The 115343-nt window shown below is 44.9% G+C and carries 97 protein-coding genes and 2 riboswitches (1 of these 99 running past the window's edge); of the genes, 42 read left to right on the top strand and 55 right to left on the bottom strand.

All coding sequences use genetic code 11. The features are described from left to right. The 4 genes from AC1DCV_RS25925 to pfkA form a co-directional block, all read right to left on the bottom strand. Nucleotides 1-797, bottom strand: the 5' portion of a protein-coding gene (locus AC1DCV_RS25925; protein WP_477025897.1) for an MFS transporter. The gene continues 610 nt to the left of window position 1, outside the view; the window shows 797 of its 1407 coding nt (coding positions 1-797); the start codon lies at nt 795-797; the stop codon falls past the left edge of the window. Nucleotides 798-873: 76 nt separating this feature from the next. Continuing rightward, nucleotides 874-1443 (bottom strand): TetR/AcrR family transcriptional regulator, encoded by a 570-nt coding sequence (locus AC1DCV_RS25920; protein WP_477025896.1) that lies wholly within the window; start codon nt 1441-1443, stop codon nt 874-876. 252 nt (nt 1444-1695) lie between these two features. Further along, entirely contained in the window at nt 1696-3183 is a 1488-nt protein-coding gene (gene pyk, locus AC1DCV_RS25915; protein WP_441574605.1) for a pyruvate kinase, read from the bottom strand. A 12-nt stretch (nt 3184-3195) separates the two neighbouring features. Beyond that, nucleotides 3196-4176, bottom strand: coding sequence for a 6-phosphofructokinase (gene pfkA / locus AC1DCV_RS25910; RefSeq protein ID WP_079468763.1), 981 nt, complete (start codon nt 4174-4176; stop codon nt 3196-3198). 171 nt (nt 4177-4347) lie between these two features. On the opposite strand from pfkA, the gene AC1DCV_RS25905 reads away from it, so the two are divergent. Continuing rightward, nucleotides 4348-6438: a prolyl oligopeptidase family serine peptidase gene (locus AC1DCV_RS25905; protein WP_477025895.1), complete on the top strand. Its 2091-nt coding sequence runs from the start codon at nt 4348-4350 to the stop codon at nt 6436-6438. A gap of 151 nt (nt 6439-6589) precedes the next feature. Beyond that, entirely contained in the window at nt 6590-7492 is a 903-nt protein-coding gene (locus AC1DCV_RS25900; protein WP_477025894.1) for an SDR family oxidoreductase, read from the top strand. Nucleotides 7493-7495: 3 nt separating this feature from the next. Here the strand turns inward: AC1DCV_RS25900 and AC1DCV_RS25895 are convergent, their stop codons facing one another. The 3 genes from AC1DCV_RS25895 to AC1DCV_RS25885 form a co-directional block, all read right to left on the bottom strand. Then, nucleotides 7496-8437, bottom strand: a complete 942-nt coding sequence (locus tag AC1DCV_RS25895) for an HU domain-containing protein (protein ID WP_477025893.1) — start codon at nt 8435-8437, stop codon at nt 7496-7498. A 227-nt stretch (nt 8438-8664) separates the two neighbouring features. Continuing rightward, nucleotides 8665-10314, bottom strand: a complete 1650-nt coding sequence (locus tag AC1DCV_RS25890; protein ID WP_477025892.1) for a hypothetical protein — start codon at nt 10312-10314, stop codon at nt 8665-8667. 46 nt (nt 10315-10360) lie between these two features. Further along, nucleotides 10361-13438 carry a tetratricopeptide repeat protein gene (locus AC1DCV_RS25885; RefSeq protein ID WP_477025891.1) on the bottom strand — a complete coding sequence of 1026 codons (3078 nt, stop codon included), beginning with the start codon at nt 13436-13438 and terminating at the stop codon, nt 10361-10363. A gap of 285 nt (nt 13439-13723) precedes the next feature. Here AC1DCV_RS25885 and AC1DCV_RS25880 point away from each other — a divergent pair, with 285 nt between their 5' ends. From AC1DCV_RS25880 to AC1DCV_RS25865, 4 genes are all read left to right on the top strand, one after another. Further along, a complete protein-coding gene (locus tag AC1DCV_RS25880; RefSeq protein WP_441574599.1) occupies nt 13724-14131 on the top strand; it encodes a DoxX family protein in 408 nt (135 codons plus the stop codon). 42 nt (nt 14132-14173) lie between these two features. Beyond that, a complete protein-coding gene (locus tag AC1DCV_RS25875; RefSeq protein WP_477025890.1) occupies nt 14174-14590 on the top strand; it encodes an acyl-CoA thioesterase in 417 nt (138 codons plus the stop codon). Between the two features lie 107 nt (nt 14591-14697). Next, the gene (locus AC1DCV_RS25870) at nt 14698-15945 is read left to right on the top strand and encodes a CinA family nicotinamide mononucleotide deamidase-related protein (protein WP_477025889.1); all 1248 of its coding nucleotides are present in this window, start codon (nt 14698-14700) and stop codon (nt 15943-15945) included. A gap of 70 nt (nt 15946-16015) precedes the next feature. Beyond that, nucleotides 16016-17332 (top strand): dihydrolipoamide acetyltransferase family protein, encoded by a 1317-nt coding sequence (locus tag AC1DCV_RS25865; protein ID WP_477025888.1) that lies wholly within the window; start codon nt 16016-16018, stop codon nt 17330-17332. A 184-nt stretch (nt 17333-17516) separates the two neighbouring features. On the opposite strand, the gene AC1DCV_RS25860 is transcribed toward AC1DCV_RS25865, so the two are convergent. Beyond that, nucleotides 17517-17837: an RNA recognition motif domain-containing protein gene (locus tag AC1DCV_RS25860; protein WP_079468754.1), complete on the bottom strand. Its 321-nt coding sequence runs from the start codon at nt 17835-17837 to the stop codon at nt 17517-17519. A 253-nt stretch (nt 17838-18090) separates the two neighbouring features. Here AC1DCV_RS25860 and AC1DCV_RS25855 point away from each other — a divergent pair, with 253 nt between their 5' ends. Further along, nucleotides 18091-18810, top strand: coding sequence for a hypothetical protein (locus AC1DCV_RS25855; protein ID WP_441574595.1), 720 nt, complete (start codon nt 18091-18093; stop codon nt 18808-18810). A 16-nt stretch (nt 18811-18826) separates the two neighbouring features. On the opposite strand, the gene AC1DCV_RS25850 is transcribed toward AC1DCV_RS25855, so the two are convergent. From AC1DCV_RS25850 to AC1DCV_RS25805, 10 genes are all read right to left on the bottom strand, one after another. Beyond that, complete coding sequence (locus AC1DCV_RS25850) at nt 18827-19444, bottom strand: DUF4230 domain-containing protein (RefSeq protein WP_477025887.1); 618 nt, start codon at nt 19442-19444, stop codon at nt 18827-18829. Between the two features lie 155 nt (nt 19445-19599). Then, nucleotides 19600-20103 carry a cupin domain-containing protein gene (locus AC1DCV_RS25845; protein WP_477025886.1) on the bottom strand — a complete coding sequence of 168 codons (504 nt, stop codon included), beginning with the start codon at nt 20101-20103 and terminating at the stop codon, nt 19600-19602. Nucleotides 20104-20144: 41 nt separating this feature from the next. Then, on the bottom strand, nt 20145-20600 hold the full coding sequence (locus AC1DCV_RS25840; RefSeq protein WP_477025885.1) for a GNAT family N-acetyltransferase: 456 nt from the start codon (nt 20598-20600) through the stop codon (nt 20145-20147). Nucleotides 20601-20654: 54 nt separating this feature from the next. After that, nucleotides 20655-21497 (bottom strand): DUF6597 domain-containing transcriptional factor, encoded by an 843-nt coding sequence (locus tag AC1DCV_RS25835; protein ID WP_477025884.1) that lies wholly within the window; start codon nt 21495-21497, stop codon nt 20655-20657. Between the two features lie 143 nt (nt 21498-21640). Further along, entirely contained in the window at nt 21641-21820 is a 180-nt protein-coding gene (locus AC1DCV_RS25830) for a hypothetical protein (protein WP_477025883.1), read from the bottom strand. Nucleotides 21821-22050: 230 nt separating this feature from the next. After that, nucleotides 22051-24897 carry an alpha/beta hydrolase family protein gene (locus AC1DCV_RS25825; protein ID WP_477025882.1) on the bottom strand — a complete coding sequence of 949 codons (2847 nt, stop codon included), beginning with the start codon at nt 24895-24897 and terminating at the stop codon, nt 22051-22053. 75 nt (nt 24898-24972) lie between these two features. Next, a complete protein-coding gene (locus tag AC1DCV_RS25820) occupies nt 24973-25851 on the bottom strand; it encodes a DMT family transporter (protein WP_477025881.1) in 879 nt (292 codons plus the stop codon). 80 nt (nt 25852-25931) lie between these two features. Continuing rightward, on the bottom strand, nt 25932-26672 hold the full coding sequence (locus tag AC1DCV_RS25815) for a polyprenol monophosphomannose synthase (protein ID WP_477025880.1): 741 nt from the start codon (nt 26670-26672) through the stop codon (nt 25932-25934). Between the two features lie 72 nt (nt 26673-26744). Next, entirely contained in the window at nt 26745-27518 is a 774-nt protein-coding gene (locus AC1DCV_RS25810; protein WP_441574585.1) for an exonuclease domain-containing protein, read from the bottom strand. Nucleotides 27519-27551: 33 nt separating this feature from the next. Continuing rightward, entirely contained in the window at nt 27552-28913 is a 1362-nt protein-coding gene (locus tag AC1DCV_RS25805; protein ID WP_477025879.1) for a UDP-N-acetylmuramate--L-alanine ligase, read from the bottom strand. A 309-nt stretch (nt 28914-29222) separates the two neighbouring features. Here AC1DCV_RS25805 and ytxJ point away from each other — a divergent pair, with 309 nt between their 5' ends. The 3 genes from ytxJ to aroQ all read left to right on the top strand — a co-directional run bounded on the left by ytxJ (nt 29223) and on the right by aroQ (nt 30710). Then, on the top strand, nt 29223-29555 hold the full coding sequence (ytxJ, locus tag AC1DCV_RS25800; protein WP_477025878.1) for a bacillithiol system redox-active protein YtxJ: 333 nt from the start codon (nt 29223-29225) through the stop codon (nt 29553-29555). Nucleotides 29556-29665: 110 nt separating this feature from the next. Beyond that, nucleotides 29666-30247 (top strand): UbiX family flavin prenyltransferase, encoded by a 582-nt coding sequence (locus AC1DCV_RS25795; RefSeq protein WP_477025877.1) that lies wholly within the window; start codon nt 29666-29668, stop codon nt 30245-30247. 37 nt (nt 30248-30284) lie between these two features. After that, nucleotides 30285-30710, top strand: coding sequence for a type II 3-dehydroquinate dehydratase (aroQ, locus tag AC1DCV_RS25790; RefSeq protein WP_477025876.1), 426 nt, complete (start codon nt 30285-30287; stop codon nt 30708-30710). A 456-nt stretch (nt 30711-31166) separates the two neighbouring features. On the opposite strand, the gene AC1DCV_RS25785 is transcribed toward aroQ, so the two are convergent. Further along, a complete protein-coding gene (locus tag AC1DCV_RS25785) occupies nt 31167-31910 on the bottom strand; it encodes a hypothetical protein (RefSeq protein ID WP_477025875.1) in 744 nt (247 codons plus the stop codon). Between the two features lie 152 nt (nt 31911-32062). Here AC1DCV_RS25785 and AC1DCV_RS25780 point away from each other — a divergent pair, with 152 nt between their 5' ends. Next, on the top strand, nt 32063-32836 hold the full coding sequence (locus AC1DCV_RS25780; protein WP_477025874.1) for a hypothetical protein: 774 nt from the start codon (nt 32063-32065) through the stop codon (nt 32834-32836). 71 nt (nt 32837-32907) lie between these two features. Here AC1DCV_RS25780 and AC1DCV_RS25775 read toward each other — a convergent pair whose 3' ends face one another. The 4 genes from AC1DCV_RS25775 to AC1DCV_RS25760 all read right to left on the bottom strand — a co-directional run bounded on the left by AC1DCV_RS25775 (nt 32908) and on the right by AC1DCV_RS25760 (nt 37087). Then, entirely contained in the window at nt 32908-34008 is a 1101-nt protein-coding gene (locus AC1DCV_RS25775) for a M42 family metallopeptidase (protein WP_477025873.1), read from the bottom strand. A gap of 47 nt (nt 34009-34055) precedes the next feature. Continuing rightward, nucleotides 34056-34898, bottom strand: coding sequence for a UbiA family prenyltransferase (locus tag AC1DCV_RS25770; protein ID WP_477025872.1), 843 nt, complete (start codon nt 34896-34898; stop codon nt 34056-34058). A gap of 128 nt (nt 34899-35026) precedes the next feature. Further along, a complete protein-coding gene (locus AC1DCV_RS25765; RefSeq protein WP_477025871.1) occupies nt 35027-36565 on the bottom strand; it encodes an acyl-CoA carboxylase subunit beta in 1539 nt (512 codons plus the stop codon). 84 nt (nt 36566-36649) lie between these two features. Continuing rightward, nucleotides 36650-37087 carry a hypothetical protein gene (locus AC1DCV_RS25760; RefSeq protein WP_477025870.1) on the bottom strand — a complete coding sequence of 146 codons (438 nt, stop codon included), beginning with the start codon at nt 37085-37087 and terminating at the stop codon, nt 36650-36652. 149 nt (nt 37088-37236) lie between these two features. Here AC1DCV_RS25760 and AC1DCV_RS25755 point away from each other — a divergent pair, with 149 nt between their 5' ends. Then, nucleotides 37237-38220, top strand: a complete 984-nt coding sequence (locus tag AC1DCV_RS25755; RefSeq protein WP_477025869.1) for a LuxE/PaaK family acyltransferase — start codon at nt 37237-37239, stop codon at nt 38218-38220. A gap of 141 nt (nt 38221-38361) precedes the next feature. Beyond that, entirely contained in the window at nt 38362-39225 is an 864-nt protein-coding gene (locus tag AC1DCV_RS25750) for a hypothetical protein (protein ID WP_477025868.1), read from the top strand. 6 nt (nt 39226-39231) lie between these two features. On the opposite strand, the gene AC1DCV_RS25745 is transcribed toward AC1DCV_RS25750, so the two are convergent. Beyond that, on the bottom strand, nt 39232-39951 hold the full coding sequence (locus AC1DCV_RS25745) for a hypothetical protein (RefSeq protein WP_477025867.1): 720 nt from the start codon (nt 39949-39951) through the stop codon (nt 39232-39234). A gap of 197 nt (nt 39952-40148) precedes the next feature. Here AC1DCV_RS25745 and AC1DCV_RS25740 point away from each other — a divergent pair, with 197 nt between their 5' ends. From AC1DCV_RS25740 to AC1DCV_RS25660, 17 genes are all read left to right on the top strand, one after another. Further along, nucleotides 40149-40763 carry a sigma-70 family RNA polymerase sigma factor gene (locus tag AC1DCV_RS25740; protein WP_477025866.1) on the top strand — a complete coding sequence of 205 codons (615 nt, stop codon included), beginning with the start codon at nt 40149-40151 and terminating at the stop codon, nt 40761-40763. 50 nt (nt 40764-40813) lie between these two features. Next, nucleotides 40814-41035 carry a hypothetical protein gene (locus AC1DCV_RS25735; protein ID WP_477025865.1) on the top strand — a complete coding sequence of 74 codons (222 nt, stop codon included), beginning with the start codon at nt 40814-40816 and terminating at the stop codon, nt 41033-41035. Between the two features lie 88 nt (nt 41036-41123). Next, nucleotides 41124-41450, top strand: coding sequence for a hypothetical protein (locus AC1DCV_RS25730; RefSeq protein WP_477025864.1), 327 nt, complete (start codon nt 41124-41126; stop codon nt 41448-41450). Between the two features lie 85 nt (nt 41451-41535). Further along, complete coding sequence (locus tag AC1DCV_RS25725) at nt 41536-42363, top strand: HvfB family MNIO-type RiPP peptide maturase (RefSeq protein WP_441574568.1); 828 nt, start codon at nt 41536-41538, stop codon at nt 42361-42363. Further along, nucleotides 42347-43096 carry an HvfC/BufC N-terminal domain-containing protein gene (locus AC1DCV_RS25720; protein ID WP_477025863.1) on the top strand — a complete coding sequence of 250 codons (750 nt, stop codon included), beginning with the start codon at nt 42347-42349 and terminating at the stop codon, nt 43094-43096. Before AC1DCV_RS25725 ends, AC1DCV_RS25720 begins: the two co-directional genes overlap by 17 nt. Before the next feature lie 3 nt (nt 43097-43099). Then, nucleotides 43100-43531 (top strand): HvfX family Cu-binding RiPP maturation protein, encoded by a 432-nt coding sequence (locus AC1DCV_RS25715; RefSeq protein WP_477025862.1) that lies wholly within the window; start codon nt 43100-43102, stop codon nt 43529-43531. 129 nt (nt 43532-43660) lie between these two features. Beyond that, nucleotides 43661-44623 (top strand): polyprenyl synthetase family protein, encoded by a 963-nt coding sequence (locus AC1DCV_RS25710; protein ID WP_477025861.1) that lies wholly within the window; start codon nt 43661-43663, stop codon nt 44621-44623. 744 nt (nt 44624-45367) lie between these two features. Further along, on the top strand, nt 45368-48367 hold the full coding sequence (locus AC1DCV_RS25705) for a SusC/RagA family TonB-linked outer membrane protein (RefSeq protein ID WP_477025860.1): 3000 nt from the start codon (nt 45368-45370) through the stop codon (nt 48365-48367). Between the two features lie 17 nt (nt 48368-48384). Further along, nucleotides 48385-49869 (top strand): RagB/SusD family nutrient uptake outer membrane protein, encoded by a 1485-nt coding sequence (locus AC1DCV_RS25700; RefSeq protein ID WP_477025859.1) that lies wholly within the window; start codon nt 48385-48387, stop codon nt 49867-49869. Between the two features lie 12 nt (nt 49870-49881). Next, nucleotides 49882-51021 (top strand): carbohydrate-binding protein, encoded by a 1140-nt coding sequence (locus tag AC1DCV_RS25695; RefSeq protein WP_477025858.1) that lies wholly within the window; start codon nt 49882-49884, stop codon nt 51019-51021. 6 nt (nt 51022-51027) lie between these two features. After that, nucleotides 51028-52062 (top strand): DUF5007 domain-containing protein, encoded by a 1035-nt coding sequence (locus AC1DCV_RS25690; RefSeq protein WP_477025857.1) that lies wholly within the window; start codon nt 51028-51030, stop codon nt 52060-52062. A 40-nt stretch (nt 52063-52102) separates the two neighbouring features. After that, the gene (locus AC1DCV_RS25685) at nt 52103-55342 is read left to right on the top strand and encodes a SusC/RagA family TonB-linked outer membrane protein (protein ID WP_477025856.1); all 3240 of its coding nucleotides are present in this window, start codon (nt 52103-52105) and stop codon (nt 55340-55342) included. Between the two features lie 21 nt (nt 55343-55363). Then, nucleotides 55364-56827, top strand: a complete 1464-nt coding sequence (locus AC1DCV_RS25680) for a RagB/SusD family nutrient uptake outer membrane protein (RefSeq protein WP_477025855.1) — start codon at nt 55364-55366, stop codon at nt 56825-56827. A 17-nt stretch (nt 56828-56844) separates the two neighbouring features. Continuing rightward, nucleotides 56845-57540, top strand: a complete 696-nt coding sequence (locus AC1DCV_RS25675) for a fasciclin domain-containing protein (RefSeq protein ID WP_477025854.1) — start codon at nt 56845-56847, stop codon at nt 57538-57540. An 18-nt stretch (nt 57541-57558) separates the two neighbouring features. Then, nucleotides 57559-59157, top strand: a complete 1599-nt coding sequence (locus tag AC1DCV_RS25670) for an IPT/TIG domain-containing protein (RefSeq protein ID WP_477025853.1) — start codon at nt 57559-57561, stop codon at nt 59155-59157. A 41-nt stretch (nt 59158-59198) separates the two neighbouring features. Further along, nucleotides 59199-60116 carry a class I SAM-dependent methyltransferase gene (locus tag AC1DCV_RS25665; RefSeq protein WP_477025852.1) on the top strand — a complete coding sequence of 306 codons (918 nt, stop codon included), beginning with the start codon at nt 59199-59201 and terminating at the stop codon, nt 60114-60116. Nucleotides 60117-60136: 20 nt separating this feature from the next. Beyond that, nucleotides 60137-60691 (top strand): DUF1415 domain-containing protein, encoded by a 555-nt coding sequence (locus AC1DCV_RS25660; protein ID WP_477025851.1) that lies wholly within the window; start codon nt 60137-60139, stop codon nt 60689-60691. Here AC1DCV_RS25660 and AC1DCV_RS25655 read toward each other — a convergent pair. Further along, nucleotides 60688-61707 (bottom strand): LacI family DNA-binding transcriptional regulator, encoded by a 1020-nt coding sequence (locus AC1DCV_RS25655; protein ID WP_477025850.1) that lies wholly within the window; start codon nt 61705-61707, stop codon nt 60688-60690. The two genes, AC1DCV_RS25660 and AC1DCV_RS25655, sit on opposite strands and share 4 nt — an antisense overlap. A gap of 131 nt (nt 61708-61838) precedes the next feature. On the opposite strand from AC1DCV_RS25655, the gene AC1DCV_RS25650 reads away from it, so the two are divergent. Together AC1DCV_RS25650 and AC1DCV_RS25645 are read left to right on the top strand one after the other, a co-directional pair. Continuing rightward, on the top strand, nt 61839-62720 hold the full coding sequence (locus AC1DCV_RS25650; RefSeq protein WP_477025849.1) for an inositol oxygenase family protein: 882 nt from the start codon (nt 61839-61841) through the stop codon (nt 62718-62720). 173 nt (nt 62721-62893) lie between these two features. Continuing rightward, entirely contained in the window at nt 62894-64585 is a 1692-nt protein-coding gene (locus AC1DCV_RS25645) for a sodium:solute symporter family transporter (protein WP_477025848.1), read from the top strand. 146 nt (nt 64586-64731) lie between these two features. Here AC1DCV_RS25645 and AC1DCV_RS25640 read toward each other — a convergent pair whose 3' ends face one another. Beyond that, nucleotides 64732-65682 (bottom strand): NADP-dependent oxidoreductase, encoded by a 951-nt coding sequence (locus AC1DCV_RS25640; protein ID WP_477025847.1) that lies wholly within the window; start codon nt 65680-65682, stop codon nt 64732-64734. A 101-nt stretch (nt 65683-65783) separates the two neighbouring features. Between AC1DCV_RS25640 and AC1DCV_RS25635 the strand changes: the two genes are divergently transcribed. Then, on the top strand, nt 65784-66668 hold the full coding sequence (locus AC1DCV_RS25635) for an AraC family transcriptional regulator (RefSeq protein WP_477025846.1): 885 nt from the start codon (nt 65784-65786) through the stop codon (nt 66666-66668). Between the two features lie 16 nt (nt 66669-66684). Here AC1DCV_RS25635 and trhA read toward each other — a convergent pair whose 3' ends face one another. After that, complete coding sequence (gene trhA, locus AC1DCV_RS25630) at nt 66685-67329, bottom strand: PAQR family membrane homeostasis protein TrhA (protein ID WP_441574548.1); 645 nt, start codon at nt 67327-67329, stop codon at nt 66685-66687. Between the two features lie 310 nt (nt 67330-67639). Between trhA and AC1DCV_RS25625 the strand changes: the two genes are divergently transcribed. Beyond that, nucleotides 67640-68437: a DUF4382 domain-containing protein gene (locus tag AC1DCV_RS25625; RefSeq protein WP_477025845.1), complete on the top strand. Its 798-nt coding sequence runs from the start codon at nt 67640-67642 to the stop codon at nt 68435-68437. Between the two features lie 66 nt (nt 68438-68503). Here AC1DCV_RS25625 and AC1DCV_RS25620 read toward each other — a convergent pair whose 3' ends face one another. From AC1DCV_RS25620 to AC1DCV_RS25590, 7 genes are all read right to left on the bottom strand, one after another. Then, complete coding sequence (locus AC1DCV_RS25620; protein WP_477025844.1) at nt 68504-69499, bottom strand: c-type cytochrome; 996 nt, start codon at nt 69497-69499, stop codon at nt 68504-68506. A 21-nt stretch (nt 69500-69520) separates the two neighbouring features. Continuing rightward, nucleotides 69521-70954: an aryl-sulfate sulfotransferase gene (locus AC1DCV_RS25615; RefSeq protein ID WP_477025843.1), complete on the bottom strand. Its 1434-nt coding sequence runs from the start codon at nt 70952-70954 to the stop codon at nt 69521-69523. A 39-nt stretch (nt 70955-70993) separates the two neighbouring features. Continuing rightward, a complete protein-coding gene (locus AC1DCV_RS25610) occupies nt 70994-72523 on the bottom strand; it encodes a RagB/SusD family nutrient uptake outer membrane protein (protein WP_477025842.1) in 1530 nt (509 codons plus the stop codon). Between the two features lie 20 nt (nt 72524-72543). Next, nucleotides 72544-75897, bottom strand: a complete 3354-nt coding sequence (locus AC1DCV_RS25605) for a TonB-dependent receptor (RefSeq protein ID WP_477025841.1) — start codon at nt 75895-75897, stop codon at nt 72544-72546. A 126-nt stretch (nt 75898-76023) separates the two neighbouring features. Beyond that, nucleotides 76024-77226, bottom strand: a complete 1203-nt coding sequence (locus tag AC1DCV_RS25600) for a FecR family protein (protein WP_477025840.1) — start codon at nt 77224-77226, stop codon at nt 76024-76026. Beyond that, nucleotides 77136-77879, bottom strand: a complete 744-nt coding sequence (locus tag AC1DCV_RS25595; protein ID WP_477025839.1) for an RNA polymerase sigma factor — start codon at nt 77877-77879, stop codon at nt 77136-77138. Before AC1DCV_RS25595 ends, AC1DCV_RS25600 begins: the two co-directional genes overlap by 91 nt. Nucleotides 77880-78099: 220 nt before the next feature. Beyond that, nucleotides 78100-78972 carry an SDR family oxidoreductase gene (locus AC1DCV_RS25590; protein WP_477025838.1) on the bottom strand — a complete coding sequence of 291 codons (873 nt, stop codon included), beginning with the start codon at nt 78970-78972 and terminating at the stop codon, nt 78100-78102. A 144-nt stretch (nt 78973-79116) separates the two neighbouring features. Continuing rightward, a riboswitch (cobalamin riboswitch) is annotated at nt 79117-79320 on the top strand. A 97-nt stretch (nt 79321-79417) separates the two neighbouring features. Here AC1DCV_RS25590 and metE point away from each other — a divergent pair. Continuing rightward, entirely contained in the window at nt 79418-81850 is a 2433-nt protein-coding gene (metE, locus tag AC1DCV_RS25585; protein WP_477025837.1) for a 5-methyltetrahydropteroyltriglutamate--homocysteine S-methyltransferase, read from the top strand. A gap of 22 nt (nt 81851-81872) precedes the next feature. Next, nucleotides 81873-82259, top strand: coding sequence for an acyl-CoA thioesterase (locus tag AC1DCV_RS25580; protein ID WP_441574538.1), 387 nt, complete (start codon nt 81873-81875; stop codon nt 82257-82259). A gap of 58 nt (nt 82260-82317) precedes the next feature. Here the strand turns inward: AC1DCV_RS25580 and AC1DCV_RS25575 are convergent, their stop codons facing one another. The 7 genes from AC1DCV_RS25575 to AC1DCV_RS25545 form a co-directional block, all read right to left on the bottom strand. Next, a complete protein-coding gene (locus AC1DCV_RS25575; RefSeq protein WP_477025836.1) occupies nt 82318-82893 on the bottom strand; it encodes a PIN domain-containing protein in 576 nt (191 codons plus the stop codon). Next, the gene (locus AC1DCV_RS25570; RefSeq protein ID WP_477025835.1) at nt 82893-83348 is read right to left on the bottom strand and encodes an excisionase family DNA-binding protein; all 456 of its coding nucleotides are present in this window, start codon (nt 83346-83348) and stop codon (nt 82893-82895) included. The genes AC1DCV_RS25575 and AC1DCV_RS25570 overlap by 1 nt, the downstream gene beginning before the upstream one ends. Before the next feature lie 307 nt (nt 83349-83655). Further along, nucleotides 83656-84600, bottom strand: coding sequence for a hypothetical protein (locus AC1DCV_RS25565; RefSeq protein ID WP_477025834.1), 945 nt, complete (start codon nt 84598-84600; stop codon nt 83656-83658). Between the two features lie 18 nt (nt 84601-84618). Next, nucleotides 84619-85770, bottom strand: coding sequence for a YncE family protein (locus AC1DCV_RS25560; protein ID WP_477025833.1), 1152 nt, complete (start codon nt 85768-85770; stop codon nt 84619-84621). A gap of 11 nt (nt 85771-85781) precedes the next feature. Continuing rightward, nucleotides 85782-87812, bottom strand: coding sequence for a TonB-dependent receptor (locus AC1DCV_RS25555; RefSeq protein ID WP_477025832.1), 2031 nt, complete (start codon nt 87810-87812; stop codon nt 85782-85784). Nucleotides 87813-87935: 123 nt separating this feature from the next. Further along, nucleotides 87936-88143, bottom strand: a riboswitch (cobalamin riboswitch). A 54-nt stretch (nt 88144-88197) separates the two neighbouring features. Further along, entirely contained in the window at nt 88198-89619 is a 1422-nt protein-coding gene (locus AC1DCV_RS25550; RefSeq protein ID WP_477025831.1) for an arabinose isomerase, read from the bottom strand. Nucleotides 89620-89632: 13 nt separating this feature from the next. Continuing rightward, nucleotides 89633-92764, bottom strand: a complete 3132-nt coding sequence (locus tag AC1DCV_RS25545) for a glycosyl hydrolase (RefSeq protein ID WP_477025830.1) — start codon at nt 92762-92764, stop codon at nt 89633-89635. A 350-nt stretch (nt 92765-93114) separates the two neighbouring features. Here AC1DCV_RS25545 and AC1DCV_RS25540 point away from each other — a divergent pair, with 350 nt between their 5' ends. Then, nucleotides 93115-94014: an AraC family transcriptional regulator gene (locus tag AC1DCV_RS25540; RefSeq protein WP_477025829.1), complete on the top strand. Its 900-nt coding sequence runs from the start codon at nt 93115-93117 to the stop codon at nt 94012-94014. 40 nt (nt 94015-94054) lie between these two features. On the opposite strand, the gene AC1DCV_RS25535 is transcribed toward AC1DCV_RS25540, so the two are convergent. From AC1DCV_RS25535 to AC1DCV_RS25515, 5 genes are all read right to left on the bottom strand, one after another. After that, on the bottom strand, nt 94055-94510 hold the full coding sequence (locus AC1DCV_RS25535) for a nuclear transport factor 2 family protein (RefSeq protein WP_477025828.1): 456 nt from the start codon (nt 94508-94510) through the stop codon (nt 94055-94057). A 70-nt stretch (nt 94511-94580) separates the two neighbouring features. Then, entirely contained in the window at nt 94581-96119 is a 1539-nt protein-coding gene (locus AC1DCV_RS25530) for a DHA2 family efflux MFS transporter permease subunit (RefSeq protein ID WP_477025827.1), read from the bottom strand. Nucleotides 96120-96166: 47 nt separating this feature from the next. Then, nucleotides 96167-96910 (bottom strand): SDR family oxidoreductase, encoded by a 744-nt coding sequence (locus tag AC1DCV_RS25525; RefSeq protein ID WP_477025826.1) that lies wholly within the window; start codon nt 96908-96910, stop codon nt 96167-96169. 53 nt (nt 96911-96963) lie between these two features. Next, on the bottom strand, nt 96964-97548 hold the full coding sequence (locus tag AC1DCV_RS25520) for a TetR/AcrR family transcriptional regulator (RefSeq protein WP_477025825.1): 585 nt from the start codon (nt 97546-97548) through the stop codon (nt 96964-96966). 117 nt (nt 97549-97665) lie between these two features. Beyond that, entirely contained in the window at nt 97666-98400 is a 735-nt protein-coding gene (locus AC1DCV_RS25515) for a class I SAM-dependent methyltransferase (protein WP_477025824.1), read from the bottom strand. A 457-nt stretch (nt 98401-98857) separates the two neighbouring features. On the opposite strand from AC1DCV_RS25515, the gene AC1DCV_RS25510 reads away from it, so the two are divergent. Next, on the top strand, nt 98858-101698 hold the full coding sequence (locus AC1DCV_RS25510; protein ID WP_477025823.1) for a hypothetical protein: 2841 nt from the start codon (nt 98858-98860) through the stop codon (nt 101696-101698). Between the two features lie 13 nt (nt 101699-101711). Continuing rightward, nucleotides 101712-102803 carry an SUMF1/EgtB/PvdO family nonheme iron enzyme gene (locus tag AC1DCV_RS25505; RefSeq protein WP_477025822.1) on the top strand — a complete coding sequence of 364 codons (1092 nt, stop codon included), beginning with the start codon at nt 101712-101714 and terminating at the stop codon, nt 102801-102803. Between the two features lie 23 nt (nt 102804-102826). Here the strand turns inward: AC1DCV_RS25505 and AC1DCV_RS25500 are convergent, their stop codons facing one another. From AC1DCV_RS25500 to AC1DCV_RS25480, 5 genes are all read right to left on the bottom strand, one after another. Continuing rightward, nucleotides 102827-103375 (bottom strand): MepB family protein, encoded by a 549-nt coding sequence (locus AC1DCV_RS25500; protein ID WP_477025821.1) that lies wholly within the window; start codon nt 103373-103375, stop codon nt 102827-102829. A 35-nt stretch (nt 103376-103410) separates the two neighbouring features. Further along, the gene (locus AC1DCV_RS25495; RefSeq protein WP_477025820.1) at nt 103411-104421 is read right to left on the bottom strand and encodes an efflux RND transporter permease subunit; all 1011 of its coding nucleotides are present in this window, start codon (nt 104419-104421) and stop codon (nt 103411-103413) included. 79 nt (nt 104422-104500) lie between these two features. Continuing rightward, nucleotides 104501-105904: a serine hydrolase domain-containing protein gene (locus AC1DCV_RS25490; RefSeq protein ID WP_477025819.1), complete on the bottom strand. Its 1404-nt coding sequence runs from the start codon at nt 105902-105904 to the stop codon at nt 104501-104503. A gap of 354 nt (nt 105905-106258) precedes the next feature. Continuing rightward, nucleotides 106259-106483, bottom strand: coding sequence for a hypothetical protein (locus AC1DCV_RS25485; RefSeq protein WP_477025818.1), 225 nt, complete (start codon nt 106481-106483; stop codon nt 106259-106261). A 101-nt stretch (nt 106484-106584) separates the two neighbouring features. Next, nucleotides 106585-107034 carry a DUF1569 domain-containing protein gene (locus AC1DCV_RS25480; protein WP_477025817.1) on the bottom strand — a complete coding sequence of 150 codons (450 nt, stop codon included), beginning with the start codon at nt 107032-107034 and terminating at the stop codon, nt 106585-106587. 128 nt (nt 107035-107162) lie between these two features. Between AC1DCV_RS25480 and AC1DCV_RS25475 the strand changes: the two genes are divergently transcribed. From AC1DCV_RS25475 to sigJ, 3 genes are all read left to right on the top strand, one after another. Then, entirely contained in the window at nt 107163-108149 is a 987-nt protein-coding gene (locus AC1DCV_RS25475) for a GlxA family transcriptional regulator (RefSeq protein ID WP_477025816.1), read from the top strand. Nucleotides 108150-108257: 108 nt separating this feature from the next. Further along, nucleotides 108258-108866 carry a carboxymuconolactone decarboxylase family protein gene (locus tag AC1DCV_RS25470; protein ID WP_477025815.1) on the top strand — a complete coding sequence of 203 codons (609 nt, stop codon included), beginning with the start codon at nt 108258-108260 and terminating at the stop codon, nt 108864-108866. Between the two features lie 4 nt (nt 108867-108870). Beyond that, nucleotides 108871-109728 (top strand): RNA polymerase sigma factor SigJ, encoded by an 858-nt coding sequence (gene sigJ / locus AC1DCV_RS25465; RefSeq protein WP_477025814.1) that lies wholly within the window; start codon nt 108871-108873, stop codon nt 109726-109728. Nucleotides 109729-109899: 171 nt separating this feature from the next. On the opposite strand, the gene AC1DCV_RS25460 is transcribed toward sigJ, so the two are convergent. From AC1DCV_RS25460 to AC1DCV_RS25445, 4 genes are all read right to left on the bottom strand, one after another. Further along, nucleotides 109900-110217: a DUF6463 family protein gene (locus tag AC1DCV_RS25460; protein ID WP_477026052.1), complete on the bottom strand. Its 318-nt coding sequence runs from the start codon at nt 110215-110217 to the stop codon at nt 109900-109902. 388 nt (nt 110218-110605) lie between these two features. Continuing rightward, the gene (locus AC1DCV_RS25455; protein ID WP_477025813.1) at nt 110606-112087 is read right to left on the bottom strand and encodes a T9SS type A sorting domain-containing protein; all 1482 of its coding nucleotides are present in this window, start codon (nt 112085-112087) and stop codon (nt 110606-110608) included. Nucleotides 112088-113183: 1096 nt separating this feature from the next. Continuing rightward, entirely contained in the window at nt 113184-113426 is a 243-nt protein-coding gene (locus tag AC1DCV_RS25450) for a hypothetical protein (protein WP_477025812.1), read from the bottom strand. Nucleotides 113427-113723: 297 nt separating this feature from the next. Next, nucleotides 113724-114062 (bottom strand): hypothetical protein, encoded by a 339-nt coding sequence (locus AC1DCV_RS25445; RefSeq protein WP_477025811.1) that lies wholly within the window; start codon nt 114060-114062, stop codon nt 113724-113726. Nucleotides 114063-115343: the final 1281 nt, after the last annotated feature.

Raw genomic sequence — 115343 nt, 5'->3', positions numbered from 1 at the left:
CGTTGTTGTTTGCCTAACCTGTATTGATATCCTACAAAAATAACCAGCAGTATTACTGCTGCTATTAACATGCCTATTGTCCATAACGGCCAGCCCAGCTCGGTACCCTGTATAATAGGGTATATCAGGAGAGATAATGCCAGTGTAAGCAAAATGATGCCCGGCACATCAAAGCGGGTAGATTTATTTTGCTCAGATTCCTGCACAAAATAATAAGCAAGTATCATGGCCATGATGCCTACCGGCAGGTTGACCAGGAAGATTAAACGCCAGCCATCTGTGATCAGGTGAGAAGAAATGAAGTACCCACCCAGAAATTGCCCGATGGTAGCACCTGTGCCCAGTGATATCCCGTATAGCCCATATGCTTTGTCCCTGTCTGCTGGCGAATGGAAGTTCAGTTGGATCAGCGTAATGGTTTGCGGTACAGTAAACGCGGCAGCCATACCTTGTAACAACCGGGAGATGATGAGCATTTCCATGGAGCCGGCAAAGCCACACATGGCGGAGGTGATGGTGAATGCTGCCAGTCCGGCAATAAACACCTTTTTCTTGCCGAGGTAATCGCCGGTGCGGCTGCCGGTAATCAGGAATACGGCGTATCCCAGCAAATAAGAAGCTATCACCAGTTCCAGGGCAGCATCAGTGCTGTGAAAATAGGCTTTGATGGCCGGCGCGCTGATGTTAACGATGAAGATGTCTATCACCGTGATCAGTGGTGCCAGCAGGATGACAGCCAGAGATAACCATGGGTTTACAACTGGCTGAGCGATATATACAGACTGGTCTGTTTTCATTTAGGTAAAATTTTTGACTTGCTTAGATGATTGTTGAATAATTGTTAATGATGGATCGCGGTTGGGGGACTCGGCCTTACAAAGTGGTCAGCAGTTTTAGCACTACTTTCTTGGTATTTTCCATTGGCTTAGCGGACTTTTGCGTATATCCTTGCAGGCCGGCACCTTCGTAAAGGTTCAGTAGCATATCTGTCATCTCATTTAATTCATCCGCAGGAAATGGATCTTTTATCACCTGTAATTGTTCTGCTATAAATGATCGCAGGCTTTGGGTATGTGTTTGTACCTGGAGGAGCGCATCTTCATTGAGTCCAGGTAATTCATAGGCGATACGAATAAAGGCGCAACCTTTGAATTGATTGCTTTGCATGTGTTGCAGGCGGTATTCATACAGTCCCAACAGCTTTTCCTTGCCTGGTGTCATATCTTCCAGGAATTGTGTTCGCTCCTCTTGTCTGCTGAGCCGGGTTCTCAAGAGATATTCTGTCAGCAACGCCTCTTTGGACGGAAAATGCTGATACAGACTGGCTTTGGCGATACCAGCTTCTTCAATGATCTGGTTAATGCCAGTGGCCAGGTAGCCCTGTTTGTAAAACAACTCGCTGGCAGTATTTAAAATCCTTTCTTTGGCGCCCTGTTCTTTCATGAGGCAATATTAGGTATTATTTTACAAACAGACAAGTCTGTATAGTTAATAGCTGTTAGCTTTTAGCAGTTAGCTTTTAGTAAATGCAGCGGAGAGGACATATTATGTTTTATGTGAAAATGCAACGGAGATTAAGTACCAGACTTAATCTCCGTTGCATTTTTTGCTAAATGGAATTAGCTAACAGCCAATGGCTGTACAAATTATTGTCTTCGCTGCATTTACTAAAAGCTAACTGCTAAAAGCTAATAGCTAGTCAACCTTCGTAATTTTCAGCATATTTGTTGGTAAGTGTTGTTTCACGGGCGTGCTACCGGTATTAACGGCTACATCACCTGTTTTAATGAAACCTCTTTCTTTCAGGATGTTGATCTGATCGAAAACGATATCATCGAGACTTTCTTCTTCTTCGTAGTAGAAAGCGCGAACACCCCAGCTGAGGCTCAGCTGATTTACCAGTGATCTTTCTTTGGTAAAGATAAAGAGTGGGCTGCGTGGGCGGTAGCTACTCAGCATAAAGCCGGTGTAGCCGCTCTGGGTCATACCAATGAGGGCATCTGCATCCAGGTCTTCCGCAATTTTACATGCATTGTAGCACAGTGCATCGCTGAGGAAGGTAGGAGAGTGACGGTGAGGGATCAGGTTACGGTTGTAGATGATCGCTTCTTTTTCCACTTCCTGGATGATTTTGTTCATAGTTTGGATCACCAGTTCAGGGAACATACCAGTAGCCGTTTCACCGCTGAGCATTACCGCATCTGCACCTTCCAGTACTGCGTTAGCAACGTCGGTAATTTCACTACGGTTAGGACGGGTGCGGTCCATCATGCTTTCCATCATTTGTGTAGCCACAATAACGGGTTTCGCACGGTGAATACACTTGCGGATGATGTCTTTCTGGATCATCGGGATCTGCTCTACCGGCAGTTCTACACCGAGGTCACCGCGGGCAATCATCACGCCATCGCTTTCCCAGATAATTTCTTTCAGGTTCTGGATCGCTTCTGGTTTCTCAATTTTAGAGATCACCTTCATTTTAGAATTGCGTGCCTCCAGACGTTTGCGCAATACAGCGAGATCTTTTACGCTTCTTACGAAAGACAATGCCACCCAGTCACATTCGTGATCAATGATGAATTCCAGATCCACAATATCTTTATCTGTCAGTGCTGGCAGAGATATTTTGGTATCTGGCAGGTTGAAGCCTTTTTTGGAAGATAATACACCTGGTAAGGAAACTTCTGCTTTGATTTCGCCGCTGGCAGTGATTTCTTTTACTACTGTTTCAATTTTACCGTCGTCCAGCAAAATTTTCTGGCCAACTCTAAGATCTTTGTACAGGTCGGGATAGGAAACGTAAATTTTTTCCATGTTGCCTACCAGCTTCTCGTTCACGAAAGTGAGGATATCACCTTTCTTCAACGGCAGGGCATTGTTTTCGATTTCACCTACACGGAGCTTCGGACCCTGTAAATCGGCCAGGATAGCTACGGTGTAAGGTTCGGTTTTGTTGATTTGACGGATATATTCAATGATCCTCGCTTTGTCTTCATGAGATCCATGAGAAAAGTTGAGGCGGAATACGTTAACACCAGCTTTTACCAATGTCAGCAGTCCATCATAGGTATCACACGCAGGCCCTACGGTAGCCACGATTTTTGTTTTGTGCGAAGAGTGTTCTCTACCCGCAGCATTATCCATCTGCTTGTGATAGTATTTCGAAAGATCCTTTGTACTCATAAGTCTAATTTTTTAACTCGCAAGAATTTTAACAATCTTAAACCATTCGGGGTCAATTTCCTGTTTGGCTTTAACAGCTTTATCAAGAGGGGTGTAATGGATCTTGTCGTTGACAACACCAATCATTACATTGTGGATGCCTTCGAGGAGGGCATCTACGGCAGCATAGCCCAGGCGGCTGGCCAGAATACGATCTGTGCAGGTGGGAGCGCCACCACGCTGAATATGCCCGAGGATACTTACCCGGGTATCCAGCTGAGGGCACCTTTCTTTAATAATGCGACCAACTTCTGTAGCACCGCCGGTTTCATCACCTTCGGCTACTACAATCAGATTAACCAGTTTTCTGCGGCGTTCGTTCGCTTGCAGCTCTTCGATAATGTCATTTACTTCTGTTTTGCGTTCAGGCAGCAATATGTGCTCCGCACCGGTGGAAATGCCGCTGTGTAATGCAATGTAACCAGCGTCACGGCCCATTACTTCGATTACAAATAAACGGTCATGCGCATCCGCTGTGTCCCTGATTTTGTCTATCGCTTCTACTGCTGTATTCACAGCCGTGTCAAAACCAATAGTGGAATCAGTCCCTGCAATGTCCTTGTCAATAGTACCAGGCAAGCCTATACACGGAATGTCAAATTCCTGGCTGAACTTTTGCGCACCATTGAACGAGCCGTCTCCACCAATTACTACGAGCCCGTCAATGTTGTGTTTTTTCAGATTTTCGTAAGCCATTTTTCGCCCTTCATATTCATAGAACTCTTTGCACCGGGCGGTCTTCAATATGGTGCCTCCGCGCTGTATGATGTTGGCTACAGATTTGGACTCCATCGGGAAAATTTCGTTCTTCAACATTCCCCTATAGCCGTACATAATGCCATACACATTCAGCTGATGATAAATGCCCGTTCTTACAACTGCACGAACTGCGGCGTTCATGCCAGGAGCATCTCCTCCCGATGTAAGGACTGCAATGTTGTTCAGTTTTTTCATATAAATTGCTAAAAAAATATCTTAAAGGCGCACAAAAATAACATTTTGCAATTGTTTTCTAACTGTTATCTGATGAAATAACCTAAATTTTTAATTTCCATCAAACAAAGTAGCTAAAATTTTCAAAAAATATTACGCATGTTAAATAAAAATAATAAACGGTGGATCTTTATGAGCATGAGTTTAATAGCATCACAAGCAATGGGACAACAGCAAACAATCAGTTATCCAGATACAAAAAAGGTAGATACAGTAGACGATTATCATGGTACCAAGATAGCAGACCCTTACCGGTGGCTCGAAAACGATCACAGCGAAGAAACACAAGCCTGGGTTGCAGCACAGAACAAGGTTACACAGGACTATCTCTCAAAAATCCCTTTCCGCGCGGAAATCCGGAAACGACTGGAAGAACTCTGGAATTATCCGAAAAACGGAGCGCCAGTTAAACATGGTAATTATTATTACTATTTTAAGAATGATGGACTGCAAAACCAGGCCATCCTTTATCGCACTGCCACTTTAGGAGGCACCCCGGAAATTTTCCTCGATCCCAACAAGCTCTCTGCCGCCGGTACCACCGCACTGGGCAGCATCGCTTTCTCCAAAGACGGCAAACATGCAGCTTACCTGCTCGCCAAAGCGGGATCCGACTGGCAGGAAGGTTTTGTCATGGACGTGGAAACGAAACAACTTCTGTCCGACAAACTGGAATGGGTGAAATTCAGCGGCCTCGCCTGGAAAGGTGATGGCTTCTATTACAGCCGCTACGACAAACCGGACGAACAAAACAAACTATCCGGCAAAAACCAGTTCCAGAAAGTTTACTACCATAAATTAGGAGATACACAGGAAAAGGATGTATTAATATACAAAGACGATGAACATCCCCTGCGTAACGCCGCAGTACAGGTAACGGAAGATGAGCGTTTCCTCATCCTCAGCACCTCTGAAGGCACTTCCGGCCGGGAGCTTCGCTACCTGGATACACAAAATCCCACACAAAAGGATTTTGCCATGCTGGTAAAAGGTTTCGACTATGAACCGGGCGTAATAGATAATGATGGTGGTAAGCTGATGGTGCGCACTAATCACAATGCCCCTAATTATAAAGTAGTACTGATTGATCCGGCCAATCCGGCGGAAGCCAACTGGAAAACGATTGTACCTGAAAAGAAAGAAGCACTGCAAGGCGCCGGCACGGGCGGCGGCAATTTATTCCTTTCTTACCTGAAGGATGCTGCTACCAAAGTATATCAGTATGATTACAGCGGTAAACTGGTACATGAAGTAAAACTACCGGGTATTGGTACCGCTGGCGGATTTGGTGGTAAAGCAGCAGATAAGGAGTTCTTCTATACCTATACCTCTTTTGTTACACCACCTACGGTATATAAATATGATATCTCCACAGGCACTTCTACTTTATATGATAAAGCGGATGTGAAGTTCAATCCTGCCAGTTACGAAACCAAACAGGTATTCTTTAAAAGTGCAGACGGAGCCAATGTACCAATGTTCCTTTCTTACAAAAAAGGGATCCGGCTCAATGGCAGCAACCCGGTATTGATTTATGGATATGGTGGTTTCAATATCCCGCAAACACCGGGCTTCAGCGTATCTAACCTGTACTTTATGGAACAGGGCGGCATTTATGCCGTGGTAGGGCTGCGTGGTGGCAGTGAGTACGGTGAAGCATGGCATAAAGCCGGTATGCTTGATAAGAAGCAGAATGTATTCAATGATTTTATTGGGGCAGCGGAATACCTGATCAAAAGCAAATATACCAACCCTACAAAGATTGCGATCCGCGGCGGTTCAAATGGCGGGCTCCTGGTAGGCGCCTGTATGACGCAGCGTCCTGAACTGTTTAAAGTAACATTGCCGGCAGTAGGCGTCATGGATATGCTGCGTTTTCAGAAGTTCACTATCGGCTGGGCATGGGCAGTGGAGTATGGCAGCAGTGATCATGCAGATCAGTTTAAATACCTGCTGCAGTATTCACCACTGCATAACCTGAAACCGGGAACTGCTTATCCGGCTACGCTGATTACTACGGCAGATCACGATGATCGTGTAGTGCCTGCTCACTCCTTTAAGTTTGCAGCCACACTGCAGGCAGATAACGCAGGTCCTAATCCTGCCCTGATCCGTATTGATACACAGGCGGGACATGGTGCAGGTAAGCCTACTTCCAAATTGATTGATGAGGCAACAGATATCTGGGCATTTACGATGTATAACCTCGGGATGCATAAATAAAAGAAAGCAAAGGGCTTAAAGCAGAAAGCTATTGTAGCGGATGATTATAGCGGAAATAATTTCTTGCGGTATCATTCACTACAATAGCTTTTTGCTTTAAGCTTTCTGCTTTTTTCCTTATCTTTAGAAATAGCGTTTTGAATATGGCTTTATGAAGGTACTTATAACTGGTAGTAACGGATTATTGGGACAACATCTGATCCCGCTTTTTCTGCAAGATGGAAAATATGATGTGATAGCCACGGGCAGAGGCCCGAATCGTTTTCCCCTGCGGGATAACTATACCTATGAGGCAGTAAACCTCCGGGATGCCGGCAGTGTAAAGCAGCTGGTGGAAAAGCATCATCCGGATATTATTATCCATGGTGGTGCTATGTCGCAGGTAGATGATTGTGAGAAAAATAAGGATGCTTGCTGGGATACCAACGTAGGCGCTACGCGTTACCTGGTACATGCCGCAGAAAGTATCAACGCCTTCTTCATTTTCCTGTCTACTGATTTCGTATTCGATGGTTTACAGGGCCCCTACAGCGAAGATGCGACGGTTAATCCTATCAATTATTATGGTACCAGTAAAGTAGCTGCAGAGCGACTGATCATCAACAGCAAGCTGTCGCAGTGGGCAATTGTCCGTACAGTGCTGGTATATGGTGTAGTGGCAGATCCGCATCGCAACAACATGATTACCTGGGTGAAAAATAATTTACAGCAGGGTAAAAAAGTGAAAGTGGTGGATGATCAGTGGCGTACCCCTACACTCTGTCATGATCTGGCGCAGGGTTGTTTGTTGATTGCAGCTAAAAAAGCCACCGGCTTCTTTAATATCTCCGGTAATGAAATACTCACTCCTTATGATATGGCCATCAAAACGGCCGAATTCTTTAACCTGGATACCTCGCTGGTAGAAAAGATCAGTGCGAAAACATTGGCGCAACCTGCTGCCCGTCCTGCTAAAACAGGATTGCTGATAGATAAGGCGGCGAAGGAGCTGGGATACCAGCCCCGCACGTTTGCGGAGGGGCTGGAGATTGTGGCTGGAGAAATTAAAGTCTGACGACTAGTATTCCAGGTATACATTTTTTCCGAATACACTTCTGATGGTGTCGAGTCGCAGCGTTGTATCTGCAGGTAATACATGCAATTCAATCGCAGTGCGGAACAGACTATCTCTTTTGTAGATCACCAATGTTCTCTTCCAGGATGCCTGCTTTTTCTGTGCCAGCACTGCTGCACTACTATCTTTATATGTTTTCACAACAGCAAAATAAGTGTGTACTGCATTTGCAGCTGCCACTGAATCGGCTATTGCTACCTGTTTCAGTGAATCTATGGCTGCCTGTTTTGCAATGGAATCTGTATTAACCGAAGGGGCAGACTCAGATGCAGGAGTAGACACTCCGGAAATATACCACCAGGCAGCCAATCCTATTACAATGGCTGCAATAGGAATACCTGCCCACCACCATTTAAATCCGCTTTCTTCTGTCACCGCTTCCAGTGTATCTTCCACTTCTTCCGTCATGATAGGTTCCAGTGCCTGCTTTTGTTCAGGTGGAGGGGGAGGAGGTGGTGGCGTAAAAGAAGCAGGTTTAGTATCTGGACGCTCAATAGGTGTAATGTCTAATGTTGCTTTTTCTATGGGCAGCTCTTCCGCATGAAAATGGATGTTACCGGCAAAGTCGCCCTGCAACTGTCCAATACCCGGCAACACCAGCGGTGTACCTGATTTCAGCCCCTCTTTCAGTTCTTCCAGGTATTTTTCAAGCTTGCGTTGTGCTACAGCCGGCACCAGGTTTTCCTTCAGGGCAATCCATTCCACGCAGGAACCATCGTCCTGCCATTGCTGGGTAAAGATCACCTGCTCCCGTGGAGCAGTTAACGTTTGTGCCTGGGAGTTATAATGCGCCGGAAAATGTTGTACAGAAAAAGTTCCCAGCTGTGGTACTACACAAACCCGCTGTTTAAACAGCACTTCCTGGATATATTGTTCTAGCATCATGCTTTTAGCTGTTAGCTTTTAGTAAATGCAGCGGAGAGGAACGCAGGATATGGTGCTTTCTGCTGTTTTTGCTAAAAGGGAAGTTAAGAATTTGTCGGCACTTGGCCAGCTTTTAGCCATTAGCTTTTAGCAAATGCAGCGAAGAATATCAAATATTAATCTCCGCTGCATTTGCTAAAAGCTAAAAGCTAATGGCTAAAAGCTGATAAGAATGTCCGGTATCACCATCAGAACTTAATCAGTACTCCACCTACAATATTGAACCCATAAGTGGGGTACAGGTAGTAGCGCTGGTAGTGCGAATTGAAAATATTATTTGCGTTCACCCAGAGGCCGAAATTTTTGCTGATATCATAGGATGCGCCTGCATTCAGGTCCCATGCACCTTTGGTTTTATTGAAATCTTTGTTGGGAAGCAGGTAATAGCTGCCACTCAGTGCAAAGAGATCTGCATTGAGGTGTAATTTTTTAGCGATGGTATATTGTGCAAACAAATCGCCCTGGAATGCCGGCAGGTGCCATGGTTGTACTTCTGTTTCCTGTTTGTTATAATTATACCAGTCGAAGCTCACGCGTGCCTGGAATTTTTCTTCTTCAATATAACCTACTTCGGCGTGTACCTGGAAGGCACGCAGCATGGTTTCATTACGGGTGGTGAACTTCTTGGTATCGGCGCTATCGTTTACAAACAGCGGCATATTGTACCAGGTAACGGACGCGAATTTGGTGTTATAGTTAAAATGGCTGCCCAAAGTACCTTTGATACCAGTATATTTTTCTTCTACACGGGTATTCAACATTTCGCCGGGTAAGCCCGCGAGGAAAGGATTTTTGTTGGCCAGGTTACGATAGGAATTCTTTTCGAAATAAGATATCCATCCACTGCTCAGGATCAGTTTTTTGCGTACCAGGTGTGATTCATTCACGATGTCTGGCAATACATAAAATTTACTGTCGGTCCAGGTAGGATTTACGCCTACATGCAATACAAATCCGGGCTTGATGATATCTACCGCAGGATGAACAGCTACTATATTATTATTGATGGCGCGGTTGTTATCCTGTTTATAGGTAGACAGGTCAAATACACCTTCTACACCTACGTAGATATCTTCAAAAACCTGCTTACGTATAGGAGCTTTCAGCAGGAAGGTATTTTCAGTGCGTTTGTAGGAATCATTGAACAGAATGAACTTCACCTGGGGCTGAAAAGTAAATGCCCAGTCGTTCTGCGGCCGGTTTTGCATGCCTACGGTGGCTGTCAGCTGGTTAAAGGTTTGTTCTGTATCCTTCTTTTTATAATTGGCGGTATCATGACCATAACCATAATAATGAACAGTATTACGATCGTAGCCAATGCTTCCGTCAAATTTAAATTTGGGCAGCAGGTAAGTGCCGGCGGCCAGCACATTCAGGTTGCTGTAGATCTGATCTGAAATTTCCTTGCCCTGGGAACCGGTATAGTTTACATATAAACCGTAGTTATACATATCCTTTCTGCCGCTACCAAAGCCTGCCTGCACATAAGGTGTTTTTAAATTACCATAGCCCAGTTTCACGAAGTTGTTCTGCAGATAGGAGAGGGAGTCTTTCCCCAGCGCCAGTGGTTTCAGTGGCGTGGCCTGGTACATGAAGTTCAGGTTCAGCGCCGGTATCTGGTATTTGAGCGAAGGCCTGCTGGTATCAATTCCCGGCAAAGTAGCCGTGAGATTGAGTTTGTAGGCATCGCGCAGTTTAGGCTGATTGGTGGAAATGATGTCGATCGTTTCCTGTTTCAGCGGTTCCTGAGCGAAGGTCTTTTGTGAAGACAGCAGTCCGGCCGCGCTCAGTGCGGTGATGATGAAAGTACGTTTGTTATATATTGTTTGAATGTTCATGCTTTGTTGCGCTTAAATGTCAAAATTCTAACATCCGGAATGAATGTTATTTCTTCGGTTTTTTACCTGCTGCTTTTTCTTCTGCTTCTGCTTTGGCCAGTTTATCTTTTGCTTCCTGTTTCAGTTCAGGGATAGAGCTGTTGGTCACGATACTCTGGTAAGTAGCTTTTGCATTGAAATAGTCCTGTTGACGGGTATATACATCACCCAGCAGAATATATGATTTAGCCACCCAGAATTCGTAGGAGGGGGTATTTTTAATCACATCAAAACCTGCTTTTTCAGCGGCGTCCAGTTCATTCTGTTGCAGGTAGCAGTCCGCAATACTGTAGCGGGCTTCAGCGCCTGTTTCAGATTTTGTCATGCCGGCCACTGTTTTGAATTCAGCCAGCGCAGCTGCATAATCTTTTGCCTGTTGCAGTGCTTTACCACGATAGAAATGAGCGATAATCTGGTCATCGGTGCTGATATTAGCGGCAGCCAGTAACATTTCGGCGTAGTTGGTCACTTCATCCCAGCGTTTCAGCTGATAGTTGCTACGGAGTAATCCCCTGGTGGCAGAAAGACTGTTTTCTTTGCTGGTGGCCAGGTCCTGCAGTTGCAGGTAATAGGTCCGTGACTTTTCATAATTTTTTTGCTGGTAGAAGTTGATATTAGCCGCCTGCAATGCAGATCTTTCTGCATACAAACTGTTGTTACGGGATAATACAAATTCATAAGCTGGCAGTGCTGCCGTATAGTCTTTATTGTTATATGCGCATTCTGCTTTATAGAAGTAAGCCGGTAAGATAAACTGACCGTTTGGATATTTCTGGATGTAGTTATTGAATCCGTTGGTAGCGCCTGCACAGTCGTTGCTGGTGAACCTGGATTCTGCTGCTGCATAGGTGAGGGAGTCTTCCGCAGTAGCCGTTACCGTTCTGCCGCTGGCCTTCAGGAAGGCGAGGTAGTCATCGGTTTTGCCCTGGCTTACATAAATAGACTTCATACTTTGCAGTGCTTCGTTGGCTTCAGGCGAGCCCGGGAATTTTTCCACTACCTGGCGGTAATAGGACAATGCTTTGCTGTCGTTGTCTTTGTTATAATAGCTTAGTCCCAGTTTGAGCAATGCCCTTGGTGCGTTAGGACCGTTAGGCTGCTTTTGTAATACATTTTCCAGGAAAGGAATGGCTTCTGTATATTTTTCTTCTGAGAGATAAGTATTGGCGATTTCGATATCTGTTTCGTTATTGAAACCGGAGGTGGGGAACTTATTACCCAGTTGTTTGAGCAGTGCCAGTTTCTCTGCTTGTTTTCCCTGCAATCCAAGGATGACCGCTTTCTGATAGGTCGCGTAGTCGGCGCCTGGTTCGTTGCTGTTGATGATGCGGTCGTACAGTGACAGTGCTTTAGGGAACTGACGCAGCATATAGTAGCAGTCGGCGCTGCGGAGGGCCGCATCGGTAGCAATGCGTTGTGCATTGGGGCCGCTGGTTTTTTGTGCGGTTTCGAAATAAGGCAGTGCTTCTGTGTATTTGTTCTGTTTCAGGAGACTGTACCCCAGGTTATAGCTGGCTGTTTGTGCGTTGGCTTCACCGGAAACAGGCGCTGTGGTATTCAGATAGGCGTTCAGGTTAGTGATAGCCTGGTCGTTTTTATTCTGACGGAGGGCAATTTCTGCTTTCCAGAAATGAGCCAGTTGTTTGATCTGCGGATCGTATGGGTTGCTGATGGCGATGTCCAGCAGGCGGTCGGCTTCTGCCAGCTGCTGATCATTGATCAGCTGTGTGGCGCGGCCATAGGCTACTTTCTGGTAAGCTTTCAGTACTGTAGGGTTTTTATCCGTAATCATTTCAATCGTAGCTAAACCATCTTTGTAGTTGTTGCTGTTCATGAAAAGGTTCACCAGTATTTCCCGGGCTTCTTTGTTATAGGAAGACTGTGGGTATGTTTTTACAAATTGTGTCAGTTCATTGAGTGCGGCATCCGGGTAGCCCAGTTCATAGGATAATTTACCGTAGTTGAAGCGGGAAATTTCCTGTTGCTGTGCATTGGAGCTGTTATTGGCGCAGAAGGCAAAAGCGTTGCGGGCATTGGCTTTCTGACCGGTACGCAGGTAGCAGTCGCCCAGCAGGTACATAGAGTTTTGTCCCAGTGAGTCTTTTGAGCTGCTCAGTTGTTTGAAGCCGGTAATCGCTTTACTGAGGTTATTGGTTTGGTAGTAGGCGTATGATAACTGGTAGATATCTTCATTTCTCACTTCATCTGCATTGTTCTGGAAGTCCTGCAGGTAAGGGAGTGCTTTCTGGTAGTTCTTTTTTTCGAAGTAAGCTTTACCCAGCAGTTGTTTCAGTTCAGCTTCGTAATATTGACCGCCTTTTTGCAGCAGGGGTTCTGTATAGGCAATCAGTTGGTCTGTTTTACCCTGGAAGTAATAAATTTCAGCGATGTAGTAAGGTACTACGTTGCTGTATTTAGGCTCGTTCACTACTTTCTGGAAGCTGTTGAGGGCTTCTCCGTACTGGTGATTGTAGTAGGCGATGAAACCATAGTAGTAGTTGGCAGGCAGACTGTATTTGCCGGGTACTTCCTTAATAGAGGAAAACAGTGGCTGTGCTTTTTTGAAGTCTTTCAGGTTAAAGTAGCAATAGGCCAGTTCGAATTTTGCTTCTGCAATTTCTGCATTGGACAGGTTTTCGATATTGGCTTTCTCATAGAGGGGAATGGCCTCTTTGAGTTTATTCTGGCGGAAATAATATTTTGCCAGCTGGTAGCTGACGAGTTCTTCACGGGCGTTGTTATTGGCCAGTTTCAGAAATCTCAGCGCCTCTTTTTCTGCATTGTCCTGTTGCAGTTTGAGTGCGCAGATGGTATAATAGTAGAACGCATCTGTTTTTACCAGGTCGCGGTTCGTTTCATGGAAATAATCGATGTTATCAATTGTTTGCTTGAAAAGCTGCATGGATACCGCATATTTTTCCTGCTGGAAATATTGCTGGGCATCCTTGAATACTTTTTCCGGGTCTGTATATACGCGTGTTTGCTGTGCCTGTGCTGAAGGCATACCTGCCAAACCTGCGCCTGCAAAAGCCAGGAGCGATAAGTACAGATGTCCGGGAATAAAAACTTTTCTTATGAATTGCATGCTATAGCTGTTATTTCTTGAATATGCGTTTAAAACGAATCCCGGGAGGAAATATTTTCCAGCCGGGGAAGTACTCTGCGATGGCCTGACCTGATAGGCAGTTTCTTATGTCTATGCTTCTGAAGCGCTTAGTGCGAAACGAATCAGGTGGTATCAGCAAATATAAAAGTTATATCTTTTCTTTTCCGATTGCGTTTCCAACAATGTGGATAACTCCGGAAGCAAGGCAAAGTCTATTCATTTATCTTGCGAAAAATAATTTTTAGTACAAAAACCTTACCTACTATGAGAAAACTGTTCTCAACCGGTTACACAAATGGCGCCGTAAGTTTTTCTATGCTGGTACTCCGACTGGTATTCGGAGGGATGATATTGATGCACGGCTGGCCCAAGCTGATCAATTTTACTGCCAAAATGAATTCTTTCCCGGATCCATTGGGGGTAGGTCACAAAATTTCTTTGGGTATGACCGTATTTGCAGAGGTGTTTTGTGCGGTATTGCTGATCATGGGACTGTTGACCAGACTGGCTTCTATCCCATTGGTGATCTGTATGAGTGTGATTATTTTTATGATCCAGGCCCACAAGCCCCTTGATGAAAAAGAATTGCCTGTTTTTTTCCTGGCAGCCTTTGTAACATTGTTGTTTACGGGGCCGGGTAAATTTTCGATCGATGGTGCCCTGGGCAAATAAAATTTTCAAGTAAACGTTTTGGGTATAAAATAGCGAGGAACCATGTTTATCAGTACAACAACGATCAGGGTGCGTTATGGTGAAACAGACCAGATGGGATATCTTTATTATGGCAATTATGGGCTGTATTATGAGGTAGGAAGGGCAGAAGCCATCCGGGAGCTGGGTTTCACCTATAAGGAGCTGGAAGATCAGGGTGTTATCATGCCCGTAGCAGAATTGAACGTAAAATACCTGCGGCCGGCATATTATGATGACCTTATAACGGTAAAGACTACACTCCGGGAGTTGCCGAAGAGTTCTAAGATACAGTTTCACAGTGAGTTGTATAACGAGAAGAATGAATTGCTGAATGTGGGCGTGACCACATTGGTATTCATTGATGTGAATACAAAGCAGAAAGCCGGTTTGCCGGAAGAACTGAAGAAGAGATTAGAACCGTTTTTTACCAGCTTTTAGCTATTAGCAGTTAGCTGTTAGCAAATGCAGCGAAGATTAACATAATGCTATCTCCGCTGCATTTGCTAACAGCTAACTGCTAATAGCTAAAAGCTTAAATCTCGTATATGGATAAAATCACAACCAGCATTATTACTATCGGGGATGAACTGCTGATAGGACAAACGATAGATACCAATTCTGCCTGGATAGCGCAGCAATTGAATGCAATGGGGATATGGGTCCACCGGCGTGTAGCCATTGGCGATGTGAAGGAAGATATCCTGGAAGCGTTGGCCCGTGAGTCAGCTGTTTCTGATATTGTATTAATTACCGGAGGGTTAGGGCCTACGGCAGATGATATCACCAAGCCCACGCTTTGTGAGTATTTTAATACCAGGCTGGTTCAAAATGAAGCCGCCCTCGAAAATGTGCTGCATATTTTTGAAAGCAGGGGATTGGCTTTGCTGCAGCGTAATCTTGATCAGAGCATGGTACCGGAATCGGCTACCGTGATTGACAATAAAAGGGGAACTGCACCGGGAATGTGGTTTGAGAAAAACGGGAAGATCTATGTATCTATGCCCGGTGTGCCGCATGAAATGCAGGGAATCATGGAGGATTACGTGTTACCACAATTGGGAAAGCATTTTGATACCCCTGCAGTAATACATCAGACACTGATTACTTCCGGTATGGGAGAATCATTTGTTGCGGAGCGGCTGACGGCTTTCGAAGCCAAACTGCCGGCACATGTAAAGCTGGCGTATCTGCCCAGTTACAGCTTACTCAAATTGAGGCTCACTGCATTTGGGAAGGATAAATTATCGGTAGCAGCAGAGGTGAGTATCCTGTTTCATGAGCTGAAGGATTTAGTGGCGGATATAGTGGTCACCGACCAGGATATGACGATGGGAGAGGTATTGGGACAATTATTAAAGGAAAGGGGTAAAACTGTAGCAACGGCAGAAAGTTGCACCGGTGGACTGATAGCCAGCTGGATTACAGCTATTCCTGGCAGCTCTGCTTATTTTAAGGGGAGTGTGGTGGCGTATGCCTATGAGACCAAAGAGCAGGTGTTGGGCGTAAAGCCGGAAACGTTACAAACACAAGGTGCTGTAAGTGAAGCGGTAGTGAAAGAAATGGTGGCTGGTGCGTTATCGGTGCTGGACACCGACTATGCTATTGCGGTATCCGGCATTATGGGACCTGATGGTGGTACCCCGGAAAAACCGGTAGGTACAGTATGGGTTGCAGTAGGAAATAAAGACACAATTAATACAGTAAAGTTTCAGCTGCGGTATGACCGGGAACGGAATACCCAGATGACCGCGGTTTACGCTATGAATGAGTTGCGCAAACTCATTCTGCAATAGGGATATTGAGCCATTTTGAATTGCTACAATTCCCTTATTTTTGTTGCGCACTAAAGCAAAAATCAATCTTATGGCCATTGTAGAATTGGTAATGCCAAAAATGGGGGAAAGCATCATGGAAGCCACCATCTTGCGTTGGCATAAAAAGGCGGGCGATCACGTAAAAGTAGATGAAACCGTACTTGAAATTGCCACTGACAAAGTGGATAGCGAAGTACCTTCTATCGCGGAAGGAGAGATCACGGAAGTGCTCTTTAATGAAAATGATGTAGTGGCAGTAGGTACTGTCATAGCCCGTATTAATACCAATGCCGATGCAGCGGCGGCTACTGCACCTGTAACACCTGCAGCTCCTGCGGCTGTTTCCGAGCCGAGATTTACATCGGCGCCGGTACATACACCTGCTGTTGAAACCGCCGTTTCGGCTGGTGGTGCTAAATTTTATTCTCCGCTGGTATTGACCATTGCACAACAGGAAGGTGTCAGCTTTGCTGACCTGGAAAAGATTCCGGGCTCCGGCAACGATGGCCGCGTTACTAAAAAAGACATCTTACAATACGTGGCAGACCGCCGCGACGGGAAAGTGGTAGCGGATGTAACGCCGGAACCAGTATCTTCTGCGGTATCCCGTCAGCCGGTAGTTACCAATACCACCGTTGCATCGCCTACCTACAGTGGCAACGTGGAAATCGTGGAAATGGATCGTATGCGTAAGCTGATTGCCAATCACATGGTGATGAGCAAACAAACCAGTCCGCATGTGACCAGCTTCGCTGAAGCCGATGTAACCAACCTGGTGAAATGGCGTGACCGGATGAAAGGTGATTTCGAAAAGCGCGAAGGAGAGAAGCTTACTTTTACGCCCCTGTTTATAGAGGCTATTGTGAAGTGCATCAAGCGTTTCCCGCTGATCAACTGCTCCCTGGACGGTGATAAAATTATTATCAAGAAAGATATCAATATAGGAATGGCTGCGGCTTTACCAAGTGGTAACCTGATCGTTCCTGTGATCAAAAATGCAGACCAACTGAACCTGGTAGGCCTCACCAAGCAGGTAAACCACCTGGCTAATTCTGCCCGTCAGAATAAGCTGAAGCCGGAAGATACACAGAGCGGTACTTTTACTATGACCAACGTAGGCACTTTTGGTAGCCTGATGGGTACACCTATCATCAACCAGCCACAGGTAGCCATCCTGGCGGTAGGTGCTATCAAGAAACGTCCGATGGTAATAGAAACTGCGGAGGGAGATACGATCGGTATCAGGCATATGATGTACCTGTCTATGTCTTATGATCACCGTATTGTAGACGGCTCCCTGGGTGCTACTTTMCTGAGTGCAGTAGCCCAGGAGCTGGAACATTTTGATCCAAAGAGAGGAATTTGAGTAGCTTTTAGCCGTTAGCTTTTAGCTTTTAGCTTTTAGCAAAATGCAGCGGAGAACATAGTAATATGTTTATCTCCGCTGCATTTTGCTAAAAGCTAAAAGCTAACGGCTAAAAGCTATAAAAGTAAAAAGGCGCTCGTTAGAGCGCCTTTTCCAGTTCCTTTGTGCCGAATAAAGGGGATTATTAATAACGACGGTCGCGGGAACCATATCCTCCGCCGCCACGGTTATTACCACCGCCACCTTTGAAATTATTATTCGGTTGTTTAGGTCTTGCTTCGTTTACCATCAATTGCTTACCTTCGATTTCGCTGCCGTTCAAACTATCCATAGCCTTTGCTCCTTCTTCTTGATTAGGCATTTCCACAAAGCCAAAACCACGTGAGCGGCCAGTTTCGTGGTCTTTGATAACCTTAGCGGAGGTAACCTCTCCAAAATCGCTGAAAATCTGATGGAGATCCTCATCGTTCAACCTATAGTGCAGGTTGGCTACGTAAATGTTCATGATAACTGAAATTAAAAAAATGAAAAATAATATACTGAAGTTATGAAAATTACGCTAATAAAAAAGTCAGCTTTAAAATATTTTTGTTATTACCCTCTTTTTTACTACCATATTACTATGTTAGATCCTTTGTAGTGTGAAGTTTGACAGGCGTAGAAATATTATTTAAAATACTGCTCTATTAACAAAAAACGCTCCTTTTTGCGGTTTTTTTTTCGTAAATTCAGTACATGATCCATTAAATTTAATTGCTATGGGAGCGTTAAGCGAAACCTGGTTTGCTGATGGTTATATTGACTTTGAGCTGAAGAAATATACCCTATTGGCCTATTTACAGGACATCAATCATTACTTCACACAAAGCAAGCTGTACCCCCAGTTATCCGACATTATTTTTCATTACAACAACCTGGTAGCCTTTCGGGACAACAAGCAGTTTTTACAACAGCAGTTTCCCAAACGACTCACGGCCATTAATCTGCAAAAGCTGGAGCTCTTATATGAACAGCTGATTGCAGACGATGAGTTGATGGAGGAGTTGGAAACGATCATTCAGTATTCCCTGCCTCAGCTAAATAACACTATTAAAGAAGGAGCAGAGATTTACGAGTATGTAGCGGACAACCTGAGCATTTTCCCGGTAGGACTTGTTCCGCTTGAAACAGCGGAAGGTTACCTGCTGCTTTGCGATGGACGTTGCAGTCATACGCTGGTGTACACTTACCGGCTCACCATCTTCGAACGGCACGATGAAAAGTTCCGGGGTATTCACACACAGTATGTGCAGGAATACAAAAAGGACTTTGTGCATACCATCGGGCATATTAAAGCAATGCTGATCAGGGAGCGGAACAGCTTACCCAACCCTGCGGTGTATTGCGCGGAAACACCCCTGGTAGTACCGGTAGATGAAACGTTGTTACCTGTTGCAAAAAGAAGCCTGGTAAAGTACATTGCCGAACAGGCGGCGTAGGGAGCAGGCTGACGGCCTACTTCAGTTCAGGCAGCTTTGTTTCGCCATCGTATTGTATTTCCAGGGTATGGTCTTTTAGAAATGGTGCATAATACTGCTCCATTACTTTCTTTATTTTCTCTTTGGACTGCTGAATATACAGCGCGTTATTTTCCAGTTGAGCGCGGGAAGTCTGGTACAGCTTTTTTTGTACATCAGTATAGGTTTCATCATCCTGGGACAGCAGCCAGCCTTTGCGGTTGGAGGTTTCCATCCTGTCCATTTTCAGCTCATAGCTGAGCAGGTGGGGAGCCGGCAGGTGGATAATGATCTTTTTATCTGTGAGCTGTACTTTAAACAGCTTGTCGTCTATGTTAACTCCGAATTTGGCCTGGTAGGGAATCGTTACCCATACGGTATTTTCCAGGAAAGTTTTCTTCAGGTTATCGGTCCAGTCGCCGTTGTTTTCGATATTACTTCTTTTAATGCTGGCAGATCCCTGTACATCCAGGCTGGCCAGTTCCGCAATTTCCTTTACAATAGTGCTGTTGGATATTACCTGCTGACTCACGTTGGTACTGCCAAAACGTTTGCCCAGCCAGAATATCAGGACGGCTAATAAAACCAGTATAACGAGGTAGAAGATTTTTTTCATACCTGTAAATTAATAAAAAGTTGGCAGCTCACAGCGAGTAGCCGTGGCCGTTACGGCGGGAGAGGAACCGGTATGGTAAATTCCGGGAGGCAGGTTACCATTTGAGATGATAACCTGCTGTTATAGACGAAGGTTATTTGTTATAGCTGTTGGTGTTACCTGGTGAGACTATCTATCAATGCGGCATGCTCCGGGTAGGCGGCCTGCAGGGGCGCTTTTTCTGCCAGTTCAAAGTCTGCGAAATCAAAGCCTGGCGCCACGGTGCAGCCGGCGAGGGCATAACCTCCGGGGACTTCCACGCGGGAGGCAAACCAGTTACCTGCGGAGATGATGACCTGTAGGTTTTCGCCATTAGCGATATCACGTCCTAGTTTGTGCACCAGGAGTTGACCACCCGGAGCTATTTCGTAAATAGTGAGGGTATGCCCATCATAAAAATGCCAGATTTCATCCGCCGCAATACGATGGAATGCAGAGAATTCTCCTTCTTCCAGTAAAAAATAAATGCAGGTAGATGCATTGCGGTTACCGGTCATGCCCGCCGGCAAAGTAGTCATATCCAGTACCCATTCAGAACGGTAGGTTTCACGGAATGCACCACCTTCCACGTGAGATTGCAGTTTCAGTTGTTCACGCCAATGCGCTGCAGAATATTGCATAGATGCCTGTGTTATAATAGTAAGTTAAACAAAAAGTATGGTTACTGCTCTTTTTTCGTGTATACGTCCGGGTTGTGACGCTGCATAAATTTTTCCGGGTTAGGAACGTCTGTATAACCAAACTGCCGGTATAATCCATGAGCATCCAATGTAACCAGCAGCATGCGTCTTAATCCCTGCAGGTTGGGATGGGCTGAAATGGTTTGCATCAGGAATTTGGACAGTCCTTTACCGCGGTAGGGTTCCAGTATATATACATCTCCCAGGTAGCCGAAGGTAGCACCGTCAGTAATGACCCTGGCAAAACCTATCTGTTTGTTTTCGTGAAATACGCCAAAGCATAAAGATCCTGTTACGGATTTTTGAACGATATCGAAAGGTATGTTTTGTGCCCAGTAAGATTCTTTGGACAGGTAGTCGTGAATGGCGTTCAGGTCAAGCCGCGTTTTATCTGAGGAGATATAGTATTCCCCTTGATGTACGTCAATGGTTTCCATATTCAGTTAGCATTAAGCTCACTAAAATAAGGTAATATTTTTATTCCGGAAATATTAACTGGCTACTGCTACCTGGTGCGGGCCTGTAACCGGCATATGTGCAATAGTAGCGGCTGCAGCGGGTGCAAAGTAAGAAGGTGTTTCGTGATTAAATAACAGGTAATCCTGTATAAACATCGCCTGATTATAATAAGCAGTAGCGGTAATAGGTGTTTGCCATTCCGGTAAATTTAACTGCCGCAGGGAGCTTAGTGCTGTTTTATACCGGATCATCCTCGCAAACAACTGAGGTGGAATACCTACTACGGTGCTGAATATACGTTCCAGGGTGGGCCGGGAAAGTCCATATCGGGAGGAGAGTTCAGGTACTTCCACATTGCCCTGCATAATCAGCATGTAGTCTACCATATCATCCACAGCGTTCAGGTTATCTGCCTGTGCTGTTAATGCTTGCAGACAAGCGTTATCCAGTAAGGTTTCTATCTGTTTTGGTTCCTGAATATGATGTAAGTTATTGAGCAGTTCCTCCCATAGTGGTTGCGCTGTAGCTGCCAGGTTACGGTAATAGTTGGTGAAGCCGGCCGCATCGAGTCCCAGCAGGCGATGGCACCCGTAAGCATTTAATTGTACCACGGCAACTTTTACCGGTCCCTGCACCTGTAACTGACAGGCACAGGTAAGATGTCCCAGCACCGAAGTGGCAGGTAAGGCAAATGCTCTGTGGTTCAGTGGTTTAATGTCCGCTTTCCCTTCCAGGATGAATACCATGTACTGATCGCCAAGAGCAAACAGGTTTTGTGGCAACTGAATTGTTCCCCGGGTATTATCTTCCCAGAAATAATATTGCTTTACAAAAGGACGTAATGCATCCGCAGGATGATAGATATGGAAGTTCATAGGTACAATAATGTGGTGTTAAGGGATATCGCTATCGCTGCAAATTCACACCATACGCTAAAGTGGCGATGTTATTGTAAATATATGTTAAATATTTTATATTATGAAAAATATATTTGAGGGGGGAAGAAGCCATGACCCCCCTATTCTAATTTTTTTAATAGATCTTTTGCAGGGACCTCTATAGGGTTGCCCTTTCCATCAGACACCACCAGTGTTCCATCTCTAGCAGCAGTGGTTTCAACAAGTTTGGGCATGGCTATTTTTAGGCCGCGCATTACTTTTTCGGATAAGATTCTAAGCTCCTGTTCTTTGCTATCCATACGTTTTATATTGTTATTGATTACTTCAAAGATTTAGAATCCATCTGTCATGTTGGTTATCCAAACTTTAAACTTTTTGTATTAACGAAAAGCTATAACCCACTATGGCAGCGGTTTGTAGCCTGATTATAAATATGATAATTTAACTATTACCCTCTCTCCCTATACAAATAAAAAACGCTACAAACCCCTCTCTCAGGCGCTTGTAGCGTTTTTTAACGATCATGATTTTACTGTTGCAGATCCCAACCCCAGTTAATTCCCTTCTCTGTTGCAGGTACACCGCTTTCCAGCCATTGCGGTGCTGGCGCGCCTTTCAGGAAGTGATCAAAGAACTGTTGTTCTCTGCGTTGAATATCTTTACGGTTTTGACGTTGTATCAGGTTATGTGCTTCGTTGTTATAGTTCAGCAACCAAACGGGCTTGCCTAAACGCCGTAAGCCAGTGAACATTTCAATGCCCTGGTACCAGGGAACTGCGCCGTCTGCATCGTTAGACATAATCGCCACCGGCGTAGTAACGCGGGGCAGGTTAAAGAGCGGAGAGTTTTCTATGTAGAGCTCTGGCTTTTCCCATAAGGTAGCGCCGATGCGGCTTTGTGAGTGTTCGTACTGGAACTGCCTGTTCATACCACTTTCCCAGCGAATACCACCATAGGCGCTGGTCATGTTGGCCACCGGAGCGCCTGCCCATGCTGCCTTAAACAGGTTGGTTTGCGTGATCAGGTAAGCTACCTGGTAGCCGCCCCAGCTCTGTCCCTGTATACCCATATTTTTGCCGTCTGCCCAGGGCTTTTTAGCCAGGTCTTCTGCTGCGCTCACAATATAATCGTAGGCGCTTTTGCCCGGGTAGCCGTTTTCATAGCTGATGTCCGGTGCAAATACGAGGTAGCCGCGGCTTACAAAGAACGAAATGTTCAGCCGGGATGGGGTAGGCGAAGGGGCCTGATAGCTATATAAACCATCTGTTAATTTCTCATAGAAATAGAAGATAACAGGATACTGTTTTGCAGCATCAAAATTTTCCGGTTTATAGAGAATACCTTCTGCTGGTTTACCGCTGAAAGTAGTCCACTTGTACAAGGAAGCAGTGCCCCAGTTATAGTCCTGTTGTTGAGGATTGGTATGACTGATCCGGGTTGCCTGCGCAATATTATCTCCTGTAAATATATCGGGTGATAATTCATAACTGCTCTTCGTGAGTGTGTATATTTTGGCGTCTTTAGCCTGCTGTAAATCTGTATAGGAATAGGGGCCTAACACAATTTGCCTGGCTGCTTTTATTTTACCGTTTTTACCTGGCAATTCCTGTTGGTAGAAGCCATTATATTTGGTGCTGTCCTGGAATGCAGTCAGCATCAGGCTTTGGCCGGGTGTGAAATATTTTTCTTCCGGATTGAGGCGGAGGTAACGGAAGCGTATTTTTTCTTTGCGACCAATACCTTGTGTAAGATTTACCGGTGGCTTTTTACCGGAAGGATCTGTTTCCCAGATATCGTAGCGATCGTAGATATACACCGATGCATCGTTTGCCAGCCATCCTGCTATGCCGTATGCCTCAGGCACATCCGGATGATCATCTTCTTCATCATATACTTTGGTAGGAATGCTTTTGCTGATATTTACAACAGCACCGGTAGCGTTATCGTAGCTAAACCACTGTCTGTTTACCAGGTCGTACCAGATGATATATTTTCCGTTGGGAGAGATATAAAAGTTACCGTCCAGTTTTTCTTTGATCTTTTTTCTCGTGCCATCATTTACGTTTACGAGGTAAGCGGTTTTGAGGGTGCGGCCTACCCATTGCATGGGTACGCGATCTCCTTTATCCGTATAGCCGAGTGCGTTAGTACTGTTTCCTTCTGCTGTGGTGATCACGGTTTCCAGGTCTTTATCACCTAGTTGTACGATCCGGTTGGCACCGGGGTAATACACGGCAGCGTAGCTTCTCTTCAGTTCTTTATCTGCATTTTTTAATTGCATGGGCTGCAGATAGTCATCTTTATAATTCCAGATATCCACTTTGGCCACTTCAAAATCTACCAGGTTGGTATCTTTCACGGGCAGTATGGGGGCGGTACCAAAGAAGAGACGTTGACCGTCTTTGCTGAAGTATATCGTGCTGTTGGCGCTGATGGTCCAGTTAGCAGGGATGCCGCTGCTGTTTTTGCCGGCTGCTTCCCGGGCGCTGTCCTGGCCTTGTTTAAAGTAATAGAGTTTATAGAATTGTTGTAAAGCTTTTTCTCCATCAGGTGTACCAAAATAGGCGGCCTGTTCTCCTTTTTCATCGAAAGCAAATTGTTTGTAGTCGGTGTTGCCTCTGCTGAGGGTATCTGCTTTACGATTGGCGGTATGCCACAGGAGCACGCCGTTGCGGGAGAGGGAATCTTTTTTCTCTGCAGCTATTTCTACCAGCAGTTGATTACCTGGTTTGCTGAAAGTATATTCCTTTACATTTTTTATGGAGTCCTGTTTGCCGGAGAGCAATTGCCGGATCACGAGGGTACCGCTTTCAGTGGTGCTGCCGGCGACTTTATCATCATCGGCACGGTCTGTGTCGGCGATGGCTTTGGCTGCCTTATTACCTTTTGCTTTGGCGGTGTCGGCGGCTGGTTTTTCCAGCAGGTATGCCAGTAAGCCGCTACCTTTTTCCGGTGTTTTAAAAGATTTTACTGCAGGAAATTTCTGGATATCCGGTTGTCCGAGGGCGATGATGGCCAGGGAATCTTTGGGCATTTCAGCCGGTTTCTTTTTTTTGATCTTCGCTTCGCGGGTATCTTTAAAAAGCGGTTTAATGCTGCATATCACGTAGCGGGAATCTTCTGTAATCACCGGGTTGCTGCCACGCGGAATGGTGGTGGTCTGACCTGTTTTGCGGTCATAGATCAGCAGGTTGGCATCACCTTCCTGAACGAGTACTGCATACACCACCCACTGTCCGTTGTTACTGATCAGTTTAGTGCCAATGCTTTGCCAGCTGTCGTATACACTGTGATCCAGCGGTTTTTTTGCAGGTTGTTGCGCATAGGTAAAAAGGGCAGATCCCAGGAGGGATATCCCTAAAAAAACTTTTCTCATAGCTGCTAATGTAATAATTAAATGGCTTTTAGCCCAACGGAGTGGAGCAGCGGTAAGTGCTTTTTTATAAGTGGTTTAATGTGTGGTGGTTTTGCCTTTTACCACGCGGAGCATCTGTAATCCTACCGATAGCATAATACAGGCCAGGCCTGCATAGAAGGCGTTGTTCAGGAACTTATTTTCATGAAAGAGTACAAAGGCCATTACAATGCTGTACACCGGTTCCAGGTTAAAGCAGAGGTTTACCGTAAAAGGTGAAATCTTTTTCAGCGCATTCATGCTCAGCAAATACATGAGTACCGTACAAAACCAGGCCAGCACCAGGAGATAGAGCAGGTCCATGGATGATGGCAACACGGAGGCTACCGGGAAACTATAGATATAAAAAGGCATGCCGATGGTCAATATTACCAGGCCGGCCGACAGTTCATAAAAAGTGATGGTAGAGGTATCGAATCGTTTGATCAGGCGTTTGTTAAATACAGTAAATAATGCCGCAAACATGGCGGAAATAATGCCCAGGATAATACCGGTACGGTACTGGGTATCGAAATGGAAAATGAGCAGAATACCGAGCAGGGTGAGCATGCTGAGGAGCATTTCTGCTACATCGAAACGGCGTCTGTTGATCAGTGGATCAAAGATGGCGGTGAACAGGCTGGTCATAGAAAAGCAGATCACGCCGATAGATACGTTGGAGTATTTGATGCTGCCGTAAAAGAAGAGCCAGTGCAGCATTACTATTACACCGGTGCTGCCGATGGGTAAAATATCTTTCCAGGGAAGTTTTTTAAAAGTGCCCTGGATACGGAATAAAATATATAGGGTAACAGCCGTAATCAATAACCGGTACCACACTAACAGCCCTTCGTTCAGGGAGATCAGCTTACCCAGGATCCCGGTAAAACCAGCCAGAAATACGGAGAGATGTAGCTGGAGAAATGCTTTTTTCATGAACCCACTTAATGTATTTAGGGATTTCTTCATTTGAAAAAAATGAAAAAATCCCTAAACAGTAATTTTATGTATAGTAATTAATTCTTCACTCTTACTGCATAATTCCGGAAAAGGCTTTGCCATTGTATTTTAAGAACGCCGAGAACGCCTTCTTTTACGATGCCTTTGCTCATTTTGGAATATCCTTCTTTTCTGTCTTTAAAGGTGATGGCAACTTCTTTGATTTTGAAGCCGAGCTTCCACGCCGTAAATTTCATTTCAATCTGGAAGGCGTATCCTACAAACTGTATCTGGTCCAGGTTAATGGCTTCCAGTACCGTATTGCGGTAGCATACAAATCCAGCTGTCGGGTCTCTTACGGGCATCCAGGTGATCATACCTACATAGATGGAGGCGCCGTAAGACAATACAGCGCGGTCCCATGGCCAGTTTTCGGTTTTGCCGCCTTTTACGTAGCGGGAGCCAACAGATACATCTGCTCCGTCTTTGGCACAGGCATCATAGAGGCGTACCAGGTCTTTGGGATTGTGGGAGAAATCCGCATCCATTTCAAAAATGTACTGGTATCCTCTGGCCAATGCCCATTTGAATCCGTGGATATAAGCTGTCCCCAGACCTTGTTTGCCGGATCTTTCTTCCAGGAATAATTCGTTGGGATGTTGCTGTTGTAATGATTTTACAATAGCGCCGGTACCGTCAGGTGATCCGTCATCCACGATGAGGACATGAAAATTCTCCTGTAGGGAAAATACAGCGTCAATGATGTTACGGATATTATCCTTTTCATTGTACGTAGGAATGATGACAAGCTTTTCCAATTCAGCAGATGATATTTTTGGACTGCGAAAATAATTCAATTCCGGCGCAAGATATGACGTTCCCTATTAACATTACATTTTTTTTAACATCATATTATGAAAGATTTCTGACAGTTTCTGTTTGGTATTGAGGGGAAAATCTGCCTTCATCATCCAATCATAGTACTGTGGTTCAGCTTTCAGGACCTCTCTTACGGAGCGGCCTTTGTATTTGCCGAAGTTGAAGACTTCGTTTCCGCCCTGCATCACGAGGCGGCGGGCAAAGTCGATATAATCTTCTTCTTTGGTAAAATCAGCGAGGGAGTCAATATCTTCCTGTAATTGTTCATAGCGGCCCAGCTGAGCTTCCAGTATTTCGTAGGTAGCCAGTGCGTCTGCTTCGGCGCTATGTGCGTTTTCCAGTTGTTTATCGCAGTAAAACTTGTAGGCGGCGCCGAGGGTACGTTTTTCCATGAGGTGGAAAATCCTTTGTACGTCTACGAATTTGCGTTTGGATACGTCAAATTCTATTTCTGCACGGAGGAATTCTTCTACCAGTAAAGGAATATCGAAGCGGTTGGAATTGTAACCTGCCAGGTCGCAGTTGTCCATAAACTGTTTGAGTTCGTGGGCCGCCTGTTTAAAGGTAGGGGCATCTTTTACATCCTCATCCTTAATACCATGAATTGCTGTAGATCCTGCTGGGATCGGCATTCCGGGGTTAATGCGTTTCACTTTGGACTGTGTTGTTTTGTCCGGAAACACTTTGATAATAGCAATTTCAATGATACGATCAGAAGCTACATTGGTACCTGTAGTTTCGAGATCGATTACGGCCAGAGGCCTTTTGAGGAGCAAAGACGGCATTATATAATATTTAGTATTTGTTTATTCAGTGATTTAATTGTTCGGCAATAATTCCTTCAGTTTACTGAAATCAAGGCCATCGTATGTACCGGAACTCATTAATAACAGGTTAGTATCCTGATAGTTCTGAGCGGATAAAAAGGCTTCCAGTTTTTCCCTGTTATGGAAAACATGCAGGTCATTCCGTCCAAACCGTTGTGCAATCAGTTCCGGGGCAAGATCGGGCATTCTCTTGATTTCCAGGGCATGTTTGCTGTAAAATACGGCTGCTACGTCTGCAGTATCAAGTGCGCCGTGGTATTGTTCCAGGAAATCAGCATTTAAACTGCTATAGGTGTGTAATTCCAGTACCGCCACCAGTTTCCGGTCGGGGAACTGGTGTTTGGTTGCTTCCATGGTGGCTTTCACCTTGGAAGGAGCGTGTGCAAAATCACGATAAATCACGCAATGATCGTTTTTAGCGACCAGCTCCAGTCTTTTAGCGGCGCCCTTAAAGGTAGCAATTGCCGCCAGGAATTCCGCATCGGATAGTCCCAGCTGGTTGCATACCAGTTTGGCCGCGTGCATGTTCAGGAGGTTATGGTCGCCGAACACTTCCAGGCTGGCTGCCTGGTCACCGAAGTATACGCGGGTAATGCCTTGTTCGATGGTATGTTTTGGCAAACCATAGGGTATGAGTTTGAGGTGGCCGCCTGTGGCAGTCACCAGTTGTACGAGTTCTTCGTCCCCATCATTGTAAATCAGTACCTGGCCGGGTTCCATCTGCCTGATAAATATGGCAAACTGTTCTTTATATATTTCGTAGGTGGGAAATACATTGATATGATCCCAGGCAATGCCTGTTAATACGGCTATCTGCGGGTGGAGGAAATGAAATTTTGGTCTTTTTTCGATCGCAGAGGCGGGGTATTCATCGGCTTCACATACAATAACGGGTGCATCTGTAATATTTACCGATTGGGCAAAACCTTCCAGTCTGGCGCCTACGAGGTAGTCAAAAGCCTGGTGATTATACTGTAAAGCGTGCATTACCATGGCGGTAGTGGTGGTTTTACCATGACTGCCTCCGATGGCTACCCGGGTTTTATTTTTGCTTTCCTGGTAGATGTATTCCGGGAAAGAATAGATTTTCAGGTGCATTTCCCGGGCTTTTATGAGCTCGGGGTTGTCTTCCCGGGCATGCATGCCGAGGATGACTGCGTCCAGATCGGGTGTTATCCGGGTGGGATCCCATCCGGTGTTGTCTGGCAAAATGCCCGCCTGTTGGAGGTTTGATAGTGCCGGTTCGAAAATTTCATCATCGCTGCCGGTCACCTGGTAACCTTTATTTTTGAGCGCAATAGCCAATTGATGCATTACGCTGCCGCCTATGGCAATAAAATGTACTTTTGTCATAACGCTGGATAATTTCGGGACATCCGAAAATTACATTGTTGTTTTTTTTAATGTATTTTCTATATTTGCAAAATAACGTTACAAAAGACGATTAAAAAAGTGGTCGTATCATATTTCCTGTGAAATTTCGTTTTAGTTATAAATTATAAAACTCCCAGTATGCAATCTTATGTAAGAATTTTGGGCTACACCTGTATGGTTTGTATCTTTGCTGTTTTCTTAACGTCCTGCGCAAGCCATCAGAAATTAGGGTGTCCAATGAAGGGGATGGCCAAGTCGCCTGCGATAGAACATAATAAAGCATGTTAAATGAATTGGAAAACGTTAACCAGCGAGGAACAACTAACTGAAGTCAATGCGGTATCAGCTCATCAGCCGGTAGCTATTTTTAAGCACAGTACGCGATGCTCTATCAGCTCGATGGCCAAAGCCAGGTTGGAGCGGGCAGCTGAACCGGAGGGGTTAACGTTTTACTACCTGGACCTTATCTCCCATCGTCCGGTATCCAATAAAATAGCGGAAATGTACCAGGTACCTCATGAATCTCCGCAGGTATTGGTGATCCGCAACGGCGCGTGTATTTACAATGAAAGTCACAGTGGCATCCTGATGGATGAAATTGTTGCCCAGTCCGGGTTATAATCTTTTCTTTATTGGTTTCCCGCCAGCCTGGTTTTGCCGGGTGTGGCAATAATGATGTGCTTTCAATAGCAGCAAATAGGCTAGCTTTGCATGATCAATAGCATAGCCAAATGAAACATCGTATAGTAGTAGCAGTTACCGGAGCCAGTGGTTCCATTTATGCGCGCCAGTTGTTGCAGAAGTTGCAGGCGGCGCACGAGCAATTGGACCAGGTAGCCGTAGTGATGACAGAAAATGCCAAAACAGTTTGGGAAACAGAACTGAGAGACGAAGATTATAAGCAATTGCCTTTCCACCTTTATACCCAACAGGATTTCCACGCTCCCTTTGCCTCCGGCTCCGGACGGTTTAATACCATGATTATCTGCCCTTGTTCCATGGGCACACTTGGCAGGATTGCCACCGGTATTTCCAATGACCTGATTACACGTGCAGCAGATGTAGTGTTAAAGGAAAGGAGAAAGCTGATTTGCGTGGTACGGGAAACTCCCTACAACCTGATTCACATAAAAAATATGGAAGCCGTGACCCTGGCCGGCGGCATTATTTGCCCGGCTACGCCTTCTTTTTACAGCGTACCTACCAACCTGGAAGAAATGGCGGCTACGGTAGTAGACCGTATCATTGACCTGGCCGGCATTGAACAACAAACCTACCGCTGGGGCGGCGATAGTAATAATAAACGGGATTAATTATCTTCGTTACATTCTTCATTTCATAACCATTATCATGCAATTAGCTATTATTAACGGGCCTAATTTAAACCTGCTCGGCAAGCGTGAAACAGGCATTTATGGCAGCGAGTCTTTTGAGCATTATTTTAAACATCTGCAAAAACAATTTCCGGCTGTCACCTTTACTTATTTTCAGAGTAATGTAGAAGGAGAACTGGTGAACTATCTGCATGAAGTTGGATTTTCATACGATGGTATCCTGTTGAATGCAGGAGCCTATACACATACATCTATTGCCATCCGTGACGCGATTGCAGGTATTAAAACCCCGGTAATGGAAATACATATCAGCAATGTATATGCGCGGGAAGAATTCAGACATACTTCGCTGATTGCTCCTAAATGTATTGGTTGCATCTGTGGACTTGGATTGAAGGGATACCAGCTGGGCGTGGAGTATTTTGGGATGAATGATTTGTAGGAGATTGCTTTCGGCGCAAATTTCTGTCTTTCCCGGGATTATACTGATTTTGATGATTTCCCGGATTTTGTTTTTAAAAGACTAAAAGCGGAGGGGAGAACTATGCGAATTTATCCGCATAGTTCTCCCCTCCGCTTTTAAACTCAAAAAAATAGCGGATGAAGGACGCCCATCATTATAGTCAGCATTACCTTTTCATTATGTAGGCTCCGTCCAGGCTATGCTTAGCACCCGCTTAGTACATACAGTAGCCGCGCAGTAGAGGTGGACTTGATGCGGGGGTGGGTTCCGGGTGTATAACCCCGGTGAAATTGCGTCAGCAAATGGATGGAGGTCGGAAGTGGCCATAGCAGGGCTGCTTCAGGGCCAGGCTGTAGCTGAGGAAAGAGATGTACTATTTAGAGGAAGCAGGTATAAAGGGTTTATTTATCAAAATATCTCCAGGGCAAGATCGCTTTATTCCAGTTGAATGATAGCTGGATATGTGTGTGTATAGATAAGTTTGGGTAGTAATTTCGTCCGCTTGGGGTAAGTACGTTTATGAGCATATTTGGCTACCTGTGGTGCTGCCACCGCAATAATATCGGCGGCCATATATTGTCTGTTGCCGGATGGGCCGTCCTTGTACAGGGCTCTTACCTGGAAAACTACCACCAGTGAGCCTTCTCCGGGTACATCCAGCGAAACATTTGTTTCCTGGAAAGTGGTATCGGGGGTTATCATGAGCGTCACCGTTTCGCTACCCGCCACCTGGCGTGATCTAAAATCAATACGCGTAGCGATCACTTTTACTTCCAGCGCAGTAATACCTTTATGTTGTACGATCGTTTGTGCGGGAATATTTAATATTCCGTTACGGAGAAGCCGGGGAGCCACTGTAAAGAAACGATCTACGCCAGTATGCTGATTGAAGCGGAAGCCCGTGATGGCCGCATGGTTATCGCCGGCAGCAATGAGCATCCTGTTGAGACGATTGATGTGGGCACCGTCACAATGGAGATCCAGGTGGGGGTAGAAAGCCTTACGGATAAAAGCGCCTTTCCTGCTGGCGATGCCGAAGCGCCGGGATGCGCGGCGGGTAGCAGCCGTTTGCTGCACGCTTTGAGGCATGGAGCGCAGAAAGTAGTTGCCATTGCGCTTATACCCTATGAGGTTCCCGAGTTTTCCCGTAAAAGAAATGACAGACATTTGTTTTGCCATGGGAGATTATTTTGATAAGATAAATATAGCATAATCCGGGGAACCTGTTTGCGGGCGCTGGCAGCGGTTCATTTTCAAATTTGTATATTTCATTGAAATACACTTAATTGCGGGACTCGAATTAAATAACCAGCACTCAGAAAACCACTTCTATGAAACATTTCCTCTCCGGCAGTATGCTGCCCGCAATGATGCTTATGGCGTCTGTTGCATTTACCAGTTGTAATAAAAATGATGATGACCCGGTAAYCCCGCCACCTGTTCAAACAATGGATCAGTTATATGCACAAGCTGTATCTGACGCCATGGTAGCAGACAGTAGTGAAATGTCGGATGCCTTATGGCCTATTACAGCTGAAAATACGGACCTGCAATGGAAAACCATTAATGGCCAGTCGTATGTACTGTTGGCTACTTTTATGCGATTCCCTTCCAGTTATCCTCAAGGCGACTCCATTACCAATGTATGGGGCGAATCCTGGCTGTTTATACCTAAACAGATGAAAAACAAGGTAGGTCCATCTCTTACAGCGACTTCGGATACCATTATGCGGGTATGTCAGCTGTTAGGATTGCCTCCGGTAAATTCTAAAACAAATACCCATATCGCCACCATGTGGGTGAAGGCGGAGCGTTTATACCGTCCGGCAGGTAATCCGGCAATTAATACGAAAAGCGCTACTGCGGTATTGCAGAGCAGTGTGCCGCCTACGTATGCTACGTGGTTTAACAACTACATTATTTATGCTTACTACCGGCCGCTGACATCCGCCACAGATGCACATTATCCATGGACCAGGATGGGGTATACCTATGACTGGGCACCAGGTGTGAGCAGGGTCGGATTGAGTGAGTATGTGTTGCAGGCAGCATCTGGCGCCTGGGTAGAGAAAGTAACCAGGGCCGCAGATTTCTTTAAGAACTAATTTTACATCTGACAATAAAAAAAGCAGTGGAGATGATTCTCCACTGCTTTTTTTATTGTCATCACCCGGTACTACAGGTACTGGAAATTAGTCTTAGGTGTAATGTTCAGTAAGGTTTGATAGATCAGGTGAATTGTATTTTCGATATCATCTTTCTTCACCATTTCTACTGTGGTGTGCATATAGCGTAATGGTAAACTGATCAGTGCAGAAGGGGTGCCATCATTGCTGTAGGCAAATGCATCGGTATCGGTACCGGTGCTGCGGCTTACGGCGTGCAGCTGGTGTGGGATATCGTTTTTCTTAGCTGTTTTAATGATGAGGTCACGCAGGATGTTGTGTACTGCCGGACCGTAAGTGATGCTGGGACCACCACCGCATTTAATTTCTCCTTCAATGTTTTTATTGATCATCGGAGTAGTGGTGTCGTGGGTAACATCTGTGATGATGGCTACATTGGGCTTAATGCGTTTGGCAATCATCTCTGCGCCACGTAATCCTACTTCTTCCTGTACTGCATTTACAATGTATAAACCGAAAGGTAACTGCTGTTTCTTTTCTTTCAGCATTCTGGCTACTTCCGCAATCATAAAACCACCGATGCGGTTATCGATCGCACGACAGATATAATAATCGTAGTTCAGTTCCTGGAAGCCATCTGCAAATGTGCATACACAGCCTACGTGAATGCCCAGCTCTTCTACTTCTTTACGGGAACGGGCGCCACAATCCAGGAAAATATTTTCAACTTTAGGTTGTGGTTCTTTACCATCGCCGCTGCGGATGCGGGTATGAATAGCCGGCCAGCCAAATACAGCTTTAACGACACCTTTTTCGGTATGAATATTTACACGCATGGAAGGCGCTATTTGTTGATCGGAGCCACCATTGCGGATCACATAGATCAGGCCTTCCGGCGAAATATAGTTTACAAACCAGGAAATCTCATCGGCATGGGCCTCAATAACTACCTTGAATTCCGCCTTGGGATTGATAACGCCTACTGCAGAACCGTATGGATCTACAAAGTGCTCATCAATATAAGGTGCCAGATATTTCAGCCAAAGCTTTTGTCCTTCTTTCTCAAAACCAGTAGGAGATGGGTTGTTCAGGTAAGTTTCCAGGAATGTCAATGATTCCTTGTTGAATATTGATTTCTGCTTTTTGGACATGTTTTGTGGAAATTTTGATCGGACAAAGGTAGGGAAAAAGCAGTTAGTTACAGGCTGACAGCTAACCAATACAGGGCGGCAGATAATGCCATACATCCATCCAGCACAAAGTAAAACAGGTAATCTGAATGGCTGTGCTGTGCTTTGCGCGTCAGCAACGCGGTAACGATGACCGGAATCATCAGGGAGATGACTGCCGTGAGTGTGGTGAATGGCCCCATCAATCCTGCGCTGATAGCTGCTATCAGCAAGGAAAAGTAGTAAAGACGGTTTAGGTTTTTGAGATCCAGCATTGTAATCAGGCTGCGGATGCCTTCTTTTTTATCTGATTCCAGGTCGCGGTAATCAAACAAAATGCAGATCGCATAAATCAGGAAAAAACGATGCAGGGTAAGGAGTATCAGCGGCGTAGCAGCATATTTTCCGGCTACCAGTGCGGGCAGGAGGGTAGTTACGTAAGTCCATACAAATGTGAGGAACAGTGTTTTGCCAATGGCGATTTTGCTGAGCCAGCGAAAGGCAGGATGAGGCACTTTAGGCGCCGAATATAAAAAGGTAAGGATAGCGCTGCCACAGAGCACCAGCCAGTGTTCGCGCAATTGCCAGAAGAACCATCCGGAACCGATGATACCAATACCACAAAGGAGGAGCAGTCCGGTACGATACCGGTCATTCCAGTGGATTCGTTTAGAAGTAGCAGAAAAGGAGCCAGGTGTCAGGTACCAGTGAAAGTTATAGCTGCATATAGTAGAAAAGAAAACAAAGAGATAGAACGTGTTTTGATCATATTGAAGTCCCAGCAGTTGATTGGTTTGCCAGATCATCAGCAGTGCACACAACGAAATATAGATCGAAGTGAAAAGTATGAAATTGAAAGTGCTTCGGAACATGAGAAGACGTGTTAGCTGTTAGCTTTTAGCTGTTAGCTTTTAGCTTTTAGCAAATGCAGCGAAGATCAAATAACATCCTCTTCGCTGCATTTGCTAAAAGCTAAAAGCTAACAGCTAATAGCCAACCGCTACAAAGGTATATTGCCGTGTTTTTTTCTCGGCATATTTACTACTTTATTTTCGAGCATCTTGAAAGCTTTGATCAGTTTGATACGTGTCTGATCCGGAGAAATGACTTCATCGATATATCCCTTTTCTGCTGCCAGATAAGGATTGGCGAATCTTTCCTGGTAGTCGGCTACCAGTTCATTCATGCGGGCTTCCGGATCCGGCGCCGCATCAATTTCTTTTTTGAAGATGATTTCCACAGCGCCTTTTGCGCCCATCACCGCTATTTCTGCCTGAGGGAAAGCGTAGTTCATATCAGCGCCGATATGTTTGGAGTTCATCACACAATATGCACCACCATAGGCTTTGCGGGTAGTAACGGTGAGCTTGGGAACGGTGGCTTCGCTGAGTGCATACAGCAGTTTTGCGCCGTTGGTGATGATACCATTCCATTCCTGGTCGGTGCCGGGCAGGAAGCCAGGTACATCTACGAGTACCAGCAAAGGAATATTAAATGCATCACAGAAGCGGGTGAAACGTGCACCTTTCACAGAAGCGTGGATATCCAGTACACCTGCGAGGTGAGCAGGTTGATTGGCAACTATTCCAATACTTCTGCCGGCAATGCGGGCAAAGCCCACGATCATATTTTCTGCAAAATTTTTATGTACTTCGAAGAAGCTGTCCTTATCGGTGATTTCGGCAATCGCTTCTTTCATGTCATACGGCTGGTTGGGGTGAGCTGGTATCAGTGTGTTCAGTGCTTCCCTGATTTCGTTGCCAGGCTCGTAAGCATATACGGGCGCGGTTTCTTCACAGTTCTGGGGCACATAGCTCAACAGCTGTTTGAGATATTGAATACATTCTATTTCGTTGCTGCAGGCGAAGTGGGTAACACCGCTTTTGGCGGCATGTGTTTGCGCACCACCCAGTTCTTCTGACGTTACTTCTTCGTGTGTAACGGTTTTTACTACGTTAGGTCCGGTTACAAACATGTAGGATGTTTGCTCTACCATCAGGATAAAATCGGTGATAGCAGGAGAATATACCGCGCCGCCTGCGCAGGGTCCCATGATCGCAGAGATCTGTGGAATAACGCCGGAAGCCCTGGTATTACGATAGAAGATATCGGCATAGCCACCCAGACTTACCACGCCTTCCTGTATGCGGGCACCGCCACTATCGTTCAGTCCAATGATGGGAGCGCCGTTTTGCATGGCGAGATCCATGACCTTACAGATTTTGCGGGCATGTGGTTCTGATAAGCTACCACCATATACGGTGAAGTCCTGAGAGAAAACGTAGGTCAGTCTGCCGTTGATAGTGCCGTAGCCTGTTACGACACCATCACCGAGGAACTGCTCCTGATCGGCGGTAAGACCGCGGTTACGGTTAGTGACCAGCATATCCAGTTCTTCGAAAGATCCTTCATCCATCAGGAGCTGCAACCTTTCACGGGCGGTTAGTTTACCTTTTTTATGCTGGGAAGCAATACGTACATCCCCACCACCCAACATTGCCTCGGCCATTTTTGCCTGTAATTCTTCTATTTTATCCATGTGCTAAAAATGAATGGTAAAGCTAAAAATAAAAGGATTCCTTTAGTAAAAGGAATCCTTGGTATGTTGTAAATGTAAGGTAATTTACTTATTATGGTATGGCATTTTGGGGGTAGCAATGGTATCACTGTAATGGCCGGCGTTGTCGCGTACAAATACCAGGAAGTGAATGCTGTCATTATCAATCTGCACCAGCTTGAACTCATCGGACTTCAGGTTAATGTAAACATCTCCCTTTACTCTGCTGCCTTTGTTAGCTCCTATGCCAGGCATCCCCTTTATAGAATACAGGGTATCCTGATTAGGTCCTCTGCTGTCGAAGATAGAGGCGATCTGGAGGGTATCTTCAATATCACCATCTCCATCTTCAATACCCATGATGACGTTCATCTCCTGCAAATCTGCTGTAATGCTGTCTACTGAATATCCTTTAAATGTGAGAATAGGCTTGGAACCTATGTTATCCTTTTTACAGGCGTAAAACAAACCGGCCAGCAGGAACAAAAACAGAATTTTCTTCATAAAACAAACCTACATTAATTTAGGAAATATACAAATATTCAGTCATCACAATACATCTTCTTAAAAACGTTTTTTTATGACAATTGTTACTTACTGCGGCTAGATTTATTCTTCTCCCTAACTTTGTATGATTTTAAAGCCAGATTTACATGACCGCGGTATCACCGGAATATATTTTTTCATTGCAGGAAAGTGGGCTGGAACCCGCAGCCCTGGAGCTTTTTAGGTACCAGTACCGGGAAAATGACCTGTACCGGGCCTATACGGATGCCCTGCATATATCACCTGCTTCGGTGAAAAGTATCCTGGAAATTCCCTATCTGCCTATACAATTTTTTAAATCCCATACGGTGGTATGCGGCACTTTTGAGCCGGAATTGGTGTTTGAGAGCAGTGGTACCACCCAAACGGTGAACAGCCGTCACCTGGTAAAGGAATCAGCGATCTATACCCAAAGCTTCATGACCGCCTTTGAGCAGTTTTATGGACCGGTGAGTGATTATGTGGTCCTTGGATTATTGCCTTCCTACCTGGAGCGGCAGCATTCTTCCCTGGTGCGGATGGTGCAGGAGATGGTGGAGCGCAGCGGGCATAAGGAAAGTGGCTTTTATCTTTATGAGCATGATAAGTTGTTTCATCATTTACAGGCGTTGGAAGCCCGTGGGCAGAAGGTGTTACTGATAGGCGTTACTTTCGGGTTACTCGACTTTGCCGAGCAGTATACCCTGCAGCTGAAACACACTATTGTGATGGAAACCGGTGGCATGAAAGGGCGCCGGGAAGAATGGACCCGGCAGGAAGTACATCATTTCCTGAAGGAAAGACTGGGGGCTGCTGTTATTCATGCAGAATATGGCATGACGGAGTTGTTATCCCAGGCTTATTCCAAAGGGGACGGCATGTTTGAAACCCCACCCTGGATGAAAGTATTGCTACGTGATGAGAATGATCCTTTCCAGCTTACAGCCGGCAAAGGTGCTGGTGTGATGAATGTCATTGATCTGGCCAATATATACTCCTGTGCTTTCATCGCAACTGAAGACATCGGCAGAATGCATACCGATGGCCGTTTTGAGGTGTTAGGGCGGCTGGATAACTCTGCACTGAGAGGCTGTAGCCTGATGGTAAGCTAAAGGCAGAAGGCAAAAAGCAAAAAGCTATTGTAGTGGGTCTTTAACGTGACCATCCGCTACAATAGCTTTTTGCTTTTTGCCTTCTGCTTACCAGATATATTAAAATAATTTGCTGTATATTGAGTGGGTAAAACTATCCCTATGAATAAGCGGGTATTCCTGCTCGGGTGGCTGATCCTATGCAGCACCGTTATACAAGCGCAGTTCCTGAAAAAGATGAAGGACAAAGTCCGGAGTCTTACTACCGCCAGGGCTGATTCTTCCCAGGAAGAAGGACCTTATGAGTTGAGCAGCACGAAACCTGCCAATGATAATCCGTCTCTGATCATTGGAGGAGATGAACAGGTAGCGATAGATTCCGTATTTGAATTTGACATTGCAGTATACCAGGAAATGGAGGCCTGGCAAGGCAATCAACCCGTTATCAACGGGGGAGAGCAGATTGTTATTTATTACAGCAGCGCCGCGCCCCGGATGGCGATACATTTGTTGAGCAGAAGTACAGGGGCGCGTTACCAGTTTTACGCAGATTTTGCAAAAGGATCACAACTCAGCATCACGGCTATTCACAAAACAGGTAGCGGCACCAAAGAGAAGCTGGACCTGACGACTATGGAACCTATTTATCCGGGAGAAACCGGCTATTTAAATCAGCTGGTGAAAACGGGCGCTAAGAAAGTAATTGCGGGAGTGGCCTGTGAAGAATACCAGGCTAATAATGTGCAAACAGATTCCAGTCAGGTAAAAGTGACCAGTCATGCGCTGGTAGGAGCACGGGTATGGGTACCCTTACAGCCACATACGCTGTTTCCCGGTTATGCATTTATTCCGGACTATTATAAAGATCAGATTGAATCAATGTTGATAGCGGGTAGTTATCCGCCGGTAGCGATGCCGCTGGAAATGATACTGGAATACAGCAACGGAGATAAGGTGATCACCTATACTACCGATATTGTAAGTGGGGAAAACCGGGCAGTTCGCGTAATGGATGTGATAAAGTGATCGTGATCAGGCATCCATTGCCGCCATGTGCAGCAGGGCCGGCAGCTTACCGGGTTCATGCATAATGGCAGAGAGTGAAGACATATAGGGAAAGGAGTGATGATCCATTCCAAATTTGTGCAGCAGGTATACGTCCAGTTGTTCCGGCGAAGTATGCCCCTGTATATAGTCGCCCAGGTAAAATAAGAAGCGTTGTCTTTCTTTTTCAGACAACAGTACCAGCGCTACTTTATCTTTCAGGCTGTTATGTGTGCCGGATTGGAATATTTTCAGGGCCTGTTTGTATTGTGCAATAGCCAGTTCATCAAAAGAAGCAGGGAGTAGTTGTGTACAGAAATAATCTACCGCTATATCACTGAAAAAGCCGGCACCATCTTCCGCGTCGGGTTCGTTATGCCAGGTAGCCCATTCGAATAGCTGTTTGGGCGTAATAAAGCCAGTCAGCATCGCTTCCAGCTGATGTATTACTCCTTCCCGGCTGGGGGTGGTATCCGTAGCATTGGAAATGGCGGTTACGATGTCCTGGTAATAATTTTCATTCATTTCACTGGCCGTCTTAAACAGCAGGCTGCTCACTTCGGTGTGGGAATCTTCTGCCTTGTCGTGCATTGGCGTAACGCCTCTTAGCTCTTCTATGACCTCCTGCCTTGTTTTAGTACCACGTAAATATGCCTTTAATAGTGTAATAAAGTAAACGGACGTTACAGGCGACATTTCATTTTTCATGGGCCGAGTTTAATTCATATTTCATTGGGTACGGGCCAAAAATAGTACAAAATGCTGAATAGTGGCTACCCCCTCTGCTGCCATTTACCAATCATTAACTGCCGGTCATCCGCCTTTAACATTTTTTTGGGGTGGGGAGAAATCTAAAAAAGCTAATTTTCCGTAAGCTTCTACAGCAATATATGCAAAACAAGTTTATGAGGGAAGAAGCTGCTGACTCAACTGTACAACAATCTATGATAGCCTGTAATCCTACCGCATGGGTGAAGTCATACGCAGATGAATTATATAGATTTGCGGTAATTAAAGTATCGGACAACGGGCTGGCACAAGACCTGGTTCAGGAAACTTTCCTCAGTGCGCTGCAGGCGAAGGAGCAATTCCGGGGCGAGAGCAGCGAGAAAACCTGGCTGATGGCCATCCTTAAAAATAAAATAGCAGATCACTTCCGGAAATCCAATAAGGCTGCAATTACGATAAGTATAGATGAAGAGAAAACCGGTGATAGTGATCCCCACCATTTCTTTTTTAATGAAAAAGGACACTGGCGCAAAGAAATGGCCCCTAAAGCCTGGATATCAGAAATAAGCAGCAAACAGGAGCAGACAGATTTTTACAGTATACTACGCGCCTGCATGGGTAAATTGAACGATATCGGCAGAAAAGTGTTTCATCTGAAGTACCTCGAAGAAAAAGAATCGGCAGACATTTGTAAGGATTTATCTATTACTGCGTCTAATTACTGGGTAATTATTCACCGGGCAAAATTGCAACTGAGAGCTTGCCTTGAAAAAAACTGGTTCAGTAATTGACAATGGGACAACATAAACATACATGGCCGCCTTGTTGTAAAGAAGCTACTATGCTGGTGGAAAAGCAATTACAACAGCAATCATTGACATTACTACAAAGAATAGGTTTAAGAATACATCTTTTATACTGCATTTATTGCCGGCGTTACGCGAAGCAGAGCCAGGCTATAGATAAGCATATCGATGGATTTATAACGCAAACGGATATACTCCCTGATGAATCGTTGAAACTCAAATGGGAGAAAATGATTGTAGAAGAAATGGAAAAATAATTTGAAGTACCTGTAAGGATTCTTTAGTCACCACGTCTATACTGTCAAACACATAAATTTTTTCACTCAGTTTTTAAATCTTCAAAACATGAAAAACAACAAAGTATTATTTTCAGGTTCTCTCGTTGCCAGCGCTATCTTAGGTCTGGCTGCCCTGCAGGTATCTGCAAAACCAGTTAGCTATACTAACCTGGGTTCCGGTGCTGCTGTAAGAAATGCTTTAACCGGCACTTCCGGCAATGCTGCCAATACTATTGAACTGGCTTGTGGTGCAAAGAAAGACAGCGCTTCTGCTGGTAAAGCAAAAGATGGTAAATGTGGTCAGGGTAAATGTGGTGAAGGCAAATGTGGTAATAAAAAAGGTGGCAAGAAAGGTGGTAAGCCAAAAAGCGACTCTACCAAATCCGGCCAGTAATTATTTGAATAGCTGAAAAGGCCGGTAGGGTACGTAAGCCGGCCTTTCACTATTTTTACCTTAACACCAATTAAATAGTACGATCATGGTAGGTGTAGGTTTTCGCAGAGAGTTTGCCGAAGAAATGATCAGCGGTGAACATATCAGGCCCGACTTTATTGAGTTTGCACCTGAAAACTGGATGAACATAGGTGGCTACTGGAAGAAAGTATTACACCGTGTGGTGGAAAAATATCCGGTCTTATGTCATGGTCTTTCACTGTCAATCGGCAGCCCGGAAGAACTGGATAAAGAATTTTTAAAGTACATCAAAGCCTTTCTCAACGAGTATAAAGTACAGTTATATTCAGAACACCTGAGTTATTCCAAATGTGATAATGCGCATATGTATGACCTGTTGCCCATTCCATTCAGAATGGATGCAGTGAAGCATATTGCCAGCCGTATACAACAAGTGCAGGATTACCTGCAACGTCCACTGGTGATGGAAATAGTATCCTATTATACACCTGTAGCTGCAGAAATGAGTGAAGTGGATTTTATCAAAGAAGTAGTAAAGCAGTCCGGCTGTCAGCTATTGCTGGACGTCAATAATATTTATGTGAATGCTTTCAATCATCAGTACGATGCCAAAGCATTTATTCAACAACTGCCGCTGGACAAAGTCGCTTACATTCATATGGCCGGCCATGAACAGGTAGCGCCGGATCTGATTATTGATACACATGGAGAACCTATTATAGACCCGGTGTATGATCTTTTTGAATGGACTTTACAACACCTGCAGCCCGTACCGGTATTACTGGAAAGAGATTTTAATATACCGGAAATGGCAGAACTGCAGGGAGAATTATCAAGACTGAAAAGTATTTGTCACAAACAATGGAAATTGAAAAATGAACTTGTTGCCTGACACCTATCATATACAGCAAACTTTTTCTACCTATTGCAGAACAGGCGAAAAAGTGAAGCTGCCCGGCGTAGCGCCTGAACGGCTGAAACACTATCGCCGCATGGTATTCAACATGATCAATGATACCATGGAAAGCGCTTTCCCGATTGCGTYTAAGAATATTCCTGTGCGGAAATGGAACGGGATGGTAAAGGATTTCTTTTCCCATCATGCGTGTCAGTCTTACCAGGTATGGAAAATTCCCCTGGAGTTTTACACCTACGCGGTAGAACATAATTGGGAAGAAGTATACCAGCTGCCTTACCTGAATGATCTGCTGGCATTTGAATGGGCAGAAATGGAAGTGTACAACATGGAAGATGTGCCTGCAGCTCCCTTTACGCTCACCGGCGATTGGTTGGAAACACCGCTGGTATTGAATCCGGAGCACCGGCTGTTATCGTTCCAATACCCGGTACACCTGATGGCGAAGCCGAAAGAACTACTGGCTAATAAAGGTATTTACTTTGTGTTGCTGTACCGGCATCCGGAAACCGGGAATGTGGAATTCACGGATGTATCGCCCTGGCTGGCTTTTTTAACAGAGCAGCTGGTGATGGGGATAACGGTGAGGGATATACTGGATTATGCGCCGCAGCTGAATATAACGGATACGGATACACTGGAATATGATACGTTGAATTTTTTGAAACATATGCAGCAACAACATTTTGTGCTGGGATTTCAAATATAACATATGCGCACCTACGCTGTTTTGGCCCGCCGTTTATCGGCATTAAAAGATATACCGCTATTGTTGATGCGGCTGGTACTGGCTTACGGCTTTTACCTGCCTGCGAAAATGAAATGGAGCGATATACATGGTATCGGCGACTGGTTTGGCACGCTGCATATCCCCCTGCCTTATGTCAGTGCCTACCTGGTAGGTATAACAGAAGTTGCTGGTGTTATACTCTTAACCCTTGGATGTTTTGTTCGTTATATTACCTTACCACTTATTTTTAGCATGATAGTAGCCATTGCTACGGTACACTGGAGTAACGGCTTTGCCGCCGGTGATAATGGCTTTGAAATTCCTCTTTATTATATCGTCATGTTGTTTACCCTTTTTGTATTTGGTGGGGGGAGGATAGGCATTGATTTTTTCCTGGAAAGGAAAATAAAGTGAGTGGCCGGCCATCCAAAAAAAGAATAAATACATTGTTTACAGCACTTTTGATGCAGATATAAGATAGCCGCTAAGGGATTTTCGTGCAGATGTAGTAATTTCGGCCCCGTTCATAGTTGATCAATTACAATGCAGTTAGCCAGGGAAACGATAGGAAGCGAATTACAGCGGTTTGAGGAAATATTCAATAATGCCATGCAAAGCGATGTACTGTTGCTGAACAGGATCATGACCGACATTGCTGCCCATAAGGGGAAGCAGATGCGGCCCATGTTCGTGTTGCTCTGTGCCCGTTTATGCGGTGATATTAATGATGGCAGCTATCGGGCTGCTCTGCTGGTAGAGATGCTGCATACTGCTTCCCTGGTGCATGACGATATGGTAGATGATGCTATGAAGCGTCGTAGCGCCTTTTCAGTCAACGCACTCTGGAAAAATCGTGTATCCGTAATGGTGGGGGACCAGTTGTTTACCAAAGGTGTACTCCTGGCACTCGATAATAATGACCCCGGCCTGCTGAAAATTTACTCTGCGGCCATACAGCAAATGATTGAAGGGGAATTATTGCAGATGACCAAAGCGAATAAGCTAAGCTTTGAAGAATCTGACTATTATGACCTGATCAACGCTAAAACCGCCTCTTTCCTGGCTGCCGCCTGTGCTGCGGGCGCATCTTCCACATCGGACAACCCGGCGACCGTGCAGTTACTGCATGACTTCGGACAAAAAGTAGGCATGGCCTTTCAATTAAAGGACGACCTCTTTGATTATGGTAAAGAAGATGTGGGCAAACCCACCGGTAATGATATTAAAGAGAAGAAAGTAACGCTGCCCCTGATATATACCGTTCAGCACGCCGACCCCGTGTTAAAGAAAAAGATACTCCATATTGTAAAGCACCAGCATACCGATAAAGACAAGGTAAATTTTGTGGTGGAGGCGGTCAATCATTCCGGAGGGTTACAATATGCTACCGAAAAAATGATGGCTTACCGTGATGAAGCTTTCCGCATTTTATATACTTTTCCTCCTTCTCCTATCCGTGCCGCCCTGGAAGAATTAGTTCGGTATACCACTGACAGAGCCTATTAATTTGCCCCGTTTTTGCTTTGGTATTTATTATGTTTGAATGAATGGTTAGAGCGTGGTCAGTTTTGCCGCGCTAAAAAAGCGAAATGATATCAACCGGCAACTGGCAGATACTGGTAATAGATTAAAACCTGCATGTAGAATAAACTATTGTAGTGAATGAAGAATTCGAAAAAGAATGATGGAAATTAAAGCCGTATAATCAGCAAAGGAAAAGCTTCCTGAATTAAATTTTAAAAATAATTAGCAAAAAACTATGAAAAATCCTTTTAGCTAATTACATTTGGCTTGTAGCGTTAAATAAACAACCAGAATTTAAAGAGCATTGATAGTACTGATAGACGGTGTGACCCAGTGTTTAATGTAGTTTCCCCGCTGTGTATTGGTATTAGCAATTATTGAAAACCAAAGGAGTACAGATCGATTTAAAAATTTCACGTTCATTAATCTTTTTCCATGACTCATCGTTCATTGCAACCTGTTAGGGAAGCGCGCTGCCCCTAAAAGCCTCCGGTACGTTATGTTTTAGCAGTTGTCAGATATGGTAAAGTTATGCTTATGCTGTAACAGCATATAGCGGGTTAACCTATTGTCCATCTGCCACCATGGCGTTCTCCCAGACTTAACGATAAATGATATTTCCTGAAAGGGAACTGGCCTTGCTATGCCTGTAAGTGTCAAAAAAAAATGATTGCCGGTGTAAAGCTTCTTTACGCCATGGGATTCTCATTCCTAAATATTGCATGTATGAAATACATTTACTTTTTCCTGCACCGGGGTATTTATTTTTTTGCAGCGGTGTGCCTGGTATCCACCAATACACAGGCGCAGAGTATGCTGTTTAAAAGAGCCAAGGATACACTCGGCTTAAATGCAGATTCACTGGCTTTTTCAAAAGTAGTGTCTACAAGGAGAGACACCACGGGATATCTTCCCAATAATGAACTCTTTTTGAAAACCAGCAGGAACGGCGCTGTTTCTTCCGTAAATATTATGGAAGTAAAAAAAATGCCTTATACCAGTATAGATCAGATGCTGATTGGCAGAGTAACGGGAGTGGATATACGAACGCCATCTGCTGAATCCGGAAAACGCAACAGCGTATTTATACGCGGCACCTCCTCTCTGTTGCTGAGTAACCGTGATATCTTTTATGCACAACCCACTTATGTGGTAGATGGTGTACCACTGATCATGGATCACGCTTTTGCTTATGATATACAGCGTTTCGACTTTAACCGGGTGGGCACAGAAACCAACCTGTTGTCTTTCCTGGATATCAACGATATTGAAAGCATTGAAGTATTGAAGGATTTTGGCGCCAGTGCCAAATACGGCCCCAATGCAGCCAACGGCGTCATTAATATTGTTACCAAAGCGCCGCGTGTAGGACCGATGAAAGTATCTGTGAATGCTTATGCCGGTTTATCCTTACGCCCTTCGGTAGATGCAGTGAATGGAAAGTATGAAAGTGATTTCCGCCTGCCGTTTTATCGAAAGTATGCAGACGAAACACAGTGGCGGAACTTTCCACGTTACCTGGCCGATTCTTCGCAGGGGCGCTATTTCGGACCTGCCAACTGGGATGATCTTTTCTTAAGAAATGGATTTACTGATGGCATACAGGCGGCCGTTAGCGGCGGTACGCCGTATGCTAATTTCCGTTTCAGCATAGGACAATCTTCCCAACAGGGCGTATATGATAAAACCGGGATCAAACGCTATGATGTAAATTTTGGTATCAATATCCAGCCGGTAAAGAACCTGGTATTTACCACCTATGTGGCCATCGCTAACCTGAACCGTAAACGGAATGAATTTATCCGTGACAGAGCAGGTGACGAAGATTACCTGTTTAACTATGATGCACCTCTTTCTCCCAACAAAGCTTATCTCCAGCAATATTATACCGACCTGGAAAATACGATCAACCGGAATAAGAATAATTCTGCCCGTATTATCGCCAATGTGAAGTACAGCTTTTTGTCGCACTTCACCTGGAACACGCGTTTCGCGATCGACTACGGACAAAACTTCCGTGACTTCTTTGTACCAACCGCATTAGGTGAAGGGAATAGCTATGTATCCAATTTTGATGGATTGAATAAGCGCCTGGTATTGGATAATTCCCTGCATTACGAAAATACTTTTTCCGGTAAACATCACCTGGACGTAACGCTGGGGCAATATGGCCAATGGGATAAATGGCGTTATGATTATGGCCGTGCCTACAAAGGGTCCAGTGATTATGTGAAAATATATCAACCGGGAGATGATAACAACAAGCCTGGTCGTTTCGGCAATTTCCGGCTGATGTTTAATACGAAAGACTTTACGCAGTCGCGTCTGGCATCTTTCTATACCAACGTAGGGTATAATTATGACAGCAAATATTTTGTGTCTCTGTATGTGAGAAGAGATGGTACTTCCTACCTGGATGCCAACAACCGCTGGCTGGTATCGCCTACCTTATCTGCTTCGTGGAGAGTAACCAATGAAGATTTTGCCAAAGGATCTTCCTGGCTTAGTAACCTGAATGTAAGGGCCAGCTGGGGCCGTGTAGGCCGTTTGATGATGGATGAACTGTATAAGGCAGGACCGGTGTATAATGTGGATGCGGGATGGACAGGCGTACCTAATATGTCTACCTATAACGCCTTCCCGGCTATCAATGCAGCGTATGGTACGGGCTATGTGGTACCGGGTACTTCCTGGCCGGTAGTAGAGCAACTGAATGGCGGCATCGACATTGGTTTATTTCATGATCGCCTACGGGCTTCGCTGGATGTATATTCCAAAACAGACAAGAACCTGGTGCTGAAAATTCCTACACTGGAGGAAGAAGGATATACGGGGATCGTTAAGAATGGCATGGATATCCGCAACTACGGCTACGAGTTGTCTATCGAAGCAGATGTAGTGCGGGGTAAGAAGTTCCAATGGACCACAGGTATCAACATGTATACTAACCAGAATAAATTGGTCGCCTTACCAGGTGGCCTGACCGACCTGGTGATCAGTAACCGCCGCTTTTTAGTAGGCAAACCAGTTGATCGCTACTGGTTGCTGATCAATGAAGGCATTTATAATTCAGATGCAGAAGTACCTACCAATCCTGCTACCGGGAAGAAACAGTCGTACCTGGGCGTAACACTGCGTAAAGGAGATCCCAGATGGAAAGACCTGGATGGCAATTTTGATATCAACGATAAAGACAGGGTGATGAAAGGAAGGATGGCGCCGGCGGCTCAGGGAGGCTTTAGTAATACTTTTCACTATGGCGAATGGGAAGTAAATGTATTACTGAATTATGCATTTGGCGGTAAAGTGATCAACCAGGTATTAGCCGATCGTTTTGATTTTGCCAACCGCGAAGGTATTGATGATCCGAAAGCAATCAAAGAAATCACCTGGTGGTCTAAAGTAGAAGGGGATTACAGTAAAATTCCGCAATACAATCCCTGGAGTGCCGTGTATGCGTATCAGCCTAACCAGACCTTATTCCTGGAAGATGGCTCTTATGTAAAGCTGCGCGCGTTAACCGTGGCCTACAACCTGCATACTGCCTGGATGAAAAAAGCGGGTGTAGATCATTTGCGTGTGTATGGTACCGGTAACAATCTGCTTACCTGGACGAAGTACAAAGGTGGTGATCCGGAAGCAGTCAGCTATTTCGGCTATGACGAAGGCTACTACAACTGGGCTGCTCCACGCACATTTACACTGGGCTTTAATTTTCAATTCTGATGTTAAAAAACAAGATCATGAAAAATATTGCTGTTGCCGGGATCATACTATTCCTGGCGGTAGGTATACTGTCCTGTAAAAAGATGCTGGACGTTCCCGGGCATCGAGCCTTATCGGAAGAAAATATGTGGCAGACAAAGAATGATGCCCGTGCCGGATTATCTGCCTGTTATGCTTTAATGAGAGCCGCCATGTGCAATGAAAATGCGCACTGGGTATATGGGGACTTGCGGGGAGGAGACTTTCAGTCTACCAAGCGCGGTGATATCAAAGCTGTGGTAGAAAGTAATCTGAACGCTACTTTTTCTACTATGTCGCAATGGCGTGACTGGCGTAGATTTTATGCAGCTATTGCGCAATGTAATCTTACTATCGCCAAATTGCCACAGGTAACGGTATCAGACTACCGTTATTCACAGAACGATCTGAAGCTGGATATTTCGCAAGCTATTTATATCCGTGCTTTTCTCTACTACTATATTGTCAGGATCTGGGGAGATGTGCCACTGGTAACCAAAGTAGCGGATGGCAGTACTAAGAATATTGCAAGGGAAAACTGGCAGAAAGTGCTGGACTATGCGGCCGCAGAAGCTAAAACCTGTATTGATGGTTTGCCCTGGAGGTATGATGGAAAGTCACCGGAACAGCAGGGAGACTACCGTGGCCAGGGAGAATCGCACCATAAGTCCATTACGATTACTAAAGGAATGGCCTATACGTTGCTGGCACATATTTATTCCTGGCAGGGTAAATACGATAAAGCGCTGGAATATGCCGATATCGTAGTCAACACTACCTCCAGCAGTGGTTACAATTTTGTAAGCGTGGGCGAGCTTACCAGGCTGGATGGTGCTTTCCGTGGGCGTTTTGACTGTAACATTTTCCAGGTAGATATGAACTTTGACCACGCGGAAATTTCTTCTACCGGACAACTGGAAGACTGGACGCTACGGGATCCATATATACCTAAGCGGGAGTCTGAAATATATGTTCCGAGAGATACGGTGTTAAAGATTTACGCAGAGCCGCATGAACAACGTCCTGCTTACTTCTTTACCAAGCTGGAAGATACCTATCCTATCTTCTTTAAGATGAAGCAGATCAACAGCAGTGTGACCAATCCTGTATTGAAAATGTACGCCTCCTGCATTATTGTATTCCGTTATGAAGAACTATTCCTGTTACGTGCAGAAGCGAAAGCCCGGTTGGGAATGACGGATGAGGCACAGAAGGATTTAAACCGGATCCGTAACAGCAGGGCGCTCAAAAATGTGAATGCAGCTACCACTGGAGAAGCGCTGCTGGATGCTATTTTGCTGGAACGCCGCCGGGAACTGATGGGAGAAGGCTGGTACTGGTATGACCTCGTGCATTTTAAACGTATTCCTCAATACAGCAAGCTTACACAGGCGGACGTAGATAAAGGTGCTGCTTACTGGCCCATATCACAGGAGGCATTGTCCAACAATCCATCCCTGATTCAAAATAGTTTCTGGAAATAATAAATCACTGCCATGAAAAAAATGCTATTACTGCTGGCGATCACCGGGTGTTTTGCCTGCAAGAAAGGGATGCAGGACTATCGCAATGCGAAACCTGTATCCGAAGTGGGCGTAAGTACTTATGATTTCCTCAAGGCACAGGGAACATTGTATGATACCCTGCTAAGGATCATAGACAGCGTACATCTTACAGAAATATTAAAAAATGATAAGGTCACTTTTTTTATACCACAGGATAACAGCATTGAAACGGCGATGCGCAATGTGAACTTTGCACGGATACGTTTGGGAGACCCCGGTAACTGGACCATGGACAGCATTCCGTTAAAGGTATGGGATAGTCTTTTACGCCGGTATATTCTGCAGGGCATTGTAGATGCTGATTCATTACGTTATGCAGATGGCGCCGATCTCGTATCGTTGTACAAACACGGCATGAACGGGAAGATGAGTCGCACCAATGCTTCCGGCGCTGTGGGAGGCGGTACGGAAGTGATACAGTTCAGTGATCGTAATGATTCCCGGTTCATCAAGGACTGGTCTACTGTTCTGACGCAAAACGTGGATATCAAAACGAAAAACGGGTTGATGCATATCCTGGAAAGCAGGCATGTTTTCGGGTTTACGTCTTTTGTTGGCAAGGCCTATCCTAAATCACTGGAGCCTATTCAGGGCCCTTACCTCGGCTACCCGATTGAAATACCGGGTATTGTAAATGCGGCCGACTATGACGAAGGCCCTAAAGAGGTGGCATTCCATTACAATAACGGTAATGGTAATCATGCTTATCGTCCGGATGCACCAGGCACAGAAAACTGTTCTGAAGGAGATAACCAGGTAAGCCCCGGTGGTGGCTACAACATAGGCTGGACGAGCGATGGCGACTGGGTAAGATATACCGTGAATATTAAAGAAGCGGGAAAATATAAAGTAGAACTAAGAATAGCCGGAAACGGTGGTGGTATTATTTATCTCTCGATAGATGGTGTAACCGTATCAAATGAAATTCCCATACAGGGAACAGGTGGCTGGCAAAACTGGCAGGGTGCATTTGGTACCGCAGATCTACCACAGGGCAAGCACCTGATGAAAGTGGTGATGAAGAAGGCCAACCTGAATCTGCACCGTGTTATTTTCACTAAAATAAATTAATCAGCCATGAACCCGCAAGTATATAAATATGCAATTATTGGCCTGCTGACAATGATGGCAACCAGCTGTTATAAAAGTTTGTTGCCGAAAGAAAAGGAACATTTCAGTAACAATGCCAGTTTCGATGGTGATCTCTACGCTGCAAATTTTGGCCGCACCAACGTGTTCTATGGCAAGTTTAATCCGGATTACTCCACTCAGCCGCTTACGTTTGAGCTACAGAATATTGCCGGCCCCAATGGCCAGCCTGTACCCGCATTAAGAGAAGAGATAGATACCTGGCAATGGAAGACCTATTATAGCGGCACAGAGAAAAGTGTGGAAGAAATTAATGCCAAGCGGATACAAGTGAAAAGACCGGTATTGGATATCAAGCCTAATTCCGGAGACCTGGTATTCTGGGCTACTGATACCTCTAAGTTGAAGCCAGGTACTTACACCTTCGACATTTTTGTGAAGAACAATGGCGGACAAAAAACTTTTCAGAAAAGAAAGTTGCAGCTTGCACGACCACGTCCTTATGAACCTTATGAATTCGATGATTTTACAGGGCTCCGCAAACCTCTGGACAAGGGTGGGGTGATTCATCCTACTGTGATTGGTGTACAGGACAAGCTGAATAATTTTATTACATCGGATAATGTCACGGTTTATTTCCGGAAAACAGGCACTGCAAAGAATTCACTCTCTATTAAGTTTTTTGATGCAGATTCCGCGGCGATCAGGCTACCCGCTTTTAATATTACCAAATGGGATAGTCTTGTTTACAGAAGCAATACCATCCAGCAAATGGTTCCTTTTGCATTTAACCGGAAAATGACGCAGGATAGTACCGTAGTTACCTGGGATATCACCAATCCTTTCCCGGTGCTGGCGGATGTAGGTATCAATGAACAAGCCGCTATTGGTTTTCTCTATGAAAGGGTTTCATATGGTCAGCGTACCCAGGCTGTACTGGGACTGACGTTCTCCATCTTTGAGGCAGGTAGCTGGGAGGTMATCTTTAAGTTTAAAGTGAATCCCAAGTTTGCCAATGATTAACCAGGTAACTGTATTCTGAAAACATTAAAATTTCCGTGCCATGAATAAACGGTACTCAATATTGCTGGTGATTTTTTTCCTGCTACTTACAGGAGCCAGCTATACGGTATATGCCCAGGAGGCAGTTACCATCAAAGGTAGGGTAACGGATGCCGCTTCGAAAGAGGGAATTCCGGGTGTTACTATCATTGATATAAAAAATAATAAAGGTTTGGGGGTAACAGATCCAACAGGGCAGTTTACGATTAAAGTAGAACCAGACAAAACCATTCAGTTCCGGTATATCGGTTATCGTTTTGAAACGATGAAGATCGGAAAAGCAACCGTATTGAATGTTACACTTTCACCGGAGAATAAATCCCTGAAAGAAGCCGTGGTAGTGGGCTATCAGAAGCGTACCAAAGAAACTGTTTCCGGTTCGGTAGCAGTAATTTCCGGTAAAGATCTGCAGGATGTACCAGTATCTAATATCCAGGAATTATTGCAGGGTAAAGTAGCGGGGTTAAATATTCAGAATAACTCAGGTGCACCGGGTTTTCGTGGTACCATGTCCGTTAGAGGTGTGTCTCAGCTGAATGTAAGTGGAAGTGGAGACCAGGCTTACCTGGCCAGCAATAACCCGCTATTGGTGATAGACAATGTGCCGGTAGATTTTGATGGAGGCATATCACAATCCATGTTACAGCCCGGAGCTGCTACCGGGCCACTGGCGCTGATTCCTCCGGAAGATGTACAGTCTATTGAAGTGATGAAAGATGCACAGGCGACCGCCTTGTATGGTTCCAGGGGAGCAAACGGTGTAATTGTAGTGACCACCAAACGCGGAAATTCACCTACGCCTATCATTGATGTCAACAGCAGCATCTTCGTTAATTTCCCGCCTAAGTTAAGGCCCACTATTGGTGGTAATGAAGAGAGGAGATACCGTATTAACTCTATCCTGGCTAACTCCAGGGATATACAGGAAGCGCGGGACCGGTTGTCTGACCTGGATGCACTGTTCCTGACAGATAGTTTGAACGCTTTCTTTAATAACTCCACTGACTGGCAGGGCTTATTTTATCAGACCACGATGAATACCAACAATAACGTGCAGGTAAGTGGTGGTAATATCAAGATGAACTACAAGGCCAACTTTGCCTACCAGATGAACCAGGGGGTATTAAAAAACACCGGTTTTAATAAGTACAGCCTGAATATGCAACTGAACATGCAGCCCAGTAAAAAGTTGCGTATTGGTGCGCAGTTATTCAGTGCGCTGGGACAAAAGCAACGTGGTAATGGCGGTGGTCTCACAGATAATGGTGCAGGTAGTTCTTTTACCACCTCGTTATTGCCCGGCCCTTCCAAGTTTGTGGGCAATCCTCAGCTGGATGGTTATGAGAACAATGTGGACGATAATAACACCGTTAACTTCAGGGGCTTTGTGGATATAGATTATGAAATTATCAACAACCTGCGGATTAACTCTACTACCTCATATGATTACTATACCGATACCAGGGATCAGTTTAAGATGTCGTTTTCCAACAATAATGCGACCCGCTTATATGGTTTTGTAGGCCGGCATGATGAGCTGAATACCCGCAATGGTGTGAACTATAGCTACAGCTCCAACAAAAAGGACCTGGAAAAAGGTAATAACATTTACGCCAGTGTTTTCAGCGAAATAAATATTAAATCAGATGATCAGCATGTGAGAGATGTGCGTAATGGGCCTAATGATTACTACTGGGGGCCCCGCGGTTATTCTCCCCGTTTTTATCCGGGTAACGTATGGAACAATGCCAATGAAGTGAATGTAAATGGTACACCGGTATCTTATGTGTATCATGCTGCTTCCTGGGCCGGTTTCCTGTCTTATAACTTCCGCACCAAATATAGTGTGGATCTGGCTTATCGCCTGGATGGAAGTTCTGCAGCGGGTATTAATAATCCCTATACCAAAAATCCTTCTGTTGGGTTTCGCTGGAATTTCAACAAGGAGAACCTGATGCGCCGGCTTAACTGGCTGGATTACGGATCTATCCGTACCACCTATGGTGTTAACAGCCGGCCTACTGCAACTATTCTTAATTCGCTGGGTGTGTATAAAAGTGTACCTGGTTATAACAACAGTAACTCTACGATACCGGAATTTGATGTGTTGGCGAATCCTTCCATGGAGCCGGAAAAATCATCACAATTCAACTTTGGGGTAGACCTGGGTTTATTTAAAGGTCGCATTGAAATCATTTACGACACTTATTACAAGAACAACTACAACCTTGTAAGGGATGCTTTTTTACCTAATTCTACCGGTTATAATAAGATGCAGGTAAATGGTGGCGCCATTGTAAACTACGGCCATGAGCTGTCTATTACCGGGCGTCCGATCGTGCATCTCAATCCAAAAGGTTTGCAGTGGACCGTCAGTATCAATGGTGCTTATAACAAAGGAGTACTCACCGAGTTGCCCGGTGGATCACAATTCTATCTGAATATCGATGATAGGAATTACCAGTCTATCGCATTGAAAGTGGGTAGAAATCCGCAGAGCAACTACTTATTCCAGACAGACGGTGTGTATAAAAATACTTCTGATGTACCGGTAGATCCTATCAGGGGCGTACGTTATAAAGCCAATGCAGGACCAGGTTCCCAGTTTTTTCAGGCGGGTGATCCTATCTGGAGAGATCTGAACGGAGATTATGCATTGAGCGATGCAGACTATATGATTATGGGTAATCCTGAACCTTCTATAACAGGTGGTTTCAACAATACCTTCAGCTACCGTAATTTATCATTGAGCGTATTTTGTACTTACCTGCTGAACCGCAGCATTTTGAACAATGCTATTGCCGCCAGGATCTACCGGTTACAATACCCGGATGCGCAATCTATTACCGGTGTAGCAGAAGGCCCGGTAAACCTGTATGATATCAGCCAGCTGAATTACTGGAAACGGCCTGGTGATGTGGCTTCCCGGCCGGCGATCGTAGGCTCTTTTGATCATGATCTGTTGGTAAGGCCCAACCGCCTGAATCAGAGTCTGGTGATGGAAGATGGTTCTTATTTTAAGATCAACCAGATTACGATGGCCTATCAGTTCCGCGACTTTGATTTCATGAAGCGGTTAAAGCTTCGTGTGTTGCGTGCATATTTTACCGCCTACAACGTAGCCATCTTCTCCAAATATTCTGGTCCTAATCCGGAAACAGTTACTTCACTGGGAAGGGATGATATCAATGGATATCCTGCTGCCAGTAGTTTCACATTTGGTATAGGCGCTCAATTTTAATCACGATTAAATTATTTTCAGATGAACAAATGGTATAAAATAGGAATCCTGATTTGTCTGCTGGCGGGCGCAGGTGCCTGTAAAAGATTTCTGGAAGTAAAGCCACTGGATACACTTTCCGGGAAAGATTTCTGGAAAACAAAGCAGGATGCAGAAAGTGCGATCAATGGTGCTTATGGTATTTTGTTGAATAAATTTACAAGCAGCGTCTTATATAATACAGGTGATTTCAGAGCAGGTAACTGGAACTGGTTTGGGAAAAGCAACCTGAGGGCGCTTGGCCAGAACCAGATGCTGAATACCGGAAATGGTGATGGCGCCGAAAATCCACGGAACTGGAAAGAATTTTACCAGGCGATCGCCCTGGCAAACCTGTGTATAGACAGGATTCCCGGCATCGAGGATCCTAACTTCGGCAGCAGGGATAAAAAAGCGCTTACTGCCGAAGCCAGGTTTATCCGTGCATTTACTTATTTCTACATCGTAAGGTTATACGGTGACGTTCCTTTACAGATAGATGCGTACAGTACGAAACTGTTACCCCGCGAAAAAATGCTGACGGTACTGGATTTTTGTTTAAAAGACCTGGAAGCGTGTAAAGAGGATTTGCCAATTGCCTATGATGATCCTACCAACAGGGCCGTGAGAGGCACCAAGGGCGGCGCGTTGGCTTTAATGGCGCATATCAATATGTGGGCAGCCGGATTTGATAAAGCGAATGAACATAAGTACTGGGAACAAACTGCTGCGTTGGGAAAGGAGATAATGGACCTGAATGTATATAAGTTGTTGCCTTATACCAAAGAAACCTTCCAGGCCATATTCAAAGGTCGTTCAGAAGAAGGCATTTTTGAACTGTCGCTGGATGCCAACTATGGTGGTAAGTTTCACTCGCTGATTTGCCAGTGGACCTTACACGAACCTTATATCCATGATAAAATCGGGGGCAGAAGCGAAATTACTCCGATGATCAGGCACCTGGACCGGATCTATCCCAGGGGAGAAACGGACAAAAGACTGGAGCTGTGGTTTTATAATGCTTACAACACTGACCAGACCCCGATGTTCCTGAAATTTTCGGCGATCACTGATCCTGAATCAAGAGACTACGATGCCAACCTCATTTTTTTCCGTTATGCAGATATCATTTTGCTGAGAGCAGAAGCATTGGCTTACCTGAATAAGCCAGCGGAATCAATCGAGATGTTGAACCTGGTGCGGGACAGAGCGGGGGCTAAATATTATACCGGTAGTGGTGGTAAAGCATTACAGGATGCGGTGTTTTTAGAAAGAGAAAAAGAAATGATGGGAGAAGGGCATTTATGGTATGACCTGATCCGCACCGGCAGAATTATGGATAAGAATGTGACAGAGAATTCGCTGACACAGCAGCAGATGGATATGGGTGCATGGACCTGGCCTATATCAAGTGATGCTGTAAAGAACAACCCACTGGTGACCAGAAACCAATATTGGATACAATAACTGTTAAAATATTTACTATGCGCAAGCTGTTGCCCTTAGCCGGCATCCTGTTGTTGGTAGGATTATTTATATCTGCCTGTAAAAAGGATTACTATATAGACGGAGGTTTGGCAGATCCTCATTATAACGGTACCATCTACGATTACCTGGTAAAGAATCCCTACCTGTTTGATACCGTTGCTTTAATAGTAGAGAAAGCAGGAATGAAAGATATGCTGCAAAATGATTCTGTTACTTTTTTTGCACCTACTGATCAGAGTATCGGAGATGCGCTGCGTGCCCTGAATGAACTCCGCTATCGGATGGTGGAAGATAGTGCACAGCTGTCTGATATTCCGGGAAGTGTATGGCGTGATTTTCTGCTGCGGTATATCATGAAAGGAAAACATACCGCCAACCAGTTTGCGCGGGTGGATCCTGCTAACTGGTACGCCTATCCGGGAATTAATTATGTAATGGCCGGTGGTTATATACTGAACATCGGGTTGCAGTATCAGAATTATAACGGGGTAGAAGCAGTAGGCGCACGTATCCTGCTGCTGACGGATATAACCTTTGATCCTGTCACCTTCCGGAATAATCCGTATGTAAATGTTGCTTCCTCGGATATTCAACCCACCAATGGCGTAATACATGCCCTGAATATCAGGCATACATTTGGTTTCCGGGGTGACTTTGTAAGAACGGCAGAACAGGTGTTGCAGAATCAATAATCTATTAACGCATTCTCTATGAAAAGATATATTTATTTAATAGCACTCCTGGCTGGTTTGGGCGCCTGTAAAAAGGAAGCTGTGAATACTAACGGGAAAAATCCTTACCAGGAAACGGTTTTGCCTGCCATTTATATTAACAAGGATGGTATCAATCCTGTCAAGGGGCATGTAGGAGATGAAGTAGTGATMGCTGGTAAAGGGTTTGAAAAGAATAAGGATAAATTATCCATTCTTTTTAATGGGGTAAAAGCTAACATCATATCACTAACGGATACGACTGTACGTGTAAAAGTGCCTGCACAGGCAGCTACTGGAAATGTAGCGGCGCAGGTAGAGCAGCAATACTTTTTTGGTCCGTTTTTCCGTGTGCAGGGAGTATTCGAAATGGATACACTCTATCCGAGCGGAGTAGGTGCAAACGATGTTATTGCCGATATGATCCCGGTGGAAAACGGGAAGTACCTGATTGTAGGGAATTTTACAGATTACGGCGGTAGTGGTAAACCAGGAGGGCTGAACCGGGTGGCCAGGATGAATCATGACGGCACCGTGGATGGAAGTTTTGGCCCGGACAATAAAAATGGTACCAATACCCTGGTGCGCACAGCAGTAATGCTGCCGGGAACAGCTAACAAATACCTGGTAGCGGGATCCTTCAACAATTATGAAGGAGTAGGTTATGTTAACAGCATTGCTCTGCTGAATAATAACGGATCGCTGGCAGCAAACAGGATAGCATTGCCTTCCGGAAAGGATCTCGCAGTATCTATACTCAAAGGTGGTATTTCCGGATCGGTAGATAATATGCATGTACAGGCAGATGGAAATATCCTGCTGACAGGAGGTTTTCGTTTTTATGTGCAACCCAATTTTATGCTGACCAGTTCATTAGGGCTGGATTCTGTTCACCTGGATTCGATACAGATCAATTGCCTGGTACGTTTAACGCCGGATGGTGGTATTGACAGTACCTACAATTATGATCTGGTGAAACATATGGGCAATGAAGGTCCGAATGGATTTATCAATAAATCTATCCTGTTGCCGGATGGCAAGCTGCTGATAGCCGGCACCTTCACTAAATACAACGGGCAGCCGGTAAATCGTATAGCACGACTAAATACAGATGGTTCACTGGACCCTTCTTTTATTGTTGGCGCTGGTGCAGACCGGGGCATTGATAACATGGAACGGCAGGCAGATGGGAAGATCCTGCTGACAGGCAGCTTTAATAACTATGGTGGCATTCCTGTGCCACATTTAGCCCGTATTAATGAGAACGGAGTAGTAGACCCTACTTTTAATGTAGGGAAAGGCACCAACGGGTTTATTTACAATATTAGTTTCATGCCGGGTGGACAGATTATTCTCAGCGGTATCTTCAATAAGTTTGGCGACCTGGAACGAAACAATGTCATTGTGCTGAACGCAGATGGCTCTATTCATCCTACTTTCAACAGCAATGGAGGTATTACCCTCAGTCCCAGCGCCAACAGCGGAGGCATTCTGAAAATAGTACAGCAGGCAGGAGAAAAATCTATGCTGGTAGCAGGAAGTTTTACCCGGTACGATTACCGGGTAGCCAACCGGATTGTACGGATTACTTACCCTTAATCCCTGAAAGCAGCGTACCTTTAGATGGCTAAAGTATATGCATGTCAGTTTTCCCGGAGATTATAAAGAGTATTTCGTCACAACACCAGCAACATAAAAATCTGAATCTTTTTTATGGCGGAAAAAGCGCTGCACTGGCGTGGACGCCTTATACCAAATACCTGCTGGCAACTTATCCGAAGGAAATTTTACAATTAAATACGGATGGGTTGACAGCAGGCTTGGTTAATTATCTCACGGAACAGGCTCAGCTGGCCTTTTGCGCGGTAAACCAGTATATGAACGTTTCCGGTGCCGCCGGTGAATCATTAAAAGCTGTATACCGGGCATTACTGGATGATATTATCCGTATCCTTAAAAGCAAACGCACCGATTTCGGAGGACTGGAAGAACTGCACGGGGAGCGCTTAACACAATGGCTGTTACAAACGAATCCATTTGTGCGGGAATTAAACGGGGTGAATCAGCAACACGTACAGGGGGTTGTTTGCGCGGAATACTCTCCTGCTATGCAACTATCCGTATTGTGTCTGGATCCGGCCACTATGAAGGGGCCGGTATTGGATATAGGATGTGGACAACATGCTTACCTGGTGCGGCATTTACAAGAGCAAGGCATTGCAGCTACCGGCATAGACCGGTTTATTGACCATACAGAAGATTACCTTGTAGCCACCGACTGGCTGGAATATCCGCTGGAAACGGGATACTGGGGCACTATTATTTCCAATCTTTCTTTCTCCAATCATTTTCTGCATCATCATCAGCGTAGCAACAGTGAATATCTGCGGTATGCCCGCAAGTATATGGATATCCTGGCGGCGCTCCAACCCGGCGGTAGTTATCACTATGCCCCCCAATTACCGATGATTGAGGCTTATCTGCCGGCAGACAAATACTTCATTGAACATTACAGCGTAGGAGATCACTTTAAGAATACGGTGATTACCAAAAGATAGTTATACGTACCTTCACCGCTATGGCATACGATCCAGGACAAATCGAAAAGGTGATTGCACAAACACAAAACTGGATCAGGGAACTGGTGATAGGTTGCAATTTCTGTCCGTTTGCAGGCAGAGAAGTAAAGCGTAACAGCATACGTTACGAAGTGAGTGAAGGCATTACGCTAAGCGCCGCCAGGGCCGATTTCCTGGAAGAATGCCTGCTGCTGGACAAAGATCGCGACATAGCCACTACTTTACTGATTTTACCGGATGCCTTCCCGGTATTCCGCGATTACCTGGAGCTGGTAACGGCTGCTGAAAAGCTGATCCGCCAAAAGAAGTACGAGGGAACTTACCAGGTAGCCGGATTTCATCCGCTTTACCAGTTTGCCGGCACTACTCCACAGGATGCCGCTAATTATACAAACCGCTCTATTTACCCCATGCTGCATATTTTGCGGGAAGAAGATATCGAAAAGGCGTTGTTGCATTATCCTCATCCGGAGCAGATCCCGGAGCGTAACGTCAACTTTGCCCGTGAAAAAGGTACCGCCTATATGAAAATGCTCAGAGATAGTTGTTTTTAGGCGCCTGGTGTTATCGTAGAATTTCTGGCTATTAAAGAAGATGGAATCACCTGTTGTTGTTCCTGCAATGGAAAGCTACTGCTTTTCAGCGCCTTGAATAGTAAGGCAGCCGCGGCTTTGCCCATATCAAATGCTGGCTGGGATATGGTGGTGAGGGAGGGGTTCAGGAATCTGGCGGTGGTGAGGTTTGAGAATCCTATGACCTGCAGGTCCTGGGGTATACGCAGCTGCAATGCTTCACATACCTCGTAAACGGCGGTCGCCAGTTTTTCGGTAGTAGCTATTATACCGTCATAATGTTGTTCCCGGAACACCTTTTTAAGGAGTTGATGAGTGGTGATGGGGTCGTTGGAACAGTAGGTGATAGCGGCACTGTTCAGCGGAAGCTGATGGTCGGCCAGTGCCTGTTGAAAGCCTTCTGCGCGTCTGTTGCTGATAGAAAGATGCCTGGAGGCAGATAAGAGGCCAATATGACGACATCCGCCTGCTATAAGGTGTGTGGTGGCTTTATAGGCCGCAATGGCATCGTCTGTGGTGATTTTGGCTGCAGTTACCGCTTCACATACCCGGTCAAAGAAAACGATGGGTATTTCCTTTACCAGTTGTTCGAGTCCATGTTGGGCGGCGGCTGTTTCGGTGGTCACGGAAATCAGCACGCCATCTACCCGCCCGCTCTGAAAGTCTTTCAAAATAGCCTGTTCTTTCCCGAAGTTTTCATGCGTGAGGTAAATCAGCACATGGTATCCTTTTTCCTGGGCAACCGATTCAATACCGTTAATCGCTTCTGCAAAAAAGCTGTCGGCTACTTCCGGAATCACCACCGCGATGGTATTGCTGGCTTTTTTTCTCAGGCTGCTGGCATAAGGATTAGGCACGTAATTGAGCTCAGATGCCAGTGCCAGCACCCGCTGCTTGGTTTCTTCGCTGATTTCATGACTGTTACTCAACGCTTTCGAGATAGTAGCAGTGGATAACTGCAACCTTTCCGCAAGCATCCTGATCGTGACGTTTTCCATATGATAGCCTATGTTACTTAATCGGTTAAGTAAATAAAGTTATTCTATTATGCGGAAGATTTTTAAAAAGATCGCATATTTAGAGCAGGATATATTCTTCTTTTCCACGAACTTTTTAAAAATCTGATATTATGGATAACGTTAACGGACAACCTAATCCTGCACCGCTTCAATCGCTGGATCAATGGGAAGATGATTTACTTGAGCGCTATCCGGATCCTGCCAATATTAATAAGGAAAAAAGCACCGCTGAATTCCGTAATTATGATGCGCCACCGAGGGATACCGTACGTGAATTTTACCGGTTGAATCATACCTACCAGTCTTATGCATTTGTAAAGCAGAAAGAACAGGAATTTCTTTCTTTCAATAAAAGAGAAATGTCTGTATGGGATGCATTTGATTTCCTGAATCAGTTGGTAGATGACTCCGATCCTGATACAGACCTGGATCAGTTCCAGCATTTGCTGCAAACCTCTGAAGCAATTCGTGCAGATGGTCACCCGGACTGGATGGTATTAACAGGTTTGTTTCACGACATGGGCAAAGTATTGTGCCTGTTTGGAGAGCCGCAATGGGCAGTGGTAGGAGATACCTTCCCGGTAGGCTGCGCATTTTCCGACAAGATCGTTTTTCCTGAATTCTTCAAAAATAATCCGGATATCAACAACCCCGATTATAACACCAAATACGGAGTATACGAACCTAACTGCGGTTTGCGTAATGTACACCTGAGCTGGGGCCATGATGAATATGTTTATCAGATGATGAAGGATCATTTACCGGAACCAGCCTTGTATATGCTGCGTTACCATTCCTTCTATCCACAGCACAGGGAGCATGCCTACGGCCATTTAATGGATGCACATGATGTGGAAATGTTTAAATGGGTAGACCTGTTCAATCCATATGATCTGTATTCCAAGAGCCCTGTTCCACCGGATTGGAAGGTATTGAAGCCTTATTACGAAGATCTGGTAGCTAAATATTTACCCACTACTTTAAAGTTCTAACCGGAGAACAAGGCAGGCAGAGGATTATCGGGGATGGGTGCAGGCGTTTAAATCACATGACATCCATCCAGGTAATCCTCTTTGATTTTTTTCCGCCCGGGAAAGTGATTATATTCCATCCAGGTATTTTATATCCACGTCAATAAACAACTGCTGATCAACCCGATCCACTTATGAGTAATCAACTTGTCTTAAAAGACTACCTGGTATTTGCATTGTATTTTGTGATTGTTGCGTCGTATGGTTATTGGATTTATAAAAGAAAGAAAAAGGGAGTCGTAAGCGCCTCCAAGAATTTTTTTCTGGCAGAAGGTTCTCTCACCTGGTGGGCTATTGGTGCTTCCATCATTGCGTCTAATATTTCAGCGGAGCAGTTTATAGGAATGAGTGGTGATGGCTTTTTTGTAGGCATTGCAGTATCTGTATATGAATGGGTAGGTGCCGCCGCCCTGATCATAGTAGCAGTGTTCCTGATGCCGGTGTATATCAAAAACAAGATCTACACCATGCCGCAGTTTCTGAAAACGCGGTATAATGAAACAGTGGCGTTAATCATGTCCATCTTCTGGTTGTTTTTGTACGTATTTGTAAACTTAACTTCTATCCTTTACCTGGGTGCACTGGCTATCAACGGACTGCTGGGTGGTGCTTACTTTCATGAGGTGATGGTGGCATTGGCTATCTTCTCCGTTATTATTACCCTGGGCGGTATGAAAGTAATTGGTTATACCGATGTAATACAGGTAGGGGTGTTGATAATAGGAGGACTGGCCACCACTTACATGGCATTAACGGTAGTCAGTGAAAAGTTCGGTATGGGAAAAGATGTGCTGGCCGGATTTAATATCCTGATGCAGGAAGCACCTGATCATTTTCACATGATGTTAAAGAAGCCTGCAGCAGCAGCGCCGCAGGATTATGTCAATAAATACCTGATATTGCCCGGATTTGGAATGTATATCGCGGGGCAATGGATCAGCAACCTGAATTACTGGGGTTGTAATCAGTATATCACACAACGTGCGCTGGGTGCAGATCTGCAAACTGCCCGCACGGGTATTTTATTTGCCGGTCTGCTCAAAATACTGATGCCGGTGATTGTAATGTTGCCGGGAGTAGTGGCTTATGTGTTGTATCAGCATGGACATTTGCCGCAACTGGAAGGCGGACATAAGGACGGTGCCTATGCTGCTATCCTTACCTTGCTGCCCGCGGGGCTGAAAGGATTGGCGATTGCCGCATTAACGGCGGCCATTGTAGCATCGCTGGCGGGAAAGTCCAATAGTATTTCCACTATTTTTACGTTAGATGTTTACAAGAAATATATCAATACACAGGCGGATGAAAAGCAACTGGTGTGGATCGGAAGACTTACCATTGTAGCTGCGATTATTATTGGGGTGATATTTACCTGGAATGATCTGCTGGATATAGGAGGTGCAGGTGGTTATACTTTTGTGCAGAAGTATTCCAGTTTTATCAGTCCTGGCGTATTTGCCACTTTTATTTTGGGGATGTTCTGGAAAAGAACCAGTGGTACAGCTGCGATTGCAGGTATCATTACGGGTTTCGCGGCTTCGCTGTTTTTTAACCAGGTGGCGGTACGGATATTTGGTCCGGAAACCATTCTCTACACTGCTTTCCACAATGCAAAGGGAGAGTATGAAATTCCTTTCTTTATCAGTCTGGGTTGGTCTTTCCTGACTACTGTGCTGGTGATGGTGGGGATTAGCCTGGCAGGGCCCAAAGTGAGTGCCAAAGCGTTTGCGCTGGATTATGAAATGTTTAAACTGAAACCGTCTTCCGTGATATTAATTGTAACAATTTTGTTGTTGTTGTCCGTTATTTATGTGAAGTTCTGGTAAAGATTTTTATATACTCACTGTCTACTTGTTATTATAGCTGTTGCACTTTTTGCAGCAGCTATTTTTTTTGACAGGTGGGAGTATAAAAACCGCCCCCAACATGCATATTAATTTGCATGTTGGGAGCGGTTTTATTTATACTGTACTTACAACCTGACTACAATCTTTCCCTGTGTTTTTCCGGTAGCCACCTGTTCATGTGCCAGTCCGATTTCTTCGAAAGAGAAAGTATGGGAGATATCGGAGTGCAGGGCGCCCTGTTCCAGCAGTGTAGCTATTGACCTGGTGCCTTCGCCGTCAGATACTACGCTCAGCCGGTGTGTATAAACATTTTTGGCAGCGGCTTTTTCCTGCAGGTCATCGAGAGGCATCAGGAGACTAATAAGACGACCACCTTCTTTGAGGGCGGCGAGGGAACGCTCCAGATGTCCGGGGATGCCCAGGGAGTCGATGACTATATCTGCATCTGCGACTACCTCTTCGAAGTTTTGTTGGGCATAGTCTATGTGTTCATCCGCGCCGAAGCCGAGTACTGCGTCCTTTTTGGCGGCAGAGGAAGTGCCGATGACGTAGGCGCCAAAGTGTTTAGCTATCTGTACGGCATAGTGACCAACACCACCGGCGGCAGCATGAATCAGTACTTTATCACCTTTCTTTATTTTGGCATAATTCACCAATGCCTGCCAGGCGGTGAGCGCCGCCAGGGAAGCCGCTGCCGCTTCTTCATAGGAGGTATTGGTGGGCTTCAGGGCGATATGGCTGGCGGGAGCGGCCACATATTCCGCATAGGCTTTGCCATGCCCGGCGAAGTTGACCATACCGAATACCTCATCTCCTGTTTTGAAGCCGGTGACGTCTTTACCGGTGGCTACTACTTCACCGGAGATGTCCCATCCAAGAATAATATCTTCCCCTTCGTTGGGTTTTACAAAGACCGGCACTGCCCAATCATTGGCCCTTGCGAAACTATCTATCGGGTTAATGCCAATCGCCTTATTGCGTACCAGCACTTCATTGTCTTTTATTGCGGGAACCGGAATGTCTTTAATAACCAGGTTTTCCACGCCGCCATTCTGTTGTAATACGATTGCTTTCATATCTAAAAAATTTGTTTTTGTGATTTGATGAGTCAAAATTCCAATAAATTTGCACATATCCCCTTGTACAAACAGGGGTTCATTTTGTACATTATCAGGTTATGGAAGTAGTAAACCTTTTTAAGCCGTTTGACATCCAGTATTGCGAGGACGATATCTGCCCTATGGGGCAACACCGGAACAATTTCTTTGAGCTGGTATATATCCTGAAGGGGACGGGTATCCTGCATAACAACCAGCACACCTTTGAGTATGAGCCGGAAAACCTTTTCCTGCTGATGCCCCAGGATACCCAATATACCCGGATAAAGGACAGGACCGCTTTTGTGTTTATCCGTTTTAACGGCATTTACCTGGAAGCACAGCGCACAGATAACAGCCATAGCAACCTGGGCGACTGGGCCAAGAAACTGGAGTATATCTTTCTGAATAATCATCATTTTCCGGGCTGTATTTTGCGTAATACAGATGATAAGCCGATAGTGAGGGCGCTGGTGAATGCGTTGATCCTGGAGTATCCTAAAGAGCAATCCCTGCGTAATGAGGTGGTGCAGCAGCTGGTCAATACCATTATTACCATCGTAGCCCGTAATGTATCGCTGGTGCAACCGGAAAAACCGGTGGTGAACAGTGACGTTTCCAACGAAATCCTCAGTTACATACACCAGAATATATACTATCCGGAAAAGTTACGGTCAGAGAAACTGGCCGCGAAGTTTAACATCTCACAAAATTATATCAGTGAATATGTGAAGAAGGTAACCGGTGAAAGCATACAGCGCTACGTGACCAATTACAAGCTGAAGCTGGTGGAAACACGTTTACAATACAGTGATATGCGGATGAGTGAAATAGTGGAGGAGCTGGGCTTTACAGACGAAAGTCATTTAAACAGGACGTTTAAAAAATATACAGGTTATAATCCTACTGATTTCCGGAAAAAGATGTGGGCAGAACAGAATTATCAGCCGGGTATGAGTGGCTGATAATTCTGTGTTTTTTTTACATAGTCAGCAATACCGCCACATAGTGACAAATGGCTGCTGCCAGTACCAGGAAATGCCAGATAGCATGCGTATAGGTGTATTTATCCCAGATATAGAAAATAACACCTATTGTATACAAGCCTCCGCCAATAGCCAGCATGATCATTACCGGGAGGGGGATACTCTCAAAAAAACGACGGCCTCCGGCCACCATAATCCAGCCCATGGCCAGATAGATGATGGTAGACACAATATCATATTTCCCCGTAAACCATATTTTGAAGAGTACACCAAAGAGTGTAAGTCCCCATAACACCGATAAGAGGGTAATTCCCAAGGCATTATTCATGTATACCAGGAGAAAAGGGGTGTAGGTGCCTGCAATTAAAAAGTAAATACTGATATGGTCAAATACAAGGAACAGCTTTTTAATAGCTACTTCCTGTGATAGATGATAGATGGTGGAATTGGTAAAAAGTAATATAAAGCAGAAGGTGTAGATACAGGCGCCTACTATGCCGGGCGTATTATTATGCGTAGCTGCAATACCTGCCAGCATCGGTAGCGCACTCACCCCAAATATAATGCCCAGCCCATGTATCAGACCATTTACGACTTCCTGTTTGCGGGTATATCCATTTTCATTCTTACTGACTGGCATTCGTCCAAATTTTCTTCTGTTAAGTCTTGCTGTGATGCGTTCAAGTCCACACATTCACTGTCATTACAAAAGTAGGACAATATTCCGCAACGGGTAGATCGAGTTTATCTATCCCGTTATATAATCCATTTCAGGTACGGTTTTTGTCTTTTGAGTTTTTAATATTGTCATGAAGAGAGATGCTATATGTTGATCGCCAATACAGGAGCTAATCAATTATTACATATAATTTTTCAATTATATAATCTGTTACTACCTTTGTAAGCTCAATTATCAATATTAACCGAAAACTGTTATTCAATTTTTAATCATGAAAAACCATTTCTTTGCCACGTTCATGCTGGTGTCAGCATCGTTGCTATTTCTAAATGCTTGCAGCAAAAATGACTCTTCCAGTGGAGTCAATTCCAGACTGAGTGTATACCTGACAGATGCGCCTGCTCCTTATGATGCAGTGTATATTGATATCAGAGACATCCAGGTAAATGCCTCCGCAGATGCTGCAACGGGCTCGGGTTGGCAATCTCTTCCCATACTGCGTCCAGGTGTATATAATCTCCTGAGTTTCAGGAATGGATTAGATACCTTACTTGCATCAAAAGAAATACCTGCTGGTAAAATTTCCCAGATCAGATTAATATTGGGTGCGAACAACAGTGTAGTGATAAAAGGCGTGGCTTATCCACTGGAAACGCCATCAGCGCAGCAGTCTGGTTTAAAACTGAATATACATGCTGACCTGGTAGCTGACATCGAATATCGTTTGTGGTTGGATTTTGACGCCAGCCGCTCTATTGTTACTACCGGTAGTAACAAGTACATCCTGAAGCCGGTGATCCGCACCTATACTGCGGCTACAAGCGGAACCATTAAAGGAATCGCATTGCCGCTGCTGCATGTGAGAGGAGTATTTGTTATACAGAATACTGATACGGTTGCAGCTGCAATACCTGATGTATTAACCGGTGCATACGTTATAGCCGGTTTGAATACGGGCACTTATAATGTTGCTATTGCAGGTGACGGCATTTTAAAAGATACAACTGTTGCTGCTGTATCGGTTAAGACAGGAGAAGTATCCAATGTGGGTACTATTACATTGAAGTAATAAGTAGTTCATAAAAAGAAAGCGGTTGACCAGATTAGTGGTCAACCGCTTTCTTTTTATGAGTTATTAATAAATCGCTTTCCATCCCTTCTCTTTCCAGTAGCTGATAATAGGAGGAAAAGGACCATATTTATGTTGCGCTACAGAAAAGGTATCTGCAAACGGGCCATGGTCATAGTCAATCGCCTTTTCTGCTACATGGGGATAGTCAAAACTTTTTGGATCAGGTCTGGAGTGAATCTGGTCGTTGTTTACGAAAGCGGCAATATCCAATGCTTCCTGATCAGTAAGAAAAGGTTTGCCGGGTACTGCTTTATCATAAGGCATATTGTTTTTCAGCCATTCTGCCTGTTTGATTACGCGGTGCATACTTGAACCGGGTTGATAGGCTGTACTGCCCCAGAGTGGCGGATATACATACGTGCTTTTATCTGCATTCCATTGTCCTTCACCATTGGGACCGTGACAACGGGAGCAGTTGTCCTGGTATAACAGTTGGCCATGTTGTGGATTAGCCGCCATGTCAGGAAAGGTAACATGTAGATTTTTCGCTCCTTTAAATGGTTTGTCTTTTGGCACAAAACTGCTGATCCATTTGAAGTACGACAAAAAAGCCACCATTTCCTTGCTGTCCAGTGGCAGCGGTTTACCGTTGTGTGGACGCATCACGCAGTTGTTGACCCTTTCTGCCAGCGTGAGCACTTTGCCTTCCCGGCCCCGGTATTGGGGATAGTTATCGTGAGAAGACATGAGGTTGAAAGAAAAAGCTTTGGTACCTGCGTCCTGGTGGCAGTTGGTACAATTCATTTTGTTGCCCAGGTATTTTCCTGCGCTGCCATCCGGACCTATATACAGGGCCGTGTTCATCATCAGTTCCCTGCCATAGCGTACTGCTTCGCCAAAGGCGTCATGAGGAATAAGGGTGGTATCTATGGTAATATATTTATCGGCGGAGGTAACGGCTGCAGCGGTGGTTGTTTTGCCTTCCACAGCCGAGCCACAGGAAGAAATCATCGCAAATCCACCTATGCCTATCAGACTAATCACTATTAAGTTGCGCATGTGTTGTTTTTTTGGTTGACATTAATGTGCGTATCCCGGTTGCGTGATATAAGGCGCCAGTTTCTCTGCCGGAATAAATGAGGCCCGGTAGGAAGACATGCCTGTTCTCATCAGCCACAGGAACCTGCCCTGTAAATTGGTCAGGATAACGGTATTGCGTTTGGTGGCGCATTGTAGTAAGGCGCTGTCACCTACCAGGTAGCTGCTGCCCATTCTTTCGTTATAATTTTCCGGCGGCAATTTGGTATCGATGACAAGGTGTGCCTGTTTTCCATTTTCATCTATTTTAAATGCCAGTGTCCGGGATATTTTTTTGCTGACGCCATTGTCGAAAAACATCAGCTCATTATGTTTATTGATATGAACGGCATGCGCCTGGTCAAACAGGGCATCTGCCGGCATATCAAAATCGCCGCCTTTGCCGAACGCCCACAGGCGTTTGCCGGTGCGGGCATCTATCTTCCAGATTTGTCCATTGTTATAAAAAGAAATGAGGTAGTTACCATCTTTATCGAATGTGACGCAGTTGGCGTGCATCCAGTCTTTTTTCTCCCGTAAGATATTTTTATCGTCCAGCGGATTCAGTGCATCAAATACTGTCCATTTCCATACTTCTTTGCCTTGTCTGTCTAATACCAGGATGCCATCTCCTCTGACGGTATCTGTTTTACTACCTCCTTTGCTACTGAGGTCTGTTATTTTTTCTTCCACAAAAAGCGTAACAAATTCATTGTTGTTATTCAGTAAGATTTCGTGGTGGATGGTGGGTTTAAAATCCCTTCCTTTTTTGAGGTCGGCCAGGGTGTCGCCGGTTAGAGAAAGTTCGAGTATTTCATCGCCATAGCTGGTTTCGTAAGCCGGGCCGCCTAAGAGAGACAACAGGGTGTTTTGTTGGGTAAAACCTGCTACTTTAAAACCGGTACCGCTTACCTGGTGATACCATGCGATATGTCCTTTGGCATTTAACAAAAACAATACGCCGGGATCATCGCGGCGGGACACCATTACATAGCCCTGTCTGAAAGGCGCTGGTAAAACGGAGCTGTCCGGACATACTACGTTGAACACATCTTTCATCCACACAGGAACATCGGTGGTGTTAAAGGTGTATACTTTGCTGCCGTACAAATCTTTGTTGTGGCCGGTTAATATGCGGTACTCATAGCTTTGAAGTGGCTGCAGGTTAGTGAGTACAATCGTATGCCGCAGCTGATGTTTCGACAGTGGAGTAGTAGTGCGTTGCTGTTCTTTTCCTTTGGGCCAGTATTCCACGGCAGCATCTACGGTGTCGTTGCATTGCACGGTCACCTTTACTTTGAGGGCATTTTGTCCCTGCGGATTAAGGGTGATTTCAGTGATGTCGTTCCCTCCGCTATTGCAGGCCTGCATCAAAAAAAACGCAGCTGCCATTGAAACCAATGGCAGCATACGTTGTATTTTATTCAATCTTTTCATTTGCAATATTGAATAATTTAAAAAAAGATCCTCTCCCTATTACTGACGACGGTCACTGTTGCTGAGGCTCTTATTGAGATCTACCTGTGCCTGTGGATAAGGGAAGTATTTATCTTTAGCAATATTGATGGAAGGTACTTTTCCTACCGCTGTAAGATACGTATTTACGGTGCTTTGATACTTATCCATGCGGATCAGGTCCTGTCTGCGTTTGCACTCAAAGAAGAATTCCCAGCCGCGTTCCTGCAGGATAGCGTCACGTAAGCTTGCTTTGGTAAAAGTGCCGGCAGCACCTAAAGCGTTGGCATGAGAGCGGGCTTTTACCTGGTTGATCAGCGTAATGGATTCGCCGGTAGGGCCATTCAGTTCATTCAGTGCTTCCGCTCTGCACAGCAGGATATCTGCATAACGGAGAATCGGGAACACGTGTCCATCGTAATAGGTAGTAGAGCCTTTAGGATCTGCAAATTTAGTGGTAGCTACATCCGGCATATAATAGAAGCCTTTGGGCGGAGTGGTTTGTCCGGCCGGGGCCTGCATGTAGTGCAGATCATCTGTACCCATATAGTCGTAATAGAACATTTGTTTACGGTCGTCGTTGGCTGCAAAGGTGTTCCAGAAATACCAGGTTACAGCAAAGTACTGCCATCTGTCTGTTACAACAGGATTGTTGATGGGGCCAAAGTGGTTCATGATTTCCACAGCATCGTTCAGCGGATCTGCTAATGCGCTGAAGATACTTTCCTGGCACCATTTATTTTTCTCTGCAAATAAACCGGCATAGGTAGGATATAGTCCGTAGCCCAGCTTCATGATTTCTGTGGTGAGGTCCAGCGCTTTTTGCCATTCATGTTCGCGCATATACAGTTTGCAGAGTAAAGACATCGCTGCGCCTTTGGTAGCACGACCAATATCTTTGGTGCTGTAAATGTCGCTGCTCTCGTAATTAACCGGAAGGTGTTGTGCGGCGAATTCGAGATCGCCGATGATGAGTTTATTAACGTCGGCAACAGGTGTGGTTGGCAAGGGTGCTTCGTAGTCTGGTTGCGTGGTATTTTTAGCGACCGTTTCTTCTGTTACCATAATAACCGGACCAAAGGCATCTGTGAGATCCACATAGCCCAGTGCGCGCAGGAACCGGAGTTCTGCTGTGAACTGATCCTTTTGTGCAGCTGTGATGCTGGTCATTTTGGGGATATAGTATAAGGAGATGTTGGCATCCGTTACCAGTTTGTACTGGTGTTGCCAGGCAAAAGCAAGATAGGTATTCGCTGGCGCCCACTGACAGTCGGCCATCAGGCCTACGTCACCGCCTGAGCTGGCGTGTCCGATATCGGTGGTGAGGTCTGAGATGGTTACCTGGAAGCCCGCATAGTACATCCATGCATCTGATCTGCCACTGGGTTGTTTGAGTCTTGAGTAAACACCATTCACAGCTGCTTTGGCATCACTCAGGGTGAGAAATGCATTGTAGGCTGTGAGGTTACTGTACACTTTAGGTTCCACCATCTTCTTACACGAAGTAGCGCCAAGCAGCAGGGTGGTTAATGCGATATATGCGTATTTCATTTGTTCCGGAATTTACAGGTTTAGAAATTTAATTTAAGCCCCATGGTAAAAGTGCGATAAGCCGGGAAAGCAGTATAATCCAATCCGGAAGAAAGGTTAGCGTTGCTGCCGCTGCTGTTCAGGTTCGTATTTACCTCAGGGTCAGATCCTGTATATTTAGTGATAGTGAATAAGTTTTGTACGGAGCCATATACCTTAATACCGGCCAATTTTTTCAAAAAGGTTTTGGCTACCGGGACATTATAGCCGAGTGTAATCATCTTACAACGCAGGTAAGAAGCGTTTTCCACAAAGCGGGAGTTTATCAGGCCACCATAAGCGATTGCATAACCATCTCTTGGGATATCCGTGTTTTCGTTGGTGGTGGTCCATCTGTTCAGTGCAGCTTTACCCGGGCCGGATTCCAGTACGAGGTTGGTAGCATTGTACAAGCTGTAATCCAATGCGCCCTGCAGGAATATATTTAATTCAAAACCTTTGTATGCAAAATTGTTGCTGATACCATAGATGTAGTGCGGGTTGGCATGTCCGAGATAAGTGCGGTCAAAAGCGTTGATCACGCCATCTGGCTTACCGTCAGGTCCACTGATATCCTTGAATTTAGGGTCGCCTGGTTTGGAAGATGGTTGCGCAGTATGAGCGTCTCCGGTTTTAATAACACCATCATATACATAACCATAGATAGTACTTAATTCCTGACCTGGCGCCAGTTTAGTGAAGTCTAATCCGCGTCCGCCGTAAAGGTTAGCTGTTTGTGTAATTACATAAGGCTGGCCACCCAGGTCCAGACAGTTTTGTTTGTTATAAGCAATATTCAGCGTGGTATTCCAGGTAAATGCACTGTTTACGATATTCTCGGAGGTGATGGATAATTCGACACCTTTATTTTCTATACTGCCCGCATTTACGGTATGGGAAGCGAAGCCGTTCCAGTCGCCGATTGGCATATCAAAGATCAACTTATTCGTTTTTTTCCGATAGTAATCTACAGTGGCAGATATGCGGTTATTGAAAAAGCCCATATCTATTCCAATGTCAAGCTGGGCAGTGTTTTCCCATTGCAGATCTTCGTTAGGCAAACGGATGATAACGGTACCTCCATAGCTGTCACTACCTTGTCCGAGGGATACATTGGTGGGGCCAAACAGGGGCAAATAAATATAATCGCCGATTCTGTCGTTACCGGTAAGACCATAACCTCCCCTGATTTTCAGGTTGGAAAACACGTTCAGGTTTTTAATGAAATCTTCTTCACCGGCTCTCCAGGCAATGGAGCCGGAAGGAAAGTTTCCGAACCGGTAGTTACCACCAAATTTAGAGGATCCATCTCTACGAAAGGTAAAGGTAGCGAGGTATTTATCATTCAGGGAATAGTTCAAACGTCCGTAAGCAGAAGCCATCTTAGAAGGTATGTCCAGGCTACTGCTGGATAACCGCTCAGTACCTGCATCCAGGTTATGATAGAGGAACACATCTGTGCTGAACTTCTGCACCAGTGAATAATGTTTTGCATAGGTATCTGACTGATAAGAGGCACCGGCTACCAGGTTGATGGAATGAATGCCGTTGAATACTTTTTTATAAGTAAAATAACCTTCCACGAGATTACGGGTATAGGCCAGATCATTTACGCTGGCTTTACCACCTACTTTTTCACCGTCTACCAGGTCGCGGGGGAGGTAGGTGCCTTCTTTGGTGGTAGTATATTCTGTTCCTCCATTTACGCGGAAGTTAAGTCCGTCCAGTATCTGGTAGTCGGCATAGGCGTTGATATTCATTTTGTTTTCGTACCGGTCGTTGGTTGGCGCCAGTAGCCAGGCCAGTGGATTGTCTCTACCCTTGAACCGGGCAAAAGTCCCGTTGTCATTGTATACCGGAATGGCAGGAGATGCAGTTAATACACCATACATCACGTTAGAGGGAACAATGTTACCATCATAGGTTTTGAAATTGGTGTATGCATGTGAGCCGTATACACTGGCGCCGGTTTTGAAACGTTTGCTAAACTGTCTGTCATAATTGAGGCGGACAGAATATCTTTCGTAGTTGGTGTTTTTCAGGGCGCCTTCCTGTTTAAAGTAGCTGCCGGATAAAGAAACACGATCTTCTGCCGTACCACCGCTTACGCTCAGGTTATGGCTTTGCACCATGCCCGGACGGGTGGCTAATTTAAACCAATCGTTATTACGGCCACTGGCCAGGTCTTCACTCGTATAGTAGGCCGGGAGTCCTTTTTCAATCGCTTTTGCATTGGTGACCTTCATGTTTTCCAGGCCGGTCATTTTATCATATTCTTTGACGATCCTCTGGGTACCGTAATAACCGTCATACTGGATGGCTGCTCTGCCGGATTTGCCTCTTTTGGTGGTGATCATCACTACACCGTTGGCACCACGGGCACCGTAGATGGCCGTAGAAGAAGCATCTTTCAGGATTTGTATATCATCGATATCGTTTGGGTTGATATCCTTCCCTGTTTCAGAAGGGAAACCGTCGACCACATACAACGGTTCGTTTGTAGATTTGATGGAGTTGCCACCACGGATGCGCACAATGGTTTGCCCGCCGGGAGCGGCGTTCGACTGGCTTACCTGCACACCTGCGGCCCTGCCCTGTATGGCCTGGGCAGCGTTGGAGGTAACACCACCATTGTTCATCTGATCGCTGGAAATGGAACTAACGGAACCGGTGAGGTCCTTTTTCTTCGTGGTACCATACCCTACCACCACTACATCGGTGAGGTTAGATACATCATCTTCCAGTACTACTTTAAAGGTGGTGGTGGTGCCATCTATCTTTACAGACCATGGTTTAAACCCTACCATGGAGAACTCCAGTGTTTCTCCCGGATTAGCGGAGATGCTGAAGCTGCCATCTGCCTTGGTAACAGCGCCATGTCTGGTGCCTTTTACAGTAACCGTAGCGCCGGGTAAAGGTTGTCCTTTGGCGGTGGTTACAGTACCATGAATTTCTATGGGAGGAGGTGGTGTGCTGGCCGGCTGAATGGCTGGCTTGTTTTTTACGATAATCGCCCCGCCTTCAATGGTGTAGGAGAGTGGTTGGTTACGCATAAAAATATTCAGGGCTTCGCCAACAGGCATATTCTTTACCTCGATGTTAGCTTTGCCGCCTTTCTCCAGCAAGGCTTCATCCGCCAGGATGTTGAGCCCTGTTTGCTTGTTGATTTCCCGGAATACATCTTTGGCGGTGGCATTTTTGAGCGACAGGTTGACCACCTGGTTCTGTGATTTTGCCGCGTTCACCTGCATACCGGTGGCGAGACAAAGCAGGGTCAGTAGTTTACCGACCTTTAGGTGTTTGTTTGAACGCCGGCTCCTATCATACCGGGTACAGGCAACAGTACTTGATTGCATACTTGTGCTGAGTTTTGATTAGATAAATGATTTGGTTGTTCTATCGACTTTATTCAGTGCTATATTGGCTTACCCGCCTGCTATTGGTTGATTTGACTATTCACCCGGAAACGGAGGTGCTGTTCACTATTCATCACCTCTGACAATCAGTTTTTTTCCTTCTATTCTATATGAAATATTATTTGCATCCAACATTTTTAATACGTTGACCAGGCTGCTGCTGCGGCTGATCATACCAAAGAATTTTCTTGGTTTTACTTTGCCTTCGTATACGATTTCCAGATCGTACCAATGGGAGAATTGTCGCAATACGGTGGTCAGGTCTGCGCTTTCGAACCGGAAGTAGCCTTCTTTCCATGCTACAATTTCGTCTGTGTTGATGCCGGCCACCCGTTTTAAAGTTCCATTGGCGCTTACCTGCGACTGTTCTCCCGGAGCCAGTTGCATACTGCCTTTGTCACTATTTATTTTTACGGCTCCTTCCAGCAGCGTGGTGTTGATAGTGGCTTCGTCTGCGTAGGAGTTGATATTAAAGTGTGTGCCCAGTACGTCTACTGTGATTTGTTTTACCTGGATACGAAAAGGTTTATGTGCATCATGGGCAATTTCAAAGTAGGCTTCTCCGGTGAGTGCAATTTTGCGCTCGTTGCCTGCAAATGTGGCCGGGAAACGTATGGAAGACGAGGCATTGAGCCATATCCTGCTACCATCGGCCAGTACCAGCGGATAGGTTTCGCCGGCAGCGGTAGTGAGGGTATTATAGAGTGGGGCGCTGGCTTCGCCGTTTGTTTTTTCGTATACCAGTTGTCCGTTTTTTGTCCGGATGGTACTGTTGCCTTGTTGTGCCAGTTGTTGCATGCCTTTCTGGCCGAGTACAATTTTTTCTCCATTGGCCAGGGTGAGTACTGCTTTGTGACTGTCCGTGGTAGGTTTCGTTTGTGCCGCCGTAAGGATGGCTGGTTGGGGTGTGTGCCGCTGCTGCAGCAAGAGATATCCTGCCGGAATAGCCATACCAACCAGGATGGCTGCTGCCGCCGCGAGTTTGAATATACCGGTATTTTTCCGGGGCTGGTGCATAGGAATAACGGGAGATGCCTGTATATGCTTTAACAGCTCTTTCCTGACCCTTTCGCCCGGATCGGCAGATAACAATACTTTTTCCGGCTTAACCTGCCGGAATGCGGTCTGTAATTCATTTAACAGGGTGCGGTTGGAAATGTCCTGCCGCAGATAGTCCATCAGCTCAATGGCTTCCGTTGGAGTACATATCCGTTGTTGCCATCGGAGGAGCAATTGTTGGTAATAAGCTTCGTTTCTTTCTGTGGACATACATATACTATCCCGGAAACGACAGGTAGGGTGGGTGGAGGCGAAAATATTTTTTCAGCGGGGTGGGGGTCCAGCATCATACTGGATATAAAGAAGACCGGGAGCAGGCCATCACTATTGGTATAGAAGAAAAACCGGATACTTTTCATGGCGAGGACCATATGTTCTTTGACGGTATTCCGGGAAATGCCTAATTCCTGTGCTACCTCTTCATAGCTTTTGCTTTCTTCGCGACATAGCCTGAACACTTTTTGCCGTTGAGGAGGGAGTTGACGGATTGCTTCGTGCAATAATGCTTCATATTCCTTCCATATCAGCTTGGTATCGGCATCTTCTGTTTGCCGTTGTAATTCCTGCATGACCTGCAGGCGGAGTGCTTCATCGGCAGTTATTTTCTTCAATGATTTAAATACATGATTACGGGTAATGCGGTATAAGTACCCGCTGAAGGACAGTTCAGGATTGATCCGCTCCCTTATCTCCCAAATCTTTATGAATACTTCCTGTAGTGCGTCTTCCGCAAATTCCGGAACATTGATAAAGTGGAGTATGTAGGTATAAAGTGAGGGGTAGTATTGGTTGTATAATGTTATGTAAGCTTCTGCATCCCCTTGCTGCAGTTTCTTCAACAGAACAGCTTCTTCATTGCCCACTGGATTCGTTATTTAAGGCTAAAATAAGAATTTAGCGATAAAATGCAGCGGTTTTTTTTAGCAGGATTATACTGATTTTCCGGATTTTTACTTTTTGATTTAAAAAGATTTGGGAAGATATAAGCGGATAAATTCGCTAATATCTTCCCAAATCTTTTTAAATCTTCCTAAATCAAAAGAGTAAAAATCAGTATAATCCTGCTCCCCACAAAATTCGCTCTCAGGCAAACATAGCCGCATATTCCTGAATAAAGTGGTCAAAACTGCGGGGTGCGTGACCTGTCAGCTGCTGCACTGCCGGTGAGATGGCGGCTGCTTCTCCGCGGGCATAGTGGGCATAATCTTCGATCAGACCTTCTGCCTGCCACAAGGGAAATCCTACCTGTAACAAAGCCTGGAGTAACTGATCCGGTAAAACATTGACATAGCTGATGGTACGTCCCAGGACGATAGACAGTTTGGTTGCCAATTCCCGGTGTGTGAGGGATTCGGGGCCGGTAATATCATATATTTTGCCTGCATGGCCGGGAGTGGAGAGCGCGATGGCTGCTATTTCGGCAATATCCCGGATGTCTACCAGGCTAATCGGCGCCTCTCCGGCGGTGGCGAAAAACTTGCCCTGCTGGATGATGGGATCCCGAAAGCCCAGCAGTCCCTGCATAAATAAATTAGGTCGCAGGAAAGTATAGTCAATACCGGATTCGCGGATCTTTTGTTCCACGGCAGCATGATACCGGAGAAAACGTACCGGCGATTGTGGTGCTGCATGCAGCTGGGAGAGTTTTACAATATGTTGTACTCCGGCATGGCGTGCAACGTCTACGAAATCACTTTGTAACTTTTCGGCTTGCTCAGAGGAGTTCGTGAGCAGGAAAGCTTTTTCTATTCCCTGTAATGCCCTGGCCACGCTGTCGGGATTATTAAAATCTCCGATCACGGCTTCAGCTCCCGGTAATGCGTGGAGTGCGCGGGCCTGATCGTCTGTTGTTCTCACCATGGCACGAAAAGGAATACCTTGTGCGGATAACTGTTTGGCCAGTGTAGTACCAATGTTGCCGGTGGCGCCTGTAATCAGGATGTTAGCTTGTTTCATTTTTTGTTTGTTTTATGATGTAAAACTCACTTTTTGCTACTGCGCCACATTGTAAGAAAACGAAATCATGCTGTAAAACGGCCGGGAACTTAAATTTGATAGTTGCCGGGATTTATTATCTTCGCCCCCGGTTCTTTACGTATTACAATCGAAGCAAGTAATGGTTCCCGCTGAAAAGCGGGATTAAAAGGGAACTGTGTGTAAATCACAGGCTGTCCCGCAACTGTAAGTTTTGCGCAGATAATTTATCTGCAACTGGTAAACAATATACCACTGTTCCGTTGGAGGAATGGGAAGGTGTTTAACAGTGAAACGAGCCAGGAGACCTGCCTTTATTTCACTTTGACACTGCTTTCGGGGATTGAAGCAGGTCAGGTTTTGGTATGTAGTAATTTTTTAAGAACAGGTATGACAGATGGACGCTTTTAAAAAGGTCCGTCTACCAATGCTGTATTGCATCGGGGATCATGCCTGTCAGCAACAATTACGTACTATCTTCTCCTCTCTTACACTTTCTCCTGTTAAAGCATTGCTATGGTATGTACAAGAGCGTGAACATCATGTATCACCTTTTAAACAATCAGCAATGATTATCCACAACTTAGGCTATCCGAGGATAGGTAGCCAGCGTGAATTGAAGAAGGCCTGCGAAAGCTACTGGACAGGCAGCATTACTATTTCTGCCCTGCAGGAAGTCGCCGCCGGCATCCGGTTGCAAAACTGGGAACTGCAAAAGCAGGCAGGAATCGACTGGATTCCCTGCAACGATTTTTCCTATTATGACCAGGTACTGGATACCTCGCTGATGACGGGCGCTATACCAGCCAGATACCAGGCCCTCACTGCAAAACAGTTATCTGAAACAGACCTGTTGTTTGCCATGGCCAGAGGTTATCAGCGGGATGGAGATGATATCACCGCCATGGAAATGACGAAATGGTTTGATACCAACTACCACTATATTGTTCCTGAATTTACCGCCAGCCAGGACTTCCACCTGTTTTCCCGCAAAGTGGTGGATCAGTTCCTGGAAGCAAAGAATGCAGGCTATGCTGCCAAGCCGGTATTACTGGGACCCGTTTCCTTCCTGTTACTGGGTAAAGAAAAAGAAACAGGATTTAACCGGTTATCATTGATAGATAAATTGCTGCCGGTGTACCTGGAAGTGCTTGACCTGTTAACGAAGGCCGGAGCCACCGTGGTACAACTGGATGAGCCCTGCTTATCACTCAATCTTTCTGCGGAAGCATTGCAGGTACTTACCGATTCATATGCGCAAATACATGCTGCCTTCCCGCAGTTACATATTGTACTGGCTTCCTACTTTGAATGTTATGGCCAACACCTGCCGGCAGTACTGGCATTGCCGGTGCAGACACTGCACCTGGACCTGATACGTTGTCCGGCACAACTGGAAGATGTATTGCAGACAAAGATCGCCGACAGCAAATTGCAACTCTCTCTGGGCGTAGTTGACGGCAGAAATATCTGGAAGAATGACTACACAAAATCATTAGCATTTATACATAGGGCTATTAAAGTTTTAGGGGAAGACAGAGTCGCCATTGCGCCTTCCTGCTCCCTCTTACATGTTCCCTGTGATCTGGATTACGAAACAGCGATATCTCCCGAAATAAAAAACTGGATGGCCTTCGCCAAACAAAAGCTGCAGGAATTAAAGGAGCTGCGGGATATTGTAAAAGGAAATACAGCACTACTGGCTGCCAATGAGGACGCGATCCGCAACCGTGGGGCATCAGGGCTTATTCATCGTAAAGCGGTAAAAGACAGGGTAGCAGCATTTACATTGAGTGATGCCAGCAGGAAAAGTGCCTTTACCATTCGTCAGGCCATACAGCAGGAACAGTTTGGCCTGCCATTATTCCCGACTACTACCATTGGCTCCTTCCCGCAAACAGATGATATCCGGCAGTTAAGAGCAAGATTGAAAAAAGGAGAACTGACAGTACCACAATATGATGCCGCCATAGAAAAGGCAACCATAGAAGTGATCCGCTGGCAGGAAGAAATTGGCCTGGACGTACTCGTGCACGGCGAATTTGAGCGCAATGACATGGTGGAATATTTTGGCGAACAGTTAGATGGATTCCTGTTTACAAAAAATGGCTGGGTACAGAGTTATGGCAGCCGTTGTGTAAAACCACCGGTTATTTTTGGTGATGTAAGCCGTCCGGCAGACATGACGGTACGCTGGAGCAGCTTTGCACAAGCCAATACCGACAAGCTGATGAAAGGTATGCTCACCGGTCCTGTTACTATTTTACAATGGTCTTTTGTGAGAGATGATCAGCCAAGATCCACTACCGCAAACCAGATTGCCTGGGCTATACGTGATGAAGTGGTGGCATTGGAAAATGCAGGTATTAAAGTGATACAGATCGATGAACCAGCCATCCGGGAAGGGTTACCCTTACGCCGGGAAAACTGGGCGGCATACCTGGAATGGGCAGTACAGGCATTCCGTATTGCTGCCAGTGGTGTGAAAGACGAAACACAAATTCATACGCATATGTGCTACAGTGAATTTAATGATATCATTGAACACATTGCTGCGATGGATGCGGACGTGATCACGATTGAAACATCCAGGTCGCAAATGGAATTACTGGAAGCCTTCGCGCATTTCAAATATCCGAATGAAATTGGCCCTGGCGTATATGATATACATTCACCCAGACAACCTTCTGCAGAAGAAATGATTTCGTTGCTGGAAAAAGCGGTGGAAGCATTGCCGGCAAGGAATCTGTGGGTGAATCCTGACTGTGGATTAAAAACGCGTAAATGGCCGGAAACCAAAGTAGCTTTAACGAATATGGTAAAAGCTGCTTTGGTGATGAGAGAAAAGGCCGCTTTGTAAAAACAATAAAAACGGAACGATTATGACTATGGAGGAAAAGATTCTTCACTCGGAGACAAGAATATTCAAAGCGGTATTTCCCAGTACTACCAACCATTACGATACACTCTTCGGAGGCACTGCGATGTCGCTGATGGACGAAGTAGCATTTATTACCGCTACCCGTTTTGCACGAAAAAAAATGGTGACGGTATCATCCGGGCAAATAGATTTTACCCGACCCATTCCTGCAGGTACCATTGTGGAGTTGATCGGCAAGGTAACAGAAGTGGGCAATACCAGCCTGAAAGTATTGGTAGAACTGTATATCGAAGAGATGTATTCGGACAGCCGGGAGAAGGCTATTTCAGGCACTTTCAGCCTGGTAGCGATAGGAGATGATAAGCATCCGGTACCGGTAAATAGTTAGTCGGAAAGTGGAAAGGCGTCTCATTAAAATATGAGACGTCTTTTTATATTTAGATAGTCTAAAGTTTCAGCAAAGACTTTATTATGCCCGCACTACTCTTTAGTCCACATTTTTCAAGGGAAGCGAGTACCTGGCTGGCTGACAGCGGTGGATTTTTTAATCTGCTCACCTGTGCATGGAATGCGTCAAGTACCCTGGTTTTATCCAACGAGAGCAGATGTTTGATGAATTTGTCGGGTGTCTGCCCTTCAATATGATGCAGCTTCAGGTATTTTACAGGAAAGTGTTTCATGTTATTAGTAACAATGATCTTCGCCTCACCTTTGATAGCAGCAGCCAGTACATGTCTGTCGCCCTTATCCGGTAATACTATATCGGCGATGAGTGACTCATAAGAAGACACAGCTGCGTCCGGGAATGCCTTGTTCATGGCGGTCTGAGCACTTTTGAGACTTTTGTGTGAAATGTTGGGGCTGTTTATTAACAGGTTTCTCATCCACTCCTCCTGTATCTGGTTTGTCCATTTCGGTTGATATAGTTTAACCGCTGCCAGATTTAATAAGATATCCTGCACGGAAGCCGGGTACAACACATTCGCATCTAGCACAGCTACCAATCCAGTTGAATTGATCATTAGTATCCCATATTAAGTTCCTGCGCCTGTTTCGCTAAAAAATTCAGCTTACTGTTTCGGGTTTTTTGTAGCTTTTTATCATATGCAATAATGTCGTTTAGCAGAATTCTCCGATGCGTGCCCACTTTGGTAAATGGAATTTCTCCTTTATTTAGAAGACTTACTACATGTGGCCTCGATACGTTTAAAAGGTCTGCCGCTTGTTGGGTACTGATTTCTGCATCACTGGAAAACATGGTGATTGACTTTCCATCTGCCATATTATCGAGTATCGCGTAGAATAATTTAAACGCCTTCGCCGGAATCTCCAACGTTTTCTTTTTATTATCTATTCTGATCGCAATACTTTTATTTCTGGTACCAAATATTTCTTTAGAAAATTCGTGCATTTCATCAATAAGAAATCTGGCTATCTGCTGATCTTTTTTGGTGGTTTTCTCTATGATGGCTTCCATTACGCTGCTTATTTTTGTTTATATCCAAATATACGTAAACGAAATAAACGAAACAATAACTATTACAATAATAACAGATAAATCATTGATTGTTAGTTATTATGAATTTCCTGAAGAATGAATTTTTATTAGGATTCACGAATATAAGACCCCAATCTTTAAAGGGAATTGTCCATTGTTTGTACATAAAAGGTTAGGGTTCTCGTTATAATAATTCGATAATTGGATGTAAACTATTGTTAGCAAAAAAAGAAGCCATCCCATTATTCCGGGATGACTTCTCTTACAATAGGAGTATGGTATTCTGTTATTTTAAGTTCAAATCTCTTACACCCAACACTTCTGTGGATATTTCGCCCAGCCAGCCAGCTTCTGCACGTTGACTGGTATGCACTTTAATGAAGTTGATACCTGTCAGTTTAACCGGGGTGCCTTTTTTATCTACAGCCCAGTCCAGCTTTATTTTTGCATCGTTATCATCATTGAGTGCATTGTCTGCATAACCCCACGAAAATGCGGGGCATACATAATAAGGCGACTCGGGATCACTGGAGGTGTTTTTGATATTGCTATCTGTCAGTCGGGTGCCGGTGAAAGTAATGCTATCGCCTTTCCACTGAGGGTAGTAAGGTTGGTCATGGAATATATTCCTGGAAAGGTATCCACTTTGGCCCTGATTGTCTTTCCATTTAATGTAAGTATTGTCGCTGGTATACGGATCCGCAGGGTCAGTAGTACGAACTTTACCTTCATCTGGTTTATAGTAAGTGATCTGGTAATTTTTAATGGTTTTAGAGCTATTATACTCAGATCCGGCAATTTCATACCATTCATCATCCGGGAGGCCGTTTTTATTGGCATCTACTGAAACAGAGATCACGCCTGGTTCTGCGAAATTGTTAAATGCGTTACCCAGTACGATGAAAGAATATTCGCCGGGTACATTTTTGATGGTATGATCAAAGCCCATTACTACGAAGCCACCAAAACCACCGAGGGAAATCATCTCTTCTTTGGCGAGGGCTGTCAGCGCATAGTCAGCCATTTTTTTGGCGTCATCACCTGTCTTCCATACAGGAAGGCCATTAGTGAACTGTCCGGGTGCAGGAAAATATTCAAATACTTTAGTAACCTTGTTTAAAAAAGGGCCGGTTGGTTCCGGATCGGGTGTCACTACTTCATCTTTGCTCCTGGAACAACTGCTGATGATTACAGCCACCATGATACCTGCGAGTAGAAATTTTCTTTTCATAATATAAAATTAGTGTGATTATTTACTGGATTTTACGAATACCATATGTCCCGGAATATCTCCGGTGATGGCAGACCATTTCTTTTTTCCTGTTTTATCGAAGCAGTATAAGGTGCCAGAGGAAACGTAGTCTTTGGCGTCTGTTACAAAAATTTCTTTGGTGGCTGGATTAACGATAACGCCATAGGGCATTTCGATATTCTTTTCAGTGCCATCTGTAATGAAATTTGTGTTAAGTACCGTCTCCGTTTTTACATTGATCATGTTATAAGTGATCGTCCATTTGCCGGTATTATAGCTGAATACAGAGCCATATACATAGGCGGTGTCGCCGGAGATGCAGAGATTGCTGGCGCCTATGTCGAATGTTTTCTTTACTGCGTCTGTTTTGGTATCAATCACAAACAGCTTAGACGGAGTTTTCCGGTAGTCACCGCGGGAGGTCACATATATATCGCCATCGCTGTCTACCTTTAGCCGGTCGAGGTTAATGGCTACATCAATTTTTTTAGTTTCGGTGAAGGTAAGCAGGTCAATTACTGATACGGTGCGGTCGTAGTTGGGTACGCGGTAACCGCCTGAATTGGCCACATATAACTTGTTGCCTACTACTGCCATTTCTTCCGGCTGATAACCTACAATAACTTTACGGATAACTTGCAGGGTACTGGTATCTACTTCTGCCACAAATCCGATGGGCGCATTTTCATCCACTTTCACGGGACCGGCATAAGAACTCACATAGGCTTTACCGTTAGCAAAGGCGATATAGCGGCAGTTGAGGATATCAATTTTTCCCAGGCGTTTTGTGGTGGCTACATCCATCACTTCTACCTTGTTGGACACGTTGATGACGGCGTATAGTTTACTGCCATAAATCTGAATGTCATTACCTACATCGCCCAGCTCTTTCACTACTGTAGGGTTTTTTTCTGCGTAGATATTTTTTTTATAAAAGCCGGTGGTATAGTCGAAGTAATCCAGGGAAGCTTTGTTGCTGCCCATGTTGCCTTCATTGAGCATATAGATGCCAACGTAGGGCGCATTGGGATCTGGTGCGGTAACAGGCGTGAGTACCGGCGGTACAATGGTGGCGTCTTTTCTGCAACCACTGTTGATCATACCAATGGCTGCTACCAGTAAACATGTATTCTTTAATTGTTTCATCATGGCATTTCAGATTAAATATTGACCGCTAAAATGAAGCGGTAATTTCTACCGGGCATCGGGTAACTTTGTACCACTTCATAGAACTGGTTGGCGAGGTTATTTACCTGTGCAGTTACGTGAACGTGGGTACGTTTATAGTTGAATTGTTTGCCAAGGGATAAGTCGCTTGTGTACCATGGTTGTACATAGTTTTCCGGTATATTATCCTTGCCGTTATATCTTTCTCCTGTATAAATAAAGCTGTAGTTGGCTTCCCAGTTTTTAAAGTCGGCGCCCAGTATGAGTGAGCCGCTATGGCGGGGAATGTAGGCAATCTGCTGGCGATAGAAAGTTTTTGTTGGATTGGTGTAATCCAATGCCTGTTGAAAAGTATAGGTGGCTCTTAACAGCATATTCAGTTGCTGTTTGATGCGCCAGCCTGCATTTGCTTTTACATCGAGGCCATTAATTTTTACTTTACCCAGGTTCATCATGGTCCATGCAAATTGATTTTGTCCGGGTATGGCCACAATCTTGTCTGTTATCTCGTTATAGTATCCATCCACTTCTACGCCGGCTTGTGTAAACCATTTACCAGTGAACGATTTATTCCAGGTGACGCCTGCATCATATTGTGTGGCGAACTCCGGTTGCAGAAAGCGGTTTCCGATTTCGGTATAATAGAGATCGTTGAACGTAGGCATGCGGAAGATGCGTTTATAAAAGGCACGCAGGCGTATATCGGGTGTTGGTAATGGTTGCCAGGAAACAAATACAGCAGGGGTAAATTTCTGCTGATAAGGAGCCGCGGCGTTTAGTTTTACAGTTTCACTCACGAAAGTTCCCAGCAGACTGGCCTGTGCACTGAATCGCTTAAAGTTGACAGCAGAAGCACCTGCTATGAGGGTAGTGTACCTGGTAGGATAGCTGAATTCTCTCAGGTCGGCATCCAGTTTATTCCATTGAAAATCGCCGGAAAGAGAGATGGTCCACCAGCTTGTCAGTGCATACTGTTGCGCCATGGAAAAATACATTTCGTATTGGCGGTAATGGTTGTTTGCCCGAAACTGTGCGGTATCGAGGGCCAGATAATGTGTATAGTCATAGGCATATTTGGCGTTGAGCAGGATGCTGTAGCGTTTCGTAATTTCTTTACGGAAAGAAGATTGGATAAACAGGTTGCGATCCCAAAGGCGGTCAATATGCCCGAATACATTGTTGACAATAAAGCCAGGCAATCCTCTTTCAGCATTATAATAATATATTTTGGTACTCCATTCGCCGCCTTTCATCACGCCATTGAGCCCGCCTTCTATCCGTACGGCGTTAACATCACCGTTTTTGCGGTAGGCGCTGGTGTCGTAAGCCAGATTTTTGAGTGAGTCGAATTTGGCGTAAGTGTATTTATAACGGCCGGTAGCGCTGGTCCATTCGCTGCTGAAGGAGGCGGATATTTTGTCGCTGATTTTTTGTTGCCAGAGCAGGGAAGGGTTGAACAAACCAAAGGAGCCTGTTTTAATGGTAGTTCTTATATGTGTTTTTTCTCCGGGAGCGAATTTAGGTTTGAGAGAAGTCAGATAAATGGAACCGGCAGATCCGAAGTCTTTGGCCGGTTGAAAGATGTTACTTTTTTGTCCGTTATACAAGGCGATTTCTTCCATGTTGTCCAGGGAAAATTTACCCAGATCTACCTGTCCGTTCTGGGCATTGCCGAGTTCAATGCCATCATAGAATACACCGGTATGGTTGGATCCCATACTGCGGATATCCACTGTTTGCAGGCCTCCTATACCACCGTAATCTTTGATCTGCACGCCGGAGAAGAAGCGGAGCGCATCTGCCACAGAATGGCTGCCCAGTCTGCTGAGTTCTTTTGCCTGCAATTTTTGCCCGGGGCTTATTTCTTTGCCTGTCCGCGATGCGGTGACGGACACCTCCCGGAGATCTTTGGTGGTAATTGTATCTGCCTGCTGTGCTTTAATGGTTGTTGCCGGCCAGATGATGAAGGCCATCACATAGAAGCATACCTTAGTCAGTGAACAGGCTTGTTCAGTGAAACGCATAATTTTAAACCTGTTAATATTCCATCAACAGCCTTCGACAGGAGAAAAAATAATTAGGAAAGCGCACGTGTACAGGAACATCCTGTAGCCTGCATTTATCCCTAAGCTTCATTCCACGAAAGCTCAAAAATCAGTTGTATGGCAGGTATTCTGACTTATCTCTGCTTTCGGCGACCTTCCCATTGAATGATCAACAGTGGCCTTGAGTGGTGTTGCCTTAGCATTGTATGAGACTTACAGCAGCGGGACTGTCCGGGATTTTCACCCATGTTCCCTTTTAATTATTCATGCCCGGAGTGGACATGGATAAACCATAACGGAGCAAAAGTAGGCTATTATTCTGTTGATTCAAAACGAAAGGGGGCGAGGGGTGGTATCTGCTTCGTTAGCATACCTTTACGGTAGCGATGTCCAGTATATTTCCCAGTTTTTCAATCTTACCGGCTATATGGCCGATGCCAATGGCGCAGTGATGCGCAGGGCCTTCTTTACTCCAGTTGTTGACAAATGTTTTTACATCCAGTGAAAACCGGTACCGGCTATTGGTATTACCGATCTTCAAAATAGGGCCCGGCACCGAATCGCCTTCTGCCACCAGCAATTTTAATTTGCCTTCGTGGGTTTCTACTACAGATAGTAAAGTGACCGGGCCATGTTTTACTTTCATTTCAATAGACAAGCCCTTACCGGGTTTGCCATGGTATACACCTAATGGTTTCAACAGGGGGCGGCCTTCGGCAATTGCCAGGTGACCGGGGCCATCATGTCCCATGAGGATAATGCCGGCATTAAAATCCAGACCATAGAATTCTGTGAAGGAGCCGCCCGCCTGGAAAAGGTCGAGGATCTTCATGGCCTGTGCGTTCTTTACTTCATATTCACCCGCTACCGGTACCTGGTGAGCGGTGAGCAGGGAGTTGCCGGTGATAACGGAAGCAATCAGATCTTCATATTCGCCATTGGGCGTGCCTTCGTAGTAGTAGCAGAGGGAGCCCAGTTGATGATGCGCCACCATTTTATCCAGGGCTACAGCAGTATGGGCGGCGCGTATAATCTCCTGTGGTGGACATTCTTCCAGTACTTCCATTTCGTGGTGGATCTGTTGTATTTTATCTTGTATTTCGGGGGGTGTTACCTGTTGGTGAAAAGCGGCGAGGTCGCACATTTCAAGATGTTGGATATGTCCGCCAAAGGTGGCTGCCTGCAGGGTAAGGTCGGAATAGATGTCCAGCATACCGTTATAGTAATGGCCTAACACACCGAGACGGTTGTTCCGCATGCCGGCGGCTACTGCAGCAGCTTCATTCCAGTCGGCTATTTCCTGCCATGCTTCCGCATCGTCCAGCGTGCCGGTTACCTGGTAAAAAGGAATGCCGGCACGGTTAAATACGTTGGCGATTTCCGGAACAGCGCATGCCTGGCAGTTGGCGAGCCATTCCCCGGTCATGAGGCCCCTGTCGCCTAATCCGTTGAACCACTCGTAATCGATGGCGGCCACCGGTTGCAGGTTGAGGATCACTACCGGTACTTTGGCTTTTTGTACTACCGGCAATACGGTGGCCGATAGTGCATAAGTAGATACATACAAAAAGATGATGCTGACATCGTTGGTTTTAAAAAGAGTTGCTGCTGCTCTGGCGCTATCTACGGAATCTACCAGGCCCGCATCCAGTACCGTAACGGCATCGCTCTCCAACTGCCTCGCTATTTGGTGCTGATAGGCTTCCAGTCTTTCCTTTAATCCTTCAAACTGCGACCAGTAGGTAGCGAGGCCAATTCCGAATAATCCCACTTTAATGTTTATCATATCCTTCCGTTATTTAGTGCCGGGCACGTTGTTCAATGTCAAAGTCAGTCATCATACCGTAGTCATAGGTGTCATAGGCATTTCCGGGGGGATGCTGTTTTACATTCCCGAAATGCCAGGGCGACACTATTCCTGGTTGAGGGTTATTGTGATGTGGCCCGAGCGTGTTTTTCAAACTACCTGTAATGATCACTTCCACGGTGTTGTCACCCTCCCGCATATACGAAGAAATGTCGGCGGTATAAGGAGGAATATCTATGACTCCTGCGGCTTTACCATTTACTTTTATAGCAGCAGCAGTGCCTTTCCATTCCTTTAGTCTTACCTGGTAGTTGCTACCGGCTGAGCCGCGGAAATGTTTCGTATAGGCTACACTGTGACCATATAAAGACATGCCCATGTTCCGCCAGCTGCCGAGGGAAAGCGGGGCGGCTTTAGTAATTTCCCAGCCTTTAGCCACGGGTGCCAGGTTGAAATTTCCGATGATATATACCGGCTCTATCTCTGCAAAAACACGCATGGGAGCAGCGATTATTTCCAGTTGGTTTTCTCCGGGTTTACTATTGCTGATGTCGTACACGGCAAAGTCTTTGTCCAGCCACCATCGCCCCTTTACAGGTGTTAGTAGTTTTCCGTTCAGCTTTACTTTCCATATGTCTGGTCTTTCTACTACTGCCTGCATATGACTTTTATCTGCGCCATTGATGGTGAAATGATATATGGCGTTTACCTTGCTACCGGCAGGGAAAGTATCCCGTTGTACAATGTTTCGTTTGTATTGTACGGAAGTATTCCATGGATTGCCGTTACGGAATCCGTAATGTTTGAACGTAAGGTCTGCTGCTTTCAGTACATGTATATCGTTGTAGGTGCTGTCGCCGATGTGGAGGTCGCAGAAATCGATGTTGAGTACGTTGGGTGAAAGGCGCTGAATAATGAGAGGTGTGGCTTTTACCGGTGTGCCGGTCCAGGGCGCCGTGTAGGCGGTGCCGTTATGCATGGGTTGATCTCCTGCGAATAACAGCATACTGCCTGCGGGTGGCAGGTCATAGTGAATAGTGAGATAGCCGTTATCTGCGGTGGCCGGATAATCCAGGATGCGGCCGGTGTGCAGGTCCATCAGTATAACATCTTTGCCTTTTATCCGCACCTGTCCGCTGGCATTTTCATGTACACTGGCATTGGAGAGGAATAACAGTTGTCCGTCATCCATGCGGCGGCGGTGATGATAGAGATCGCCCTGTGTGGTATCTATCTCCGGAAAACTGATCAGGGGAGAAGGAATATATTGTTGTATCACTGATTGGTTCAGTTCCCGTATATGCGTAACTGTTGGTTGCTGCAACCATTTGTCAAGGGCGGCATTGGATGCGCCATCAATATATTGCAGCTTTTCAAACACCAATACTTTTCCACCAGCAGAGGTGTATTGTTGCAGTAGCTGAAAGGTGCTGCTGTCGAGGTTTTCCATGCCCGGTGGAATGATGACGGTATGATAGGCGCGTTCTCCTACTATGAATTGATCCTGTAATATTTTGCCATGATCCCGGATAATATTTTCAGAGCCCAGATCATATTCTATCTGTGCTTTTTCCATGCGTGTAATGAATGCCTGGAACTGGTTGCCAATTGCCGTGATCCGCGGATTGGATCTGTCGTAATTAAAATACATCCAGGCGCTGGTAGTAGGCTCCAGTATGAGCACATCGTTTTGTTGTTGTCCCCTGGAGAGGGCCAGCGATAAACGGGCGAAGTACTGGTTTTGCTGCGTATAGTAAGGCCACATCGGATTCTGATAAGAGAATGATTGTGGATAATCATATTTGCGCGCGCCGGTGAGCGTCATGGTAGCGAGGTGTTGATTCAGGGTGTTGATGCCAAGTGCATACTCCCAGTCGCCCAGTCGCTTCATGTCCATGAGGGTGAGCTCCCATCCGCCACCACCATAGGTTTCACAGAGCGTTCTTTTTTTGCCGAGTTGATTGGCTACACTGGCCAGCTCTTTTACGGAGCGGATATTCCCGAATTGTGCATTAGGACTTTGCTCATTAAACTGGTTAAAAAGCATGTCAATGGCCGGGCGCTGATGCCATGCATACATGGCCATATTATCGGGTCCACTATTAGGGTTGGGCCATCCATGTTCCCAGTAGTGGCCGGTCCATTGCAATCCTTTTTGCTCTGTATAGGCGTGCATGGGTTTTGACCAGCGATCAATAAAGAGCTGGAGTAATGTTTGAAAATAGTGGTGTCTTGTTTTTTTCCATTCGCCGGTTTCTTCAAATAGTTCGGGTAAATGTGGCTCCAGGTCATACCCCCATGTTGCCCGGAAGTGGGAGAAGAGGTCTGGTGTCCAGCGGATATTGCCGCCGCCCTGTACTTCTATATTAGGTTCATCTGAAAAAATGCCGGGTACTGTTTTGCCAAAGTCGGCGCCTACACTTTTTTCATAACCTTTCATGGTGACTTCAATAAATTTCTCTGTAACACCAGGTGCCATCAGGTCTACATAGGAGTAGCCTCCATACCAGTCGGACCTATGGTAATAAGCTTTGCTGAAGCCATAGTAGTTGCCTTTTTTACCCTTTTCTGCAGCTTGTTTGCCGGTGATGTCTTCAAACTTTCCATCTTCTTCTTTCAGGCAAATAAAATATCGTGTATCCGTTTCCGGTAGTTGATTTATTTTTTCCAGATGGAGCATTTGCCCCTGGTTATAGGAAGAAGGCATTTCAGCGGGCACATGCCCGCCGGCAAAACCGGTGGGGTAGGAGTTTTCATCGTATATCCATACATCCAGTCCCAGTTGTTTTCCTTTTTTTACGGCATAGCTCCACATATCAAACCAGTCGTCCGAGAGGTACTCCGTCACGAGACCCGGCCGTGGATGAACAAACACGCCGCCAAAGCCATGGCTTTTAAACCCGGCCATCATGGAGTCGATAACAGGGCGGGTTACTTTGGTGTTCCATACCCATAGTGGGGCGCTGCCAAATTGTTTATCGGGTGATACAAACTGTTGTTGGAGGAAGCGAAAACTATGTTCGCCGGGTGGCGGCGACTTTATACCGGTTTTCCAGGAAAGCAGGAGCAGGAAACTGGCGGCTATAATGGGTAACCAAAGACGATGAAGTAATTTCAGGTACATAAGTATACGTTTAAACCAGGGAGCATTTCTCTGGTAATAAGCTGATGATTTTTCTACAACGTGCATTGCGTCAGTGATGGTGCGGCAACTGTACAAATCTATTCAGAAAGTAAACGAATGAGGTACTGGATCTGACTTAAAAAGTACGTTTTCTGACACAATCAGTAGGGTATACACTTTAAGTGGTAGTTTTTGCCGGTATTTGCCCGTATACCAGTACAATAAAGGAAAAAGGATGCCTGTACGCTGGATGAAGGGAAATTTAAACAGACGGAAATACCCCGATTATCATTATTTTTGATTCAGTTGTACCTACCGTCCATTCCATTGCATGAAACGCTGTTTGTACCATGAAAAAATACCAGGATTCACCTATTAAGTATTTGACCGTTAATGAAGATGACATCAACTGGGGACTAACTGTTACTACGGTTGGCTACCAGTCGGTATCACCTGACAGCAGGTATCCATCGAAAGATCATCCTTCCCGTTATTGGTTCAATCCTGATACCGGTCGTATTTTACAGGAATACCAGTTGATCTATATTACCCGGGGGGCGGGTCGCTTCAGCTCCGGGCAACTGAAAAATGAAGACGTTGATGAAGGTACTATGCTGTTGCTTTTTCCGAATGAATGGCATAGCTACCGGCCTAAAACAGACAGTGGCTGGGATACGTACTGGATAGGATTCAAAGGAGTAGTAGCAGACCAGGTTATCCGGCATCATTTCTTCAGCAGGGACGCGCCGTTGCATCATATTGGATTTAATGAGCAGTTACTGGATCTTTTTAAACAGGTAATAGCGTTGGCGGCAGAGGAGCGTGCCGGTTTTCAGCAGGCCATATCCGGCATTGCCATGCATATGCTGGGAGCGGTATACTTCACCACAAAAAATAATCAGTTCCAGGATAAAGAGATTGTCACAAAAATTGAGAAAGCGAGACTGCTGATGCGGGAGCATCCGGATGGTAGTATTTCGCCGGAAGAACTGGCCCGGAGGCTGAACATGGGCTATTCCTGGTTCCGGCGTATGTTTAAGCAATACACAGGTTTGTCGCCTACCCAATACCAGCAGCAGATCAGGCTGCAACAGGCGAAGGACTTGCTGGTGAGTTCCGGTAAAACGATCAAAGCAATTGCCTATGAGCTGAACTTTGAGTCGGCCAATTATTTCACTGCTTTCTTTAAACAAAAGGCTGGTTTTACACCAGCCGTATTTCGTAAAAGAAGTCGTAAACCGGTATCATGAGGAGCCGTGTGGCAGTCTGATTCATATACCGGTGTTTAAATTATTTACCAGGTTCTTCTGCACAATCATCTTTGCGCCTGGTATCAATCACGTATTGTATTTTCCATACCCCATCCAATTGTACCATTTGAAACGAGTTTACGCCACAATGGTTAAGCTGCTGTTTGAAATAAAAGCGATAAGGAGTCCATACAGACGCCAGTGTGCCGTCTATATGGATCTGCTCAAACACAATCCGTTCGTCTGCCGCATTCGGGGGGAGTTTGCCAATGTGGCCTGCAAATTCATCAATGGCTATTGTTTGCAGGGGTTTGTCTTTGGATACAGATTGCAGCCGGGCGTCGGGTGCAAAACAAGCTTTGATAGCCACGCTGTCTGCGTTCCGCATGGCAGTAAATAGTTGATTGATGGAAGCTTTGATCGCATCTGCGGGTGTTTGTGCATGCACAAATGCAGGGATCATGATAAACAGGGTGAGATAGAATAGCCGATGCATTTTTTTTGTACTAAGATAATGCTTTTGTGATGCACGGCACTTATCATGCGATCCTGCCGCAGTAAAAAAATCAGTGATCCAGTACAACTACATTAGCGGCTGCCTTTTGTTTGGTAGAGGCAATGAAGAGCAGGGGCAATGCAGCGAGGAATATGATGCCTACCAATAGAAATGCGTCACTGAAACTTAAAATGGTGGTTTGGCGGATAACGGTGTTATCCAGTAATTTTAATGCTTTGTCATGTGCATCAGTAGCGGTGGCGCCTTTATTTAAGAAGAAATGTGTGTATCCGGTTAGCCGGGTGGTTAAAGCAGGATTATCTGTCTGCAGATTGCTGACCAGGTCGGAGCGGTGCTGGGCATTGCGGTTAGCGAGATAGGTATTGACCATGGCAATGCCGAAGGAACCGCCCAGCTGCCGCATCATGTTATTGAGTGCGGCGCCCTGGGGGATATCTGTTGCCGATAAAGAAGATACCGCCAGCGTAGTTAGCGGCACGGTTACGAGTGCCAGTCCAACACCACGCCAGATGAGGGATACCGTAATATCAGCGGCACTGGCGTTTTGGTTAAGCTGCGACATTTGCCAGCTAAACAGCACAAATAAGCCCATGCCAGCCACTATCAGGAATACCGGTGATACACCGCGTTGCAGCAGTCGTGCGGAGATGATGAGTCCTCCTATCGCGAGACATGCGCCGGGTAGCAACAGCATACCGGTTTGCAGGGGCGTGAAATTGAGAAGCCGCTGTGCAAATACGGGGGTCAGGAATACAGAGCTGAAAATGCCCATGCCGGATACAAACGTAAGGATGGCGGCGATGCTGAGATTCCTGCTTTTCAGTACCCGCAGATTCACGACCGGGTATTTGATCCGGAGTTCCCACCAGATGAAGAGTATAATAGAGAAAGTAGCTATTACTGCGAGCCAGGTGATGTAAGGAGCTTCAAACCAGTCGTCTGTTTCGCCGCGTTCCAGTACTGTTTGCAGGGCGCTCACACCTACTGCCAGCAGGAGGATACCGGTCCAGTCGATTTTACGATCGGGGGCTACTTCGCCGGGTTCCCGTAGCAGTACATAACAGATGGATGCGACTACTATACCAATGGGAATATTGATGTAAAATATCCAGGGCCAGGAATAGAACTCTGTGATGTAACCGCCAAGCGTAGGTCCTATGGTAGGACCAATAAACACGCCCACTCCAAAGAGCGCGCTGGCCACATTACGTTTTTCTTTAGGGAACTGTTCAAATATAATTACCTGGGATACAGATAGGAGGGCGCCGCCACCTATGCCCTGCAGAAAGCGGAAGATCACCAGTACCCATATGTTGCTGGCTTGTCCGCACATCATGGAAAAGAAGGTGAAGGCGATAATGGAGCCAATGTAATAATTGCGTCTGCCCAGTTTGCCCGCCAGAAAGCCCGTGATGGGGATGATGATGACGTTGGCGATGGCGTAGGCAGTAATGACCCAGGAGGTGTCTTCCAGGGTGGAGCCCAGGTTACCGCTCATATGCGATAATGCCACATTTACAATAGAAGTGTCTATCAGCTCCATGATGGCCGCTGTAATAACCGCCAGGATCAATACTGTCCGTTTCATTACTATATTTTAATATACCAATTGGTATATTTTAAAGGAAATTTTTTTTACGCTGTTACGCCGCCGCCATTCATCGCCGCAAAAGCAGCATCAGGAGAAGTCAGCATCAGTTGATAAATATCTTCTGTGTTGCCTACATGAATTTCATATTGATTTTTGCCGAGTGCTGCAAAGAATTCTTCCGCTACCTGTTGTGGAGGAATGCCATTAGCACCGCCAATTCCCTCTGAGAATTCAGTATTTACCAGTGGGGGCATCAGGTCAAACACGTGCAGTGGTGCTATGCTGTGGCGCAGTGACTGTGTGTAGGAATGTAATGCCGCTTTAGTGGCCGAGTAAGTAGAAATGCGTGCGGATGGCGCAAATACTACAATAGAGGTTACGTTTACAATGGCAGCTTCCTGTTGACGGAGTAGTAAAGGCAGCAGTTGTTCTGTGAGCCGAATCACTGCCAAATAATTGGTGACCATTTCTTCCATTGCTTTATCCGCTGCATTGGCGGTGGCGGACAATTCGTAAGCATGCGCTTTACCAGCGTTGTTGATAACCATATTCAGTTCAGGGAAATCCTGTTCCAGGGTCTTTACCAGTTTCGCTACGTCTTGTCCGTTGCTGACATCGCTGACGATGGTGGTCACACCGGGTATCTGCCGGGCCGCTTCTGCCAGTCTTTCCGGGGTTCTGCCGGTAATAATTACTTTATTGTTTTGCTGAGATAATAATCTCGCTATCGCCAGGCCTATGCCTGCACTTCCGCCGGTGATCAGCACCGTATTTCCTGATGTTTTCATTTTTTAGTTTTTATTTTATACCAATCGGTATATTTATAGAGAAAAAATTTTGATTATAATTCGTTGATGATTTTTTCTACGGACTGCATAATGGTTTTCCGGTAATTCATTTTGCCTGTTAACTTGGTGATCATAATACAGCCTTCAATCATAGCGATCATGGTGAGGGCTGTTTGTTCCACATTTGCATGTTTACTGAATTCTCCCTGCCGTATACCTTTTTCAATCAGGTTGGTGATAATGTCTTTCCAGTTATGTACAGCATCGACAGCTTTCTGTTTTAATAAAGGATGGGTATCATCCGCTTCGATGGCGGTGTTAAGAATCGGACAGCCACCTACGGGAAAGGGATGTTTCAGGAAGTTTTCATACACATGCACATATACCATCAACTTATCTTTGCAGGTAGTCTTTTTGTCCATTTCCTGCCTGATGATTACGCCCACTTTCTGAATGTTGTGATCAAAGGCAGCCAGGGCCACTTCATCTTTATTGGCGAAGTTGCCATAGATACTACCCTTTGTTAACCCGGTAGCATTGGTCATGTCATTCAACGAGGTGCCGGTATAGCCCTTTTCGTTGAATACGGGCGCCGTCATCTCTACAATAAACTGTTTTGTTTTCTCTGCTTTGTTCATATCCTATGATCTTTGCCGGTACAAAAATATACCATTTGGTATTAAATGGGCAAATTTATTTTTGAACAAAAGGATGAGTGCCTTACGGAATCGCATCTGGTAAGGCTTTTAATTAATTCAGGGTTTCACCACCGACATCATCAGGAAAATAGGGCGGCGTGTTTCGTCCCGCATTTCGGGGTATTGCTCTATTATTTCGGCGGAGGGCTGGGGTTCTGAGATATGGCGGACGCTGAAACCAACTGCCAGCAGCGTATTTAACAGGGTAGCTACCGTGCGGTGGTATTTGATCACATCGGTATCCAGGAACCTCGTCTTCCTTAATCCCTCCGCCTGATAATGATCTAGCGGCCAGTGCAGTCGTGTGCCGGCTGCATCGTAGTACCAGTCCTGCGCGGCATTGGCCGTAAAAACAGGATGCTCTACAGAAAGCGCAAAGGTGCCGCCGGATTTCAGACAATCATATACTTTGTGGCAAACCACATCATAAGCGGCCACGTAATGTAATGCCAGGGAGCTAATGACTACGTCGAAGGAGCCCGCTGCAAAATCAATATCTTCTATGGCTTGTTGTATATAGGTGATAGCCGGATCATGAGTGGTATTCCTGGCGCGTTCCAGCATTTTCTCAGAAATATCTACGCCTACTACTGCCGCGGCCTGTTGCTCTCTTGCATACCGGCAGTGCCACCCGAAGCCACAACCCAGGTCCAGTACTTTTTTATCGCGCAGATCCGGCAGCATGGCGCGGAAAGTTTGCCATTCACCTGCGGCATTCAACCCATCTACAGAGCGGGGCATCTGGCTGTAACTTTCAAAAAAAGCAGGATCATCGTATTTGTTCTCTTTCATATCACGATCATTTAAAGTGGGGAACTTACCAGGATCACCTGAAAAATTAAAATTAATGAAATATGCAATAGAAAGTGGATGATGGCAATTTGCTACAGCCTGCAGCAGCCTTTTATGTCCGCTAAAGTATCCATCTCCGGAATTCTAAAAAAAAAATTGAAATTATAAATTACATTTAAGCAGAAGAGAATCGCAAATGCCTTACATGAAAAGTTGATCATCGTGATAAGTCCTATGCAGTGCTGTTTGCCTCAAATTTTTGAATCCACGTAAAATACTCAGATGCGCAAAGTATCTTCCCTGTTTCCCCTTTTTTCTATGACCGGATTTTCCCAGGAAAGGACCGCAGACAGGTCACCTGTATACCATGATACTTTAACCCAGTACTTTACTACAGCTCATTGTAAAAGCAATCCTGTGATTGCTCAGCTAACACCCAAAGACAATTTATAGGATAATGAAACGACTATACCTACTACTGTTTATTTTAATATGCACTGCTGCTGTTGCCTTCTCACAAAAAAAAGATAGTACCTGGAAAGGCGTAGCCAATGGGATTGTACGGGATTCCGTTCATAACTACGCTTTACCTGCAGCTACGCTGGCGGTGTACCTGGTGAAAGATTCAAGTCTGATCACCTACCAGTTGTCCGACAACTTCGGGGAATTTCATTTTAAAGACCTGCCGGTAAACCAGTCGTTAAGAATTGTGGTCAGCTATATGGGCTACCGGAGTTTGGCGAAGAAATTTACGATCATCGGTAATGAGATCGATTTGAAACAACTCAACCTGGAACGTGGAGAAAACAGCTTAAAAGGCATTGAGGTAATAGCAGTACCACCGGTGCAAATGAACGGTGACACCCTTGAATTTAATGCTGATGCTTTCCGGCTGGATCCCAATGCGCAAACAGAAGATCTGCTGCGGGTATTGCCTGGCGTAACCCTTTGGGGCGATGGTACCATTACCGTCAACGGCAAGGAAGTACGCAGTGTATTAGTGGATGGCAAACCTTTTTTCGGAGGTGATAAGCGCGTGGCTACCCAGAATATTCCCAAAGATGCGGTAGATAAAATTCAGGTGTATCAGCAAAACAAGAACCGGGACAATCCGCTGGATTCCGTTACGGAAGTGAATATCAAGCTGAAAGCGAATAAGCGGATGGGCCACTTTGGAAAAGTGTCTGCGGGCTATGGCTCCCGGGAACGTTATGAGGCAGATGCCAGCATCAACTTTTTTTCGACAAAGACGCAGATCGGATTTGTGGCTGCCAGCAACAATATTAATAAAGATGCCGCTGACGCCAACGAGCTACTACGCAACAGCACCTTTAAAGGAGTAGGGGCCGGGACGGAATACCAGTCGGATTTCTCGATGCAGGGCATTAACCGGTCCAAATCGGGTGGATTTGTATTTCAGCATGACTTTATACCAGATCCGGATTATAATAAGGAGAATCGCCTGAATGCGAGTTATTTCCTGAAGAATAATATCAACGACCAGGTACGTAATACCCAAACGGTTACCTCGCTCGGCGGTGATAGTAGCCTGATACGGGATGATCGAAACAACAGCCGGAATAACAACACGGCTCAGCACTTCCAGTCGAGGTATGATAAGCGTCAGGATAATAACCGCTTTTATGCCGGTGCCGCCTTCAACAGTAACACTACGCATAGCAACAGCCGTAATGAAAGTAGCGTATTTAATACAGTCCGGGTATTGCAAAGTACCAATCAGTCCGTGAGTGATAATAACAGTGAGGGGAAAAATATGACCCTGGAAATTGGTACATCACACCAGTCAAGGATGTATGAAAGCCGGTGGCCACGCGATTATGAAATTAATTACTCGTTTATTGCCGCCAACAGGAACAACGACCGGTGGCAGCAAACAACATTTAATTCCATCGACAATCCTGCACAAAATAAATTGTTTGACCGGCGTTATAATACCAGCAGTAATGACACCAAGCAACACCTGTCGCTGAAGTGGGGTGATTTATCTCCCTGGATGTTTGGTGGTAGCTTGCCCCGGCTGAGTATACAACTGCAAAATAACCTGGACATAAATACGCATCGGGAAAAGAACGGGGTCAAGGATAAGGATCCTGCAAAAGACAATTATGTACTGAACCAGTATTTAACCAACGACAGCAGGTATACTACAATAGATGAAAAGCCGGCATTGAATTTCAGCCGGACATTCAATAAGGGGCTGGTGAATCGTTATAACAAAACGGTTACGATAGATGCCAGTGCGCAGGCACAATTTTACCAGCTGCAGAACCATTCTGATCATGCTTTTCAAAACCTCAGCCGCAGTTATCTGAAGTTTGTACCGAGTGCCGGCGTCAGGTATCAAAACAATCAGCAAGGCGACTTCTATGATACCTATAGCCTGAATTTTGCCGCTACCAATGACTATCCGGGTGTTTTTCAGCTGGCGCCACTGGTAGATAGTTCCAATCAGTATAACATACGAAATGGTAATGCTACCCTGAAGCCTGCCGAAAAAAGAGCATTGACTTTCAGCATGAGCCATTACACGATGCGGCCAAACAGAGATTTCAACTACAACGGGAGTGTGTCTGCCGGCATCATTAATAATAGTTTTGCAGATAGCAGTATGACAGATAAAGAAGGGCGCAGCAGTTACTATGTGGTGAATGCAGATGGCCATCAGTTTTTGAGCATGTCCGGTAACCTGAACAAAGCATTTAAGTTAAAGCAGCATCAGCTGCAATTCAGTGTGAATATTTTTGCCAATTTTAGCCGTACCCCTAATAGTATTGGCGGAGTATGGAATAAATCAGATAATATTAACAGCTATAATAATTTCCGTCTTTATTATTCCTACAAGGATATTTTTAATACCAGCTTCAACCAGGGCTTTAACTGGTATAAATCCAGGCAACAGGGGATTGAGGGCAATGATCTCAGCAATCGTACCTATGTGACGGCGTTCAGCGCCAGCGCTAATTGTACCCGGCGACTCTCCCTTAGCAGTAATGTGAATTTTAACCACAATACCTCCACGGGTTCGGGAGGTATTAATTATACCATCTGGAATGCCAGTGCAGCTTATCGCTTTATGAAGGGGAATAATTTCGAGTTGAAATTATCTGCCATGGATTTGTTGCACCAGAATACCAGCATTATCAATTACGGATACAACAACATACTGACCTATGGTACGGTAAATGTGCTGCAACAGTATTTTATGGCGACAGTGTCGTGGTTTCCGCGGAAGTTTGGAAAGAGCGAGAAGGCGAAAGAAACAGGGGAAGAAGAGTAGTACCTGACTCCTGATGTCTGCAGCACTCACATGCAGAAGATATAAGATCAGATGGCGAAAAAGAATATTTAGTACAGATGATGTATTTTCGTTTGGTATTATCAACGTAAACTACGCCATGGATATAACCCGGATATACCAACGTAAAAGTTGGAATGCGCTCCCGGAAATGGAAGCGAAAGCAATTTTATCTTTTTTAACAGAAACGCAGCTGCCTGGATTTACGATCAAATCTTTTGAACAATTCAATAAGTTTAATCAAAGCACATTTACCGCGGTATTGGAGTATATGGGGCGCGAATTTGTTTTTGTTCCCGGTGACACGGTCACCCTTGGTCTGGATCATTACACAACGGCAGCGGAGAACAAAAAAAACATTGCCGCATTAACTGGAATAGAAATAACCGAAGTGGATGCCTATATACGGGAACGGTTGTCGCCTGTACGAACAGTTACTATAGGTCCGATGATCGTGGAGCGTCATGTACAGGAAACAGGTTACTTTCCGGTGGCTCTGGATGATGAACGGCTGGTAGCGGATGATTATTTTGAAAAAGCCATGGTGGACTTGCGTAGCACCCCAAATGAAAAATATAAGTATACCGTAAATGACAGTTTTCGCCTGGAAAAAAATGGAGAAGAGATCAAAGCTTTCCTGTATGAATATGCTTCTTATGATGAGCTGGTAAAGAATATCCTTGATACCGGCTTCCGTTTGCCCACGGAAGATGAATGGGAATATTTATGTGGTGGTGGTTCCCGCACGATGTACCCGTGGGGAGATGAGCTGGATCGCACAAAAAAATATCATCATTTTGCAGCAGATCATGATAAGAGCACTCCCTATTTTCTAGATGCCTATAATCATTTCGGCATAGTGATCGCTAATAATCCCTATCACTATGAGATCATGATGGATAGTGAATGGTTTTTAAAAGCCGGGGATGGTGGTTGTAATATTTGTGGCGGTGGCGGATTGGAGATCGGTTACCTGAGTACGGCTACTTATTACAGAGATGTGAATATTTTTGATGAAGAGATGGATTATAAAGAAGAAGTCACTGGAGATTATTCTTTTGTAAGAAGAATAAAAAGATTGCTGTAAATTATAGCAATTGTTTATTGAAACTATTCGTAATGGTCTGTGTCCGCAAATAATTTTTTCGCCAGCTGAAAGTCACTGGTGTGGTCGCGCTTAATTGTTAAGAAATATTTTCTTTGCCAATGTTGAGTTTTCTCGGCCTGTTTACTGGTAATTGTATCCCAAGGTGAATAAATTCTGATTCCACGTTTTCCTCCTTTCCCATTTTGCGAAATAATTCCGTTATTGGCCAAAACAGATTTTGGAAAGACAAACTGCCCCAAATTATTACCACTTTTTGTTGTAATAACTATAAAGTCGATATTATCCAAAATGTCGAAAGGTGCTGTTATTCCGTCATCATTTCTTTTCCAGATGGTTACAAATTGTCCTGTTTTTGTCGGCGTAACTTTGGCAACCCGGTATTGAATTGCCTTTCCGTTAAGTTTAAATGAGCAGGCGCCATATTCCAAACTCTCTGAATTCAGTATTGGGTTTGTTAATACGAAACCACATTTATCGTAAACTAATTCCTTTACAATTTCTAAGTCATTATGAAATGATTTTATTATTGTCGAATCATCTTTAGCTGTCATAGTTTAGTATCTATTAATTTATCATCCTTCATAACCTACTCCATTGAAATGTACAGGGAGTCTTTTGGGTTATATAAGATGGAATATTTTATGCCGGTTGGAAGGTTTTTCGAAACTGTTTCCATCAACTTTTCAATAGCTGCGTGTATTCCTTTATTGTTTGAATCAGTCTGCTGCATGACTATCATGCTGACGCCAGGTTGATCACCTCTTATACGGGTAAAGTTTCCATGAGTATAAGGACCCAATGCCATTTTCGCGGCTACGTCTTTTAATCGCAATACGGTATCGGCATTCGTACGAATCTTCATATCCCCATAAGGAACAGATTGATGATGTTCATTTTTGCACTTAATGATATAATCAAATGGCTGTTTGCCATCCTTGAATAATACCCCTGTTACTGCTTCCAGTTGCTTCGCAGGAATAGCGGCTAATACTTCCTGCAACGTTAAATTAAAAGTGCTCATCTGCTGTTTGCCCAGGAAGATACGCATCAGCGAGTCTTTATTGTGGTCGGCAGTAACCAATTGACTGACGCCGGGAGTCCGTTGCAGATCGGGAATAATATTCATGGCCGCATACTTAGCCAGGAATGTATTGTCGTAAGGTCCGTCTTTTTCAGCGTACAGATCAATCGCCATCACTATAGGCCCATGTTGCCTGGAGACAGTGATGCCCGGCCCGGCCATCTGTGCAGGTAATTGGCTGGTTACTACAGCAGCGAGATTTGAGATATTCAGTGCCGCAGTATCCGGATTTGTACCTGGTTTAAAGTATATGATCATCACCAATGAACCATCACTACTGGCAGTATAGTTCATATGATCCATGTTTTCAACATGCTGAAAGATGGACTCTTTTAATGGAGTAGCTACTGAATTTAATACCGTGTTCACATCGGCTCCGGAATAAAGCGCCCTTACCTGTATAGAAGGCGGTAACTGCTGCGTGGGCTGTTGGGTAGATGCGAGTCCGCCGCAACTAATCAGCATCGCATAAATAAGGGTGACTACTACAAGCCATTTCGAATGGTTTCTGAACATCTTTTTTGCAATTAGCACAACGGGTGAAAAAACAAGTGGTCGGAAGATAGGAATAAAACGCGAATAGTAAGATGGCTGCTTAAAGCTTCTTCCATTCCGCGTCCTTACCCCTGTTATTGTAGGTGACCAGTTTATATATTCCTGTCGCCTCGTCTTTCACGAACTCAAACCTGAGAGGGGCTTCCTTCATATAGAATTTATTCTCCTTCTCCGCATACAATACTACTTTGGGTAGCCTGTCGTCAGGATTGAGCGCCTCGGCAAACAGCGTAGTCCCTTCCAGGGTTATCCGGATCTGGTGATTCACGGTTCCTGCAAAAACTTCATAAGTACCGGTAAAAGGCTTGAGCTGTTCCGCTGTCAATCGCAGCATGGCAGCTATGCTTTTCCCCATCGCCAGTCTGGACAGGTCATTGGTCAGCACCTGCCAATCCATATCTGATTCATAGCAGTTGAACAGTGTGACCACATAAGTATCCTGTGTAGGGAGGTAAACTATATCGGTTTGATATCCATCAGTAGAGCCACTGTGTTCCACAGTGGGTGCTTCCTCCAGTTTTTTGATAAACCAGCCAAAGCCATATTCAGACTCGCTACCATCTGCCAGCTTGTAAGCGGTAACCGCCTGCTTCAGGGTTTCCGGCTTGATTAGTTTGCCACTGTATAATGCCTGGTGCCATTTCAGCAGATCATCTGCAGTAGATTCCAGCGCGCCTGCACCATAAGTCAGGTTGACAGGTTGAAGTTCTGCATCTTCCAGTTTCCCGTTGAACCTGGAGTAGGGGGTAGACCTCCTGGAATCTGGCCTTTCGGGATCAATGTAAAACGTGGATTTTAATCCGGCCTTCCTGATCAACTGTTCATGCAGGTAGTCTTTATAGGGAAGCCCGCTGACTTTTTCTATAATGTATCCCAGCAGGAAATAATTGGAGTTACTGTACTGAAACGTAGTTCCTGGTACAAACAGCAGCGGCTCTTTCTTGAAAACATCTATGACCTGTTTGGGGCTATAATGGTTGATTTCTTCCGGTTTAGCATCCGTTTCCAGCTCCAGGTAATTCCTGATTCCCGAGGTCTGACTGAGCAGATGAGCGATCGTGATGGTATGTCCTTTCCATGGATAATCCGGCACGAAACGTTGTATACTGTCATTAAGTCCAAGCTTTCCCTGCTCGATCAGCTGAAGGATCGCTACCGCTGTAAATTGTTTCCCGACAGAACCGATCCTGAAAATGTCCGTTGTTTTCATCGCTTTCCCGCTTTTGATATCTGACTGACCGAAAGCCTTTTTATAAATGACCTTGTCTTTCTCCGCCACCAACACGACGGCACCCGGTGCAATATCCGGCAGTCTGAGAGAGATCAGGGAATCGGCGCTTTTAACAAATTGTCGCCGTTGGATCTGGGCAAAAACCGAATCGGAAAAGCATAGTATCATGAACAAAAAGGAAGCAGTAAATTTCATCAGGATGATTTTTTTCATGGATGTCAATTTAGGGTAAAATTGCTTTCGTGGCCTGTTATAGCCTACTCAAATCCGGATTTGAGTACAATTAAATGAATGGTAATACGATGCTGAGAAAGTAAGCCACACATTTTCCCAAAATAAAAATGGACAAACCGAAATCATTTTCGATTTGTCCATTCCTATACACCGGACTTACTATCGTGGCTGTTGTGTAACCATTCCTCCATTGGCAAACAGGTTACGACAGTCAATTCCAACGACTTTTTTACCTGGATACAGGTGTAGCCGTTAAATCTCCGATCTTCTATAAATAATTTTCCTTTTTATCTTTTCTGCTATTATTTGGTAATTGGCCGATTATAAATCAATTCAGAGAAACCGGAAGACCTGCTTCCTGTATTCTTCAAAATCGTGTTCATTGGAAAATGTCTCAAATTTTTCCTGCCTGCCGTTACGCTCTTCTCTCACCAGTATTACGTTCTGTCCTCCAACGATGGTTCGTTTGGCTTTTTCAAATATCAGTTCTAATTTCTGGCGGTCCTGAATTGATTGTAATTCTTCGATATGATTCACAACGATTACGAAATCTTCCATTTCATCTGTTTATGGCAAATTTATACAATTTGACAGTTTTTTCCAGATGCGTACAAATATGAAACCATAGCAGCGAGAGTCTTTCATTGAAACGATGAATGCTATACATTAAACTGCCTCAGGTGATGGTCGAAATGTTTATATACAAAAATGCCAATTTCGTCCACCTTCATCTTGCCAAAGAAGTCGTGAATGAAATCCGGATTTGAGTAGTGTCCGTATTGTGTAATCTGTTCTACCCAGGTCTTTTTTTCCAGTTCAAAATCGCCGTTTTTTGCCTTTATAGCGAATATGCCGGCCGGCATATTTTTTTTCATCGGAGCATCGCTTTTTACCATACCTTTCAACGCCATTTTTCCGAAGATCTTTCCCAGGAATTCCTGCTTATAAACATACTGGCTATTTCCGAGGATCCAGTTGTTCCATGTTGTACAATGTTTGGTCATCTGATAAACATTCATTTTACCCCATTGGGCGGTATTGTTTTTTGTAAGGGAATTGATCCTGCCAATCAACTCTTCTCTTGTTGCATTGTCAAATATCGTTTTCATATCCATGTTCTTTTCTGATGTAAAGGTATCGTGGAGGTAAAACAGGGTCACTACTCAAAAATGACATTAAGAGGTGGCTTTTGTGCCATTTTTTCACTATATTTTGAATGCACAATATTTAGATAAGGATGAAGCATATTTCAGTTATAATATTTGAAGATGTCTTGTTATCGGCGGCTTCTACCACTATAGCGCTATTAACGAGTGCCAATGAAGTGGCCGTAAGAAAAGGCATGCCTGCTCCTTTTCAGATAGAGCTGGTAGGGGTACATCTCAGGAATGTGCAGCTAAGTCTTCCCATACAGTTTCAGTGCAGCAAGACCATATCTGACGACTTTGATACAGATGTTATTGTGATCCCTCCTATGAGCTCGGACCCGCAGGACATCGACTCAATGCTTTCCAGTAACAACATCCTGCTTGATTGGGTAAAGGAGAAATATCAGGAGAACGCGCAGATTATCAGTCTTTGTACAGGCGCCTATTTTGTGGCTGAATGCGGCCTGTTGGATGGCATGCCGGCTACATCCCACTGGGGTGCTATCGAAGACCTGCATAAAAGATACCCGTTAATAGATTTTAAACMTGACCATGTTGTTACCCATTCTAAAGCTATTATTACTGGTGGCGGGGGATTTTCAGCATTAAATGCCCTGTTGTATTTCATAGAAAAAGACTGTGGAAAAGAGATAGCGGTAGAACTAAGTAAATACTATGCCCTGGACTATGGGCGGACTTCACAAAGCATCTTCACTGTCTTTTCAGGACAGCGCATGCACAATGATGATGAAATACATATTGCCCAGAGCTTTATTGAGAAGAAATTTAATTTTGATATCTCCGTAGATCAGATTGCCAGGCAGGTAAATATGAGCAGACGGAACTTTGTCCGCCGGTTTAAAAGTGCTACCTCGCTGAATCCAATAGAATTTATTCACAGGGTAAAAGTAGAAGCTGCCAAGAAAGCATTTGAAGCCGGCGAAATGAATATTGCTGCGGTTACGTATAGTGTCGGTTATAATGACCTGAAAACATTCAGGATGGTATTTAAAAAGATTACCGGGTCAACACCTGTTGAATACAGGAATAAGTATAAAACGAGAACGGTCGCTTAGGTTCGTGATATACGCGTGGGCCGCGGGGCTTCCTGAAAATAAAAATGGACAAACCAGGAATAATCTTTATTTGATGTCACATTTGCAGGTCTAACGGTGTCTTTATGTTTGAACAAAACAAATATTAAGGAGGACATTGTTATGACACTACGTATTTCAAAGGTTGAGCTCCCCGTTGAGCTCAGGGAAAACATGATCAGTCAGCTAGGTGCAGTGCCGGAACCCGTAGAGGTGATGTGGCACAATCCTAAAGTCGCCAAAGCCAACCTGGAGTTCGGGCGCTGGGTGAGCGAATGGAATGCATGTGACACGAATCTCAAATCACTTGCGCACATGGCCGTTGCGGCATTGGTTGGTTGCAGTTGGTGTCTCGACATCGGTTACTTTCAGGCAGAGAACCAGGGGTTGGATTTGACTAAGGCCAGCCAGGTTCCGCGGTGGCGGGAATCGAACGTGTTCACAACGAAGGAGCGGGACGTGATGGAGTATGCTGAGGCTATGAGCAACACGCCCACGACCGTCACAGATGAGTTGTCTGCGCGTTTGTTGCAGGAGCTTGGTCCCGCAGCATTGGTGGAGCTGACTGCGCTCATCGGCTTTGCTAATTTATCGACCAGGGCCAACACGGCGCATGGCATCAAGTCGCAGGGCTACTCCGACGCCTGCGAAATTCCGCTAACTAAACCTGCCGGAAAGTCCGGCACAGTATCAAAATAATATAATGGACCAGGATCCCTTTGTTTCTCATCGAAACCTGCTATTTACGATCACCTACGAGATGCTTGGCTCTGCGACTGATGCAGAGGACGTGTTGCAGGAGACGTGGCTCCGGTGGGCCGATGTGGATCGCTCACAGGTGCGTGATCCACGCGCTTACCTCATTCGTATCGTCACGCGGCAGGCACTCAATTGGATGAGAACATTGTCGCGTCGCCGCGAGGAATACGTTGGCGAGTGGCTGCCGGAACCGCTGCTGACAAACCCTGATGTTGCCGGGGATCCCGAATTATCAGAGAGTATCTCAATAGCAATGCTAATCGTGTTGGAAACACTTGGGCCAACGGAACGTGTCGTATTCGTGCTCCGTGAGGTTTTCAATCTACCGTATGCCGATATTTCGGAAATTATCGGAAAGCCCGCAGCTACGGTCCGGCAGATCGTGCGAAGAGCACGTGTGCATGTTGCAGCCAGACACCGGCGGGAGCAGGTGAGCCGCTCCGAGCAGCAGGCTGTTGTGGAACAGTTCCTGGTGGCGTTGCGAACCGGACAACTGCAACAACTGATGGAGATCCTGGCGCCGGACGTTGTGCTGATTGCCGATGGTGGCGGACTTGTAGCCGCTGCTCCAGCTCCTGTCTGCGGGAGTGAGCTGGTGGCAAATTTGCTCACGCAGCGTAATCAGGTGATTATCGCAAATACTGCGTGGCTTAACGGTGAGCCGGGAGTTAGTATTGAAAGAGATGGCGCAACAGCCGTAGTGAGTTTTGTTGTAGAGAATGGAAAGATTGCCCGGATCTACGCGATTGCAAACCCTCAAAAGCTGATGCGACTGGACAAACCAACCGAATTTGCCAGGTAAGTCGATGGCTGCTTTGGTAACCGCGCAGGGAGTGCGTCGATGATGATACTAAGCATAAGTGGCCTCTTTGTAATTAATTAATCTTCATAAAACTGCAATTTATTCAGACACTATCGGATGATGTTGAAAACAGATACTTTTTTGAATTAAAAAAGGCTTGTAAGTCTAAACTTACAAGCCTTTTCTTTTTATTAACGCTATTGCGGGAATAAACAACAGCCAAAAACCGGAGGCCGGCATAATAAAAACAGCTAACAAGGTTGTAACCAGCAGGCTCCAACCTATTGCAGGAGGTATCGTGTATTGATTTTTTTCTGCGCTGTCAACAAAGACCCCCAGTAATATCCATACAAATCCGGTGAATAAAAACCAAAAAGCGGCATTTCTATCAAATTCAACCTTTATGGTGTTAAGCAGACCGTCGCGGTATAGTTGTCCCAAAATCTCCCTGAATACAATCAATCCGAACATCGTGTGTAGGATGGCTATTCCTATTAACGTTTATCCTATCCAGGGCTTTTTCATATAAGAGGATTTTAAATTGATAAATGATCTGATGATTTTAAATGTGTATGTTAATTCTTAATCAAAGGTAGATACCGGTAGATGAGAGGCATATGATAATTATCATTCTTCGGGAAATTTAACGTGTAGGGAGGGACCACCTGTATTTAGAGATGAAATGAGAAACATCTCAGGTAATCTTGATTTCAAAAATGATGGGATATTGAAAGATTAGTTTTGATCCTGGGATTTTCCCCAAAATAAAAAAGGACAAACCAAGATTAATCTCGATTTGTCCTTTTCGTGTGCCCGGAACCGGAATAATATCGAACCAAATTGTACAGCCAGAGTATAACTGTACTAAAAGAAGCCTTTATTTTATCACTGTTATTTTTCCGTAATAAATTTTCCTGTCTTTTGCTTGAAGGTGTATCAGATAAGTGCCTGCTGGTATGGATGACGGCAGCTGTATATTATTGCTTTGAAGAGCGGTGCTATAAATACTTCTACCCTGCATACTGCTAACAGTAATGGTACTACCATTTAAGTCTATTTTATTGCTTATTTGAATAAGCCCATTCGTTGGGTTAGGATAAAAATTTAATTGTTGTGTCTTGAAGTTATCTGCTATTGTTGTGGTTTGAAGTTTCGAGGTGGGTAATAACCTGCTTCTGTGATATGAATTATAAAACGATGTGACTTCATCTCCGGTCAGCGCCCGGTCATAGATAAACAATTCATCCAGCTTACCAGAGCCATATATCCCTATATCTAAAACGGTGGATTCTTTCATAGTCCCATTTGCCGGAATACTACGCCCCAGATGTGCATTCACGTACGATTTCAGGCTAGTACCATCATAGGTAACAACATGTAGTCTATATTCATCTTCTGGCAAAAAAAACGTATATTCCAAGAATTGATCCATATTGGTTATCAGGTTGACGCCAACGCTTCTGACGCCTGTCCCTATGTCACGTGATATATAATATCTGAATATGGGAGTACTGGGGGAAAGTCCTGGTATCTCAAGAATAATAGCTCCATTACTTCTGTCGGTAGGAATGGTCCAGAATGCATAGGTAAATGCTTTTCTGGGTAAAGGGATGCCTGAAATTTGTATACCTGGAGGTGTGCCATTATTGAAAGCGATTGCCTGCCCGCAAACAGCATCATTAGTAAATGAAGTTGGCGGAGTTGAACTGTTATAGTCGTTTATAGTATCCTTTGCATTGCCATTAAATGGGAAATAAGCAATTGGATTAGGCGGAGGTGTGCCGCATGCACTTATTTTTGAGGTTGAGTAAAATGCGTAATACAACCGGAAATCTGCCAAAAGACCAAGCAAACTACTTTTCCGGGTAATTTTTACACGATCAAAATTTTTTTCCGGGTTGAGTATAGCCGTTGCTCTCGTGTTTCCCAACAGATGCAAAATACTGCTGTCAATAACTGTTGCATCGTTATTGGGGGTATTTCCCAGATAAGTTTCTATCGTAACAGTTCCCAGTACGGCGAGTGATAATAATGAACCTCCAGTGCCCACGCCCACTGTCAGGTAATCAAGATTTCCGGTAGCTTCAGACGGGAAGATGAGTGTTTGCTCTACACTAACACCCAGTAATCCTACAGTAATGACAAGAGAGGAGTAATCATCCTGATTACTGCCAACAGCGTTATTGGGATCATTGACACTGCAAAGCAGGCAAAGCCCGTTAATCTGACTGGTTTGGCTGCTTGCATAAATTTTGGGAATTGTCTGTGCGCAGACCGCAGTGCTATAAATCAGAAGGGCGAATAAAACCATCAAAAGATGTAGTATTATGTGTTGTAAGGCATAACGAATGTTGTTCATAGCATGTAGATTTTAATTCATGATAGATGAGTTGAGATGCTTGAGATAGGCTGATGGATTTAACACAGGCTTATGTTTTACTATTTGTATCCAGACAAGGTTAACCAAAACAAGTGTGAAGTATACTTAAAGGTCGATGTCGGGAGTTGAAATGCTGCCTCAGGAACATAATAATATTACCATATCAGGTATGTCTTCGTATTGGGAAAAGACACAGCCAGTAATATTTTGACGTAAGATGGCATATAAATTAATCCGCATTCTATATTGGGCCATGCTATACAGTTCCGGAAAGACCGGGAAGTTGAACAGATAAAGGACATCGGGTAAGGCAGGCTGCTATTAATAAATTGCAGCGTTCAAGGCTCTTGGTTTAATAAATCCCGTACAATATCATTAGAGAAATTCCCACATTACTCTGCAATTAAAAAAGCAGTTTCAACGAGGTTGGTTATTTAATATAGAAGGATAGCTGGAAATCGAGGTTCTAGTTATATGACTTCGTATCTGGTACGCATTATAAAACGACAAAACCCGCTCTTAGAGCGGGTTTTGTCGTTTAGTGCCCAGAACTGGATTTCCAATTTACTGGTTGTTAATGACTTATAAATAATGTGTGTCAAATGTGTGTCACATCCTTAGGAATCTGTCGTTTCTTATTACTTTTAGTCACTTTCTCCCTATCAGCGGCAAATTACCAAAATTTTCTTAATCTATTATTGGTAGATCACTAAATCTGATGTACTGGAATATTCTTATCACAAGAATAGGAAAAAAACTAATTTAGAGGGGAGGCTAGCAATATAAATATGAAAAGTAGCTTGTCCCCAAAAAATAACTACTCACCCCCAATTCCTATTTCAACAATGATAGTAGAGATATATGTTATTCACTTCCTCATTTAGTGATTACGAAAGAGCTATTCAGGAAGAAGGATTGCAGTAGAAAAAAGTGCAATTAAATTATATTAATACTATAAATATCAAAAGGCTCTCGAACTCCGTTTTTTTGAAACTTACACAGTTATTGAGATAGTCCCTTTTGATATTTTACCAGCATCCTTATGGTAAGATACTGGTAAAATACCAGTCAGTAACTATTCACCTGCATCTCCTGGGGAAAGGCTTACCTCATTATCCTTATTAATACCTTTAATCTTAGCTAAGATATGTTTAGGGGATGTTTTACCAAATCTAACAATTACCTCAAGGGGTATGTATCCAACATTATTACTATCATCCACAATTACAGTAAGTTTGTAATGGGTTTGCTGTAACTCGTCATAACTAATCCCTAAAGAATTAGCCAGTGTGGTGTCTTGTTCTTTTGTTCTTGCCATAATATGCAATTTTTGGTTTTTTTTTAGATTACTAATATAAGGAATTCTTAGATGCACAATAAGATAATAATTATCTGGTAGGATTACTAATTGAAATAAAAATCCACACACACATCTACAAAGAAGATTACTCCACAAATACTTTCGATTGGCCTTATAAGTATAGGTAGTATTAACGGGGGGGACAAGACTAAAGAAAACCAGGTGCTACTACGGATAACACCTGATTTTATCGAAGTTTAATCTGCAATCACACMCATAACTACCCGGCGATTTTCAAAACGGTGTATACCTGCATCATCCGGTGTAGAATGTATTTACCCATGAAGTACTGGCAGGATATCCAATCTTTAATGCCTCAAAGCTCACCATAGAAAAACCGGTCTCGCGGGAATCCCATATCACCAGTTGCTCATCAGCAGTTACTTCGCTGATCACTAACAAATGGCCGGCGACGCCATTCCTCCACATTACTACAATCACTACAATCACTACAGGTTTATGCATCTGCAACTGTGCTAACAAATCATTTTTATCAACAGCAGCAGGAATAGCTTCTTGTAATAAGTCTGCCGCTGCCAGCACCTCCCCTATATGCCAGGGGCGGTTACATTCGCAATGTTTTCGTATAGGCATGCCTTGACCATGTGCGATCTGTTAAACGGCAGATGTGTGATATTTCCCGGCACCAGTAGTTTTCGTGTAGCTCTGTCTGTTATATAGCTGGCCCTGGCCAGGTATTATGAGTTTGGAACCGCAAGACGCAAGAAATAAACACAGTACAATAAAAGGTAGTATTCTCATATGTGGTTGTTTATATGGTTATAGTAGGATTGAGGGTCAATGCTGGCTAACAGTAATAGTTTACAATTCTCTATCTTTTTCCTTTTGATATTTTTTCCATTCCTTTAAATACTTCAGCATCTGGGATACTCTCACAGTATTGCATAAACGTACTTAATTGTACACCCAATGCCTCTGCAATAAATTCTAAAGTCGTATACTCTGGCCTTTAAACGCAATGGGGTTATCATCCCAGACTCCACCGTGGCCGATTGGGTGGGACTGGTAGCTAATGTATTGGTACTACAAATAAAAATCCCTGTAGCCATATGTTCTCCAGTACCTTTTCCCCCATTCTAATGTGTAATAAACTTTTTGCCCATTCCGTGTAAGCCTTGGCGTTACTGTGATGGTCATAAATTTTCATTTTTTGTGAGCCTAACTGTGAGCCAAAAGGAGCGGAAATAAGCGGGAAATCCGCCGTTAAGCTGATATACGCGCTGGACGCGGATATTCCCCAAAATAAAAATGGACAAACCGAAGTTTATCCATTTTCGCGCCCAGAACTGGATTCCTATAGTGACCGCGTCCATAGTCGTAGTAGAATGTGATTTTATCTCCTTTCTTACTTAATCTTTGTAGCATGTTCATAGGTTCATGTTTTTAGGATTACAAAAACTATAGCACAATAAATGCGCCGTGGTAGATAGTTTTGAGGCTTTTTTGCATGAACTTTTAAAACTGAGAATAAGTGTGAAAAAGAGTGAGTAAAAAACTTTAATAAATTTTCCCGCGCATACTGTCAAGGATGACAAACTGGCTAATGCGCGTCTGACAAGGTTTAGAAAGAGTTTGTCACTCGTACTTTGATTGGAAGAATTATTAGATCGCTTTTTTTGTAAACACAAATACAGATTATTACCCTGTAGTAGGTGAATAAATTGGTGTGTCATTTGGTGTGTCAATTGGGATCAAGTTGAAAACCTGGGGGATCGTGTAAAAAATAGTTGCTTTGCATCAGATTAGCCAACGAAACACGTGGATCAGAACTTTCGCAAACTAGTAGAGATGCTGTTGCCAGCAGGGGTTTTAGAGTATTTTGACTTAATTGATTCAAGTCAGAATAAAGAGGGT

It is taken from the genome of Chitinophaga sp. 10T418 (assembly GCF_056394125.1).
Note: the sequence above shows the minus strand (reverse complement) of the source record. Positions and strands in the feature narration are given on the sequence as shown.

Excerpts from the sequence above, each read along its gene's own strand:
- AC1DCV_RS25920 (WP_477025896.1), bottom strand. The coding sequence starts at position 1,443 with ATGAAAGAACAGGGCGCCAAAGAAAGGATTTTAAATACTGCCAGCGAG.
- pyk (WP_441574605.1), bottom strand. The coding sequence starts at position 3,183 with ATGAGTACAAAGGATCTTTCGAAATACTATCACAAGCAGATGGATAAT.
- pfkA (WP_079468763.1), bottom strand. The coding sequence starts at position 4,176 with ATGAAAAAACTGAACAACATTGCAGTCCTTACATCGGGAGGAGATGCT.
- AC1DCV_RS25905 (WP_477025895.1), top strand. The coding sequence starts at position 4,348 with ATGAGCATGAGTTTAATAGCATCACAAGCAATGGGACAACAGCAAACA.
- AC1DCV_RS25900 (WP_477025894.1), top strand. The coding sequence starts at position 6,590 with ATGAAGGTACTTATAACTGGTAGTAACGGATTATTGGGACAACATCTG.
- AC1DCV_RS25895 (WP_477025893.1), bottom strand. The coding sequence starts at position 8,437 with ATGATGCTAGAACAATATATCCAGGAAGTGCTGTTTAAACAGCGGGTT.
- AC1DCV_RS25890 (WP_477025892.1), bottom strand. The coding sequence starts at position 10,314 with ATGAACATTCAAACAATATATAACAAACGTACTTTCATCATCACCGCA.
- AC1DCV_RS25885 (WP_477025891.1), bottom strand. The coding sequence starts at position 13,438 with ATGCAATTCATAAGAAAAGTTTTTATTCCCGGACATCTGTACTTATCG.
- AC1DCV_RS25880 (WP_441574599.1), top strand. The coding sequence starts at position 13,724 with ATGAGAAAACTGTTCTCAACCGGTTACACAAATGGCGCCGTAAGTTTT.
- AC1DCV_RS25875 (WP_477025890.1), top strand. The coding sequence starts at position 14,174 with ATGTTTATCAGTACAACAACGATCAGGGTGCGTTATGGTGAAACAGAC.
- AC1DCV_RS25870 (WP_477025889.1), top strand. The coding sequence starts at position 14,698 with ATGGATAAAATCACAACCAGCATTATTACTATCGGGGATGAACTGCTG.
- AC1DCV_RS25860 (WP_079468754.1), bottom strand. The coding sequence starts at position 17,837 with ATGAACATTTACGTAGCCAACCTGCACTATAGGTTGAACGATGAGGAT.
- AC1DCV_RS25855 (WP_441574595.1), top strand. The coding sequence starts at position 18,091 with ATGGGAGCGTTAAGCGAAACCTGGTTTGCTGATGGTTATATTGACTTT.
- AC1DCV_RS25850 (WP_477025887.1), bottom strand. The coding sequence starts at position 19,444 with ATGAAAAAAATCTTCTACCTCGTTATACTGGTTTTATTAGCCGTCCTG.
- AC1DCV_RS25845 (WP_477025886.1), bottom strand. The coding sequence starts at position 20,103 with ATGCAATATTCTGCAGCGCATTGGCGTGAACAACTGAAACTGCAATCT.
- AC1DCV_RS25840 (WP_477025885.1), bottom strand. The coding sequence starts at position 20,600 with ATGGAAACCATTGACGTACATCAAGGGGAATACTATATCTCCTCAGAT.
- AC1DCV_RS25835 (WP_477025884.1), bottom strand. The coding sequence starts at position 21,497 with ATGAACTTCCATATCTATCATCCTGCGGATGCATTACGTCCTTTTGTA.
- AC1DCV_RS25830 (WP_477025883.1), bottom strand. The coding sequence starts at position 21,820 with ATGGATAGCAAAGAACAGGAGCTTAGAATCTTATCCGAAAAAGTAATG.
- AC1DCV_RS25825 (WP_477025882.1), bottom strand. The coding sequence starts at position 24,897 with ATGAGAAAAGTTTTTTTAGGGATATCCCTCCTGGGATCTGCCCTTTTT.
- AC1DCV_RS25820 (WP_477025881.1), bottom strand. The coding sequence starts at position 25,851 with ATGAAAAAAGCATTTCTCCAGCTACATCTCTCCGTATTTCTGGCTGGT.
- AC1DCV_RS25810 (WP_441574585.1), bottom strand. The coding sequence starts at position 27,518 with ATGCCGTCTTTGCTCCTCAAAAGGCCTCTGGCCGTAATCGATCTCGAA.
- AC1DCV_RS25805 (WP_477025879.1), bottom strand. The coding sequence starts at position 28,913 with ATGACAAAAGTACATTTTATTGCCATAGGCGGCAGCGTAATGCATCAA.
- ytxJ (WP_477025878.1), top strand. The coding sequence starts at position 29,223 with ATGAATTGGAAAACGTTAACCAGCGAGGAACAACTAACTGAAGTCAAT.
- AC1DCV_RS25795 (WP_477025877.1), top strand. The coding sequence starts at position 29,666 with ATGAAACATCGTATAGTAGTAGCAGTTACCGGAGCCAGTGGTTCCATT.
- aroQ (WP_477025876.1), top strand. The coding sequence starts at position 30,285 with ATGCAATTAGCTATTATTAACGGGCCTAATTTAAACCTGCTCGGCAAG.
- AC1DCV_RS25785 (WP_477025875.1), bottom strand. The coding sequence starts at position 31,910 with ATGGCAAAACAAATGTCTGTCATTTCTTTTACGGGAAAACTCGGGAAC.
- AC1DCV_RS25775 (WP_477025873.1), bottom strand. The coding sequence starts at position 34,008 with ATGTCCAAAAAGCAGAAATCAATATTCAACAAGGAATCATTGACATTC.
- AC1DCV_RS25770 (WP_477025872.1), bottom strand. The coding sequence starts at position 34,898 with ATGTTCCGAAGCACTTTCAATTTCATACTTTTCACTTCGATCTATATT.
- AC1DCV_RS25765 (WP_477025871.1), bottom strand. The coding sequence starts at position 36,565 with ATGGATAAAATAGAAGAATTACAGGCAAAAATGGCCGAGGCAATGTTG.
- AC1DCV_RS25760 (WP_477025870.1), bottom strand. The coding sequence starts at position 37,087 with ATGAAGAAAATTCTGTTTTTGTTCCTGCTGGCCGGTTTGTTTTACGCC.
- AC1DCV_RS25755 (WP_477025869.1), top strand. The coding sequence starts at position 37,237 with ATGACCGCGGTATCACCGGAATATATTTTTTCATTGCAGGAAAGTGGG.
- AC1DCV_RS25750 (WP_477025868.1), top strand. The coding sequence starts at position 38,362 with ATGAATAAGCGGGTATTCCTGCTCGGGTGGCTGATCCTATGCAGCACC.
- AC1DCV_RS25745 (WP_477025867.1), bottom strand. The coding sequence starts at position 39,951 with ATGAAAAATGAAATGTCGCCTGTAACGTCCGTTTACTTTATTACACTA.
- AC1DCV_RS25740 (WP_477025866.1), top strand. The coding sequence starts at position 40,149 with ATGAGGGAAGAAGCTGCTGACTCAACTGTACAACAATCTATGATAGCC.
- AC1DCV_RS25735 (WP_477025865.1), top strand. The coding sequence starts at position 40,814 with ATGCTGGTGGAAAAGCAATTACAACAGCAATCATTGACATTACTACAA.
- AC1DCV_RS25730 (WP_477025864.1), top strand. The coding sequence starts at position 41,124 with ATGAAAAACAACAAAGTATTATTTTCAGGTTCTCTCGTTGCCAGCGCT.
- AC1DCV_RS25725 (WP_441574568.1), top strand. The coding sequence starts at position 41,536 with ATGGTAGGTGTAGGTTTTCGCAGAGAGTTTGCCGAAGAAATGATCAGC.
- AC1DCV_RS25715 (WP_477025862.1), top strand. The coding sequence starts at position 43,100 with ATGCGCACCTACGCTGTTTTGGCCCGCCGTTTATCGGCATTAAAAGAT.
- AC1DCV_RS25710 (WP_477025861.1), top strand. The coding sequence starts at position 43,661 with ATGCAGTTAGCCAGGGAAACGATAGGAAGCGAATTACAGCGGTTTGAG.
- AC1DCV_RS25705 (WP_477025860.1), top strand. The coding sequence starts at position 45,368 with ATGAAATACATTTACTTTTTCCTGCACCGGGGTATTTATTTTTTTGCA.
- AC1DCV_RS25700 (WP_477025859.1), top strand. The coding sequence starts at position 48,385 with ATGAAAAATATTGCTGTTGCCGGGATCATACTATTCCTGGCGGTAGGT.
- AC1DCV_RS25695 (WP_477025858.1), top strand. The coding sequence starts at position 49,882 with ATGAAAAAAATGCTATTACTGCTGGCGATCACCGGGTGTTTTGCCTGC.
- AC1DCV_RS25685 (WP_477025856.1), top strand. The coding sequence starts at position 52,103 with ATGAATAAACGGTACTCAATATTGCTGGTGATTTTTTTCCTGCTACTT.
- AC1DCV_RS25680 (WP_477025855.1), top strand. The coding sequence starts at position 55,364 with ATGAACAAATGGTATAAAATAGGAATCCTGATTTGTCTGCTGGCGGGC.
- AC1DCV_RS25675 (WP_477025854.1), top strand. The coding sequence starts at position 56,845 with ATGCGCAAGCTGTTGCCCTTAGCCGGCATCCTGTTGTTGGTAGGATTA.
- AC1DCV_RS25665 (WP_477025852.1), top strand. The coding sequence starts at position 59,199 with ATGTCAGTTTTCCCGGAGATTATAAAGAGTATTTCGTCACAACACCAG.
- AC1DCV_RS25660 (WP_477025851.1), top strand. The coding sequence starts at position 60,137 with ATGGCATACGATCCAGGACAAATCGAAAAGGTGATTGCACAAACACAA.
- AC1DCV_RS25655 (WP_477025850.1), bottom strand. The coding sequence starts at position 61,707 with ATGGAAAACGTCACGATCAGGATGCTTGCGGAAAGGTTGCAGTTATCC.
- AC1DCV_RS25650 (WP_477025849.1), top strand. The coding sequence starts at position 61,839 with ATGGATAACGTTAACGGACAACCTAATCCTGCACCGCTTCAATCGCTG.
- AC1DCV_RS25645 (WP_477025848.1), top strand. The coding sequence starts at position 62,894 with ATGAGTAATCAACTTGTCTTAAAAGACTACCTGGTATTTGCATTGTAT.
- AC1DCV_RS25640 (WP_477025847.1), bottom strand. The coding sequence starts at position 65,682 with ATGAAAGCAATCGTATTACAACAGAATGGCGGCGTGGAAAACCTGGTT.
- AC1DCV_RS25635 (WP_477025846.1), top strand. The coding sequence starts at position 65,784 with ATGGAAGTAGTAAACCTTTTTAAGCCGTTTGACATCCAGTATTGCGAG.
- trhA (WP_441574548.1), bottom strand. The coding sequence starts at position 67,329 with ATGCCAGTCAGTAAGAATGAAAATGGATATACCCGCAAACAGGAAGTC.
- AC1DCV_RS25625 (WP_477025845.1), top strand. The coding sequence starts at position 67,640 with ATGAAAAACCATTTCTTTGCCACGTTCATGCTGGTGTCAGCATCGTTG.
- AC1DCV_RS25620 (WP_477025844.1), bottom strand. The coding sequence starts at position 69,499 with ATGCGCAACTTAATAGTGATTAGTCTGATAGGCATAGGTGGATTTGCG.
- AC1DCV_RS25615 (WP_477025843.1), bottom strand. The coding sequence starts at position 70,954 with ATGAAAAGATTGAATAAAATACAACGTATGCTGCCATTGGTTTCAATG.
- AC1DCV_RS25610 (WP_477025842.1), bottom strand. The coding sequence starts at position 72,523 with ATGAAATACGCATATATCGCATTAACCACCCTGCTGCTTGGCGCTACT.
- AC1DCV_RS25605 (WP_477025841.1), bottom strand. The coding sequence starts at position 75,897 with ATGCAATCAAGTACTGTTGCCTGTACCCGGTATGATAGGAGCCGGCGT.
- AC1DCV_RS25600 (WP_477025840.1), bottom strand. The coding sequence starts at position 77,226 with ATGTCCACAGAAAGAAACGAAGCTTATTACCAACAATTGCTCCTCCGA.
- AC1DCV_RS25590 (WP_477025838.1), bottom strand. The coding sequence starts at position 78,972 with ATGAAACAAGCTAACATCCTGATTACAGGCGCCACCGGCAACATTGGT.
- metE (WP_477025837.1), top strand. The coding sequence starts at position 79,418 with ATGCTGTATTGCATCGGGGATCATGCCTGTCAGCAACAATTACGTACT.
- AC1DCV_RS25580 (WP_441574538.1), top strand. The coding sequence starts at position 81,873 with ATGACTATGGAGGAAAAGATTCTTCACTCGGAGACAAGAATATTCAAA.
- AC1DCV_RS25575 (WP_477025836.1), bottom strand. The coding sequence starts at position 82,893 with ATGATCAATTCAACTGGATTGGTAGCTGTGCTAGATGCGAATGTGTTG.
- AC1DCV_RS25570 (WP_477025835.1), bottom strand. The coding sequence starts at position 83,348 with ATGGAAGCCATCATAGAGAAAACCACCAAAAAAGATCAGCAGATAGCC.
- AC1DCV_RS25565 (WP_477025834.1), bottom strand. The coding sequence starts at position 84,600 with ATGAAAAGAAAATTTCTACTCGCAGGTATCATGGTGGCTGTAATCATC.
- AC1DCV_RS25560 (WP_477025833.1), bottom strand. The coding sequence starts at position 85,770 with ATGATGAAACAATTAAAGAATACATGTTTACTGGTAGCAGCCATTGGT.
- AC1DCV_RS25555 (WP_477025832.1), bottom strand. The coding sequence starts at position 87,812 with ATGCGTTTCACTGAACAAGCCTGTTCACTGACTAAGGTATGCTTCTAT.
- AC1DCV_RS25550 (WP_477025831.1), bottom strand. The coding sequence starts at position 89,619 with ATGATAAACATTAAAGTGGGATTATTCGGAATTGGCCTCGCTACCTAC.
- AC1DCV_RS25545 (WP_477025830.1), bottom strand. The coding sequence starts at position 92,764 with ATGTACCTGAAATTACTTCATCGTCTTTGGTTACCCATTATAGCCGCC.
- AC1DCV_RS25540 (WP_477025829.1), top strand. The coding sequence starts at position 93,115 with ATGAAAAAATACCAGGATTCACCTATTAAGTATTTGACCGTTAATGAA.
- AC1DCV_RS25535 (WP_477025828.1), bottom strand. The coding sequence starts at position 94,510 with ATGCATCGGCTATTCTATCTCACCCTGTTTATCATGATCCCTGCATTT.
- AC1DCV_RS25530 (WP_477025827.1), bottom strand. The coding sequence starts at position 96,119 with ATGAAACGGACAGTATTGATCCTGGCGGTTATTACAGCGGCCATCATG.
- AC1DCV_RS25525 (WP_477025826.1), bottom strand. The coding sequence starts at position 96,910 with ATGAAAACATCAGGAAATACGGTGCTGATCACCGGCGGAAGTGCAGGC.
- AC1DCV_RS25520 (WP_477025825.1), bottom strand. The coding sequence starts at position 97,548 with ATGAACAAAGCAGAGAAAACAAAACAGTTTATTGTAGAGATGACGGCG.
- AC1DCV_RS25515 (WP_477025824.1), bottom strand. The coding sequence starts at position 98,400 with ATGAAAGAGAACAAATACGATGATCCTGCTTTTTTTGAAAGTTACAGC.
- AC1DCV_RS25510 (WP_477025823.1), top strand. The coding sequence starts at position 98,858 with ATGAAACGACTATACCTACTACTGTTTATTTTAATATGCACTGCTGCT.
- AC1DCV_RS25505 (WP_477025822.1), top strand. The coding sequence starts at position 101,712 with ATGTCTGCAGCACTCACATGCAGAAGATATAAGATCAGATGGCGAAAA.
- AC1DCV_RS25500 (WP_477025821.1), bottom strand. The coding sequence starts at position 103,375 with ATGACAGCTAAAGATGATTCGACAATAATAAAATCATTTCATAATGAC.
- AC1DCV_RS25495 (WP_477025820.1), bottom strand. The coding sequence starts at position 104,421 with ATGTTCAGAAACCATTCGAAATGGCTTGTAGTAGTCACCCTTATTTAT.
- AC1DCV_RS25490 (WP_477025819.1), bottom strand. The coding sequence starts at position 105,904 with ATGAAAAAAATCATCCTGATGAAATTTACTGCTTCCTTTTTGTTCATG.
- AC1DCV_RS25485 (WP_477025818.1), bottom strand. The coding sequence starts at position 106,483 with ATGGAAGATTTCGTAATCGTTGTGAATCATATCGAAGAATTACAATCA.
- AC1DCV_RS25480 (WP_477025817.1), bottom strand. The coding sequence starts at position 107,034 with ATGAAAACGATATTTGACAATGCAACAAGAGAAGAGTTGATTGGCAGG.
- sigJ (WP_477025814.1), top strand. The coding sequence starts at position 108,871 with ATGGACCAGGATCCCTTTGTTTCTCATCGAAACCTGCTATTTACGATC.
- AC1DCV_RS25455 (WP_477025813.1), bottom strand. The coding sequence starts at position 112,087 with ATGAACAACATTCGTTATGCCTTACAACACATAATACTACATCTTTTG.
- AC1DCV_RS25450 (WP_477025812.1), bottom strand. The coding sequence starts at position 113,426 with ATGGCAAGAACAAAAGAACAAGACACCACACTGGCTAATTCTTTAGGG.
- AC1DCV_RS25445 (WP_477025811.1), bottom strand. The coding sequence starts at position 114,062 with ATGCCTATACGAAAACATTGCGAATGTAACCGCCCCTGGCATATAGGG.